A 115,343-nucleotide genomic window follows, 5' to 3' on the forward strand; every position below is an offset into this window, starting at 1 on the left:
TCAGCAGAACTCTACAAACAAGTATGGACCGATGCAGGCTCACCATTGCTAGACATCAGTGAACGTCAACAGGCTAAGCTTGCGCAAAGCCTACAAGCCCAAGGACATGATGCCAGCGTACATTTAGCCATGCGTTATGGTTCACCATCAGTGTCTAGCACACTACAAACAATGCATAAACAAGGTGTCGATAACCTAGTGGTACTGCCGCTTTATCCACAATATGCAGCGCCTACGACGGGTTCTGCATTTGATGCGCTCGCCAAAGAAATGATGAAATGGCGCTATTTACCGTCACTGCATTTTATAAACACCTATCACGACAACCCTGACTTTATAGATGCCATTGCAGCGTCGATCCAAAAAGACTTTGACCTTAATGGCAAACCGCAAAAACTAGTGATGTCATATCACGGAATGCCTGAGCGTAATTTACACCTTGGTGATCCTTATTATTGTTTCTGCATGAAAACCACCCGTTTAGTGGTAGAGAAACTCGGATTAAGTGAAGAAGATTATGTCGCTACATTCCAGTCACGTTTTGGTAAAGCTAAATGGTTACAACCCTATACCGACGCTACCATTGGCAGTTTGCCGGAAAAAGGCATTACTGATATCGCCGTTATTTGCCCAGCGTTCAGTGCTGATTGTTTAGAAACGCTAGAAGAAATCAAAGGCGAAAATCGTCATGTATTTGAAGATGCTGGTGGCAAAGACTTCCGTTACATTGAATGCTTAAATGATAACGACGACCACATCAATATGATGGCAAACTTGGTTAAACCTTACTTATAAGCCTGTTTAAACAATATGTTAAGAGGTTACTGATGTTATCATCAGTAACCTCTTTTTATTTCTGCTTGTTTATCGTGGTTTAATGTAGTCACTTTATCTCCTCGCCTCAGCTTTTACGATTTGTTAAACTCAAACTACGGTTATCAAAAACAACGATTATGAGAATAGATCCAAATATTTCGCTGGTATATAGCACAGACAAAGGGCGTATTGACGAGCCAAAAGAGCAAGCCGAAGTGCCAACGGGTGACGGCATAGTGCGAATTCATAAAGACACTAAAGGCCGTAAAGGTAAGGGGGTCAGTGTCATTAAAGGCCTAGGGCTCGACGAAAAAGCCTTAAAAGATTTAGCACAAAAGCTTAAGAAACAATGCGGTTGTGGTGGTACAGTAAAAGACTTCAATATTGAGGTGCAAACAGACAACCGTGAATTAATAAAGTCCATATTAGAGAAATTGAATTTCACCGTGAAATTAGCGGGTGGATAAACGCTAACAGCACGAATTGGGAGAGTATATGGATAGCTTAAAAGATCATTTGTTAATTGCTATGCCGTCACTTGATGATACGTTTTTTGAACGTTCGGTGATTTATATTTGTGAACATAACGACAAAGGCGCAATGGGAATAATGGTTAATCGCCCAATTGGTGTTGATGTTGAAGAGTTACTTGACCAGATGGAGTTAAACCCGTCGCCAGAGCATATGTTTTCAATCAATGAGCAAGTATTGATTGGCGGTCCTGTAGCTCCAGACCGTGGCTTTGTTATTCATACCCCACAAAAAAATTGGATTAACAGCGTAGAGATTAGTGATTACTCTATGTTGACTACCTCGCGCGACATTCTGACGTCTATTGGCACAGGTAAATCTCCCGATAAGTTTATTGTTGCGTTGGGTTATGCTGGTTGGGGTAAAGATCAACTTGAACAAGAGTTAGCTGAAAATACCTGGCTCACGATAAAAGCCTCACCTGAACTGTTGTTTAATGGCGATCATGAACAGTTATGGCAAAGTGCGACTCAAGCGTTAGGGTTTGATTTTTGGCAGATGTCGACACAAATCGGCCACGCTTAACAATAGTAGCGCTTCGCTGCTAGAACCTAGAACCGAGAACCGAGAACCGAGAACCTAGAACCTAGAACCTAGAACCTAGAAGGACTTAGTCCGCCCTCAGGCGAGCTTGCGAGTTCCTAGCCCCCTAAATCTAAAGATTAAATAAAGAGAAATACATGCAAGCTCAGACGGTTTTAGGCTTTGATTATGGCACCAAAAGTATTGGTGTTGCGATAGGGCAAGCCATAACGGCAAGTGCCACACCCCTGTTATCAATCAAAGCGGTTGATGGTATTCCAAACTGGGGTGATATTGAAAAGCTACTTAAAGAATGGCAACCCGATTTGGTGGTTGTCGGCTTACCACTAAATATGGATGGTACTGAGCAAGAAATGACCCAGCGCGCCCGTAAATTTGCTAATCGTATCAATGGACGTTTTGGAGTGAAAATTGCCACCCAAGATGAACGCCTTACAACCGCAGATGCTAAAGCGCGTTTGTTTGAGTTAGGTGGATTTAAAGCATTAACCAAGGGGCAAGTCGATGCCGTATCAGCCGTATTGATTATCGAAAGTTATTTTGAAAGCCAGTTTTAAAGCTTGAGCTTGTCACTTATCACTTGCCTCTTGTCCCTTGTCACTTGTCACTTGTCACTTATAACTTGCCCTTGTTACTTTTGGTCTGCACTGTTTTGGTGCAAAAGGCTTTGTTTGTTGCACGTATGTAACTCATCGATGCACTAAAAAACTATTCTTCACGTTAGATTTGATAAATTAAAACATATTAAAATACAATGGGTAAAAGGTGGTTTGTTCCATTTCGGGGCAACACTTTCTGCTCTGGCACATATTCTGAATCTATTAATTTAGTAATATCGCAAAGTAACAACTAAGATTGTTCTTACCGCGCTATCCAGTACTAAGTTAAAGGGACAAGATATGACCAGCAGACCACTGATTTTCACTGATATTGACGGAACGTTACTCGACCACTTTGACTATAGTTTCAACCATGCCATTGATGTTATTGAAGAGCTCAATGAACGTCATATTCCCATAATTGCTAATACCAGTAAAACCTTTGCTGAAATGGAAAAACTACAACAAACCATCGGCATTAACTCGCCATTTATTTCTGAAAATGGTGCAGTTATTTACATTCCTATAGGTTACTTTGATGAGCAACCCAAAGACACCGTTACCCAAGGGTATTACTGGGTTAAAGAGTTTTGCCCACCACGTCAGCATTGGCTTGATTTATTAGCTCAACAAGCCGTTGAGTTTGAAGACGAGTATGTGGGTTTTTCGTCATTCAGCGTTGAAGAATTGTGTGAAGTGACCGACCTTGCCCCCGACAAAGCACGGCTTGCACTGGTTAGACATTATTCTGAACCATTACTATGGAAAGGAGATGATGTACGTAAGCAAGAATTTATTGCACACATGACATCACTTGGTGCCCATATGTTGCAAGGCGGTCGCTTTTTGCACATTGGTGGTGAAAGTGATAAAGGCAAAGCCATGAACTGGCTGGCTCAAGTGTATGCAAACCATTATCAAGCTCCGGTTACGACAGTCGCATTAGGTGACAGCGGCAATGACAGTGCCATGTTAGAAGCGGCTGATATTGCCATTCAAATAAAATCGCCAACACATGATTTTCCAGTCTTACGTAAAAAACAAACCATTAAAAGCCAAGAGTGCGATTCTAAAGGTTGGGCTGAGTGTATTACTGCGACAGTACTCACACCCTCATTGGTCACATCTTCAACATCTGCGTCATTAACAGGAGCATAATATGGCTGATTTTTATCAAAATGGCATTGTCACAACAATGCACAATTTAACTCGTCGTAGTCATGATGAGCTCGAACAAGATCTGCTTAAATTTGCCAAAAGTCGACCCCTCGGGCTGATATTACCTTCGCTATTTTCCGAGCTAGAAGGCGATGCATTAAAAGGCATCGTTACAAAACTTAAAGATGTGCCTTACTTGTCCGAAATCGTCATTGGTTTAGATCGGGCAGACGAAGCACAATATAAACATGCGCTGAGTTTTTTTGGAGAATTGCCGCAACATCACCGTATTTTATGGAACGACGGCTCGCGCCTTCAAGCGCTAGATGCCAAGTTACAAAAATTAGGCTTAGCGCCCACAGAATTGGGTAAAGGCCGCAATGTATGGTATTGCATGGGTTACATGTTGGCCTCGAAAAAATCTGAGTCGGTGGCATTACATGATTGCGACATCGTAACATATGAGAAGTCCTTATTGGCGAGATTGTTATATCCTGTCGCCAATCCTCAATTTAACTATGCATTTAGCAAAGGTTATTATGCCAGATTATCTGATGGTAAAATCAATGGCCGCGTATCACGTTTGTTGGTTACGCCACTGATTAAGGCATTAAAAAAAGTCGTGGGTTATAACGAATACTTAGAATATATGGACAGTTTTCGTTATCCATTAGCAGGCGAGTTTTCTTTCAGACGTGATGTATTAACTGATTTACGTATCCCAAGTGATTGGGGCTTAGAAATTGGCGTACTGTCTGAAATGCAACGCAATTATGCTCCTAACCGTATTTGTCAGGTCGATATTGCAGATAATTACGACCACAAACATCAAGACTTGTCGCTTAACAATGAAGATGCCGGCTTATCAAAAATGTCGATTGATATTACGAAAGCGTTTTTCCGTAAATTAGCCACACAAGGCAACACTTTCAGCACCGAATCATTTCGTACATTAAAAGCCACTTATTATCGTGTCGCACTCGATTATGTCGAAACTTACCATAATGATGCATTGATGAATGGGTTAACCACCGACATCCATTTAGAAGAAAAGGCCGTTGAGATGTTTGCCCAAAACATTGTCACGGCAGGCCAACGGTTTTTAGACAACCCAATGGAAACACCGTTTATGCCAACATGGAGCCGAGTGGTGAGTGCAATGCCTGACGTACTTGAACAACTTAAAGCTGCGGTCGAGGCCGACAATGCTGAATTCAGTAAATGATTAATATAAGGTTTTTTTATGTCAGTATTGGACGGGTTACACCAAAAGCTACAGCATCAACTGGAATGTATTTATAAAGACATTGATATCGATCAACCGATAAACCAATTGGTGAATCGGTTGATCGATATTATGCGCATTACCGAATTTAGTCAGGTACCTGAACCTTTTGTAAATCACTGGTCAGAAAAAGACACCATAATGATTACCTATGGTGACAGTATATTGCAACAAGGTGAGCGTCCACTAACTACCTTGGCACAATTTATCGACAGCTACCTTGGCTGCATCAATAGTGTGCACATTTTACCTTTTTTTCCTTACAGTTCGGACGATGGTTTTGCCGTTATTGACTACTCCAGTGTCAATGAAAGCCTTGGTGATTGGGCTGACATTAGCGCCATTGCCAGTAAACGTCGGTTAATGTCAGATTTAGTGATTAATCATTGTTCTAGCCGCAGTTTATGGTTCGAAAACTTTTGTAAAGGTGAAGAGCCTGGCTACGACTACTTTTTTACAGCACAACCTAGCGATGATTTATCAGACGTTGTAAGGCCACGAACGTCAACATTATTAAGACCGACAGAAACGCCCACAGGCACCCAACATGTGTGGTGTACTTTTAGTCATGATCAAGTGGATTTTGATTTTAGAAACCCACAAGTTCTAATAGAGTTTGTCACAATTATTCGTCAATATTTAGATGCCGGCGTCAGCATATTTAGGTTCGACGCAGTCGCTTTTTTATGGAAAATCGTCGGCAGTAAATCAATCAACCTGCCACAAACGCATGAAATTATTCGTCTCCTGCGCACGCTAATTGAGCATGCACAAAATGATGCGATGATCATCACCGAAACCAATATTCCAAATACCCAAAATTTAACTTATTTTGGTAATGCCAACGAAGCACATTGTATTTATAATTTTTCCTTGCCGCCCTTGCTCATCAATACTCTTATTACTGGTAACTGCTTGTATTTAAAACGTTGGTTAATGAGCATGCCGCCTGCACAAGATGGCACAACCTACTTTAACTTTATCGCCTCACATGATGGTATTGGGTTACGTCCGGCTGAAGGATTACTCGACGATGATGAAATACAAACACTCGTCGACACCATGAAACATTTTGGTGGACAAATATCAGCACGTACCACTGAAACTGGCGAGCAAAAACCTTACGAAATTAATATTGCCCTTTACGATGCCCTGCAAGGCACCACAAAAGGTAAAGATTTATGGGGTATGCAACGCTTTATGTGTGCACATAGCATCATGTTGGCACTTGAGGGGATACCCGGAATATACATTCACAGCCTGCTGGGTACCCGTAATGACTATGAAAAACTCGCCAATACATCACACAATCAGTAGCCATTAACCGCCACCGTTGGGACCTTGATGTATTAAAGCAACAACTCGGCGATGCCCAAAGTACTCACAGTCAGGTGTTGTCAGCGATGACAAAGCTCATTAATATACGCACCCAACAAGCCGCATTTCATCCCAGTGCGACACAATTTACCTTACATTTAGGCCTACAACTATTTGGCTTTTGGCGTCAAAGCCGAAACCGTAAACAAAGTATTTTTTGTATCAGTAATGTCTCAGACCAAGTAACCGATTTACCCATCAATGAGCTTAACCTGGTCATATCAGAACACTGGGTCGATTTACTCAGCGGCACCAAAATAGAAGATATAACCAAAACAATACAATTACAGCCTTATCAAACCGTGTGGATCAGTAATAAAGCTTAAGTGGCAAGCGTTAAGGTAAAAGTGACAAGTGACAAGGGGCAAGTGACAAGGGACAAGGGACAAGGGACAAGGGACAAGGTACAAGGTGCAAGAGGCAAGAGGCAAGTGACAAGAAGCAAGTGACAAGAAGCAAGTGACAAGGGGCAAGTGACAAGAGGCAAGTGACAAGTGACAAGTGACAAGTGACAAGTGACAAGTGACAAGTGACAAGGTACAAGTGTACTACTTTAGGCCGTCATCCCCGAGGTCTTTTATCGGGGATCCAGGTGTTTTGTTTGCTCTTAAAAGCTAACAGCTGGATCCCGGCTCAAAAGCATTGCCGGGACGACGATGGGTTCCGTGTTCAACAGCATTGCCGGGACGATAAGTAAAATAAGTTCTTTTGTTACTGCAGGTTCATAAACCCTAGTTAACTTGACAACATTGATGCGCTCTATAAGCTTATGCTTATTAGTCAATGCTATTTTGGAGTCTGTAATGAAAAAATTGTTTATCGCCGCCGCGGTCTTAGCGTTAAGTGCATGCAGTACCTTAAAATCAAGTTCAGACTTCGATCCATCAGTCGCATTTGAGCAATACAAATCATACGCATGGATAGAAAAGAAAAACGATGATGGTGTATACCATCTAGATGGGCTAATGGATCAGCGTGTTCGTTCAGCCATTGAAACACAGTTAAGCCAAAAAGGGATAAGTAAAGTCGACAAGCAAAGCGCAGACTTACTGGTTAATTACATCACCAAAGTAGATAAAAAAATCAACATCGACACTTTTAATAGCCATTTCGGTTACAACCCATATTATGGCCTCGTTGGGGACTCGGTGGTTCAATACAAACTGAAACAGTGGTGCGTGAATATGAAGTTGGTACCATGATCGTTGATTTAGTCGATAACAAAACGGGCAAGTTAGTGTGGCGTGGCACCGTCGCTGACACAATAAGAGACCAAAACACACCTCAAGAGCGTGCCGAATCAATCAATAACGCAATTGGTCAAGTTATGATGAATTACCCACCAAAAACAGGGCAGTAGCTTAATCAATAATCTAAACCAATACATCAAACCTCGACGTTAACGCCGAGGTTTTTTGCCTAAGCATATACGCAGAAATGACCACTCAGAATGTATCCAGCAGTTTTTGATTAACGCGCAATGGTATTTACATAGTGCAATAATTCACTATTACTGCTCTGCTAATTTGAGTGCTGTTTTCGATAAATCAAAGTGTTAGATTAATTAGATTTTTAACATGGATTCAGTTAAAGCGTTATATTCACTTCAAGTGCTGTATTTATAGGCGTTCAATACATAAAATCATTCAAATGGGTGAGTAAGTTTGCTAAAATCTTGTTGTGAATGGGAAGTCACTTACTCAAGGTTTTTGAGTAAATTAACACAAGCGAGTAATGATGAAATCTTGGTATCTACTGTATTGCAAACCACGTGATGAAGTCCGTGCTCAGCAAAATTTGGCTTTGCAAGAAGTCGAAAGTTATTTACCTATGATCACCCAGCAAAAAACGATCCGTAATAAAAGCAAAATGGTCACGGTACCGCTTTTCCCCAGTTATCTATTTATCTACTTTGACCCACAAGTCACTAGCGTGAGCAAAATCCACAATACTCGTGGTGCTAACCGCATAGTAGGCTGTCGAGAAGATATGACTCCCATTGACGACAGAATTATTTCCGCCCTTAAGAGGCGTGTTCAAGGTCATGTGCCAGAAGTTGAAAAACCGTTATCGAAAGGCGATAAAGTGAAATTTATCGATGGCCCATTTAAAGATCTTGAGGCCATTTTCGACGAAAACAACCCAGATAAACGTTGCCATGTATTGTTCACTATTATGGGGCAACAAAAACGCATTTTAGTTGAGTTGGATAATTTACAAACCATTGAAAATAAAACTGATAGTTAACTTATTGTTAGTGAGACTTTCACTATAACTTTTGTAAGACTTTTGCTATAAATTTTTTTAGGATGTATTTATCCAGGTGTAACAGAGAGAAAAAGCTTGGTTTTTAGCTTTCAACGGCTTGAATAGTATCGAATGTTTAAAAAATGTTAGCATTTGATGTTGTGTGTGCTTTTTGAACAGATTAATGCACGCTTTTTAGGTACAATACGCGAGCACAAATACAAGTAGATTATTTTCGGGCAATTTGGAAGCCGTAATCCATGGGCGGTAGCGTGCCTGAAAGGCAAAAGACAGAATAGTTTCTGTCTTTTAGTGGACGCCGAAGGGCGTCTCGCCCGCCACGCGGGTCGGTAGCGTGCCTGAAAATAATTGTCAGGAACAATTATTAACAGCTTCAGCTGGCTTCGAAGGGTAAAATACAGGATGTATTTTATAAAGGCATCGAATGAAAACTGTATTTCGAATGAGTATTCGTTAAGCGAACGCCGAAAGTGATTGTCTGGAACAATCACTAACAGCTTCAGCTGGCTCGAAGAGAGAAGTACAGGATGTACTGAATCAGGGCGTCTCGCCCGCCACGCGGGTCGGTAGCGTGCCTGAAAATAATTGTCAGGAACAATTATTAACAGCTTCAGCTGACTCGAAGGGGAAAATACAGGATGTATTTTATAAAGGCATCGAATGAAAACTGTATTTCGAATGAGTATTCGTTAAGCGAACGCCGAAAATAATTGTCTGGAACAATTATTAACAGCTTTAGCTGTGCTCGAAGGGTAAAATACAGGATGTATTTTATAAAGACATCGAATGAAAACTGTATTTTGAATAAGTATTCGTTAAGCGAACGCCGAAAATAATTGTCTGGAACAATCACTAACAGCTTCAGCTGGCTCTAAGAGAGAAGTACAGGATGTACTTATCAGGGTGTCTCGCCCGCCACGTGATAAACTTGTCAGGAACAATCACTAACAGCTTTAGCTGGCTCGAAGAGTGGAATACATGGATGTATGTACTAATCGGTAGCGCTACTTCAATTAAAATCTAAGGTTAAACATTTCAAATGTTGAACAATGAAACAATAGTTTGGTGCCGCTATTTCTTTGTTTTCCGTTTTAATATTAAATTGTTATTTTCGTGTTTTTTGGCTTTTAAATCAAAAAACTATCATCATTCATCAATTAGGGATAAATAATGGATTATTGGCTCCCAGTTTCAGTGACTTTTCTGGTTTCGTTCTTTGCAATCAAACTAGTGAAGCCTATAGCAGTAAAAACAGGATTACTTGACTACCCATGTGATCGAAAAGTACATGATGGTCATATACCTCTTATCGGAGGTATCGCAATTTATTTTTCGGTATTGATCACTTCAATGGTCTTTATCGACCACAGTCAAAACTTAAATATTTATCTCGTAGCGGCTGCACTGGTTTTGTTTTTAGGGACATTAGATGACAGGTACTTGTTATCTGTCAAAGTCAGGCTCATCTCTCAAATTATCGTTGCCTCTTTAATGATATTTGGCACAGAAACATACTTGCAAAGCTTTGGTTCAATTTTGGGCTTTTTTGAGTTCAAATTGGGATACGCTGGTGCAGCAGTGAGTGTTATTGCAATTATTGCAGGCATTAATGCGATCAATATGATGGATGGTATTGATGGTTTAGCCGGAGCACTTAGCCTTATCGCATTTGGTGCATTAGCATTTTTACTCAGTAGACTCACCAACGAATGGTATTTACTGCCCGTATTATTTATCGCGGCACTTCTTGCGTATTTATTGTTCAACTTGAATTTGCATCACTCATTCAGCAAAGTATTTATGGGTGATTCTGGAAACATGTTTATTGGTTTAACAATCGTATGGTTAATGATTGTTGGTACCGAGCTAGATACACCCGCTTTTAGACCTGTCACTGCATTATATATACTAGCTATTCCATTAATCGACATGGTGTCTGTGATGATCCGCCGAATGAAATCTGGCGGTTCACCTTTTACCGCCGATAGGCAGCATTTACATCATTTATTCGAAGCATATGGCTACAGCAGAAGGTATGCACTCGTTGCGATATCTTTAGTTGCGTGTGTGTTTGCTTTTATTGGTTGCCTTGCTGAAATCTACTTTGTTCCTGAATGGATTCTGTTTACATTTTTTATCTTTTTATTCATAGGTTACGCATTATGTACTCAGCATATGTGGAACCATTTAAATAGCAAAAAAACAACAGAATTGTCTTAATTTATTAATCAAAATCATTAGATTACATAAAATATGAAAAAAAATTGTATCGTCTCACTTTCAGCCATAATGTTGGTTCTTATTGGTTGCGCTTCTTCTCCACCTGTTATCGAAGCATCAATGCCGTTATTAGATCAACCTGTTAAATCAATCGGTGAAAATGTGCTTCCTACAGAATTAAACACAATCATTTCTCAGCAACCTCAAGGTTACGCTGGTGTTTATAATGATGTGCAATTTACACTAGGCAAGCAATATTTCTCCGCTCTTGGCAAGCAATGCAGAGAGGTATTTTTGAGTGACATGACAAATAATTCAGGTAAACAACGCCGTATAATTTGTAAAGACAATCAAAGCGTTCAATGGTCAATTATCCCTCAGGTTATTGATAGTAAAGACAACCCAATTGACTTTGGAGCGTAATTAACATGAATAAAGCTATCAAAAAACATTGCTATAAATTGCTTATAGGTTTACTGGCGACTGTTCAGTTATGGGTGTTCAGCGCAACAGCGGCAGAACCCAATCAAATGTCGTTAACTAACTTACAAAGCATGGGTACAACACAAACAACCTTGCCTAATGCTTCGCTAGAAAATGGCAGTTATTCCAAAGCACCACGCGACGGCATCATGCTGCCAGGTGAAATGACCGCAGCAGAATTACTGCCGGTATCTGAAATTGGTCTACCACCGCCTTTTGGTGCCAATTTATTTGCTGGTGGTTATGAAAGTGAGCGAATTGACGGTTTAAACGAAGATTACACAATTGCACCAGGTGACAAAGTATCAATTTGGTTATGGGGTGCAATTAATCAATCTGAAGTCATCACCGTTGATAATCAAGGCAACTTGTTTATCACCAATGTTGGCTCTGTTTATGTTGCTGACGTAAAAGCGAGTCAATTAAACAACTTTGTTAGCCAAAAAATTAAACAAGTCTATAAAAATAGTGTCGAAATTTACGTAAACCTTTTAACTGCTACACCTGTGAGTGTATATATCAGTGGCAGTGTTATCCGCCCTGGTCAATATGCCGGTATCGCATCAGACAGTATTTTATATTACTTAAAACGTGCTGGTGGTATAGACTCTGAGCGCGGCAGTTATCGTTCAATTAAAGTACTTCGCCAAAACGAGGTTGTACAAGAGATAGACTTATACGACTTCATGCTAAAAGGGTACCTACCTAAATTTAATTTTAAAGATAATGACGTTATTTTAGTCGAACGACAAAAAGCCACCGTTGTCGTGTCTGGTAGCGTAAGAAACCCATTCCGGTTTGAATTTACAGGTAACCAAGCCAATGGCCAGCAATTGGCTAAATTTGCTTTACCTCTGGCTAAAGTCAGCCATGTAGGCATTGTCGGCGATCGTAACGATGGCTACTTTTTCCGTATATTTACCTTATAGTGATTTTGAAACATTTAATTTACGGGATGGCGACCGCGTTATCTTTAATGACGATATCCGTGCACAAGTGTTCGATATTCAAATATCAGGCAGTTATTTAGGTCCTTCATACTTTGCGGTAAAAAAAGAAACCCGACTACACGACCTACTTGCTCAAATTGAAGTGGATAAAAATCTCACAGATTACGAGTCTATCTATATTCAGCGTAAAAGTGTTGCTGTTAAACAAAAAGAAATGATTGATCAATCTCTTGAACGTTTAGAGCGTAGCGTGTTTACCGCGCCAGCGTCTTCCGACGGAGAAGCAAAAATTCGCGCTGAAGAAGGTAAAATGATCTTAGAGTTTACCGAGCGAGCACGTAAAATCGTGCCGTTAGGTAAAGTGGTCATATCTGATCAAGGTAAAGTTGCTAATATTCAGCTAGAACAAGGTGACATCGTTTTTATTCCAGCTAAAACAGACTTAATTCAAGTCGGTGGTGAAGTATTAATGCCTCAAGCATTGGTATTTAATAAAAATGCCAGTGTTGAAGATTATATTGCTTGGAGCCGGTGGTTATAGCGAACGTGCCAATTATGAACAAATTATGGTGATTCATCCAAACGGAATGATAGACCTCAATGCCAAAGCATCCTCTAAGAGCAGGTGACCAAATTTTAGTGCTGCCTAAAGTCGACGCTAAAATTATGCAATCGATTAAAGACGTCACTCAAATTATTTACCAAATTGCCATTGCGGCAAATGTGGCTACATAATCAATGACAACCATTATAAAACGTAACAATTGGGCAATATGGCGCGACGTCATATTTGCCCTTTTTGTGCGCGAAATACGAACCAGTTTTAATGACCGTTTAGGTTTAGCATGGGCGGTTATAAACCCATTAGCGTTCATATTTATGCTTTCGTATTTACGCGGCAGAATGAATGGCGGTGAGACTCATAGTATTCCTACGTTTGAGTTTATGATGTATGGCATGCTGTTTATTCAGTTGTTTTTAGATACATTGATGAACTGCTCAAATTCACTTAAAAAAAATAAAGCCTTGTTTGCCTTTCGGCAAGTCCAACCTATTAGTAGTATTATTGCAACTGGTGCTTTTTACTTTTTGGTTAAATTAATGGTCTACTTATTAATATTGGTCATTATGTATTTTATTGGTATGGATTATCGAATAGATGACCCTTTATCAATAATTATTAATGCATTTGCGCTCTGGCTAATAGCAATGTCACTAGGTTTATTGATTGCTATTTTTCAATGTTATGTACCCGAAATAAGCAAAATTCAATCAGTGTTAACTCGGCCATTATTTTTTATCTCAGCGGTATTTTTTTCAATGCAAGATGTACCAAAAGAGTATTGGCACTACCTAGATTGGAACCCCATATTGCATGCTATTGAGTTATCACGTCATGCTGCCTACCACTCCTACAGTTCTGAAGCCGTAAGTGAGTTTTATTTATTTACTTCAGGGCTGATATTATTTTTTTTCTCATTGTCCATTTACCATATATCTTGGAAACAGGCGATAAGTCGATGAATTCTAGGGTTAGCCAACATTTATGATTAGACTTGAAAATGTCACTAAATATTACCCATCATCACTCGGTAAACAATTTATATTCGACAATTTAAATTTTGAAATCCCTTCGGGTCATAACATTGCCATTTTGGGTAGTAATGGTGCTGGTAAATCAACATTATTTAGAATCTTAGCGGGCAGTGAGTACCCGAACAAAGGCAGAGTCGTTACTGACTTGCATTTATCTTGGCCAGTAGCCTTAACCACAGGTATTCACCCTCAGATGAGCGGTGCTGAAAATGCCCGTTTTATTGGTATGATCAATGGTGTTGCAGATCTAGACGCTTATGTAAATCGAGTACGCCAGTTTGCTGAACTAGGACCTAAATTTGATTTACCTGTAGGGACTTATTCAAGTGGTATGAAGCCGCGCCTCGCTTTTGCCTGTTCAATTGGCATTGACTTTGATATCTATCTTATTGATGAGGTGACCTCGGTTGGTGACGCTAAATTTAGAAACAAAGCACGAAAAGCCCTTACTCAAAAAAGTAAAACAGCCAATGTGATTATGGTCAGTCACGAAATGGATGAACTTAGGCACTTTTGTGACAGCGCTATAGTGCTTCATAAAGGTCAATTAACTTTTTACAACGATTTAGAGCAAGGCATTGCTCAATATCAGGCATTATAATTATGAGTCAAAAAGCAGTTGATAAGATAGAACAGCGTTTTCAAGCACTAGCCGACAAGACAGATACAACCATTTGGAATGCACCTAAAAAATTAATTAACCTATCAAAAGAAATCGAAAAGTCAGATATCTATTTAGCCAGACGAGTAATGCAGCGAGTCCGTAATTTACAACCTAATAATCCAAATGTGGTGAAAGAACTAACGCGTTTATCAAATGAGATAGCGGCTAAAGCAAAGATGACCCAAACTAGCTCTTCTAAAGAATATAAAACAGAGCATTCACACAACCAAAATGTTGAAGAAATGGAAAATACGTCAGTATTAAATAATATAAAACTGACAACAAATCAATACTTTACGCATTTTCAGTGCCAAAAACTAAAACAACCTTGGGTAATTGTACTGCTCATTCCTTTTGTTTTATTTTCATTTTACCAATTGGTATGGGCGGCTCCTCGTTATGAGAGCCGTGCACAACTGATAATCCAGCAGCCCGATGGCATGTCAACAATGGATCCATCAATGGCGCTGCTTAGCGGCTTAGGCGTAGGGAGTAACTCTACAGCAGATACAGAGTTGGCTAAGGCATATATCCATTCTGAAGATATGCTCAATTTTTTACAAAAAGAATTTAATCTTCAACAACATTACCATGATGGTGGCGATATTTTTTCTCGGTTGAGTAGTAACCCAAGTATTGAAGATTTACTTAAATATTATATTGAGCATACGATTATAGAAATTGACGAGAAATCAGGTGTCATCAAAATATTAGTGCAAGGGTTTACGCCAGAATATGCGAAAACATTAACCCAAGCGATTGTTGACCGTGCTGAATGGTATATCAATTCCATTGGCCATCAGCTTGCAGATGCACAATTAGAGTTTATTCGTGGTGAGCATCAAAAAGTAGAAACCCGCCTGCGAGATGTACAAAAAAATATCTTAGCGTTTCAACAAAAAAATAATCTACTCGACCCAGAAGCCGAAGGAACGGCTCTGCAACAAATTACCTATGGCTTAGAAAGCCAGATCGCAAGCAAAAGTGCTGAGCTAAAAGGGTTAACGTCAGTGATGACTTCAAAAGCACCACAAGTCATGATCATTGAGTCAGAGCTAGCAGCATTAAAAAATCAGTTAGAGTTAGAGCGAGAGCGCCTGTCACTCCAGCAGGGCAAGCAAGCAAACTCAGGCTCAGTCAATACCTCAAATCAATCTTCTTTACCTCGAAGCGGAACGGCTGTTAGTGAAGTGCTAGCCCAATTTGCTGATTTAAAAATTGAATTAGAATTAGCATTGAATGGTTATACAGCATCGGAAATATCGTTAGATAAAGCTAGAATTGAAGCATACAGACAACTCAAATATTTAGTGGTTGTAGAATCGGCCACACTGCCACAAGATAACCAATACCCTAAAACCACTTACAATATTTTATTGTTTCTGGTTTTTCAGTTAATGCTATTTGGCATAGGTAAAATTATCATAGCAACAGCAAAAGAACTTCGTTAGTCACCATTGACTGATTCTTACTTTTGAATGCATCTCGTATCTCGATTTATTTTTCGGATTTTATATGAACATTGTTTCGAAACCTATTAACAAATTTACACGTAAAGGGATTATTTTAGCGGGTGGTACGGGTACACGCTTATATCCTTTAACCAAAGTTGTCAGTAAGCAATTAATGTCAGTGTATGACAAGCCAATGATTTATTACCCAATTTCAACATTAATGGTTGCAGGTATGACTGAAATTTTGGTTATTGCCACGCCAGATGAATTGCCGCGTTTTAAAGAGTTATTAGGCGATGGTAGCGATTGGGGCATCCGCTTTGACTATGTTGAGCAACCAAGCCCAGATGGCCTAGCTCAAGCGTTTTTACTCGCTGAAGATTTTTTACAAGGCCAAAGTGCGGCATTAGTACTTGGCGATAACTTATTTTATGGCCACGATTTATCAATCTCACTACAAAATGCAACAGCACGTGAAGTCGGTGCAACTGTATTTGGTTATCATGTATCCAATCCTAAATCTTATGGTGTCGTCGAGTTTGATGAGTCTGGTAAAGCGATTTCTATTGAAGAGAAGCCGTTAAAGCCTAAATCAAATTATGCCGTACCAGGGTTATACTTTTTCGATAACCGCGTGGTTGAGTACGCTAAAAACGTTAAGCCCTCAGCCCGTGGCGAGTTAGAGATCACGGATGTCATTGAGCAATACCTGGCTAAACAAGAGTTAAATGTTGAAATCATGAGCCGTGGTACCGCATGGTTAGACACCGGAACACTCGACGATTTATTAGATGCTGCAAACTTTATCCGTGCAATCGAAAAACGCCAGGGTTTAAAAATCAATTGCCCTGAAGAAATCGCCTACCGCATGGGTTATATCAACGAGCAACAGCTTCGCGAGTTAGCCGCACCACTTAAAAAGTCAGGTTACGGACAATACCTACTCGACATTTTAGAACAAAAAGTATTTTAGTAAGCTTAGAAGAGACGAGTAGAAAGTGACAAGTCACAAGTAAAGGCATAGAAGAGATGAGTAGAAAGTGACAAGTCACAAGTAAAGGCTTAGAAAAAACAAGTCACTTGTCGCTTGTCATTTGCTGCTCGTCGCTTGTCCTTGTCACTTGTCACTTAAACATCCAGAGAGATTATGAAATTTATAGACACAACTATTCCAGATGTAAAAATCATTGAGCCGAAGGTATTTGGTGATGAGCGTGGTTTTTTTATGGAGACCTTTCGTACAGAATTATTTAATCAACATTGTGCAGAGCGTGTATTTGTACAAGAAAACCACAGTAAATCGTCTCACGGCATATTGCGTGGTCTTCATTATCAAACAGCCAATACGCAAGGCAAGCTAGTTCGAGTCACGCGTGGTGAAGTGTTTGATGTCGCTGTTGATATGCGTAAAGACTCAGCCACTTTTGGCCAATGGGTTGGGGTGTATCTCTCTGAAGAAAATAAACGCCAATTATGGGTACCAGAAGGCTTTGCGCATGGCTTTTATGTGACATCTACAGAGGCCGAGTTTGTCTATAAGTGTACCGATGTGTATAACCCATCGGTTGAAGTGTCGCTCAAATGGGACGACCCAACTGTGAATATTCAGTGGCCACTCGTTGATGGTAAATTACCATCATTGTCAGCCAAAGATGAAGCAGGATTAGCATTTGCAGATGCGCCGACATTTTAATGTCATTGAATACCCCTCATAAAAAGACGAACAAAAACTAAAATGAAAGTATTAATAACAGGTAAAAATGGCCAACTTGGTTCAGAACTACAACGTAGTTGCCCTGACAATATAGAAATTCAATGCTTTGACAGTCAAACACTTGATATTACCGATATTGCCATAGTGAACGAGATATTAATCAGTTTTTCGCCCGATATCGTTATTAATACTGCAGCTTACACAGCAGTAGATAAAGCCGAGTCAGACATTGATGCTGCTTATGCCGTTAACCAAACGGGTGTGGCAAATTTAGCGACTGCATGTAAAGCCATTAATGCAAAATTAATTCATATCTCAACTGACTTTGTTTTCGATGGTACTAAAACCACGCCTTATGTGTCAGGTGATGCTACAAATCCTCTGGGTGTTTATGGCGCTTCTAAGTTAGCTGGTGAACAAGCAGTCAGTCGAATTTTAGGTGAACAAGCAATCATAGTTCGCACAGCGTGGGTGTACTCTCAGTTTGGTAATAACTTTGTAAAAACCATGCTGCGCTTAATGAGTGAAAAAGAGCAATTAGGTGTTGTGTATGATCAAGTCGGCACACCAACTTGGGCAGCAGGGCTTGCTAAAATGCTTTGGGCGTTAGTGCAGAAGAGCAGTGACAAGGCTGAAGAGGCAAGAGACAAGTTACAAGTAACAAGTGACAAGGTAGAAGAGACAAGTGACAAGTTACAAGTAACAAGTGACAAGGTAGAAGAGGCAAGAGACAAGATACAAGATGCAAGTGACAAGGTAGAAGAGGCAAGAGACAAGATACAAGATGCAAGTGACAAGGTAGAAGAGGCAAGAGACAAGATACAAGATGCAAGTGACAAGGTTGGAGCTGAGAGCAAGACATTAAATCAGACGACAATTCTTAATTGAACTGGATGCGGGCGTAGCATCTTGGTACGACTTTGCAGTTGCAATCCAAGAACTCGCAATCGAGCAAGGTTTATTAACTAAAGCCATCCCAATTAGTGCAATACCTGCATCAAGCTACCCAACACCAGCAAAACGCCCAGAATTTAGTGTGCTAAATAAAACTGAAGCAGAAGCGCTAACAGGTGCAAAAACCATACACTGGCGTAAACAATTAAAAACAATGCTATCAGAACTCTCAGCCGTAAAAGACTTTTAACACCAATACAAACAACCAAGACGGTAAAGATGCAATAATCACCACAGAGAACACAGAGAACAGATCGGAGAAAAGCCAAAAAAGTCTTCTCTTAACTCGGTGTAGCGTGCAGCGCCTCAGTGTCCTCGGTGGTAAATCGCCCTTGTTTCCCAAAAAGAACCAAGCTTAAAGAAATAATGATCACCACAGAGAGCACAGAGAACAGATCGGAGAAAAGCCAAAAAAAGTCTTCTCTTAACTCGGTGTAGCGCGTAGCGCCTCGGTGCCCTCGGTGGTAAACCGCTCTTGATTTAACTACAGAGAATGAGCTGGTAAAAGAACAACGTCACCACAGAGAACACAGAGAACAGATCGGAGAAAAGCCAAAAAAGTCTTATCTTAACTCGGTGTAGCGCCTCGATGCCCTCGATGGTAATTGGTTATATGATTTATTAGAGTGACAACTTTAGAGGTTATTATGGAAGATTTAGTAACTAAAAAAGTAATAGGTTGTGCTATTGAAGTACACAAAAATCTCGGATCAGGGCTTTTAGAGTCTAGTTATGAGAGCTGCTTAATGTATGAGCTTCAGAACGCAGGTCTATTAGCGCACAACCAAGTCTTGTTGCCTATTAATTATAAAAATAAAACAATAGATGCAGGTTATCGTATAGATATTTTAATACCAGATAAGTTAATTATAGAGCTAAAATCCGTTGATAAATTGCTACCTATTCACTCAGCTCAACTTATTACTTATTTAAAGCTTTCAAGTATAAAAACGGGTTTATTGATTAATTTCAACCAAGTTAAATTGTTGGATGGTTTAAAGCGAATAAGTGTTTAACTACCGCATAAAGTAAAACATCTGCTCTCAGTAGTAAATCGCTCTTGATGCCATCGTAGATAACTACAAGCTTAAAGAAATAATATTCACCACAGAGAACACAGAGAACAGATCGGAGAAAAGCTAAAAAATGTCTTATCTTCACTCGGTGTAGCGCGCAGTGCCTCGATGTCCTCGGTGGTAAATAGCTCTTGTTTTCAAAAAGAACCAAGCTTAAAGATATAATGATCACCACAGAGAACACAGAGAATAGATCGGAGAAAAGCAATAAATATTAGCTCTGTGTAGTGCGCAGCACCTCAGTGTCCTCGGTGGTAAATAGCTCTTGATGCCATCGTAGATAACTACAAGCGTAAAAAGATGCAATAATCACCACCCAGAGCACAGATACTAGTTCGGAAAAAGCCAAAAATGTCTTCTCTCTTCTCGGTGTAGCGCATAGCGCCTCGGTGTTCTCGGTGGTAAACCGCTCTTGTTTTCAGCACAAAGAGCCTCAGCAGTAAAAGCTTTCAGTTAAGCTATTAGATTAAAACAATCTCGGGCGTAAAGCCCTAAAATCGTTAAATGGAATATAAAAATGGAACAACGTAATATACTTGTCACTGGTGGTGCTGGATTTATCGGTGCTAATTTTGTCCACTATTGGTTAGCACAATACCCACAGGATAAAGTGATTGTTTTAGATGCGTTGACATATGCAGGTAATAAAGCCAATTTAGATATCGTTGCCAATAACAGCAATATGACCTTTGTGCATGGCAATATATGTGATACCGCATTAATTGAATCCCTTATTGATACCCATCAACTCAATACTATTGTCCATTTTGCCGCAGAGTCACACGTTGACCGCTCAATCACCGAGCCAGATGCCTTTATCGAAACCAATATTCTAGGTACGTACAGCCTATTAAAAGCGGCTAAGAAAAAATGGATAGATGAACCTAAAGCACAAGGCAAACCTACACCAGAACACCGTTTTCACCACGTAAGTACCGACGAAGTCTACGGTACTTTAAATGCAACAGACCCAGCCTTTACCGAAGAAACAGCTTATGCACCAAACTCGCCTTATTCAGCCTCAAAAGCGGCGAGCGATCATTTAGTACGTGCTTATCACCATACCTATGGCTTAGAGGTAACAACCTCAAACTGTTCAAATAACTATGGCTACATATCACTTCCCAGAAAAACTGATCCCGTTAATTGTTACCAACATCCTTAATGACAAACCATTGCCGGTTTATGGTGATGGTCAGCAAATTCGTGATTGGTTATACGTTGAAGATCACGCCCGTGGTATTGACCTAGTGCTTAACAAAGGCCGCATAGGTGAAAACTACAATATTGGTGGTAATAACGAGTGGGCTAATATCGATATCGTCAAGTTAGTCTGTAAAGTGATGAGCGAAAAGTTTGCTGCCAATCCAAATTTAGCTGAACGTTACCCAAAGGCTTTATCAGCGATTGCCGGTAAAACTGAAAACTTAATCACCTATGTACAAGACCGTGCGGGTCACGACAGACGCTATGCTATTGATGCCACAAAAACCAATAACGAGCTAGGTTATGTGCCAGCAGAAAGCTTTGAAACAGGCTTTGCTAAAACCTTAGACTGGTACTTAAACAACCAGCAATGGTGGCAGCCATTACTCTAATACGCTTATCCCTAAGCTGACGTCAATTAAGTACTTTTAGGTATTTAAACACTAATAACACACTTATTTAAATTATATTATGGTAGTCGAAATGAATATTACTTCAGTTATTATGGCAGGTGGAACGGGCAGTCGTTTATGGCCAATGTCTAGAGCACTTCATCCAAAGCAATTTTTAAAATTAACCAGTTCATATAGCATGTTGCAAGAAACGGTTAATCGCACCTTGCCGTTTACTCACAGCAATATCGTTATTTGCAACGAAGACCATCGTTTTCTTGCGGCAGAACAGTTAAGAGAAATTGGCCAGTTACAGCAAATTATTTTAGAACCTGTAGGGCGTAATACCGCACCAGCGATTGCACTAGCCGCTTTTCAATTACAAAAACAAGATAAAGATGCAATGATGCTAGTGCTGGCAGCCGACCATGTCATAAAAGACACCGCAGCATTTGAACAAAGCGTTAAACAAGCAACAGTTGCCGCCCAGCAAGGTAAAATGGTCACGTTTGGTATTGTTCCTACACATGCCGAAACGGGTTACGGTTATATTAAGCGTGGTGACAATAGCTTTGATGGTTTCACTGTCAGCCAATTTGTTGAAAAACCAAACCTAGAGACGGCTCAACAATATTTAGACAGCGGTGATTATTACTGGAACAGCGGTATGTTCTTATTTAAAGCCTCGCAGTATTTAGATGAGTTAAAACTATTCCGTCCAGATATTTATCAAGCATGCGAAGCGGCAATGGCAGACGTAAGTGCCGATTTAGATTTTGTACGCATTAATCAACAGCAATTTGAACAATGCCCTTCAGAGTCAATCGACTACGCCGTCATGGAAAAAACAGCTAATGCCGTGGTCATCCCATTAGATGCACAATGGAGTGACGTAGGTGCCTGGTCTGCGCTATGGGATATCTCTAACAAAGACCAAAATAATAACGTTTTGCAAGGCGATGTATTAACCCACAATAGCACCAATAGCTATTTTAATGCTGAGCATAAATTAATTGCTGCTGTGGGTGTTGATAATATTGTGGTTATCGAAACCAAAGATGCAGTATTGGTTGCCCATAAAGATAACGTTCAAGATGTTAAAGCCATTGTAGAACAACTTAAAGCAAGCAATAGAACTGAGCATCATTTGCATCGTGAAGTGTACAGACCTTGGGGTAAGTACGACTCTATTGACTTTGGCGACCGCGACCAAGTAAAACGAATTACGGTTAAGCCCGGTGAAAAATTATCCATTCAAATGCACCATCACCGCAGCGAACATTGGATTGTTGTCTCTGGTACCGCTAAAGTCACCAACGGTGAACAAACCATCATTGTGACAGAAGATCAATCAACCTATATCCCCCTAGGGACTATTCACGCACTCGAAAACCCAGGGAAAATACCACTCGAAATGATTGAAGTACAAACCGGGAGCTATTTGGGCGAAGACGACATTGTTCGGTTCGAAGACCGTTACGGCCGAGTGAAGGGGTAATCACTATGTCAACTACACTCAATAGTTACGATGTGCTAACCAACAGCAATATTGCATTTGGTACCAGTGGTGCGAGAGGCTTAGTCAGCGACTTTACTCACGATGTTTGTGCAGCATTTACCCATGCCTTTATAAGTGTCATGCAGGCTAGTAGCAAATTGACTCAACTAGCACTTGCCATTGATAATCGCCCCAGTAGTTACACTATGGCAATGGCTTGTGCGCAAGCAGCCAAACAAGCCAATATCGAGGTTATTTTCTATGGTGTAGTGCCAACACCTGCGCTTGCCTATGTGGCTATGCAGCAAGGTATACCTTGCATTATGGTTACTGGCAGCCATATTCCGTTTGACCGTAATGGCTTAAAGTTTTACAGAGCAGAGGGCGAAATAAGCAAACAAGATGAACAAGATATCTTAAATGCTCACGTTGAATTTAACGCCATAACCGATATCCCTAGTTTATCAGCAAATAGCGAAGCTTCTACTCAATATATTGCTCGTTATACGTCACTGTATTCAAATAAACCATTGATGGGCAAACGCATTGGTATTTACGAGCATTCAAGTGCGAGTCGAGACTTGTACCATCATATTTTCACTACACTAGGTGCAGAGGTCATTACTCTTGAGCGTACAGATACCTTTGTTCCTATTGATACCGAAGCCGTAGCCGAAGAAGACAGACAAAAAGCCAGAGCATGGGCTCAGCAATATCAACTCAATGCGATATTCTCTACCGACGGAGATGGCGATAGACCATTACTTGCCGACGAGCATGGCGAATGGTTACGAGGCGATATTTTAGGCTTACTGTGTGCCCAAGCGCTAGAAGTTGAGGCGCTAGCGGTCCCTGTAAGTTGTAATACGGCCATTGAGTTAACAAAGCGTTTTAAACAAGTCATAAGAACAAAAATCGGTTCACCTTATGTTATTGCGGCATTTGACACGCTAAAAAATCAATACCGTTCTTTTGCTGGCTTTGAGGCCAACGGTGGCTTTTTATTAGGCAGTGATATTGCAGTAGGTGACAAGGTATTAAAAAGCTTACCGACTCGAGACGCAGTATTACCCGCTATTATTGCCTTAACCGCAAGCATGACAGAACCGCTATCAAAATCGGTTAATGTTTTACCTAAACGTATTACGGCTAGCGATCGTATTAAAAACTTCGCAACCGAGCGCAGTAAAGCTATCATCGCCAACGCGGCCAAAGCACCACAACAATTTGTTTTAGCACTGGGTTATACCCAAAAAATCATCTCAAATATTAACCAAACCGATGGGTTAAGAATTACCTTTAATGACGGAGATATTATCCATTTACGTCCATCAGGTAATGCGCCAGAGCTTCGTTGTTATGCAGAATCAAATGTTGAGCAACATGCACTTGATTATGTTAATAACACGCTGTTAAAACTACAAACCTTATAACAATTTAAGTCATAACATACACTAATGGGCATATCATGAAATTATTGGTTTTTTGTGGTTTATTAAATATCGAAAATAAACAAGCGTTAGTTGATATGTTTGTCAGTCACAATGCAATTAACGTAAATGACGCTGTAGCAAGTAATGACCTACAACAATTAAATGACTACTTATCGGTATTACAACAAGGTAAAACAGCAACAGAATACCAGGATAAAGTCGCGATTTACTTTTATCATGGTGATGTTGAGTTACTCAATAGTACACCGTTAAATAGCGATAATTATCATTATATTTCATTTTATTCAGCGCCTGAAGTGAGTATAGCGCCATCACTCAGCGAGCAAGATTGGTTAAGTGATTCAAGCGCAATACTAGATCTGTATTTATCTAATATGGAGCAATCATATCTAATAAATCAAGCAGATATCGTTAACCATGCTGAGCAAATCGTTAAATTGCTCAACAGCGTTTCTGGCTTAGTGCTTAAAATGCAAACCGTAAAACAACAAGCTGAAAATGTACTGAGCATTGCTCAAATCGTTCAGTCTATTAACAGCATCAAAAACAACCCTCAGCTACAGCAATTGTTCGAGCAATTAGAAGGCACAACAGATATCACTAAAGCAGACTATGGTTTATCTGTAGAAGCAAGGCTACAGGCTTGGTTATCTCTGTTGTTAACCACGGCTAAAGGTGCTCAACAAGATGTAACACAATTAGCAAGCCACATTGATGATTTGCAACAAAAAAATAGCGTGTTAATAGAGCAAACTACGGCCGGTGATGCCGAAAAAGAATTAGCATTTTTGCAAATAAATCAGTTGCAAGAAGAGCTTGAACTCGCACACAGCCAAAGTCAAAAGCTTGCAATTGAGCATCATGCTGCCACAGAGCAAAATAAACAAATACAACATCAATTAGCCCTTGAAACGGCGTCATTCACTGACAAGTTAGCACAGTCAGAAATATTGCAAACAAAGCTTACCAGCGAAAACGAATTAGCATTACTGCAAATCAGTCAGTTGCAAGAAGAGCTTGAGCAATCGTTTGTTAATAGCGAACAACTTAAGGCTGAACATCAAGACAGTATCGAGCTGTTAGTAGCAGAAGCTGAACGACAACAAGAGTTGTTGACCAGCGAAAACGAATTAGCATTACTGCAAATTAGTCAGTTACAAGAAGAACTTGAACAATCGTTTGTTAATAGCGAACAACTTAAGGCTGAGCATCAAGACAGTATCGAGCAGTTAGCACAAGCTGAACGACAACAAGAATTGTTGATCAGTGAAAGCGAGTTAGCGTTACGGCAAATAAGTCAGTTGCAAGAAGAGCTCGAGCTATCGTTTATTAATAGCGAACAATTCAAAGATGATTATAAAGTCAGTATCGAGCAGTTAGCAAAAGCTGAACGACAACAACAATCGTTGAACAGCGAAAACGAATTAGCATTGCTGCAAATTAATCAGTTACAAGAAGAGCTTGAACAAACGTTTTTACATAATCAGACACTGTCGCAAAAGATTGATCATCAAAATGCTGAACTTAAACAACTTAAAGATGAGTATAACCAAAAAATGGCTAACAGTATTTCAGTTGAGCAATCCATTGCCAACGATAATGAATATCAAGCAAAAATTAATGATCTTGAATTAAAGGTATGTGATTTAGAGTCTGAAAATGAATTAGCCTTATTGCAAATAAATCAATTGCAAGAAGAATTAGAGTTTTACTACATCAAATTCCAGCAAGGCGGACTGTGGACGCCAATATCAATAAGCAGTGATGCGAGTGCACCACATTACCTCCAAAATACGTTATCGTTAATGACGTTATAATCAATGTCGGTTAACCAAACTGCTCAGCAACGGCTGATAATACTAGACCCCGGTTTACGGGAGCTAGGAGGCCATCACCCTGCAACGGTATTGGCGATAGCTGATGCCTTCACAAATAATGAGCAGGTTAGTATTGAGCTTTTATGCCACCAAGATTGCCCAACAGCATTTACAGAAAACTTAAACGGCAAGGTTAAGGTCACTCATCACTTTGCAACCGATTTTTATCAGTATTTTTACCAGTTACCCAGCAATCAAGCATTACAGCAATACTGCAACCGTCTTGCCTTAGAATATATAAGTGCAATCAAGTTGTGCCTATCGGGCATTAATAAAAAGAATAAAAAAAATCAAAAAATAATGTTTTGGTGCCACACCCTAAATTGGCAACATGCCAAAGCGTTAGCATTAGCACTAGATGTATTGAAACAAAATCATGAGGCCGAATATGTTGCTGAAATAGCAATAATCGTCGGTTTAATGTACAGTCCGCTAGATTCAATAAAAAGCATTAAACGTAAAATGCATTATGAGTTGGCCTTTAGGCATTTAGCCAAACACGACAGTGTCAAATTTTTTGCAGTAGATTATGAATTACAAAAACAATACTCATCGCTATTAAATAAGTATGTTGATATCCAACCCTGTTTACTGGTTGGAGAAAGTCAAAAGAATAACCATAATATCAATCAACAAATAAATGTTTATCATTTAGGTGTCATCACAGCTGATAATGTGAAAGATAGATCAGACAATAATCAAGTGACGATTATCTTGTATACTGGCGATGCAAAATTAAATAAAGGTTTTTCAGAACTCCCTAACATTACTGGTATTTTGTTAGCGAATACCTCAAACTACCAATTTGTTATCCAGTACTCTATAACTAATGATTCAACAATATTAAGCGAAACAGATATAAAGCTTAAAAGCTTAGCAAGTGAACATAGTAATTTGACGGTAATAAATCAATTTTTAGAACATCATGAACTCATCGAGCTGTTTAAAGCAGGTGATGCGATTTTATTTAACTATGATCCCGAAGTGTATCAATATCAAAGCTCTGGTGTGCTCTGGTTAGCGGCATATCACCAGTTAGACATTTTAAATATGACAAAAAACTGGATAAGTCGTGAGGCCGAACGACTCAATTTAACCCATTTTTACTGCAACAGCATTATAAAACTGAATAAAACGTTAGTTAACATTCGCCCTAAAAGTTTAAAAGTGACTAAGGTTGTCAATCCAAAAGAACCAGTAGGCGAAAAAAATAACACCTACAGTGATAAACTGTTCGTTGCGCTATCAGAATGGTTTAACAATATTGTTGATTAAGTTAGCTAATTAATATTTTAAAAGATAAAAATAAGCTTAGTGCCTCCTTTAAAGGAATAATGTAATGAGTAACAATCTTTCATCATCAAAACCGTTAAGTAATGACAAACCTAAGTCAGCAGAAATAGATATTATTGTTCATTTAGGTAGCCGGTATAGGAACAGATGTCACTTATTACCAAACCTTATCACCTACACACATTCACTTGTTCGAAGGGGCGTCAAGTCAGTGTGAGGCATTAAATGAACAATTTGAAGCTGTGAGTAATGTTTCTGTTTATCACAAGGTAGTCAATCCTTTTGAAAGCCCAGTTATATTTCAATTAACACAACCGGTACAGTTTAGTGGTATACAAAGTGTCAATAAGTTCACTCAAAAATTTAAAAATTTAAAAGTGATTGAAGAGTCATTAGCTGATCCATTTTGTCTTGAAGATGTCGTAAAGTTAATCCCAGCCATTAATGATAAAGGGCTCGATGAAAGCAAAACAACCATGTTAGTTGTTCAGCTTAATGGATTAGAGTTTGATTTGATTAATCAAAGCCATTATAGCGAGTTGGCTTTGTTTGATAATATTATTATTCAATCAATTAAAGATAGCTCATCATCTGAATATTTAACAGCGAAGTTCAAGGCGTTTAATCATTTACTTGCACTAGGTTATGAGTTGGTCTCAGTAAAGTCAGATTCAGTATTTGTAACTTACGAATTGTTGCTAAATGAAAATCAATCAGCATCACTCAAAAATGATACTAAGTTGTCTAATTCAATATTACGAGTCAATGAATTAAATCAACAATTATCTGAAAATGTACAATCACTAAAAGCTGAGTTACAAAAAAATGAACAACGGCTTAGTGAAAATGATAAAAAAGCACAATTACAACTAGAACAATATCAGCTCAGTGCAAGTGAAGAGTTTTTAGCATTAACCAATGACTTTAGTCAGTTGGAAATCGAAAGAGACGAGTTACAGGCAGTAAGAGACAAGTTACAGGCCGAAAGATACAAGATAAAAGTAACAAGTGACAAGGTTGAAGCAGAAAGATCGCAGGCGGTAGAGCAACGTAACCAGTTACGAGTAGAGAGAGACCAGTTACAAGTCGAAAGAGACGAGATAAAAGTAACAAGTGACAAGTTGCAAGAAGATAGAGACAAGTTACAAGCAGAAAGAGACAAGTTAAAAGTAACAAGTGACAAGTTGCGAGAAGAGAGAGACAAGATACAGGCCGAAAGAGACAAGATAAAAGTAACAAGTGACAAGGTTGAAGCTGAAAGAGCACAAGCGGTAGAGCAGTGTAACAAGTTGCGAGAAGATAGAGACAAGATACAGGCCGAAAGAGATAAGTTAAAAGTAACAAGTGACAAGGTTGAAGCTGAAAGAGCACAGGTGGTAGAGCAGCGTAACAAGTTGCGAGAAGAGAGAGACCAGTTACAAGTCGAAAGAGACGAGTTAAAAGTAACAAGTGACAAGGTTGAAGCAGAAAGAGCAGAAGCGGTAGAGCAGCGTAACAAGTTACGAGTAGAGAGAGACCAGTTACAAGTCGAAAGAGACGAGTTAAAAGTAACAAGTGACAAGGTTGAAGCAGAAAGAGCACAAGCGGTAGAGCAGCGTAACAAGTTACGAGTAGAGAGAGACCAGTTACAAGTCGAAAGAGACGAGTTAAAAGTAACAAGTGACAAGGTTGAAGCTGCAAGAGCCCAGGCGGAAGACCAACGTGACAAGTTACAGGCAGAAAGAGACAAGTTAAAAGTAACAAGTGACAAGGTTGAAGCTGAAAGAGCACAAGCGGTAGAGCAGTGTAACCAGTTACAAGTGGAAAGAGACAAGCTTGAGGCTGAAAAAGCGCAGATAAAAAGCCAATTAGAACAACGACAAAAAGATTTACAGTCTCAATACGATGAGTCAACATCACATATTACAAAACTACAATCTAAAGTCACTGAATTAGAAGCAGAGTTAATAGAGAGAACTACGCAGCGTGACAATGAGAATAAATGGCATTTAGAGCATAAAAACTGGGCTGAGTCATTAAATAAGCAGCTTGAAACACTAAAACAAGAAATAAAAGAAATGACTCGTAGCGGTCATTTAGGCCAAAAAATATTGGCTAAATCACAGTTAGACTTAGAACACCTGCGTAAAAATTATGCTGAAAAAGTACAGTCAGAACAAGAGTTGATTGAGCTGGTTAAAGAGCTAAAGCAAAAGTTAACGTTAGCATCTAAATATTACTTTAAATTGCAGCAAGAGCACCCAGAGTTACTTAATGCGATAGAACATGTTGAGAGGGATTAATAATGCCTTCTAATTTTGAATTATTTAAAAAACAATTAGATGAAGCAGTTGAACTCATCGATGAGTCGGTGTTAATGGATGATACTAATTATCCAGCAATATTAGACGAGGCTCTAGATACACAATCACTATTAGAACGCTGTGACTCAATATGCCTTAAACATAAGCCTAAAAAGCCAGTAATAAGAGTTATTCATCATCTGGCATGTAGTGGTGGTACGTTAATTTCCAAATGCATTTCTGCAATGCCAAATGTGTATTTGTTAAGTGAGGTACATCCATTCACGGATCTCGGTATTGATAAAGGTAAGCCGAAATATGCTCCGACTGATTTAATATCACTAACTAAGTATGCTGGAATCCCAAAGCAAAAAGAATTAGCAGGGAGATTATTCAAGCAATCGATTGATAATATTTACGAACATGTCACATGTCTAGGTGGTATTTTAGTGTTGAGAGATCACACTCATGCTGATTTTAATACTGAGCAGCTAGTTCCAGCAAAGAGCACATTAATTGAATTGTTGGAAGATACATATGAAGTCAAATCTATATTAACAATTCGCAATCCAATTGACTCTTATGCTTCGCTGCTAAAGAATGGATGGGTGCATTTTGAACCTCAAACTTTGGATGAATATTGCCGACGTTTACTGTTATTAATTGAGCAATTTAACTCAGAGCAATTGTTTGAGTACGAAGAATTCTTAAAGGCTCCTCGAGAGCGTATGCAAGAGATAACAAATGCTCTTGAGTTACCTTTTGATGATACCTTTGAAGATGTATTTGGAGTTTTTAAGGTGACAGGTGATAGTGGTCGAAGTTCAGATGTTATTTCTGATCGTTCTAGAATAGCACCAGAAGAGATCATACGAGAAAGTCAAGGTTCACAAAACTTTCGGAAATTGAAAAAATTTAATTGGTTGGAAGATAAATGCAAAAAGATATAAGTATAATTTTGGTTGGCACTGATTGGAATAATTGCGCTCTAACTAAATCATTAAACTCTGTACAAGCTTTTAAGGAAAATACAGGGCACCAAGTTGAATGTCTAATTGTTGAAGGATTGGCAAAAAATGTTGATGTTAATACGTTAAATTACGAGAAAATTAATCAACTCCCAGAAATAGTAAGCGAATACCTTGGTTTTGAAGATTACAACTATTATGTAGACCACCTTGCGGTAGAACATTTTTTTAAGCGCGTATTAAAAGCTGCTCAGGGGCGTTATTTCATTTTACTTAGAGAAGGTGATCAAGTTGGCTTTACTAAGTCTCTGAATTCACTTAGCTTTTGAAAGCCCTATTTATCTAATACCGCAAATTAATAATCCGGATTATTTTTCTTTGTTCAATCAAGCTATTAACAAGCAAGAGAGTGAAACGCTAAATGTTAAAGAAATTGCGGCGTTAAGCTTTCTATCTTATGACTCAGCCTTCTTGATTAATAAAGAATTGGTTATAAGTGAATTTAATAACGTAAAAAAAATACTTAGCGATAATTTGTTTGGTGTGTTTAATAACATGGTATGGCATTTAATACTAACACAAACAAGTCAAGTCAAGCTTTCTCGGTCAATGGCTACATTACCTGCGACTAAAAACTTTGAGAGTCACTTACAGGTAATGAGATCTTACTCTATTGAGCATATTTTTGAACTAATTAATACTTCAGTCATTGAAAGCGAGACTAAACATATAACTAAAAGTTTCATTAACCAAATTAATTGCTTAGTAAAGAGTGTTATTGAAGAGTACTTTGTCAGAAATTTGAATGACACAGAGAGAGAAGTGGGCTTTTCTTTCAAAAAACTCATTAATAGTATTGATGAGGTTAAAGTGGATTTCCCTTTTTATACGCTAAATGATTTAAATGAAACCCCAAGAGTTAGTCTCGTATCGTCACTGTTTCGTGGGCAAAGATATGTTTATTCCTTCCTCGAAAATTTGTTAGTACTTGAAGGTGCTGATGAGCATGAGATTATTATTGTTTCACCTGGTTTTAATCTGCTTCAAGACTGTGTGCTTTTAGCCGCGAGCGATAAATACAAAAAAATAAAAGTGTTCGGATTAAGTTATGACCCAGGTATTTACAATTGTTGGAATCATGCCATTAAAAATGCCAAAGGAACATATATTTCAAATGCTAACCTTGATGACCGGCGTCACAAAGATCATGTGGCGGAATTAGTAGCGGCGCTTGATAACTCGGATGCCCTAGTTGCAGGCTCTGGCATTGCGGTTACAGACGACGAAAAGCAACTTAATCCAATAGGTTATACGACGACAGATTTAATCAACCATTTTTCGGGTGATTTCTGGTACTTCTCAAACGATTTGCCGCAGGGTAGAGAATTTAAATCACTGGAAGATTTTTTGTCATACAAGACAAATCATTAAAACAGTGCATGAATTTTGCGCATTGCATGCCTGTATGGCGAAAAGAGCTTCATGAACGTTTCGGTTACTTTGACGAAGAATCCTTTGGTACTTATGCAGATTTTGCCATGTGGCTAAACTTGCTTGCTTCAGGCGAGAAATATGTGCACGTCAATAAAAATCTAGGCCTTTACTTAATTGACCCTAATTCTCATAATCGTCGCAATAACAACGCGACGCAGTGGTTAAATATGGTAAAACCATACTTGCCAGAGGGGGTTCACCACGGTGTACCAGAGCACGTAGATTCTAAAGATGACTTTGAGTCAAATAAACAAGTAAACGATAAGTTGAATTTTGGTACACAGTTCGATAAAAACTATGGTAACCACCGTTCTGGCTGGAGCTTTGCAATTGCTGGCTTGGTTGAGCATCATGATCCTGAAGCAAGTATTTATGTAGATACGTTTATAGAACGTAAGTTTGTATGGGGAGGCGATCATGGTGAAGCATCTAGCAGTCAGCCTATGCCTTACGACAAGCCATGGATAGGGTTTATACATGTGCCACCGTTTGTACCATCTTGGTTTCAATATGAGCAAAGCAATCAGCAGATTTTCGCTACTGAATTATGGCAGAAGAGTATAAAATACTGTAAAGGACTTATTTGTCTCACTGAATATCATAAACGAGCACTTGAGGAATACCTTAATCCAGATTTTCCAATTAGTGTATTAAAGCACCCTACAGAGTTTCCTGAGAAATCGTTTAGCATGGAAAAGTATCGCTCTAACCCTAATAAAAGAGTTGTTCAAATTGGCTGGTGGTTAAGAAAACTAAATGCTATAGGGTATATTCAGGTAGATAATCACACACCAACGTTATTAGGCTCCTCAGATTGGTCTAAGAATATTATTCAATATGCCGAGCGCAGATACTTTGGGTTAGTGGAACCGATTACGAGCAAAAATGCAGATATAATCGACTTTCTAGATAACGATAAATATGACGAATTACTGACAGAGAACATCGTTTTTATCGATTTTTATGATACATCAGCCAATAACGCCGTTATCGAGTGTATCGCCAGAGCAACGCCAATTGTCGTATGCCGACACCCAGCGGTAGAAGAGTACTTGGGCTCAGATTACCCACTCTTTTACGATACACCTGAAGAGGTTCCTAGGTTAATCACTGATGATAATATTTTGGCAGCACATGAGCATATGAGCAATAATTCTATTAGAAATGAATTGACGCTTGAAGCATTTGTGAAAAGTTTTAGAGAGTGTGAGGTGGTGAAAAATGTTACAAGACAATAAGGCCATTATGAGTTTAGTTGTAAAGCGAAAAGAGAGAGTTGAAAACCTTCAAAAGCTATTTAAAATCGTGAATGTTAAGGCTATGAAGCCTCAAATTTCTTTACAAAAAACAGAGGAAAAATCTTGGGGGTATATCATATAATGACAGTTAAAAACATAGTGCTTCATATTGGGCTTTCTAAAACGGGCACAAGTTCAATACAAAATTATATACGTGATAGCCTGGCGCAACTACGTACTCTAGGCGTTTCAGCACTTATAGATAATGACTGGCCACACGGCTTAGCAAAAGCCATAAATGCAAGCGATGAGGCTTTTAAAGACAAGTTCAAAGAGTCTTTAAAGTCAGAAGAATCAGAGAATTTAATTATTTCTTCTGAATATTTTGAGTTTATGGATGAAGCCAAAGTTCGGGCTGTAAAATCATTCCTATGTGATTATCAGGTCACTGTTGTTGTTTACTTAAAACGACAAGATAAAGCCATTATCAGTATGTATAACGAGGAAGTTAAAAAGGGAATAACCTTACTCGACTTCAGAGAGTATTGCAGGCAAAACTGGCGTAGGTTTGACTACTGTTCGCTTTTACAAAAATGGTCAACTGCATTTGGTGTTGAAAATATGGTTGTTCGACCTTTTGATGTAAACTCTTTCTATAATGAGGATTTGTTGCAAGATTTTTTTGTTCTATTGGTATTAATATCCTCTCAGAAATAAAAGCACCAAGAGTGAACCAATCGGTAAGTCGCCTAGCTTTAGAGATTACAAGGCTTTTATATTTAGGCGGGCAGAAAAGGTATGATCATCAAACTGAATACGCAAAAGCCATAAGCCTTTCATATCAAATAGATAAGTTAATACAAGACAAGTTTAAGCCATTTGCTGATGATGAAAGCTATTTCACTTCAATTATAGAATTATCAAATTTTGTAAAAAAATTTGAACATTCGAATAGAAGTTTATTGGATTTCAGTTGCTTTTCTAAAGAAGGATTTTCGACACCAGAAAAATTGTCTTTGTCCCCAATCTCACACTCCACTTTAATTGAACTGTTAAATGAAACTGAACATGCTGGCTTAGTGACGAATGATGTTTTGGAAAAAGCAATTACATTTATATAAAAATATAAGAGGTTAGAATAACTAGGTATGAGAATTTCACACAAAAATAAATTTATTTGGATATCTAAGCCAAAAACGGGAAGTACTAGTTACCGTAAATTACTTGACGAGCATAGTGATGTTTTTTCTTGTCAGGAGTTTCCATTTCATCATCATGTTACTTTGGCTCAACTGAAAAGTACTTTTGAGAAAGAGGGGTGGAACTTTGAAGATTACTACAAAATTGTTGGCGTTAGAAATCCATATACTTTAGTTTTATCACTTTTCACTTACGGGAAACCCGATAAGAATAATGTCTTTTGGTGGCAGAAAAGTGATTCATACAAACCAGATGAATTGAGTACTTTTACATCGTTTATAACCAATAAATCGAACCATGGATGGTTTTATAATCGGCATAGAATCGACGTTTATAGTAATGATTTGAGCGGCGAACAATTGGCTGATTTGGTTTTTCCTGTAGACTTAAAGAATGAATTCTCGACTTCTTTTTATAAGAATACAGGTATTCTTCTGGGTGAACCACCAAGGTTAAATAATAGTGAGAAAAGTGATATTTTAGTTGAAGAGGTAAGGGATTGTTTTAACTCTGGAGACCTACATAAGGTGTTTTTGGATATTTTTGAAAAAGATATTGCTAGGTTTGATTATTTAAACCCATTCAAGTAAGTATACAGTTAGAGCTAAACTGTGTTATACCATGTATCCATAAAAATAAGACTAATGCCGTAAATTAGCGCAGTTTTTATGATGATAATAGTAAACAGCTAATATCTGAATCTTATAATGAAGAAATTTGCAGATTTGAATTTAAGTTTTGAGTAATTATTTTGAGTAAACGTTACCTTTTTATATGCGGGGATCCTAGATCAGGCTCGACAGCATTAAATTAATTGATTAACCTTCATCATGAGTTGTTGCTCACTACGGAGCGGTACTTTAAGACTATTTACAATGATAAAGAGCTATTCCCTAAGATGTTCACGAAGAAAGATCTTCTTGATTACAGTCAAAGTCAAAGCTTCTGGGCGTCTTTTAATGAAGCTAAGTATGTTGAGAAATTTTACGAAAGATCTTCATACATCGGTGAAAAAATGCTCTTGTTATATAAAAGGTTTGACTTATTAGCTTCGAATTTTCCTAAGGAAACTAAAGTTATTTTTATTCGTAGAAACCCCTTTGAAGTAGCTTCAAGTCAAGATTATAAGGTAGCAGTGTCTGATTGGAAAGATGCAGAGCGCCAATTAAAATTGTTTGCAGATAAGTTAGATATTTTGGAAATAAATTATGATGAACTTTTTAAAAGTGATTACGATAACTCAGTATTTTGCATCTCTCGAATAACTGATTTTTTAGGCGTTCCTGAATTCTCCCAAAGTCCTTTATTAGAATGCGAGGCAAGATTTTTCTCTAGAAAAACGCTTAATCAGATTAACTTAAGTGATGAGGAAATAGATTATATAGAAAAAAATGTTGAGGTAAGCTTTCAATGAAAATAGTGATAATTGGAACCTCGAACTCAGTGATAGGTGCTAAAGGCTACCTAAAAGCTTTGAGACTTGAACATGAGGTAATTCAACTGTCTTGCGGAAGAGTGCCCTTTTATTATCATATTATGATGATAATAAAGCATAAAGAACTAATTGAGTCTTCTGATTTGTTAATTGTAGATCATTATATCAATGATATAGGCGTGTATGCGCATAAGTTAGGGAAAGAGATGTTTGTGATCGTTATAACTGGGTTGTTCATGCCTATTGTCTGATGAGCAACCACTACCACCTTCTGGTTGAAACGCCGGATGCTAATCTTAGCAAAGGGATGCGGCAGTTAAACGGTGTATTTACTCAATCAATGAATCGTAAGCATCATCGTGTCGGGCATTTGTTCCAAGGGCGATACAAGGCTATTTTGGTTGATAAAGAGACTTATCTGCTTGAGTTGTGCCGTTACATTGTCCTGAATCCTGTTCGGGCAAAAATGGTTGATTCTCCCGACGAATGGTTGTGGTCTAGCTGGCATTGTATGCTGGGAAATATTGATTTGCCTGACTGGTTATCGACAGATGCTTTACTTAGGTTATTTGCTGCAAACCGTAGTGAAGCGATTCAATTTTATATTGCATTTGTTAAAAATGGTGTTGGTAAAAGGGTATGGGATGAGTTGCAGCATCAGATATTTTTAGGTGATGATGCTTTTTGTCGCCAGGCATCAGGCAATGCAGGAGGGAGTGGCAGGTGATTTACTGGAAGTTCCTTTTAAGCAGCGCAGCGCCACCCTTTAACACTGGAAGAATATCAAGCACAAGCTGATGATAAACATCAGGCAATAGCTAATGCTTACTGCTCTGGTGGGTATACACAAAAACAGATAGGCGATTACTTTGGTTTACATTATTCGCAAATCAGTCGCATTGTTGCAAAATACAATAGTGGCTCTTGAACCACTATTTCTTTGAAAAAGACGCTTATAAACGTCATTAATGACAACGAGTAAATATAAATGAAAAAAGCATTAATCACCGGTGTCACCGGTCAAGATGGCTCCTATTTAGCCGAATTTTTATTGGAAAAAGGCTACGAAGTACACGGTATTAAACGCCGTGCTTCATCACTTAATACAGAACGAGTCGATCATATTTATCAAGACCGACATGCCGCTAACCCGAAGTTTTTCTTACACTATGGGGATTTAACCGATTCATCTAACTTAACCCGTATCATTAAAGATGTGCAGCCAGATGAAGTGTATAATCTTGGTGCGCAATCCCATGTTGCAGTATCTTTTGAATGCCCAGAATATACCGCTGATGTTGATGCTATGGGTACGCTACGTTTATTAGAAGCGATTCGCTTTTTAGGCTTGGAAAAAAAGACCAAGTTCTACCAGGCTTCTACCTCTGAGCTTTACGGTGAAGTACAAGAAATTCCACAAACAGAAACCACGCCGTTTCACCCACGTTCACCTTATGCTGTAGCTAAAATGTATGCCTATTGGATTGTGGTTAACTATCGTGAGTCTTACGGCATGTATGCTTGTAACGGTATTTTGTTTAACCATGAGTCTCCACGTCGTGGTGAAACCTTTGTAACCCGTAAAATTACCCGTGCAATTGCCAATATTGCCCAAGGGTTAGAGCAATGCTTGTACCTCGGTAATATGGATGCATTACGTGATTGGGAGTCATGCTAAAGATTACGTACGTATGCAATGGATGATGTTACAGCAAGATGTAGCTGATGATTTTGTTATTGCCACGGGTAAGCAAATTTCAGTACGCGAATTTGTTAGAATGTCCGCACTAGAAGCGGGCATTGAGCTTGAGTTTAGCGGTGAAGGTATTAACGAGATTGCAACTGTCACTGCTGTCAGTGGCGATAATGCCCCTGGCGTTAAAGTAGGTGATGTGGTTGTAAAAGTAGATCCACGTTATTTCCGCCCTGCAGAAGTGGAAACCTTATTGGGTAACCCTGCTAAAGCAAAAGCTAAGCTGGGCTGGACACCAGAAATTACCGTAGAACAAATGTGTGCTGAAATGGTGCAACATGATTTAGGTAAAGCTAAGCAACACGCTATTTTAAAACATCATGGTTATGATGTTGCGGTGGCAAAAGAATAATAAATTGTAGTTAGTATTAATGCCAACTTCGAGTTGGCATTTTTGTTAACGAGTTGGAATATTATATGAGCTTTATTACTCAATTTTTTCACCAATTTGATCATGTCTTGTGCTTATCACTGGTACGCTCACATGATCGAAGGATTCATATTAATGAGTTAGTATCACTGCATAATATTAAAAATTTACAGTTTTTTGATGCGATTAATGCTGATGACCCCATTGTAGAAAAGTATTATTTAGAGAAAAAAGTAAAGCAATTCCCCAATTGTTTTAGATGTGGTGAATTATCTTGCGGAAAAAACGATTGTAATAATACGCTTATACCCGCTCAGGTTGCTACATTTTTAAGTTACATTAGTTTATGGGAGTATGTTGTCGAGACAGGAATAACAAATGTGCTTATTATTGAAGATGACATTATAATTTCTGATTTGGCTACTCAGCATACCGAGACTTATATTAAGAAAAAACTGCATATTAAATCTGAGCTCTTATCTGAAAAACCTATGTTGCTCCGTTTTGGTTGGGCTTTGTCTGATGAGCATGAATCATCAAAACAGATTGACTTCGATGCTAGTCTTGTAAGAATGTCTAATCCTGCTCATGCAATTAATCAGCTTATGGCCAAGCTATTACTTGAACGTTTTTCTCGAATTGATACGACAGTTGATATTTATCAGCATAAAGTAATATGTAATAGTATAAATTCAAAAACGGCTTTTCCACCCATCTTTTACGAGATGTCTTGGAGCACGGGTGAAGTTGAGTCCCTTATACATCCCAAGCAAATTAGGTTAGATTATTTAATGTTAGACAATATGCAAAAATCAACTGAGTTTGATATTGCGCAAGAGCGATTACTTCAACATAAAAAACATACAACTGTATACCCTATATTAGCTTTAGGCCACCCACGATGTGGCTCTGGTTATACAGCTTCTTTGCTGAAAGCATTCAAACAAAATGTTGGGCACGAGCAGTTATTAACGGATGGGATTTGCTCTTGGATGTTTGCTGTTTTTGATCAGTACCCTTTCGCTGGTAATGATGGTGCAAAAAATAGAGACTTTAAATATTTTGAACATATTATTCACCATGTTAGATCTCCGTTAGATGCTATTTCTAGTATAATCAGGGACGATAATCATTCAGAGATATCTAATGGGTTTAGACGCAAACATATTATCAATAAATTTGATGTTGATATAAATCAATATGAGTGTTCAATTGATAAAGCCGTTGCAAGTTATGTTTATTGGAATAAAATAATTGAAAATCAAAACCCGCATCTAACGTTTAGAGTTGAAGACCAACAAACAAAATTATATGAATATTTATTGAATAATAAGTTAGTAGATTCTGTTGTTGATCCTAAAAGCTTGCCATCAAAGAATGTAAATAAAGACAAGAAATATAAAGGTAAACATTACGATAAACAACACTTAACATACCAAGATATCTTAAGTATTAATGTAGGATTACGACAAGAACTTAATAAATTATGTCGTAAATATGGTTATGATGAGTTTTTAACAGATCAAGAACACGCAACTATTGTGCAAAAAAAGATTGATTCAGATACTCAAAAATTCAGTAAGCTCACATTAGAGCCACGTGGATGGAATAAGTCTGCTGAGTTATGTATGCCCGTTGATACTTTGGGCAACCCATTACCTTGGTGGACTTATCCCGCTATTGAATTTGTTGAGAGTATTATTACCAAAAACACTCGGGTTTTTGAGTTTGGGTGTGGCAATTCTTCTTTATGGTGGCAGGATCGTGTCTATCAGGTGGTCAGTGTTGATCATGACTCTGTGTGGGTGGAAAAAATTTCAAAAAAAATATTTTTACCTAATATTGTTTTTCCTCGTATAGCGTTAACTGAACACAGCCCAAATGCACAAAAAATTTATGAAACTTTCGTACGTAACAATCCAAGAACTTCATTTGAGTATGACTCGGACAAAGTCACACGAAGAGGTTTAAATGATAAGGATTTTATCAGTTATGCATCATCCATATTAAGCCAACCTGGTAAATTTGACTGTATTGTTATTGATGGAATGGCGCGAAGGCTTTGTTGCTATTTTGCTATCCAAAAATTGTCTGATAATGGCATTATTATTTTTGATAATTCTAATCGAAGTGATTATCTTGAAGGTTATCAATATCTAATCGAACAAGGTTTTTATCAAATACGTTTTTCTGGGACGGTTCCTGGAGCTCATTTTCCGTCTTGTACTTCACTTTTTATCAAAAGTTTAGATGCTTTACCCAAAATTGTATTTAACAAACCCGCTTTTAACATTCCTGAATATTAGAGAAATAAGATGAAAAAAGTATTTGTAGCAGGCCATCGTGGCATGGTGGGCTCGGCGATAGTTCGCCAATTAGAAAAACGTGGTGATGTTGAGATTATCACTCGTAGCCGTACAGAGCTTGATTTAACCAATCAGCAAGCGGTAGCTGATTTTTTTGCTGATTCAGGTATCGATCAAGTTTATCTCGCTGCAGCAAAGGTTGGGGGCATTCATGCTAATAATACTTACCCTGCTGAGTTTATATATGAAAACCTAATGATTGAATGCAATATCATTCATGGTGCTTATAAAGCCGGTGTGCAAAAGTTATTATTTTTAGGCTCATCGTGCATTTACCCTAAGTTAGCGCCCCAGCCAATGCAAGAAACGGCCTTATTAACTGGTACATTAGAAGAAACCAACGAGCCATATGCCATTGCTAAAATTGCCGGTATTAAGTTATGTGAATCGTATAATCGCCAATATGGGGTTGATTATCGCAGCGTGATGCCAACCAATTTATATGGCTGCACGATAACTTTCATCCAGAAAACTCTCATGTTATCCCTGCATTATTGCGCCGTTTTCATGAAGCGGCACTTCGTGGCGACAGTGAAGTGATTGCCTGGGGCAGTGGTAAGCCGATGCGTGAGTTTTTACATGTTGACGACATGGCGGCAGCCTCTATTCATGTTATGGAACTGGATAAAACCATTTATGATGCCAACACTGAACCAATGCTAAGCCACATTAATGTCGGTACTGGTGTTGATTGTACTATTAGAGAATTAGTTGAAACGGTAGCTAAAGTCACAGGGTTTAATGGCAACATTGTTTGGGATACCACAAAACCCGATGGCGCTCCACGTAAGTTAATGAATGTTGATAGACTGGCCGCATTAGGCTGGCAATATTCGTATAGCCTTGAAGCCGGATTAAAAGATGCTTATGAATGGTTTTTAGCCAATCAAGATAACTTTCGCGGGTAATCCCGCTATTTGTTAACTCATTCATTGAATGTTCAAATAAAAGCCTTGCTCAAAGTGCTTGTCGCTTATTATTTGTAGCTTGTAGCTTGTAGCTTGTAGCTTGTAGCTTGTTACTTGCTACTTGCCACTTGTTACTTGTTACTTGTTACTTGCTACTTGCAGCTTGTCACTTGTCGCTTGCCACTTGTCGCTTGTTACTTGTCACTTGTTACTTGTCACTTGTCACTTGTCACTTGCAGCTTGTCACTTGCCACTTGCCACTTGCCACTTGTCGCTTGTCGCTTGTCGCTTGTCGCTTGTCGCTTGTCGCTTGCTACTTGCTATTTGCCACTTGTTACTTGCTACTTGCTACTTGTTACTTTCCACTTGTCACTTGTCACTTGTCACTTGTCGCTTGTCGCTTGTCGCTTGTCGCTTGTCGCTTGTCGCTTGTCGCTTGTCACTTGTTACTTGTTACTTGTTACTTGTTACTTTCTAGTTGGTCATTTATGTTCTTAGATAAAAATACTTTTACAACCGTTATTGATTCAACCCCGTTAGTGTCTATCGATTTACTTGTTGAAAACTCCCAAGGGCAATTTCTATTAGGCTTACGTAACAATAAGCCTGCTCAGGGTTATTGGTTTGTTCCAGGTGGACGAGTGTTAAAAAATGAGACGTTGGATGACGCATTTTCTCGACTTGGTCAACAAGAGTTAGGGGTTACAATAAACCGCAACCAGGCGGTGTGTCTTGGAGCCGTTTGAGCATTTTTATACCGATAGTGTGTTTGGTGATGAAGTTTCAACGCATTATGTTGTATTAGGATATAAAATACGGTTAGATATTGATTTAGCGGCATTACCAGCCCAACAACATCAACAATATCGTTGGTTTACCCGTGAAGAAATGATCAGTCGTGACGATGTGCATAAGCACAGTGCATGGTATATTGATTAATATTAAATGACTTACATATTAGATAGAGCAACTAAATTATGCTTAAAAAAATTGAAAAAAATTAAAACAACAAATGACTGCACCAGCGCCGTTACAGCAATATCAGTTTCATATTGATATTGTGTCTGCTGAGATGATTTCTGGTTGGGCATTCAATAAAGAGGCTAAAAACACACCAGCCAAAATCGAAATTTATTCTGGGTCTACCTTATTATGGCAAACCGTCGCTGATGCGGCGCGTGAAGACTTAGCGGCAGCAGGCTTTGGTGATTCAGCCTTTTCGATAGTGCCTAATCCATCAGTATTAAAAGAAGATATTAGCCAGGTTGATGTGTACATCGACGGCCATAAGGTTAACGAGCAAGCTTATCCTTTAGCGTTAAATGTGCCAAGTGTAGACGACTATACCTGTTATGTTGATGCCGTAGACAAGGATAAAGTGATTGGTTGGTGTCGTCATGTGAATCAAGATGAGCGCCGTGTTGTGGTAGAGCTAAAACATAATGACACAGTACTTGCTCATGGTGTTGCCGATGTATTTCGTGACGATTTGCTGCAGGCGAATATTGGTGATGGTAACTACGGTTTTAGTTTAACGCTAAATAAAGCCAACTTCCCAGCTGAATTAGTGAGCTGTAACGTGTACGTGGATGGCTTACTGAGCCCTGTGGCTCCGATAGAGTTGCAAGCCAGTGCACAAGAGATAGAAAAAGCCAAGTTTTTAGCTAAGTTTGCGAATGAGTTGGGGGATTTTCAACAATTAGTGGCAGCAGAAGCTGCACGCATTGCTGAACAAATTGAGTCTGCTACTGCTGAAAACGAACAAACTTCAATGAATACGGTTGTTAATGTGGCGATGAGCAATATTGCTGAACTTTCTGCCCGTATGAGTGTGTTAGAAAAAGTATTAACAGCCCATTACGTTAAATAACGGCTCATTTATTTCAACGCAGTGGTGACAACCGTTATGTTAGAAAACCAACAAAGCCCAGTGATGGGCTACATTGATGTGCTTGACTCTGGCAGGTTATTGGGCTGGGTGTTTAATCCTTTAACCCCAGATGTGGCAGCGAGTTTTTATGTTTGCCTCAATGATAATGTAGTCACTCAGGGCATTGCTAACTTGTTTAGAGAAGATCTTAAACAAGCGGGTTTGGGCTCTGGGCATTGTAGTTTTTCAACGCCAATTGATTTACCCCTGCATGCATTGGCTGGTAAAACCTTGTCACTCATTGATGAACAAGGTTTACCGATAGCAAATGCAAGTTTTGCTATTTCTGCGGGTGAGCCGCCTTTTATTATCGAGCTGCTGGCATGCCAACCTCGCCAACTTCAGTTTGTTTGCCAAAGCACCGAAGAGGGTGAACTTGAGCTGAGTTTGTATTGCAATGAACAGCTTTTAACAACAAGCATGGTTCAAGTTGCTGCTGGCAATCATCAATTTACGCTGACCATACCACCACAATTTAGCTGGCTAACTGCTGGCTTTTTTCGTTTAGCTGTTAATGGCTTACCTTGTTTTGTGTGGGGCGATTATATTGAACTCTTGCCCTTAGTGGCAGAACCTATTGATGTGGTTCAAAAAAGTCGTCAACAAAAAGGTTGTATTAATACCAATCGATTAGCATTACTTGCAAACAAAATTAACGCTGTTGCTGCGGATGGTTTAGACAGTGCAAATGCGATTAATGCGTATCACCATTTAACGCAGAATAGCCCCAATAGTGTTAGTTTTCCACATGTCACTAAGCCTAGGGTTAGCATTATTTTACCGTTCACTTTCTGTGATAATAAAAGTGCTAATGGCAGAATGAATGACAGTGATAATGTCACTGCAGATTTAAGCAAGTTATTAGCGTCGCTGTGTCTCAGTATGCCTAATGACGATTACGAGGTTGTAGGTCTAAGCCATGTGTTAAACAACAACGGCATAAACAATCATGCTAATAACATCGTAAATGTAGATATTGCTGCGCAAGCAAGCTTGGCAGAAATAATGACGGCACTATTAAGCCGAGCTAAAGGTGAATATATTGTTTATTGCCCAAGCCATTGCGAATTGGGTATAGCAAGTATTGACCGTTTGGTTAATGCATTGATGATTGAACATGTCGGTTTTGCCGCTCAACGCCTTGTTGATGATACCGGGTTATTGGTTGACAGCTCAGGGGTACTGAGCGAACTCTCTACTCAAATGTCTGCTCAAATGCCTACTGAACTGACTGACAGCCCGCACCGATATTCTGCTAATGACAGCCGTAAGTGTTTTGTCAAAGCGATTGATTTTGCGATTGGCACGGCGACGGCTTACCGCAAGTATGACCTATCTTTACAATCAATTCCGTCTCACTGCCAGAGCATTGAAGATGTGTTGTTTTATTGGCAGTTAGCGTTTAAACAGCAAGGCAGGGTTGGGCTTGAGGTGTGTGAAACCCAAGATTATTGCCACAATGAGCCTAATGTTAATAAGCCATTCGTTTCGCTCATTAACCCGACGTTGTTACAACAGAGTAGGCAACAGTTTGCCGAACAGTCAACGCTTTCAGTGGTGACAGGCCAGGCAGTATTGGGCACAGTGATGATGTTAGATATTCAGACACCATCACCAGACCAAGATGCTGGCTCGTATGCTGCGCTGCAAGAGCTTAAATTAATACAGTCTTTAGGTTACAAGGTTATCTTTGTGCCGATGAACTTTGTTGAGTCTGATCGCTATACCGCTCAGTTACAATCGCAAGGGGTAGAGGTGTGTTATGCACCATATTACCCCACATTAGGCGATGCGATTTGTCAGCGTTTGCCGGAGCTGAGTGCGATTTATATCACCCGTTATAATGTTGCGACTCATTTTATTGATTTTTTAAAACAAACCGCGCCAAACCTACCGATTATTTTTAATAATGCCGACTTACACTTTTTGCGTGAGATTCGATCCGCTTTAGCCATGCAATCTACGCCAGAGCATACTCAACAAGCTTTAGCGAATGCTTTAAACACAAAACGGCTTGAGCTTGATGTGATCAGCAAAGCGGATGCCGTGTTGTCGTACAATGACACTGAACACGCAGTGATTACCTCGCATGTGTTAAGGCAAGACAATATCTTTAAATGCCCATGGGTATTGGATGAAAAACCGTCACCGGCATCGTTTGAAAGCAGAGAGGGGATTGCCTTTTTAGGCGGATATCGCCATTTACCGAACGTAGACGCGGTTGATTATTTTATGACTCAGGTTTTCCCTTTATTAGTAGACGAAGACCCAAGTGTTACGGTGTATTTTTACGGTAGCAATATGCCTAATACCTTTACACAATATCACCATCCGCAAGTTAAGTTTGTTGGTTATGTGGAAGAGTTGAGCGCGATTTTTCAGCGCCATAAAGTATTTATTGCGCCGTTATTGTCTGGTGCCGGGATTAAAGGCAAAGTGCTTGAGGCTACAGCGTATGGGCTGCCTAGTGTGTTGTCGCCAATTGCCGCCGAAAGCACAGGCTTAAGCCATAACATCAGCACGCTTATTGCTGAGACGCCACAACTGTGGGTGGAGCATATATTGTCGTTAAATAATGACAAATCTCTGTGGAGCCGATTATCTCATAACCAACGGATATTAGCCGCTGAGCAGTATTCTTTTGAGCAAGGCCGAAACAAAATGCGAACCGTATTTGAGTTTTTAGGGATGAACAGTTACTAGGGTTCTAGAGCCTTTTGGGAGCAGAATATTAGTACAATGGATATTTTTAAATGATAAACAAAAAAATTCTTTCGGCAGCGGTAAAAATTATGCCGAACAGATTACAAGATAAAGCAATATGTTCAGCATTGAATTTATTATTTGTTAAAAAAATAACGTTAGATGCTGATAAAACGGTATCTGTTAGCGTAAACGATTTAAATAAGCAGTGGTTTATGCGCTTAACAGCCAAAGGGTTTACGCCTTTAGCTCAAAAGGTGGTTGGCGATAACCATATACAATTAAGTACAGATTTAGCGACTATTTTTGCTGCACAACGTCGCAGTCAATTAATTAATGCTCTTGAAAGAGAGGCGATTTGCGTTGTTGCGAATAATCAAGACAAGCAAGCCTTTTTAAGTGCATTTGAGGCGATTACTCAACCGCAAATAGATAATATTGTTAATCGTGGATATCGTTTTTTGCGGATGACACCTCCCGCGAGAATTGACATCAACAAAGTGGTTTTTGACGATATAGAATGCCAGCAAGATGTCGATTTTATTCGTGATCATGCGGTTAATATCGAGAAGACCGATTTACCGAAAGCCTTAAGGTTGATGGAGATAGCTCACAAGGCGCGCCCAGAAGGCCTTTTATTCGTGATAAAGTGGTTGAGTATCGCAAGTTACTACAGTCGGAATAATTTTTTTTGTGCAGTTTACCTATCGTATCGAGGGTGTTAAATGAAGATTACAATTGCAGGTACAGGCTATGTTGGTTTGTCTAATGCGATGCTGTTAGCGCAGCATAATAGCGTTGTCGCGTTAGATATTATGGCTGATAAAGTTACCATGCTAAATAATAAACAGTCACCGATTGTTGATACCGAAATTGAATACTTTTTAGAGAATGTCGATTTAGACTTTTGTGCGACATTAGACAAACAGCAAGCTTACCAAGATGCTGACTTTGTGATTATTGCCACACCAACAGATTACGATGCAGTCACAAACTACTTTAATACCAGTTCGGTTGAAGCGGTGATTAGCGATGTATTAGCGATTAACCCTAACGCGGTTATGGTGATTAAATCGACTGTGCCTGTTGGCTACACAAAAAATGTTAGTGAGAAGTTTAATACTGACAATATCCTTTTTTCACCCGAGTTTTTACGTGAGGGTAAAGCACTACACGACAATTTGTATCCGTCACGTATTATTGTGGGTGAGCGCTCAGAGCGTGCTAAACAGTTTGCTGATTTATTAGTGCAGGGGGCAAAAAAAGATAACATCGAAGTGTTGTTTACTGACTCGACAGAAGCGGAAGCCGTTAAGCTGTTCTCTAATACTTACCTTGCCATGCGTGTTGCCTACTTTAACGAGTTAGACAGCTATGCAGAAAGCCATGGTTTAAACAGCAGACAAATTATTGAAGGGGTGAGTTTAGATCCGCGTATTGGTGGCCATTATAACAATCCTTCTTTTGGTTACGGTGGTTATTGTTTACCAAAAGACACTAAACAATTACGTGCTAACTATGCTGATGTGCCTAACAGTATTATTGGTGCCATTGTTGAGGCAAACCGCACTCGTAAAGACTTTGTGGCCGATTCAATTTTGAGCCGAAACCCTAAGGTGGTTGGCATATATCGTTTGGTGATGAAATCGGGTTCTGACAACTTTAGGGCTTCTGCGATTCAAGGCATTATGAAGCGCATAAAAGCAAAAGGAATTGAAGTGGTGATTTATGAGCCTGTGATGACCGAGCCTGAGTTTTTTCACTCCAAAGTCGTCAATGACCTTAATGAGTTTAAAGCCCTAGCTGATGTGATTGTGGCAAACCGTATTGACGATTTGATTGCCGATGTAACCGACAAAGTATACACCCGCGATTTATTTGGTAGTGATTAAGGACGCTTTGCTAAAAGGTCGCTGCGCTGCAAGGTCGCTACGCTGCAAGGACGCTGCGCTGCAAGGACGCTGCGCTGCAAGGACGCTGCGCTGCAAGGACGCTGCGCTGCAAGGGCGCTGCGCTGCAAGGGCGCTGCGCTGCAAGGGCGCTGCGCTGCAAGGGCGCTGCGCTGCAAGGGCGCTGCGCTGAAAGGACGCTACGCTGAAAGGACGCTACGCTGAAAGGACGCTACGCTGAAAGGTCGCTTCGCTGAAAGGCGCTGCGCTGAAAGGCGCTGTGCTGAAAGGACGCTGCGCTGAAAGGACGCTGCGCTGAAAGGACGCTGCGCTGAAAGGACGCTACGCTGCAAGGACGCTACGCTGAAAGGACGCTACGCTGAAAGGACGCTACGCTGCAAGGACGCTACGCTGAAAGGACGCTACGCTGAAAGGACGCTACGCTGAAAGGACGCTACGCTGAAAGGACGCTACGCTGAAAGGACGCTGCGCTGAAAGGACGCTGCGCTGAAAGGACGCTGCGCTGAAAGGACGCTACGCTGAAAGGACGCTGCGCTGAAAGGACGCTGCGCTGAAAGGACGCTACGCTGAAAGGACGCTGTGCTGAAAGGACGCTGTGCTGCAAGGTGGCTGCGCTGAAAGGTGGCTGTGCTTCAAAAAAGCCGTCACTTTGTACGTAAAATCAGCAGTAGTGAATGGTTATACCCACAGTAATACATGTTCATGTTTACTTCATTGTGCCTGCAACATACACTACTTACCTAATTTCAGGGATTTGAAGCCATTGTCTGTAAGATAGTTGTTGTGTCCTGGTGAGTATATTTTTTTAGTCATAAACATCATGGTGTTCGTTAATAATGGCAAATGTAACCGAATCAAGAGTGCACGAAGCACGTTTTACGTCTTTTGGGACAACATTTATGGGGCCGTTGCTGAGTTTTTTTGCACAAAACTTAGTTAAAAATGTGCCAGAAAAAGCTCCGCTGTATTTCTTAGCCCGTGAAGGTTATTGGTTACAACAAGCTTACAAGCACTATCTTTGTGGTGCTGACATACAACGTGAAAGCCATTATTTACTCGTTTCGCGTGCCTTTCTGTTTAAAATATTACTCAGCGATAGCCGCAGTTATGCTTATTCATTGAAAAGCAGCTTTAGCGGTGCCTTTTATGATCTCATCCGCACGCGGTTTTTGTTATCTGATAGCCAAATAAAACAAATTTTTGGTGAAGAGATTACCCAAGAATTGGTTTATCTGCCTGAAGACAGAAAGAAAATTATCGATACGCTTAATCAGCACAAAGATCGAATCGACGATGTTATCACGCCAAGCAAGCAAGCCTACTTGAGTTACTTAGACACCTTAGGTGTTATCCAGCAAGACACTTTGCATTTAGTCGACCTCGGCTATTCTGGCACTATTCAATCTTTGTTAGGGATCTTACTGGATAAAGATACACACGGACATTATTTGATTTCGTCAAATCCTGGTGAACACGTCATCGATAATCACAATGCGACCATGCAAGGTTACTTAAAAGAAAATGTGAAAATTGGTGATGGTTACTTACCACTCGATAGGTCAATGTTTTTAGAGTCGTTGCTGACTGCGCCTTTTGGCCAGTTTAGAGGCATTCGGTTAAATACCTTCGACCCCACTCAGTTTGATTTTTATTATGGTCGAAAAGTGGCTTCGCAACGCTATTTTCATGAGTTAGAACAAGTGATGATAGGTACGCTCGATTATTGTAAGCACAGTGCAAAGCACGGTATCACTTTTGAGACTGAAGAGCTTGAAATGCTCCTAGGCAGTTATTTAAGTAAAGCCAATATAGTTCCTCGTGGTGTCACACATATTTTTGATATTGATGATGACGTCACCGGCAACGGCACGGTCAATGCCCTTCAATTTTTTGGTTTAGCATAATGATTAATAAACAGTTCGTAAAAACAAAAATGCCTGCATTATTTAACTTTGTTAAGCAGCAACCATTACTCTTTCGTGTAGCAAAAAGTGTCGACAGACGACTGAGTGCACGAGCCTACGCTAAACTTAATACCGACAAAAAAGGTTACACTCAAGAAGAAGTGCAACACTTACTTAATTTAGCTAAAGCTCAGGGATTATTTGACTATGCTTGGTATAGCGCTAACCAGTGCCGGGTATTTACCTGTGAACAAGAAGCCTTTGAAGATTATTTAACAAAAGGTGCGTTTTCGTGTGTTAACCCAAGCCCCGCCTTTGATACGGAGTTGTATTACAAGTGTAATACCGATATTTATTTACAAGGTGAGCAAGCGTTAGTCCACTACATGAGCCATGGTAAAGCAGAAGGGCGCATGTCGCCTCCAGCAACGCCAAAGTGGCACCCCAAAGCAATCGAAACCACGGCTGACGGAGACGCCACTGAGCATAAAATCGCCATGTGTTTTCACGTGTTTTATGGAGAATTTATTGACTATTACTGCAAATCACTCGAAAAGTTCCCGCAGTCTGTTGATGTGTTTGTGAGCGTAAGCAGTGACGATTTAGTCGAAAACGCACAAACGCAATTTGCCGCATGCAGTAAAGTCAACAAAGTTAAGGTAAAGGTTGTGCCCAATCATGGCCGCAACTTTGGCTCTATGCTGGTAGAGTTTGCGCAAGATTTACAAGCCTACGACTTGTTTTGCCACATGCACTCCAAAAAGTCGCTTTATTCTGGGCGTGCACAAACTCAGTGGGCAGATTACTTAGGTGAGTACTTACTTAATGATCAGCATGTGATTAAACAGCTGCTAAATCATTTTCGTGATTCGCCAAAAACAGGCATTTATTACCCCACATCGTTTTGGATGATGCCTAACTGGGTTAATCATTGGCTTAAAAATAAACCTCATGCACAAAAAATGGCCAAAGAATGGGGCGTAGAGCTTGCTGAAGATTTTTTAGCCTATCCTGCAGGTGGTATGTTTTGGGCAAGACCTGATGCCTTAAAGCAATTGTTAGGCAAACAATACCAATATGATGATTTTCCTGCCGAGCCGTTGCCTAATGACGGTTCAGAGTTACATGCTTTAGAGCGAATGTTAGGTTTGCTGGCTGAAAAAAATGGTTATCAACAACTATTTTATTACCCAACAACGGGTCAGTTTACCTTTGATGACAGTTTTATATTGGCGCAATATGTTAATAGCCAAGAAGGGATGCGCAATCAACTGAGTGGTTTTGACCATATCAGCTTTGATGTTTTTGATACCTTAGTGCGCAGACGTTACTTTGTGCCAGATTATGCCAAGCTATTGCTCGGTAAAGCATTGGTGTCTCAAGGTGTGGTTAATGACGCTCATGAGTTTGTTGCCAAGCGAAATCAAGCTGAGTTTGAGGTACGTAAAGCAAAAAACTTTGTCGGCGACGTCACTATTTTTGAAACTTATGCTCTTTTAGGCAGTCAACTTGGTTGGTCTGAATCTCAATCAAGCCAGTATGCTGAGCAAGAGTTTGCTTATGACCTTGAAATGATTGAGCCCAAAGATGAAATGGTTGATTTATTTAATGAACTGCTGTTAAAAGGCAAGCAAATAACTGTCGCGTCTGACACCTATTATACCCTAGACCAGGTGGCTTTAATGCTCGCTAAAGTTGGCTTAAGCGCAGGTTATGAGTTACTTGTGTCGAGTGAGTTAGGTAAGCGAAAAGACAACGGCACACTATGGCAACACATCAAAGCCAGTCTGCCAGAAGGAAAAACCTTTATTCATGTGGGCGACAATGCCGTTGCTGACGCCCAAATTGCAGGCGACTTCGGTTTGCAGAATTTTCATATTTTAAACCCGCTAGACAAATGGCATGCAGCAGGTTGGGCGCACCCATTTAAGGGTGAGTTAAGTTTAAATGAAACACAGATCCTAAAATGGGATTCGTTGGTCAGCGATTTTGGCCGTTTTCCTTTTTTAGGTGAGTAGTATTATGAAACGAAAAATATTTTTGCACGTTGATCCTCATAAGACTGGAACAACACTTATTCAGAAAGTCTTTCTAGATAATCAATCCGAATTATTTAGAAATGGTTTATTTTATCCTAAGAAATATGTTCGAATTTTTGGTCATCACCACTTGCGAGATCTTATAAAAGATAGAGCGCTAACACAATTAGACCACGACTTCTTTAACGATATTAATTCAAATATATTATTATCGAGTGAGGATTTTATTACATTCTCCGTGGACGATTTTAAATACTTAAAAAGTTATTTTAATGAGTTTGACGTTAATGTTATTTATAGTTGGCGCCGTTCAAGTTTAAAAATGTATTCAATTTGGCAAGAGGTTGTTAAACATGGCCAATCGATTTCTTTTTTGAGTTTTACCACGAGCATTTAGCTAAGCCTGGACAAAGCTACATGCTGTCTGCTGATCTTCAGGTGAGTCGATTTGTTAATATATTTGGACATGATAATGTTCATTTGATTGATTATGATAAATCGTGTGCAGATAATAATTTATTAGCATCGTTTTTTTCTATTGTTGGTTGTGAGTATAAACCTGAATATTTGGATGGGTCTAAAAGTAAGATTTCCTCTAATGTGTCTTTGAATCCATATGACACAGAGATAATTAGAGTGTTAAATTCATTGATGGCTGAAAAATATAATCTTGTTGGTAATATAGTTAGGGAAACATATCTAGAAAATTATTCTGATTTAGATGGCGAAATATTGGTAAAGCTAACAAATATAATGAAAACTATGCTTGTTGAATTATCTGTAGGTGATTACTTTATTGATAAACGTGTTGAAAGAATAATGTCTGATAAGTTTAGTGATAGATTTGTTAACTTTGACAATAATGTTTATAAAAATAAAATTTGTATTGTTAGAGAGAATTGGTTGTTGAATAAAGATTCATTTAGTTTACTTAATGAATTAGCTGACCAGCTAAATGAGAAAGTAAAAAATGTCTAACTCTATTGTAAAGTCAAAAGTCAAGCTTGTGGCGATTGCAAAAGACGAAGCGGCTTATATTCCAGAATGGGTTCATCATCATTTATTTTTGGGTTTTGATGACATTGAGATTTTTATTAATCGCACCACGGACAACAGTGAAGCTGTATTGAATAGCATCAGCCAGCATTACCCTAATGTTAGTTGGCAGTATGCTGATTGGATTGATTGGTGCCCCAGCGGAGCAAGTAAACATATTCAGTTTATTACCTATGCTAAAGCCATGTATGACTGCCAACAAGCAGCGGGTTTTACCCATATATTCTTTTTAGATATTGATGAGTTTTTAATCTTGGATGGATTAACTTCATCAATACATGAGGTTATTGGCCGTTACCCACAAGCCACTCCTGTTGCATTTGAGTGGATAAACGATTGTACACCAGCAGCTGCCCCTTTTAGCCGATTGCCTTTGACATTGACAGGTAATTTGTCACCACTGGTTAAAACCTTATTACCAGTCAATATCGGTATTAAAGAGTTTCGCCATCATTTACCTTTATTTACACAGCCCATTGATACGCTGCTCGTTGATGAATCAGTGTTTAAAGGGCAAGATAAAATTGAGCAAGCGCTTGATAAATCGGTTAACTCCTTAAAGTCGAGTTTTATTTATCATCGGGCACATCGCTCACAGTATGAGTATGTGTCGTTGTTGTACCGTGGACGCCCAGGGGATAACTTTGCCTATAAAAGTAACCGACGTGGTTACCCTAAATTAACTGCTAAGTCTTGTCGGGTTGTATTAGATGAGCCTACATTTGCTGAATATCAGTCCAGTTATGCTAATTTTATTGACTCTATCGATAGTGCCTCTTTCGTTGTTGAAGCTGAAAAATTTGTGTGTGATCGCTACCAGCACTCGATTGACAATATAGACAATCATTTATCACAAGATTATCCCTTGATGATGAGGTTATTTTCTGGTGTGACCGATGAACACGTATTAACGGCATTTAAGCAATATAGATCCAAATTGATTGCATTAGAACCCAATAATGTTGATTTATTAATACGACTATCTAGTGATGCACAACAGCAAGATATTAATGAAGCGATTAACATTATATCGTTGGCTAAAAAGATTAGGCCGAATGGTCCGCTGATTAATAAAAGATTAGACCAATTAGTACAATTAAAGTCGTCTTTATCCGCTACAAAGGAGCGTTAACGATGAAAGCTAATCCTATCATCATCTCATTAACCTCTTATGCAGAGCGCATTAATGTAGTGCATCTTGTCGTTGAATCGCTTAAAAAGCAAACGTATCAAGTGGATAAAATTGTGTTATGGCTTGATGAAACTGAGTTAAGTCGCCGGCAGTTACCGCAAGCGCTAGCAGCACTTGAAGATGAGTTGTTTGAAGTTCGTTTTTGCCCTAATTATAAAAGCTATAAAAAACTTGTGCCATCATTAATGGCATTTCCTGATGCCCACATTATTACCTTTGATGATGATATTATTATCCCAGCAAATGTAGTGGAAGCTTTTGTTAACGCCCATATAGCGCACCCAAAAGCGATTGTTGCCAGCCGTGGCCGAGTGATTAAACGTGGCGAAAAAGGTTTGTTTGCAAGTTATTCTGAATGGCCATTAGTTAAAAATGACGCCACCTTATCGGCACCGTTTGCTATTATGCCAATTGGTTATGGCGGTGTTTTTTATCCGGTGGGTAGTTTACATGCAGATGTAATTCAGTTTGATGTGTTTTCTGATATCGCACAAAATGCTGATGATATTTGGTTTAAAGCAATGGCGATGTTAAATGGCACTGAGACGGTATTGCTTGCACGCAAGTATTCAGAAAAATTTAAATTAATCGAAAACACACAAGAAACAGCATTATATTTAACCACCAATGTTGAAGACCGTAATGTTAAAGTGTTTAATGCAATATTACAGGCTTACCCGGAGCTTAGTGATATCATTCGGTCTAACGATTTTATGCAAGTCATGGGTGACGGCCACTATCTTGCGCAAGCGATAAATCAGCCTAAACTGTTTGAAAATGCAAAAGAGGCGGCTGATTTTTATCGGGATTGCGCTTTAAAGATGGAGTCTGTAGATCTTAGTTTAGCCATGTCGTTAATGCAAAAGGCGCGAGTTTTTAGGCCTAAAGGCTCTATGATTTTAAAGAAAATTGCCCAGTATAAAAGCCAGTTAATAAAGAGTTAATATGAAAAAAATAGCGGTATTAGGTTGTTTTAGAAGCGGCACAAATTTTTCTAAATCGATTTTAGAGTCTAATTTTGAATGTGAGGTTCGCAACAATTTATTGGGATGGAAGCATGGATTTCTCCCTATTATTTCAAATGACTCTGCAGTGACTTATGATGTGTCGTATGATGCGGCTTATTTTGTCACTAAAAATCCTTTCTCATTCCTAGTTTCGTTACATAAATATTTTGTCAGTGCCCGCTTAAATATTAAAGCTGAACGGGACTTTGGTGATTTTGTTAAGAGCAGAATTATTATTTTTGATGGTAGTAACCCAAATTCTGTCCAGTTAAGATTTTCATCGCCTGTAGAGCTGTGGAATGCCATGAACTGGAACTATCAGTCGAGTAAAGACCTTATTCATGTTCGGTATGAAATGTTGCTTAAACACCCTAAAGCAACTGCAAGTAAACTTGCAAACAAATTGGGGATTTCGGCTAAAGAACAAACCTTTGTTGTGCCGAAGAACGAAGTAAAAAGAATGAATGATAAGCAAGAATATACTAGCCTTAAAGACATGGAAACAAACAAAAAGTTTAAGGCGAGTGCTTATTTAGATAATACTTATATGGATAATTTTGATGCTGATGCAATGTCTTTTGTTATGGCTAATCTTGATGCCGAATTGGTTGAACGTTTAGGGTATACTGAGATGATTCAAGCGTTGATAAATAGTAAGTAATCTCGCTTTTCGTTTAAACTTTTTTGATTGTAGTCGTTTGATGATAGTTGGTTGATGATGTTTATTGTTACAAAGAACGATTATGATTTGCATAAAATGCTGAGCGGAATAATTTCAGGCTTCAAGTTATGACCCTTAATGTGCTTATCCATATTGGCCGCCGAAAACCGGAACATCGGCTATTCAATATTGTTTGCAAAATGATAGTGAACGTTTAGCGAGTTTGGGTATTTATTATCCAAAACATACCACCGATATCAATGGTATTAGCTCTGGTAATGTTAATAGTATCTATGACGTTATTGATGGTGAACGCGCCCTGAGCAAAACTAAGTTTTCTGAGCTGGTTTCACAGTGTAAAACATCAAATATGCATACTTTGTTGCTTAGCTCTGAATTTTTTTCGAGCGATTAAGTGACCTTGTTGATTTAATACCAACAGCACGTTTTATTGCCTATATACGCAACCCATTAGACAGTTTCGAGTCTTTGTATAATCAATCTGTAAAAAGACACCATCATATTAAACCTATCTCCAGACGAGCAACATTGCCGCGCTTTTATTTAGCGAAACTGGATTCGTTAGTAGAACAATATTCAGCAGATAGATTTATGTTGCGTTCATACAGTTCATCTGGCTTTGAAGGTGGTAGCATTATTACTGATTTTTATAGTGTTCTGTCTATTGAGGCGCCCAGTAATGTCGTGAAGCAGATAAACTTGTCTTATTCTTTTGAAGCTTTGGAATTCAAACGATGGCTCAATGTGTTTTGTTCACCGACTCTTGCTTTGCAAGCCGACAAGTTACTGCAGGCATTTAATTCGTCACTACAAAAGTTTACTTTGTTAGATCAAGCTGTTTTTGAACGGTATAAGTTTCAAGCTTGTGAGTATTTAACCCTTTTTTGTAAAAAACACAATGTTAATCAGGGTGATAGGTTGTTGCGTGATGTGGGGGGAAGTATATCGAAACCTTATATTGAGCAAAAGTTGAGCTTTGAGCAGTTTAAAGTTGTCGCTGATTATGTTCACGAAAACGATATCAAATTATATAAAATGATATGTCATTCACTTTATTTAATGTCTTATCATGCTTGCTTTAAGAGTGAGTTTGGACAGTATTTTGTGAGCCGTTATACGCTATCAGAGGTGTCAAATACAACAATGTTTAAACAACGACTAATCAACTTTGTTAAATCACTTTTAGGTCATTCAGTTGCTAATGATGATTCTGAACATTTAACTGCAGACGTTGATCGTTTAAGAGAAAAGTTAAATATATCCGATGAGTTTAGCGATGCTGATTTATTGCGTGAAGTTGCCATAATAGCAGAAAAAAATCGCGATATAGGTTTGGCTTACCATTTAATGAATCGTGCTCAACAACTTAGGCCTAATGGTTCTTTGATTAGAGCTAAAATGAAGTATTACGAGAGTAAAATCGGTAATCAAAAGCGCGAAGATTAATGCGCGTCGATAAGGATATTGTAGTTGCAAATAGTCAGAAAGTTACTGGTTAAACTTACCAAGTCGGTGATGAGTGTCACCCCTAAAGCTTGGGTATTATGGGCAAAAAATCACCCTAAATTAGTGGCGGCGTATAGCCGTAATTTGCATAAAAGTGGTTTGCTTTATCAGTTGCAAACCATGGAAGAGCTGACACGCTCTTACACTGCATACCAACAATATCAACAACACCAAATTACAGAGCTCGTTCCGTCGCCTGAGTCGCTCTGGGATAATGTTACGCCCAACAATGTATTAATTTGTGTGCCTTCCTTTGATGCTGAAGCATTAAAAACAACATTAACCAGTATTGCTGAGCAACATACTGCTTTTGCTAATGTGTTGGTATGGTGTGATACACAAGATACTGTTGCGTTGATGGCTGTGCTTAGCCAGCATCTTGATTGCGACTTTAGCCTGATTACCGCATTAAGTGAAGTGCCTTATGATATGGCTCATCAGCCCTGCTTTATGTTGTTTTCTGGCGATGTGGTCGCCCCTTTTTTATGTACCTTGCTACCTAAATTGATTACCCCTGCAACTCATATTGCTTATGTGGATAGTGATGTTTGTGATAGCGCCGGTAGCCGAAGCTTTCCTGATTTTAAACCTGACTGGAACCCTGATTTACAGCTTACTGCAGGGTATGTGAGTTCGGGCGTGTGGGTTGATAAATTAAGTCGTGTTGAGGCTCATGTTGGCCAGTCATGCCGATTAACCCCATTCTTAATCAGTCAGTTTTTATGCTTGTGTTATGTCAATGGTAATGAGGAACGCATTGAGCATATTCCACTGGTATTAGTGTCTCGCCCAGAAAATGTCGCCCCTTTTAATTTAGCTGCCCCATTACTGGCAGATGCATATCGGCCATTTGCCGATATCATTGCTTCAAATTTGCCTACATTAACCTTGCGCTGGAAGTTGCCATCATCGCCTTTAGTGTCGATTATTATTCCGACGAAAAATGCAATGGAACTTGTAAAAGCTTGTATTGATTCTATTTTACAAAAAACGACTTATTCTAATTATGAAATTTTGTTGATAAACAATGGTTCTGATGACATTGACTGTATAAACTACTTTGTTGAGCTAGATAAACACCCCAAAATTCGTGTTATTGATTACGATAAAGCGTTTAATTATTCTGCCATTAACAATTTTGCTGCTAAGCATGCAAACGGTGATGTGTTAGCGCTGGTGAATAACGACATTGAAGTGATTTCGCCTGACTGGTTACGGGATATGGTGAGCCATGTGTTACGAGATGATATTGGCTGTGTTGGGGCAAAATTGCTGTTTTCGGATGACAGAATTCAACATGCAGGTGTGGTGATGGGCTATGGTGGTGGTGCAGGGCATGCGCACAAGTATTTTCCTGCTGATCACTTTGGGTACATGAACCGTTTGGTGGCGAGCCATAACTATAGTGCGGTCACCGCAGCTTGTTTATTGATCACCACTGCTGATTTTTGGGCTGTAGGTGGCTTGAACGAACAAGACTTAGCGATTGCATTTAATGATGTAGACTTGTGTTTGAAAGTATTGCAGCTAGGCAGACGAAATCTGTATTGTGCAGAGGCGGTGTTGTATCATCATGAGTCTGTTTCTCGCGGACATGAAGATACCCCTGAAAAAGTGTTAAGATTTAAAGGTGAGTTGTCTTATTTACAGACTCATTGGCAGCATGTGATTGCTGCTGATCCGGCTTATAATCCTAATTTGACCCTGAGACGTGAAAATTTTGGGATTAAAGATTTTTTTATAAGTGATTGATTTTAAATGGTTGGTTGGTGTTTCATCGTGTTTTTTATGTAATCTACACTTTTTTATGACCGATTTAGTATGTCTTTTAGATGACTATTTTTAGGTTTTTTTATTTTATACCGAGATCACATGAGTCAGAACCTAGCGTCAAATAGTCAGTTTATTGTGCAATCATCTTTCCCTTTGCCAGACAAGGTTGACACGGTATGCGGCATGTCTGTATACATCAATGACCAGTTAGCATGGGTTAAGCAGGCCGTTGAGAGTGTACTGAATCAAACGATGGCACCCGATTTATTGGTGGTAGTACTAGACGGTAATGTGTCTGATGACATCTCTCTGTATTTGTCTAAAACCGAGAAGCTACATGGTAATTTTGTACTTGTGCATGGTTTGGTAAATCGTGGCCTTAGTGTATGCATGAATTATATCATTGAGATGACACTTCCATTAATGCCTAAATATTTTTTCAGGATGGATGCTGATGATATTTGTGTATTGCATCGATTTGAAAAGCAAATTACTTTACTTGAAAAACATCCTGATGTTGATGTGTTAGGCTCGGCTTTGTGGGAAATAGATGAACATGGCAATCGAGCTGGGATCCGCCGCTTACCCTTAACTCACTCTAAGTTACTTAAGTCATTTTCTCGCCGTTGTCCTATTAACCATCCTACTGTTGCGATTCGGTTTTCTGTTTTTGAGCAGGGGCACCGCTATTTACCTGAGATGTTAAATACCCAAGATTATTTTTTATGGATTGCGCTAGCCGCAGAACGGTAAAAAGTTTGCCAATGTGCGCGAGCCATTGTTGCACTTTAGGCGCATTAACGGCTTTTATAAGCGTCGTGGTAGAGGTAAGTCGGTTAACGAGTTTAAAGCGCGTTTACTGGCTATGGAGCTTTTGTCTCAGCGGTCGATACAGAACTATTGTTATGCTCTATTGGTGTTAACGTTGCGAATGATGCCAGCTTGGGGCATAAAATTTGCGTATAAGTGCGATCGTTTTTTACTTAATTTGAAGAGACATCATTAGCCATGATTGGCGCCATTCTTGTTGTTTACAATCCAGATTTAGCGTTAACAGAACGTTTGTTAACTCGTCTGTATGGGCAAACCGAAGAGGTTATTATTATTGATAATAGCCCGAAGCCGCATAACTTTAAAAAAGTGATTGAGCATTACACCTATCTGCATTTTCCTGAAAATATTGGCATTGCTGCTGCTCATAATGCAGGGTTAATTCATTTGCTTAAGCTTGGTTGTGAGTACGCGATATTACTTGATCAAGACAGTTTAATCCCTACTGATATGGTGTTTAACCTAAGTAGTTTACTTAAAGCGTCTAAAGCGATGAAACAAGAGATTGTGGCCATTGGCCTAGGATACATTGCTCTTTTTCTGATAAAGGGGTGCGCTCTTTAGTGCAGCGTGAAGTGTTTGACTACGAACAATTAGTCGGTGTCACTCAGATTATTGCTTCTGGAATGATGATTGATTTAAGTGCCATTGATGAGGTGGGTTTAAAAGACGAGTCGCTGTTTATTGATGGCGTTGACCATGAGTGGTGTTGGCGTGCCCGCAGTATGGGGTTGTCGATAGCGCGAGCGAAGCAAGTTGAGATGATCCACCGTTTAGGTGACTCAAGAAGCAAATTTATTGGCGTTACATACAAAGTAGGCGCACCGATAAGATTGTATTATCAGTTTAGAAATATTTTACTGTTAAGCCGTCGTCCTTATGTGCCGACATATTGGAAAGCTCGTTGTTTGTTTTTTATGCCGATAAGGTTCTTTTTAAATAGCGTCATGCAAACCAATAAACGTAAACGTTTTACGTACATGGTTAGAGGTATTTGGGACGGATTATTAGGCCGAACAGGTGCTTATAACAAACATTGGCCTCATTGATACATTTTTGGACTAACTAAGTTCAAAATGATGATTTTGGTGAGTTAGTTTTTTTATTTTTATCAAGAAAAACGTCCGTATATATGGTAAATTGTCGCCATAAATGCGTTGAAAATGAGATTTACGTCAGTTATTCGTTTTGTAAAAATACGATTTGAACCGGCACATACGCTTGTTCAACATGGATATTGATTAATTTAGGATTTGAATAAACACATGAATGAAGAAAGATTGACCCATTTAAAAGCACTTGAAGCCGAATCTATTCATATTATGCGAGAAGTGGCCGCAGAGTTTGATAATCCAGTGATGCTGTATTCAGTGGGCAAGGATTCTTCAGTGTTGTTGCACCTTGCGCGCAAAGCATTTTACCCGGGTAAAATTCCATTTCCGTTGATGCATGTTGATACAAACTGGAAGTTTAAAGAAATGATCCAGTTTAGAGATCAAATGGCTAAAAAGTATGGCTTTGATTTGATTGTGCACAAAAACCCACGGGGTTTAGAGATGGGCATTAGCCCATTTGTGCACGGTAGTGCTAAGCACACTGACATCATGAAGACTGAAGGTTTAAAGCAAGCCCTTGATATGCATGGTTTTGACGCTGCATTTGGCGGCGCACGTCGTGATGAAGAGAAGTCTCGTGCGAAAGAGCGTGTGTATTCATTCCGTGATAGCAAGCACCGTTGGGACCCTAAAAATCAACGTCCTGAATTATGGAACATCTATAACGGTAAAGTTGATAAAGGTGAAAGTATTCGTGTGTTCCCATTATCGAACTGGACTGAGTTGGATATTTGGCAATACATCTATTTAGAAGGGATTGAAATCCCTGAGTTATATTTTGCTAAAGAACGTCCTGTGGTTGAGCGTGACGGCACATTGATCATGGTTGATGATGAACGTATGGAGCTTAACGAAGGCGAAGTTGCTGAAAATAAAATGGTTCGCTTTAGAACATTAGGTTGCTACCCATTAACAGGTGCTGTTGAATCTGTTGCGCAAACCTTGCCAGAAATTATTCAAGAAATGTTGTTATGTACGACATCTGAGCGTCAAGGTCGCGTCATCGATAATGACTCTGCTGGCTCAATGGAAAAGAAAAAAATGGAAGGTTACTTCTAGTTTTCATTGGCGTAATTTTTGTTGTTTGTTGCTTATGTAAACAAACAAAACATTTTTATGACCCAGTAAACACTGGGAGTATGCAAGATTAAGGATATACAGATGTCTACAAGTACAGCTCTAATTGCTTCGGATATTGAAGCTTATTTAAAAGTTCATGAAAACAAAGATATGCTACGCATTTTAACTTGCGGTAGTGTTGATGATGGTAAATCTACTCTGATTGGTCGCTTATTGTTTGACAGCAAAATGATTTTTGAAGATCAGATGGCTGCCATCGAGAAAGATTCTAAGCGCTTTAATACCACAGATGAAGCATTTGATTTAGCGTTATTGGTTGATGGCTTGCAGTCTGAGCGTGAACAGGGCATTACCATTGATGTAGCGTATCGTTACTTTGCTACCGAACAACGTAAATTTATTATTGCTGATACCCCTGGCCATGAGCAATATACGCGCAATATGGCTACCGGTGCCTCGACTTGTGACTTGGCGATTATTTTGATTGATGCTCGCCATGGCGTGCAAGTTCAAACTCGTCGTCATAGCTACATTTGTTCTTTATTAGGCATTAAGCATGTTGTTGTCGCAATCAATAAAATGGATGCGGTAGATTACGAGCAATCGGTCTATCAGAACATTAAAAAAGACTACCGTGAGTTTGCTGAAGACTTGTCTTTTGAAGATGTGCGCTTTGTACCTATTTCTGCTTTACGTGGTGATAATGTTGTTAATGAGAGCGATAAGATGCCTTGGTATCCTGGTTCTACATTAATGAAACTATTAAACACGGTATCGGTTACCCGTGCTAAAAGCGATGCTTTTAGACTACAGGTGCAATATGTCAACCGTCCAAATCTTGATTTTCGTGGTTTCTGCGGCACGATAGGTGCGGGTGATATTCGTGTAGGTGACACGGTTGCTTCATTGCCATCAGGCAAAGAAAGCAAAGTTAAATCTATTGTGACTTTTGATGGTGATATTGAAAAAGCCAGCGCCGGTATGGCAATCACTTTGACATTAGAAGATGAAATTGATGTGAGCCGTGGCGACATGCTGGTTCGTCCTCATCAAAAGCCGCATTCTTCTAGCCACTTTGAAGCCGATGTGGTGTGGATGACCGAAGAAGCACTGCACGTTGATCGTGAATATGCGATTAAGGTGGGCAGTAAGTCAGTATTTGGCCATGTTGAAACGGTTAATTATAAAGTTGACGTAAACACACTTGAGCAGCAAGAAGCCTCACAGTTAAATTTAAACGAAATTGGTAATTGCCATTTTGCGCTTACTGCTGCAGTGCAGTTTGACGAGTATGATGTGAATCGCAATACTGGCGCATTTATTATTATTGATCGCTTAACCAATGTTACAGTGGGTGCTGGCATGATACGTAAGCCATTAGATGCTAAGTCTAGCAAGTCTGATAGCCAGTATTCTGCTTTTGAAGTTGAATTTAATGCACTGGTACGTAAGCATTATCCTCATTGGGATGCCAAAGTTATTCGTTAACTAACGAATGTTTTGTCGCTAAAATATCGGGCTGTAAGGAAACTTACAGCCTGTTTTTTACGAGTCAATTTTTTAGCTATGGATGGTGATATATTTCATGTCATTAGATGCTTATCTAACATTACTGATTTTTGCATTAACTGTAATTGGGTTAATTGTATTGCAAAGTCGTCCTGTTGCTGTATTTGGCGGCACATTGGTCGCCTTAATTGGTTGTAATTTGGTGACAAAAACTCAATTGTTGACCAGTATTGCAAACCCTGGGCTGGTGACATTAATCTTGTTGGTGTTGTGCTCCCTCGCGCTAGAAAAAACTCGTTTACTCCGTATTATCGCCTCAAAAATTATTGTTAATAATTACCACTCTACTTGGTTGAGGTTGTTTGGTATAACGACACTGTTTTCGTCCATTTTAAATAATACGGCCGTTGTCGCGACCTTATTATCTCCAATTAGAAATAACCCGCATCATTTTGCCAGTCGGTTATTACTTCCCTTGTCTTATGCTTCTATCCTTGGTGGTACATTGACATTAATTGGTACCTCGACCAATTTAATTGTTAACTCTATGTATATTGAGGCTTCGGGGCGGTCGTTGTCTTTTTTCTCTTTTACTGCGGTGGGTGCGGTTTTAGTGCTTACTTGCGGTATTGTGATGTTTTTTTGCACTCGATTTTTGCCTGATATTGCCCAAGAAAAAGCGAGTTCTGCAGGGTATTTTATTGATGCTAAAGTACTTGAGGGGTCTGAGTTGGTTGGTCGCTCAGTTGAAGTGAATGGTTTAAGGCATTTAGAATCATTATTTTTAGTTGAAGTGGTACGCCAAGGTCGCTTAATTAGCCCTGTAGCGCCAACAGAAGTGATTCAAGTCAATGATAGACTTATTTTTTGTGGTGAAGTGACTAAGCTTTTGCAGTTGGGGCAATTTTCTGGTTTAGAGATTTTTGCTGAAAAAAATGGTTCGTTAGACAGCAATTTGACTGAAGTCGTGGTTAGACAAGAGAGCATAATAACTGGGCAAACGTTAAAGAATATTGGTTTTAGAGCATTGTTTGACGCCGCTGTCGTTGCTATACGCCGTGATGGAGAGCAGGTGTCAGGTAAACTCGGTGAGGTGGTTATTCGCGCCGGTGATTTTTTAGTGTTAGCGGTTGGTGAAGACTACCGTACCCGAACCAATATCAGTAAAAACTTTCTTGTGTTATCGGGTGTTGAGCCTGAAAGCAGAATTAATGGTTGGCGAGCTTGGTTATCGATTGGTGGCTTTATTTCCATCATTGCTTTAGCGGCGATTGGCGCTGTCGATTTATTAGAAGGGTTGGTGCTTTTACTTGGCAGTTTATTATTTGCTAAATGTTTAACCGCCAATGAGTTGCTGAGGCGTTTTCCTATTGATATCTGGCTGGTGGTGTCATCGGCTATTTTGTTGTCCAATGCATTAGTGAACTCTGGTGTTGTTGATTTGTTAGGTGAGTGGATTAAACAATTTAATGACCCCGGTTACGTGTTTATGGCACTTGTTTTTGTTTATGTTGTCACATGGCTGATGACAGAACTAGTGACGAATAATGCTGCCGCGGCGTTAATGTTTCCTATTGGGTATAGTGTGGCATTAGGGTTTGGCGTGGATGTGTTGCCCTTCGTTATGACCGTTGCCTTTGCTGCCAGTGGCAGTTTTATTAGCCCTTATGGTTATCAAACCAATTTAATGGTGTTTAATGCGGGTAATTACCGTTTAGCTGACTTTGTTAAAGTTGGTTTGCCTGTCAGTCTTGTTTATGGCGCGGTGGTGTTGTTTATGGTACCCATCGTATTTCCGTTTTAATGTTTAACAAAGTACTCAAGTGAAGTCAGTACTAAAGGATTAATCAATGTCAGATGTGCCTTATAAAAATGTCGATGTAGCGGGTGATAAATCATCCGATGTTGTTTGGCATCAAGCCAGTGTGACTCCCGAGCAACGAGTCGACGCTAACGGCCACAAACCTGTGGTGCTTTGGTATACCGGATTAAGTGGTTCGGGTAAATCTACTGTGGCGAATGCCGTTGATAAAATGTTGTTTGATTTGGGGTGTAAAACCTATGTTCTGGATGGCGATAATGTTCGTCATGGATTAAATGGTGACTTAAGCTTTACGGATAACGACCGAGTTGAAAACATCCGTCGTATTGGCGAAGTGTCTAAACTGTTTGCCGATGCTGGCCTTATTGTCTCAACTGCATTTATTTCGCCTTTTTTAGCCGACAGACAAATGGTGAGAGATTTATTGCCTGAAGGGGTATTTGTTGAAGTCTTTATTGATACTCCTATCGATGTTTGCGAAAGTCGAGACCCAAAAGGGCTTTATAAGAAGGCGCGCGCTGGCGAGATTAAAAACTTTACAGGTATTGATTCAACTTATGATGCTCCGGTTTCGCCTGAAGTGCATGTGCAAACAGCATTGGGCTCTATTGAGCACTGTGCATCACAAGTTGTTGAGTATTTGATTGAAAAAGGTTTTATCGCCCGCTAACTTAGCGATGTGTATATGTTATTTAGGCTTAAATTATGAATTACGATGTGTTTAATGGTGATGCAGATGGCATTATTTCGCTCTTACAACTGCGTTTGGCTCAACCCGCTAACAATAAATTAATTACAGGGGTTAAGCGCGATATTGAGCTATTGAAAACAGTCCCTGTTGTTGATACCGATGAAGTGGTGGTATTGGATATTTCAATGGAGAAAAACATTAGTGCATTGGTTAAGTTGCTAGATTCTGGTGTAAAGGTTTTTTATGCCGATCATCATCGTAGTGGTGATATTCCTGATGTTGCTCATCTCAATGCGTTGATAGATTTAGATCCTAATGTTTGCACTGGTTTACTGGTTGATAAATGGCTTGATGGTCAGTTTCACTTATGGGCGATAACGGCAGCTTATGGTGATAATTTATTTGCCAAGGCTGACTTACTAAGCAAAGAAGCTGGTTTAACTGAAGCGCAATCTGAACAGTTAAAACAACTGGGTATTTTAATCAATTATAATGGTTATGGCTCAAGTGTGGAGGATTTACATTTTCATCCAGCCGAACTATACCAATCACTATTAAATTATCCTTCGCCTTTTGATTTGTTTGCTGACAAAAGCTCACCATATTGGGTGTTAAATGATGCTTACGAGGCCGATATGGCCAATGCATTAGCGATTGCACCTCGTTACGAAGGTGAGCATTTTGCCTTGTTTGAATTACCTGACTTGCCTTGGGCAAGGCGTGTTAGTGGTGTATACGGTAATCATTTGGCTAACCAAACCCCTGATCGTGCTAATGGTGTGTTAACATCAAATGCTGACAATACATACACTGTTTCTTTGAGAGCACCATTAAATAACAAGCAAGGTGCGGGCGATATTTGTAGCCAATTTGCTACTGGCGGTGGACGAGCTGCTGCTGCGGGTATTAACGCATTAGCAAAAGATGATGTTAAACAGTTTATCTCGGTCACTGAGCGTTATTATTCTGGGCAAATAACTTAGATGTTGAATCATTTTATTGATGATATTGCGCGTAGCGTAACAAATCATTTAGCTGTAGATGGACAATTTAATTCGACAGATGATGTATTTGATTATTGCTGTGAGCTATTGATGTGTGCTGAAGAATATCAATTCCCGGTGTTAAACCCGAATATCTCACGTAGAGAGTTTTTAGGGTGGAGCGTTTATTGGGATGTTGAAGTGTTACCGTGCTCTATTTCTATATCTCTCATTGATGCTAAGACCGGTGACATCATTAGTCGCACGTATCGTTTATAGGCTCTGATGAACCAGTTTTTAAGTGAGTTTGTATGAAGTTTTTAGTGACAGGGGCTGCTGGATTTATAGGTTCTGCAGTATGTAAAGCCTTGTGTGAAGCTGGTCATGATGTTGTGGGGGTTGATAACCTTAATGAATATTATGATGTTGGTTTAAAGCATGCCAGATTGGCTCATATTGGCCATGATTTATCATTTTCATTTGTCACAATCGATTTATCTGATAGTGTTAAACTCAATGGGTTGTTTGCTGCACATGGATTTAATCGGGTTATTCACCTAGCTGCACAAGCTGGGGTAAGGTATTCACATGAACAACCCATGGTGTTTGCCGAAAGTAATTTAGTGGGACATTTAGCGATATTAGAAGCTTGCCGTCATCATAAAGTAGAGCACCTTGTTTATGCGTCATCGAGTTCTGTATATGGCTTGAACGATAATATTCCCTTTACGACCCAACAAAGTGTTGATCATCCTATTTCGCTCTACGCCGCAACGAAAAAAGCCAACGAATTAATGAGTCATAGCTATTCTCATTTATATGGCTTGCCAACAACGGGTTTACGTTTTTTTACGGTGTACGCACTCTTGGGGACGCCCTGATATGGCTTTATTTAAGTTTACTAAAGCGATTTTTAATGGTGAACCTATTGATATCTATAATTATGGTGATTTAAGTAGAGATTTCACTTTTATCGATGATATTGTTGAAGGGGTTATTCGCGTACAAGATAAGATTCCTCAGGCAAATGATGGCTGGAGCATGAGTGATGACCCGTTGTCTCAGAGTAGTGCCCCCTACCGAGTTTATAACCTTGGTAATGGGAATCCGGTGAAGTTATTGGATTTTGTTGAGGCGCTTGAGGATGTTATTGGCATTAATGCGGTTAAAAATATGCTGCCATTACAGTCTGGTGATGTTCATGCTACCTGGGCGGACTCAAGTGAGTTGTTTGATTTAATTGATTATATGCTTCCACAACAGATATCCGAGAGGGAATAGGTAAGTTTGTGAGTTGGTATAAAAAATATTATAACATTTAAAAGGAGTTGAGATGAAAGTTGTTATCCCTGTTGCGGGTTTGGGTACACGCATGTTGCCTGCGACCAAGGCAATTCCGAAAGAGATGTTACCTATTGTTGATAAGCCATTGATTCAATACATTGTAAATGAATGTGTTGCCGCCGGTGTTAAAGAAATTATATTGGTTACTCATGCCAGTAAAAATGCCATCGAAAACCACTTTGATAAGTCTTTTGAACTTGAGTCGACGCTAGAAAAACGTGTTAAACGTCAGTTGCTTGAAGAAGTGCAGGCCATTTGCCCAAAAGATGTGACTATTATGCATGTGCGTCAAGGTGAAGCTAAAGGTTTGGGGCATGCTGTTTTATGTGCACAACCTTGTATAGGCAATAACCCCTTTGCGGTGGTGTTACCTGATGTGATTTTAGATGAGTACACTGCTGATCAAAAAAATGAAAACCTAGCGTCTATGATTGCCCGTTACAGAACCAGTTTTGCTAGCCAGATTATGGTGGCTCCTGTTCCTGACGATCAAGTTAATAAATACGGTATTGCTGATTGTAATGGCGTGGATATTGCGCCTGGTGATTCAGCGAAAATCAGTGCCATGGTTGAGAAACCTGCCGTTGGTGAAGCTCCATCGAACTTAGCGGTTGTTGGCCGTTATGTATTGTCAGAAAAAATTTGGCGATTATTAGCTAAAACTCCAGCGGGTGCAGGGGATGAAATTCAATTAACTGATGCTATTGATATGTTAATTGAGCAAGATACCGTTGAAGCATTTAATATGACCGGTAAGTCGCATGATTGTGGCGATAAGGTGGGCTATATGGCTGCTTTTGTCGAGTATGGCTTGCGTGACCCTAAGTTAGGCAAAGAGTTTAAAGAACGTATTGAAGGTATGTTTTAACAGTATTGTTTAGTGCTAAATGATAAAAGCCAATTTACGTTGTAAGTTGGCTTTTTTTTCGTTGAGGGAGAGCAAAAGCATGACCTATTTCCCTCTGTGAGCGATTCCATTTTCAATTAATTTCATTCACTTTTACTTAGGCGGCGGCTTAAAGCACTTTGAGTTATACCTAGTAACTTCGCTGCAGCGCTTTGATTGTTATTTGTGCGAACTAATGCTTCATGGATGAGCTTTTGCACTAAGTCATTAATTGTTGGAAGCATTTCAGGGAACTTTATGTCTTGCTTGACTTGTGAAGGGGATGATTGTTTTAGTGCTTGAAGAAATGGTGTCACCGACAACTCATTACCGTAGCTGATATGAACGGCACTAAAAACCAATGATTTGAGTTCGGTAATATTACCTGGGAAGTCGTAAGGTTCTAGTTTTTCAATTAACTCTACAGGGGCAGATAAATATTCTCGCTCAAGTCTTTGACAGGCTTGTTCGGTAAAATGTATCAGTAATAAACCTATATCATTTTTTCGGTCACGAAGTGGCGGTAACGAGATCCGTTGAGGTCGTAAAAGGTACAGTAATCCTAAATAGAAACTCTTAATTTCAAGCTGTTCTAAGGTTTGCTGGCTAGTAAACAATAATCGGCATTTGAACGATTTTTCTCGCAAAGAGCCAATAGGAAAGTAACGCTTAAACTGACACAATCGAGTGAGAGTGATTTGTACGGGTTCAGACGCTTCACTTACATCCGTTAGTAACAATACTCCTGCATTTGCAGCATGTAAAAATCCTGTTTGTGTCATATTTCCAAATAACTTTTCTTCTAACTCAGAAACCGTTATGCCTAAAAGTGATAGCTCAAGTATTGGTTCGTTTGGGCAAAGTAATTGATGTAAAGATTTTGCAAATAATCGTTTTCCTGTACCGGTTTCACCTTCTAACAAAATAGTACTCGCAACTTTCACTCAGTGAGGCTGCGTAGGTGAAACAATCATGCATCTTGATATCTGTTGTTAATAACGGATCAAAAGCCCTAAGGCTTTTACGGTTAAAAAAACCATCCTTAATACGATGGTAATTACGCTCTAACCCAATAACCTCCATGGCTCTTCGTACACATAATAATAGTTGTTCGGTTGAGCTTGTTTTGGCAATAAAGTCATAAGCTCCTTGTTTCATGCATTCCACTGCAACTTCAGTGTCATTGAGGCCTGTTACGACGATGATTCTTACGTAAGGTGCATGATCTCGAATGTCGCGCAGTAATTGATGTCCATCAAGTAAAGGCATATTGAGATCTAGCAGAACTAATGCAATATCCAAGTCAGCGATAAGTTGAAGTGCTTGGCGACTATTTTCACAAGTGTGAGTGCAAGCCTCAGGAATATGCCGAGAAAGCACCATATTAATGGTACGTAACCATCGCGTTTCATCATCAATAACCAATATATTTCGAGTCAATTTCATCAAAGACTCCTAAACACGATTTTCATTTCTGTACCCGTCCCTAAGTGAGAATGGATTATCCATTGAGCTCGATGTTCAGCTAAGATCTTATTATTCGTTGATAGACCCAACCCCGTGCCTCCCATATTCCTACGAGTCGTAAAAAATGGCTCACGGATCCGTGCCAATGTTTTAGGTTCCATTCCGCAACCATTATCCGACACAATGGCATAAACATCGCCATTTTCAATTCCAGTACTCACTGTTAAAATTGGCTCAGGTTTATCCATTGCTAAACAAGCGTTTTGGATAAAATTAACAAAAACTAACTGCAGTTGCAGTTCATCTGCTTTTATCAAGGGAATATGTTCATTTAGCTGCAACACCAGCTTTTGACGCTTAATTGTATTTTGAGTTAATCTTAATGCTGTTTCTATGACTTTATTTAAGTCAATTGGTTTAAACTCAGTATAAAAACCAGGCTGAGCAAAACTTTTAAGATCTCTGACAATATTACTTATTCGATTAGAGGCTTCATCAACTGAGCGACAGATATAATCCAATTCTGTTAATAATGGATCCACCGAATCCTTAGACCCATTAAAGTCAAAACGGATATCGTCTAACAAATCCCGCATTAGGTTTACAGATTGAGTAATAAGCCCTACAGGATTATTTATTTCGTGTGCAATTCCTGCTGACAGCTCCCCTAACGACGCTAAGCGTGTTGATAATTCAGTTGTTTTTATTAACTCAACCTTTTCTGTGTAATCTTCTATAAAAAGCGCCACCATTTCTGTCGAAATAAGGTGTAATTCTAATTTCCAATATTTATTTTTATATGTGAACTCTACACTTTTTGAGCTTTCTCCAGCAAAAACAGACTGAATTAAATGAGATAAGTGAATTGTTGATTGTGTCTGTTTGAGTACATCTAAGTTTAAGATCCAAGGATATTTATTATTTTGCCATATTAATTGTTGTTCATTCCCAAGCAGGCATACGCCATAAGGTAATCCGTCTAATACTGAATGAAATTGTGAAGAAACACGTATAATTTCTTCTTCGGCTTTTAGGCGTTGTTCAAGCTCAGTTTTTAATGTGCGGGTTTTTTGCCTCAACACGATGCTGACGTAGAACGTAATGAGTAAGCCAATGCTTGAAACGATAGCAGTGATAAGGACGCCTTTAGAAAAGTACTCACGAGTTTGTGTTAATTCTATTTTTTCTTTACCAAATCCCATCCATCGATTCAATAAATCGTCAAAATAACCATTGTCATAACTGCGCTTAATGACTTCATTTACTGCACTGACAAAAGCGGGATCTTTATTAGACATAATCAAATAAAACTGACTGTATAATAGCGGTTTACCCGCAGTCTTAACGGAAGGATAAATACTGAGCATGCGTCTTGAGCAATAAAATTCAGAGACAACATAGTCGACTTGACCGGCGACGAGTAATTTAAAGCCTTCTTCATTGGTGACAACAGGAATGATGGTGAAATCTGCGGGAAATTTCTTGAGATACATATCTACAGATGAAGAGGCTTTGATTGCTACAGTCTTACCTTTTAGATCCTCCCAAGTATTAATTTTTTCTTCGCCACGACGATTATAAGCGCTAACAAAGGTGGGCAATAATGGTAACGCAGTATTAATGTTTAACTCATGGCCAGCAGGCACTGCAATGACAGCTAATTGCCTAGGTTCATTTGTCACTGAATAGAGCGTTTGAGCTAATGTTTGACGTCTAATATCAATATCATATTGCAACTGTGAAGTAATATAACGTGCAAGGTCGATGTTGAAACCACTTTCTTCTCCCTGAGTATTTCGCCACTCAAATGGTGGGGTATTGCTATGCACATTAAGTGTTAGCTTTGGCTCCGCACTTACCTGAACAGAAAATAATAATACAGACAAAATTAGATAAATCATATTGTTACAATATTTTCTATCCAAATTCATCATGATACTCCTAAACGACTTAACGTTAACGATAAATCCTGTTGTCGTGAAGTGCAGCTTTCTCAAGCGGATCTGCGGATGAAATCACACAATAAATTTATTTGTGAATATGTTCACTTCATAAGGAACCTTAAACTAAGCATTATGACTTTTTGCATATTGCAGGGGGCACGTTTCAAATTTCTCAAAGGTAATAGATCTAACACGAATTTTTAGGTTGCATTAGTACTGTTCAGTATGTCGACAGGAGTAAGTTGGGGGCTGTGTGATAACTGAGCAATAAAAGGGACTGATAAAATGAATAACAAAGAAAATGAATTAAATCAAAATCGCCGAGAGTTTCTCTCTAAAGGTGTCGCAATCGCTGCAGCAAGTACTTTTGCAATGTCAGCCACATCAGCACAAGCAAACACTGCAACCGCTGGTGTTGTTAGTTCTGTTGCAGCAACTGACGCCCCCAAATCTGTTTCAGGATACATTAAAGACCCACAAATACTGAAAGATGTCCTTATAAACGCCAAAAAAATCATGGATACCTGCGCCGCATGTGACATATCTGGGGCAGGGAGATGTAACGGTAAAGGATCTTGCGGAGAGACCGTTCCTGGCATGGGAGGTAAACGAAAAAGCTTTGTTCGCAATATTGAAGCATTTGAAGAAATGAGCCTCAAATTACAGACCGTGCACACGATATCTCAACCTAAAACTGAAATTGAATTATTGGGTGTTAAATTATCATCACCAATTTTAACCGGGATCACTGGGGGGTTGACCTATAACATGGGAGCCGCTAATAAGCTCGCATTTGACGGTGAAACGATGACAGAAGAAAAGTATGCACGAGGTATTATTGAAGGTGCAGCAAACTCCGGTTGTCTAGGGTGGGCTGCTGATGGTATTGGTGATCCGCTCGAAACCTTTAAACGTCGTATGGCTGTTGTTAGTGAGTTTAGAGGTCGTGCAGTTGCTCAAATTAAGCCGAGAACTCAAAAAGAAATTTTTGAACGACTTGATATTGTCCAAGATGTGGGAGCCCCATTTTTTGCAATTGACGTAGACTCTGCTGGACGGGCTGCTCGCGCTTTGCCAGGTAAAACTGTAGAGCCTAAAGATCTGAAAAAACTCAAAGAAATTGTTAATTACGCAAAAATCCCTTTTATTGCAAAAGGGATCATGACGCCAGAAGAAGCGCTGATGTGTGCTGAAGCTGGCTGTGGTTCAATCGTTGTTTCAAACCATGGTGGTCGAGTGTTGAGCTCTACACCGGCAACAATGCATGTACTCCCATCAATTGTAAAAGCCTTACGTGATCGTGGTTATAAAATGCCCATTTTAGTCGACGGTGGTGTTCGTGATGGGGGAGATGTTCTCAAAGCTTTAGCTTATGGCGCTCAAGCGGTATTGGTCGGTCGGCCGATGTTGCGAGCAAGTCTGGGTGGTGGAGTCAAAGGAGTTGAGATGCAATTTGCACGCTTCCATACAGAGCTAGTGTCTAGCATGGTGCTGACCGGTGTTGCTGATGTCCGTAATGTTGACCCATCTATTGTGATGCAGGAGGTCTAATGAAGCTTACCACAGCAAACCTTTGTTTATTGCTCGCTGTGGCGGCCTTTGAATTAATTAGTTTTAGTGCAACGGCAACGCCAATTGAAGAGGACCGACAATATGGTGGTGGCGGTAAGGGAGCCGTGATTTTTTCTTCTGAAACTCATGCAAGAAACGGCTTCTACACCTGCGGTGACTGTCATAGTCCGATCGATGGTGAAGCAATATTTGAACCCAAAAGGTATAGTTTTACTTTACAAGATCATAATAAAAAAGAGTTTTGTTGGTCATGTCATGATGGTAAGACTGCAGATCGAGACTGTAAAACTTGCCATTATTAATATAATTTCACCGAAATATCCTTCCAGATATTAAATGCTTAATGTCTGGAAGTGTAACCCTCCCTTATATAGATCATATTTTAAGAGAGTTTTCCTCATTTAATCGCTCATACATCTTGGGCGGTAGATCATTCAGTGATTTATGTGAATGTGACATCGGCCAAGTCCAACAAGCAATTGATGTCTTGCAAACTGTGCAACGCATAAATGATTAGAACGTGAGTTGCTTTATTAATATACATGTCCAATTAGTTGTACAACTCAAAAATGCAAGGTTATACTTGTTCAATTAAATGTACATGTGGAGATTCATATGAGGATCGTATCTTTTACTGAAGCTAGAAACAGTCTCAAGGCAGTGTTAGACGGTGTCGTTAATGATGCTGACACAACCGTAATTACTCGCCGTGATTCGGAAGATGCAGTGGTTATGTCTCTAGACCATTACAATAGTCTTATGGAGACAGTTCATTTACTTCGCTCGCCTGAAAATGCCAAGCATTTAAATCGTTCCATAGCGCAGTATCGTGCTGGTAAAACAACAGCACGAGAGTTAATTGATGAGTAGTCGCATGTGTTCACTGTCTTGGACTGACGATGCTTGGACTGACTATGTGTACTGGCAAACTCAAGACAAGAAAACACTAAAGCGAATTAATAAGCTGATCAATGATGTTAAACGTTCGCCATTTGAGGGAATAGGTAAACCAGAGCCACTAAAGGAACACTTATCTGGTTTTTGGTCGCGTCGTATTGATGACACAAATAGGCTTGTTTATGCTGTTGATGATCACGCTGTCACGATAATTTCGTGTCGTTACCACTATTAACTAGCTTCACCGCTAAGCAACTCAATAGCCTTGATAGAGGTTGATTTTATCGTCATGATAAAAGAGACCTTTTTAACGGAGTCTTACTTAATACTAAAGTGAGTTGAGTGGGTGATAATTGTCGTTAAAAAACGGCGCGATCTAACATTTCTTAACGATTAAACCTTTATGTATCAGGTTAAATACAAAAAAGAGACTGGCATGTTCAGGGGCAAATTTTGCCTCTACACAACATATTGTTTTGTATATTTAAGGCCAATGAGCAGATGTCCACACCTCTAGCTCAATAATTGCTCTTCATACTGACTCACAGGTAAGTCATTTACATTACTGACGGTAAACCTTTTATCTCAATAATACGCAGGGGTGAGCACGTTCCTGTTTTTATTACAGCAAATTAAGCGTCTATTCTCTTTGTCTTCTTCGCAGTGTTAAATACAATGAAAATTAAAAGACGAATTGATGTTTAAGAAAGCCCCCTAACGATTAAATAAGTCAGTTTGAGATTTCAACTGCTTTTATCAACCGTTAAGGGCAGGTAACGTAGAGGTTAAGACTAATGACCGATACGATCCAGCTTTTGTATCAGCTCCATCTTTATATCTTGAGGGGTTTGGCTGTGCCAGTAACCGCTTACATAGGCAAATAACGGCACCATAAACATCAGCGTAAACAGTAAGATCATCAGTCCTCTTGCAGAAAGTTTAATGCCATTACGGGTGCTAAATTGCAGTGCCTCTTCTTTCTTAGGGCAAGCTGACATACAGCGCATACAGGCTTGGCATTCGTCTGAGCGAATATTTTTTTGAGTATGAACCGATATATTCGCAGGACAAGCACGGGTACATTTATCGCAACTCATGCCTTTAGCTTCAATCAAACAATGTTGTGTATTACGGCGAATTTTAAATGGACTAAAAAAGCTCACAATGCCTAACATCGCACCATATGGGCAAATGTAGCGACAAAACCCTTGACGACGCCATGCCGCTAACGCAAAGATGATGCTGAAGCCGATCAAGGCAACCATTGATGGCATCATAAAAAACACTGCCATTTTTAAGTCTGCTACCTTGTGGTAGTTGCCTGTTAAGTAATTCGGAAGACTTGCTGTTGGCATTGAAATGACCAAATACACAAGGGCTGCTAATAATAAGTATTTAAGCATTCTTAGTGGCCAATCTAACCAGGCTGGCGGCAACAGTTCTGCAGAGATAAAATGTTTTCTGAGTTTATAAAGGTATTCACCTGCTAACCCTAATGGACAAGCCCAACCACAAAAAGCCCGTTTGCAAATAAGCCCTGTTAATAACACAACACATAGCATCACTACTGCAGCTGGATGATTTTGATCCCATAATCCTAACGTTAAAATCGCTTTAAGTTCAATACCGCCTGCAATGGGTAAAAAGGCATCACCCACATCAGGGCGCATTAACCAAGGGGTTTCGCCTGCATACAGCATTGCTGCATTAATGGCATATTGTACACCCACTAGTAACATGGAAAGGGCGAAAAAATGTTGGCAAATCTCGCGTATTTTATTTGGTCTGCCTTCTGCCTTCGCAAAGGCTGGTTGGTATTGACCTAGTGTGGTGACAACGACTACAGCGCCCAACAGAATAAGTAATAACGGCCAGAAAAAACTAGCGATAGTCGCGCCGAGCAATAATGCCCCGCTGACCAATGCGCCCCATTTTTTCCCACCCCAGTACAGTAAGCTAGTGCTATAGACTAGTGCTAGCATTAAAGTGATTGATTCAATTGTACTCATAGAGGATCCTATCTTGTTTTGTTTGCTGCCAATAATGGATAAAGGTGTTGCCTAAAGGCTATTTCAACCACAACACTTTGTTATAGTTGCCATTTCGTGTTTTGTTGTCATGAGTCTGCTGTAAGGTCGATGATGATAAGAAATACATTGCAGTTTATTCAGTTCGACTTGTGTTAAGTGTTACTATTTAATAATTTTTTTAGCTCATCTAATTTACTGATAATAAAGTGTTTTCTTCCATCTCTATATAAGTATCCATTGCGAATGAGGTTATTCATTAACGAAGAAGTTGTTTGGCGTGTTGTTCCAATCAGTAGGGAAATATCTTCCATGCTTAAATCACATTCAAATCGGAGTCCTTCAGCGGTTTGTTCACCCGATGTCTGTCCCCATGACAGTACAAACTCGATTAATCGATACCTCGCATCATGAAATATTAGCCCCTCGATGAGATCTAACGTGCTGCCTAGTGCTTCACCTAAAATCCCTGTCATCACGATTGATAACTCGGGGAACTTGGCAATTTTATCGCGAAAAATATCAGCCCCGACAAGCATCAAAGTTGAATCCTTGCATGTCTCCAAGAATGCTCGAGTATGTGTGCTGAATATGTCACCAGGTTCAAGAAAGCAGAGGGTAAACTCGCGGCCTTCATAAGAAAGATAAACGCGTACTCGGCCTGAATGCACAATAAATACTTCATTGTTTCCCATACTCGGGATGCTAAATAATTGTCCTTTAGGAAAGCTTTTGCATCTGAATTCATCTAAAAAACCTTCGTATTGAGGTTCTCTAAGTTTTTCGATGATATTTATTCGTGACATTCTCATCTTTGATTGCATGTCGCGCTCTCCTTTTTTACGATAGAAAATGCTGTTAACTGTCTAATTAACGATTCATTTTGACTGTAGCTCATCGTTAATGTTAACTGATATCTACTCAACGTTTGGTGCCTAATTGGGTACATTTATTGGTTAACCCAATAAGTGAAGTGTTAAACATAAAACCTATTTTTTGTACAAAAAATACATGGAACAATACTATTAGTAATCAAAGATACGCTAGGGTCTGTTGATCTTTGCTGTTTGAATTTTGTTCGAGTTAAAAACGTTTTAATCGAGACGAATGGATTGATGCCTAGTCATCTAAGCAAAATCCATTCAACAAAGAGTAAAACGTTTTTAGCCGAACCCTTTGGGCAGCGTTTGTTGGCCATTTTTACTGCGTTATCGACTTTTTATGTAGAATAACTACACTTCAAAGTCTCTGCCGCGCACTTGTAAATGTGAGTAATGGCCAACAATTCGCTGCAAAAACAACCTTGAAAGATCAACAGACCCTAGACATGTTTCCCCTCATCATCACCAGTTATGTAATCTAGTTTTGATCAATTGGTATATCCCATTTCATACGTTCAGGTTAACCATCTCATCGGCAATAACGCTAAGAAAGTCGTTTTTAAAATATTGGACATTCTTTAATGCCCAGCTCTCACTAAGTCGTGAAGCAACATCTCAACCGACGTTAAAATCGAAGTATTAAGCATGTCTTTACTCGTTGTATTTGCTCGAAAGTGAATATTATTCGGGTCAAATTTAATTCAGATGGGAGGTTCGATCTGTCGCCTTGCTGACAGTAGAGCATCATTAAATTTCGTTGTATCGCTTTGAATTAACGACTCACGCGATAAAACAAGCCATTTCAGGTTTTTTTACTGTCTGTAAAATTACTTGGAATATATCTAAATAACTGAAATTAATCGACAAAATAATTGTTGAGATTATTTTTTTTAAGAAGGCGGTGTGTATATACGCAGTTTCAAAACCAAAAATATGAATTCGTATTTTTATGACATAGCGCACTATTAAACAATTTATTAACTAGGGTCTGCTGATCTTTGCTGGTTGAATTTTGTTCGAGTTAAAAACGTTTTAATCGAGGCGAATGGATTGACGCCTAGTCATCTAAGCAACTCTTTATTTGCAAAGAATCATTCAACAAAGAGTAAAACGTTTTTAGCCGAACCCTTTGGGCAGCGTTTGTTGGCCATTTTTACTGCGTTATCGACTTTTTATGTAGAATAACTACACTTCAAAGTCTCTGCCGCGCAGTTGTAAATGTGAGTAATGGCCAACAATTCGCTGCAAAAACAACCTTGAAAGATCAACAGACCCTAGTATTGTATATGCCGACATTTTTGCTCTTTATTGCATATTAGTTTAATGCACTTATTCTCATGTTACTGGCGCTGTGGGACGGCTTGATGTTCTGGAAAATTAAGAAAACAACATTTGATTTTTCGAGCCCTGTCATTCACCGCTACAGTATGATCATCCCAGGCTCAGGCGTCATCTTGTTATTTATGGGTTTGTTCGCCCCATTAGCTATTCCACCTGCGGTGCTACCGTCGTTGATCATCGGCTTGGCATTGATGGCGGGGTTGGCCTTAAGTTACTTGCAGAAGAAGATTTGAGGCCTCGATTAATGGCTACCAAGACAGGTGATAATGTCAAGAGGTGACATGAATACCTAGTTTATTCGTATCATGATTAGATTTGATTGTAGGCTTTATTCGAATCATGCTATGATTTGAATGTGCTGTTATTTAAATCAAAAGGCGACAAGATGTGGATCTGGCAACTAGCTGATTGGCCAAACTTTATCTGGGATGAAAAAGTCATTGAACCCAAGTTACGAGACATTCGCTTTCACCAAGGAATGTTGTTGGGCAAGATGTCGAGTCAACCTAAAGACCAAAAGCAAAGTATGTTAGACACGCTATTGGCGAACATTATTCATTCGAGTGCCATTGAAGGTGAGAAGCTCAATGCTTTTTCTGTTCGTTCGTCGTTGGCTAATAAACTTGGTCTTTCTGAAGAAAAACCATTTCCAACCACTGAACGCACAGATGGCCTAGCAGAAATAATGTTAGATGCTGTGGAGAATTTAGACTCGCCGCTCTTACTTGAGAGAATATTACAATGGCATGAACGACTGTTTCCTGAGGGTTACACCTTGTTTAACCCTGTTATAGGGGGGCAGTTACGCGGGGATGAGCCTATGCAGGTTGTATCGGGTAGGATTGATAAACCCACGGTGCATTTTGAAGCGCCGAGCCGAGATTTGCTTGAATCTGAACTAGAGGTGTTCATTGGCTGGTTTAATGATTCTCGTGAGGACTCTGTTTTAGACCCTTTGCTTAGAGCCGCGATAACACACCTATGGTTTGTGACGCTCCACCCTTTGGATGACGGAAATGGTAGGATCACCCGCTTACTTACTGATTTAGCACTGGCACAGGCTGAGCGTCAATCTGTCCGTTTCTATGCGATGTCAGTGGCGATATTCGCCAAGCGTCAAAGCTACTACGAAATATTAGAGCAATCCCAGAAAGGTGAGCTTGATATTACTGCGTGGCTAACTTGGTTTTTAAATACCTTAGGTGAAACATTCACCAATGTGCTCGAAGAAATCGACCAAACGGTTTTTAAAACACACTTTTGGCGAAATGTCGATCAAACGCGATTGTCCTCGGAACAAGTAAAAGTGCTCAATCAAATGCTTGATGGGGATTTTGACCAAGGCATTAATACGTCGCAATATCATAAAGTGGCAAAAGTCAGCAAGCCAACCGCTTCTCGTCATTTAGCGGCTTTGGTAGAGCTTGGTTGTTTGGTAAAAAGTGAAGCCGGAGGAAGGAGTACTCGATATAAGCTCGCGAGATCATAGAATCTAGAACCCCTAGTATCTAGGACTATAGAACCCGTAAGCGAAGCGTTCTGTCATCTGAATCCGTCAACGCTTTTAAGGCGTAAAAGAAACACCTGGATCCCTGATAAAAGCTCTCAGGGATGACAAGCGGGTTGTAACTTAGAACCTAGTTGGACGAAGTCCGCTCTCTGGCGAGCTTCTAGAACCTTCATTATCCAAAAGCCACTTCACATCAAATCAGTCTCTTGGATGCTGTCTATCCAATACTGCGCATATCTTTCCAGCATAAAGATCAGCTAGATCAACAGGCATTTCAACATAACCAAATTCGTCTTCTACGGCTTAGCAAACTTCCATCAACTTCGGTTCATAAACAGTACCGCGCAATACAGGTGATAGCTCGACGTCTTTAAACGCTATTTTTAAATCTGCGCTAATAGCATCAAGTGCATCACAGATTTCCTGCAAAGCATCACTTCTGAGCTTCATTGGTAGATACACCAAATCAATATCGACCGGTAAACGAGGAAAGTCTCTGACAAATAGATTGATTGCTGTACCACCTTTGAGCGCAAAGCATTTCTGTTTGGCAACGAAAGGCAATACCTGTATAAAATTTGTACTTGTTTGTCATAAATACTATTTCTATCCATCGCTGAACTTGAAAAACTATTAGTGCAGAACGATGCACAAATCGCAGCCTTAGAAGAGCGATAGCGCTTGGCTCAACAAAAACAATTCGGCAAAGGTCAACGGCTTAGTGCCATTTGATTACATCATGGCTTGTCTTAATGAATTGTGCCAATCAGCATCGGATATCGACAGCCTGTTACCATGGCATGTTAAAAAGTAGGTGTAGTTGCTTAGACGCTTACAATCTATCCATAATTTTTTAAATCAGTGAGTCCGTAAAATAGGCCAGAACCATTTCTCACCATACGCTTTTTTGTGATGCAGTTAACAATTCGATAAATTTTTATCAAATTGAACGCACGATATAAAAAATAAATATACAATCCTTTAACGTTTGATTGCCTATATAAGTTGTTGTCTGTACAAAGAATGATACTCAGTTATTGCGATAACTAATTTGAATATCGTAGAACATAATATTGAATGGGCAAGTCTAATCATCACATCATAGGAGCCTTACATAAAAGGTTTTTGGCCTACAATAACGTCAAAATCTTTGGATAGGCTCAGTTTGAGTGGTGAGTTGTAACAGGTTTTTGCCTGACAAGTCATAGGGAAGCAGTTAGCAATGAATGGAATCATTATGTCGCTCGAGAGCGCCGAAAAAGAATTACTTAATCGATCTTTTCAATGGAAGTGGAACATAATTAGTATTCAATAATATCAATAAATTAACACTCACTTGTAATATTAAAGAGATTACTTTTCTAATACATACCATCTCCGTTTCAAGGATAGAAATGGCATAAATCCTTGGAGCTATATTAATGAGAAATAATCAACCAATAACGCAAAAAGAATATGATTATCCACAAGATTGGATTTTATTATCTATCACAGACACCAATAGCCATATTAAATATGCTAACCGTTCTTTTTGTACTGTGGCGGGATTTAGCCAACAAGACTTAGTTGGTCAGCCACACAATATGGTACGTCACCCAGATATGCCTGCTGCTGCATTTAAAGACCTTTGGCAACATATCCAACAAGGAGATCCTTGGAAAGGTTTAGTGAAAAATCGTTGTGCCAATGGTGACTTTTATTGGGTTGATGCTTTTGTGACTCCCATTTCTTATAAAGGAAAGGTTGTCGAATACCAATCGATTAGAACGAAACCAACTCGAGCCCAAATTGAACGGGCTGAAAAAATTTATACCCAATTAAAACAAGATAAAACTCACTCAATAATACCGACAAAAATCACCTTACCAATTAAAGTCTACTTAAGCTTTACGGCTGCCATGTTACCTATGGCTTATATTGCAAGCCAAGGCGATATGATGAATTTAGGGGTATTTGGCCTTTCGTATTGTGGTGGTTTATTCGCACTAAAAACGGCATTTAAACGATTTAATCAACTTGTTAAAAAGACATCGACCATTTATGACAATCCCATATCCTCAGCGGTTTACACTGGACATAATGATGATTTAGCTAAAATTGATTTAGCATTGCAAATGCAAGCATCCGAGCTCAGGGCTGTGTTAGGTCGTACACTTGATTCTAGTGAGCAGGTCTCTGCCAGTGCAAGAGAGTCTGCGGATAAAGGCAATGAAATTAAACAAAACAGTCAATCACAACTGTCTGAAATTGAACAAGTTGCTACTGCCATGCAAGAGATGACAGCGACATTAACTGATATGGCTTCAAATTGCGCTGATGCCGCTCAATCGTCAAATAGTGCACTCACTCAAACCACATTAGGTGATGATGTGGTTAAGCAAATGGTTTCTTCCATTCAAAAAATGTCAAATCAGCTTGGTACGATTTCTAATGTGATAACCGAGTTAGAGCAACACGGAAAAAATATTGGTTCTGTATTGGATGTTATTGAAGCCATTGCTGAACAAACTAATTTACTTGCATTGAATGCTGCAATTGAAGCCGCAAGAGCTGGAGAACAAGGCCGTGGATTTGCTGTTGTGGCAGATGAAGTGCGTTCATTAGCTCAGCGGACTCATACCTCAACGAAAGAAATACACGATATGATCAGTCGTTTACAGCAAGGTACAGGTACCGCCGTATCAAGCATGGAACAAGGGCTTAATGATGCTAGCATTTGTGTTGAACAAGCGGAAAAAGCAGGTGTTGCTCTTAATGAAATTCGTCAAGCGGTTGAGCAAATCACAGATATGACTCATCATATTGCTAGTGCTGTAGAACAACAATCTCAGGTATCTAATGAAGTTAATAGAAGTGTAGAAGCAGTATCTAGATTAGTGAACAGTAGCAATGAACTGGGTCAAGATATGGTTCACCTAGGCGGTGATGTGGTTAAGAAAGTGGATTCACAAATGGTATTAGTTGAGCAGTTTTTATCACGAAATCTTAAAACCACTCACGATAATTAAGCAAATTGACTTATACATTTTAGTGGCCTCAAGCCAATGATTTTTTAGGGTCTGAGCCGTGCATCAAGACCGCCGCTAACAACGGTGGTCTTTGGCGTTTTGAGCTACCAACAGTTATTTGATGGGGCGATATCGTCCGAAGCGGCTAAATTATTTCAGTACTGATCCCAATAGGGTGGCTCGCCAAAATAATCACTCATAAAGTCGATAAAGACTCGAAGCTTTGGAGCAAGTAGTTTTCGATGGGGATAGACGGCGTATAACCCCATGGTCTCAGGTGCAAAATCATTGAGTATGGTTTTTAGTTTCCCCTGTTTTAGCGCTTCTCCGACGATAAAAGTGGGTTGAAAAATATAGCCTTCACCAGCAATAGCGGCTGCCATTAATATCTCACCATTGTTTGCAGCTAACCCAGATTGATAATTTTGCGAACTCGCGTGAAGCACTTTCATTAATGGGTTTTCAGAAGCAGCATAATCCAAGTAGCTGTAACGTAGAAAGTGCGATGGATTCAATTCCTCTGGGTGTGTCGGTGCCCCGTATGTTTCAAGATACGAGGGGGCTGCGCACAGTACTAATCTGACTGACGCTATTTTTTTGGCAATCAAAGATGAGCTTTTTAAGTGTCCTATCCTCAGTACTACGTCAAACCCTTCTTCGATGACATCCACTTTGCGATCACTTAACTCTAGGTTGATACTCACTTCTGGATACTGCTTTTTAAAATCCCGTATAAGTGGCGCAAGATGCAATGTTGAAAATGAGACCGGTGAACTGATACGCAAAAGTCCTTTGGGAGCATTTTGGATTTGGCCAAAATGGTTTTGCATATCATCAACACGTTCCAGAATATGGATTGCATGCTGTAAACATTGCTCTCCTTCTTGGGTCAAGTGAACACGCCGAGTGGTTCGATTAAATAACCTCACCCCTAATTGCGCTTCAAATTGAGAGACATATTTGCTCACCAGTTGATTTGAGGTCGCGAGTTTTTCAGCCGCTTTGGTAAAACTGCCCAATTCTGCCACGGTGACAAACGCTTTCATTGTTTCTAATCGATTCATAGATAGATTCACATTGCAAACATGATGTTGGTAATTATCCAATAAAACCATTATTTATTCACTAATTTATTGCTAGTAATATCAATATCAACCTGATTGAGGGCGTGCTCACAGTCAGTCTTCATTTGCACTTACAGAGGAGTTGAACGATGAATAAGCAAACGTTACATAAGATATTGAAATCAGATGCTGGCTTAGCCGCTTTAGCTTTAAGAGTCACCATTGGCATCATCTTGGCCGCTCATGGCTCACAAAAATTATTTGGCTGGTTTGGGGGTTATGGCCTCGAAGGCACTGGGCAATGGATGGCAAGTATCGGGTTGGAGCCAGGATATTTGATGGCCTCTATTGGCAGGTAGTGCGGAGTTTTTTGGCGGTCTTGCTTTGGTGCTTGGTTTGCTCACCCGACCAGCTGCTGCAGTTAGCGCGTTGACGATGTTAGTGGCTATTTTTAGTGTTCACTTTGAACATGGCTTGTTTTTGACAAACAATGGGTATGAATACGCACTGGCATTGTTCGCTGCAACGGTAGCACTTTCTATTCAAGGCGCTGGACGCTATGCGCTTGATAATGCGCTTGCAAAAACCGTTGTAAGTGGCGCATTGCTTACTCAGCCGTCGCCTTTGAAACAAATGGCTTAATGTTCAATGAGTCCAGCCTTCCTTACATTTTAGGAAGGCCAATGTTATGGAGGTATTTACCCATGTTAGTGAATGGCGTATGGCAAGAAAAATGGCAACCGGTTCAGAATAAAGATGAAAATGGCCGCTTTATACGACAAGCATCGTCGTTTAGAAACTGGATTACACCTGATGGCTTACCCGGTATCACTGGTCAAGGTGGGTTTAAAGCCGAAGCGAGCCGATATCACTTATACGTTGCTTACATTTGTCCTTGGGCAAGCCGCACGTTAATGGCGAGAACCCTAAAAGGCCTCGAAGATATTATTTCTGTTTCTGTGGTTAATCCTAAGTTGACCGATCAAGGTTGGCAGTTTGGTGGTTTTAACGGCAGTGATAGCGATTGTTTGAATGGGGTGACTTATATGCATGAATTGTATACTCAAGTTGCATCAGATTTTACGGGTCGCGCTACCGTTCCGGTTCTATGGGATAAAAAAACACAAACGATTGTTAATAATGAGTCGGCAGATATTGTTCGCATGTTTAATACCGCGTTTAATGACCTTGTTGGCGAAGGTGTCGATTTGGTTCCTGAGGCGTTAACTGGACAAATCGATGCGTTGAATAACTTTATATATACCGATCTTAATAATGGCGTATACCAGGCCGGTTTTGCCTCTTCGCAAGAAGCTTACCAAGAGGCATATACAAAAGTCTTTGCTGCGCTCGATGCCATGGAAAATAGGCTATCTGATGGGCGTGAGTTTCTATTTGGTGGGGCATTAACTGAGTCTGATCTTCGTTTGTTTGTGACTTTAATTCGATTCGATTTGGTTTACCATGGGCTGTTTAAATGTAATCGAAACAGGATTAAAGATATGTCAAATCTGTTTGATTATATGCATCGAATTTTGGCTGTCGAAGGGATTAAAAACACTGTGAATATTGAACATATAAAAGCAGGTTACTACTCGATTAAAGCGCTTAACCCAACAGGGATTGTCCCTATCGAGCCTGAAATTTATTAACTTGTTGGAGTCAGCATGAAATCAAATCGAAGCATTGTGTATATTTCTCATGGCGGTGGCCTCATGCCCTTGCTCGGCGACCCTGCTCATTTTGAAATGGTGAATACATTAAAGCACATCGCGACAGAAGTCGGTAAACCCAGCGCGATATTGGTGATCAGCGCGCATTGGGAGGCGCGTTTAGCCACTGTGACTTCAGGAATCGCTCCAAGGATTATTTACGACTATGGCGGGTTTCCTGAAGAAGCTTATAAGATCCAATATCCTGCACCTGGTGAACAGGCATTGGCTAAAGGTGTTGTGAATTTACTTAGAGATAACGGGATTGATGCTGAACAAGATGAGCAGCGAGGATTTGATCATGGCTTATTTGTGCCACTTAGCATCATGTATCCAGAAGCGGACATTCCTTGTGTGCAGTTATCATTGGTTCACGGCCTTGATCCAGAACTGCACATTAAAATTGGCAAGGCATTACAATCGCTCAATTGGGATAATTTGTTAGTGATTGGATCCGGATTTTCGTTTCACAATATGCGTGCATTTTTTAATCCGAATTCGCCAGACGTTAGCAAAAATAATATAGCCTTTGATAACTGGTTACATGAAACCCTTAGCGATAAGGCACTGCCTGAACATGCTAGAGAGAACCAACTGGCGCATTGGGACGCTGCACCAGGTGCGAGATATTGTCATCCAAGGGAAGAGCATTTAATGCCTTTGCATGTCTGTTATGGCATGGCCACTCAGCCGAGCGATAAAGCATTTAAAATTGAGATTATGAAAATACAAGCGTCAATGTTTTATTGGGGACAATAAGGTTAATTGTTTGGGTGTGAGAGTGGTATCAAGTGAGTTGTGGTAAAGAGTTTGTAGAACTTGGCCACTGCTCACGACAGAAGTTCATTCGACGTTGGTGAGCCTGCGCTAAGTACCTTCATTAAAACTCAAGCTGCAAAGCTGATAGAATTTGACATTAGTCGAACAATGATGCTTTTTAGTGCCACCCATTGCTTAATAAAAGTCTGCAATATGTGCATTTTATTGTGTTGCGCTTAGCTCTATCAGTCGAGAAACCATACCCGCGCAACTCGCAAATAAACTTCCTCGAACTTAATTTGAGTTTTTCTTTTAGCTCAGTTAGCTGTGCATAGGGAATTTTACAGCTCTGAGATAGGAAAAATCAATCTAGTCCTGATTCAATTGACTTTAGATTTGGGCTATCGCCAAAGCAATTAAAACGAGTTATGTTACTTGCCTAACTATGCGGTGGTATTTACGTTTTTTTGTTGTTACTTGCCTAACTATGCGGTGGTATTTACGTTTTTTTGTTGTTACTTGCCTAACTATGCGGTGGTATTTACGTTTTTTTTGTTGTTAAGAGCCTAGGGAGAGTGTCGTTGAAATTTCACTATTTAGTATTACTGTTTATTACATTGATCAGTGGCTGTTCATCGGTGCCGGGTGTCAAACTGACAAAACAAAATTTTGAACAATTACAAACCGTAAAACTTGAAGCAAGCCCGAACGGCAATACCATGCTAACGGCCATCAGCACGGTTGAAATTCAATGGACAGGTGTCAGTTATTATCACTCTGCGACAGGCAGTGACGGTCTAGGTGTCAGAGAGCTTGCGTTACAGTTTATGCAAGAACACGATATAAGCCTCAATGAGATTGTGCAGAAGCAATTTGTTGAAAAAGTAACAGCTGACAAGCTTAATATTAAGTTTGATAGCGATTCTGAAAATAAGTTAGTGATCACGCTTAATGTTGTGGTTTTAGGCATGGTACATGGTTTTTCAGATGAGTTTAATTCTCGCTTTAATATTGCAGCCCAGCTATTTGATCGCTCAGGTAACATCATGTGGTCTTATAATGCGATCCCCATTTCTCCAATCGCCCCTGGGTATTCTATAAAATTAAAGGAGCTTTTTTCATCTAAAGATTCGATGCTTAACTTCTTTAGTGCGGCATCCGAGCCTATTGTGCAAAAGTTGTATGATGATTTTAAGAAAGAGTTAGACTAGCCTCAGTAAACCCTCGCTCGGTTGGCGGGGGAAGAGGGCGTAGATATTGTCTGCATCACCAGACTTATGATGAATATATTCAATGGTTAACCGCAGTAGACACTGTATCAAAGGCACTGTCTCAATGACGCTGAAAGGACGGTTTAAGTCTCATGGGATTATGTTTTTGGATTTAGCTTCAATAAAATCAATTGGATGCCTTTGTGACTTAGCAAAATACCTCGTACATTAATTAGATTCAAAATCAATATCTTACGATAGCGGTTTTCTTTCATTCTTTACTTGGATCTATCACAACCCCTGCCTTAACAACTCATCCATTTTTTCGTTTACCACCATGACGCTGCCCGTTTTATCCTGTAATTTATTGTAAATCACCGAGCGATTCACTTGTCCTCGCTCAAATAACCTTATAATCAGTGTGCTTGTGCACATTTTGCTAAAGCGTGCCGCCCAAGATGTAATGACCTTACTTGGTTCTATTTTCGGTGTTACCTATTCTCCATCAATCAGAAATGGCAGAGCTCAAACATTTGAAACGGATTGGCTGTCGTCTCCTAGTATAGTGAGTTACTGTTGAGTGCTTTTTGAGCGATGCAAACGCAATGTTTAAAAATCCATTTAAAAACATAAACATTTATACTAAGGTTAAATGAATTTCGTGTTTGATTGTCCTGAAAAGTAAAGCGACTGAACTAAAAGGATTTATTTTAGTTTGTTACTTTTGACTTTATCGGGCGTGTCGAACTTTGTTTATTTTTGATGTTGAAAGATAAATATGGCTTTAGGCAAAGCGGATAATTGCGGACACAGTTGCCCACGTCGAGATTATCTAACGCGGCTTAGCACCATGTTATCCTCAAAAAGCTATGTTCCAGTCATCGCAGGCTAAACGGCATTTATTTGCGATTGTTTGACAGGAAAATAGCCGACGGCATTATTCATCAACAAAGATAACCACGCCCTCATGTGATCAGATAACGCAAATAAGATGTGGAACACATTTTTGGAAATAGTTAGATGAAAATTAAGAATAAAGTCAATGTCATTTTACTGGTTGACGATGAGCCAGCTAACATCAGGTTACTCAATAACGCGGTCTCTGGTTTAGGTAAAACCTATTTTGCAAGTAATGGAGAAGATGCCATCAAGATGGCTCATCAGGTTAAGCCTGATCTGATCTTACTTGATATCCAAATGCCCGGTATGAATGGCTACGACGTCTGTGATGCCATCATCAAGGATAGTGCTTTAAGCGATACTGCGATCATCTTCGTTACCGCTCATGGAGATACTGAACATGAGCTAAAGGCCACTTAAATACGGTGGTGTCGACTTTCTGCAAAAACCACTCAATCCATTGGTTATAGAGGCGCGGGCAAAAACCCACCTTGAACTCAAAAATAAGCAACATCAGCTTAATCTTACACGTGGCACATTAGACAATATTATCCATCATCTACCTGTGTTTGTCGCATATTGGGATGAAGAATTAGATAATATCTTTTGTAATGATGTTGACGGTAAATGGTTTGGGATCACCGCTAAAGATATGCTGGATAAAGGACTTACTGATGTGATCCATCAACATGAAGCCCTCGATAGTGCAGCGACCAGCGTATTGTTAGCGGCACTTGACCAGGTGATGTTAGGGAAAACCATGGGGTTTGATCTTACATTTAATGCGTCTAGCAGCGACGTGGTGTTTGCTTCGGTTTCTTTAGTGCCAACCCTAGTTGAAGGAAAGTTTAATGGGTTTGTCATGCTTCTTAATGACATTACTCCAATGAAAGTATTACAGCATGATTTACACCTGGATAAAGAGTTACTGAAAGTGACGCTCAACTCCATTGGTGATGCGGTGATCACCACTGATGCAAATGGCATTGTTAATTTTATGAACCCGATAGCGTCATCATTAACAGGGTGGCGTGTTGAGGATGCGGTTGATAAACCAATTGAAGATATTATGCCATTAACTGATTCCAGCGGCCATTTTTCAATCATTAATCCAATTTATATCGCCATCAAAGAATGCCGAATTGTCGGCATGGCTTTTAATACTTTATTGCATACACGACAACAGAAAAAACTGGAAGTAGAAGACTCTGCCGCCCCAATATTAGATGAACACGGCCAAATAAAGGGCGCCATTATTGTGTTTCACGACGTGAGTGAAACAAGAGCCATGGCGTTGAAAATGTCGCATTTAGCCAACCATGACTCGTTGACCAATTTACCGAACCGAATGTTACTGCAAGACCGTGCAGAACGCGCTATCAACATGGCCGATCGAAACAATGAAAAAGTGGCTATGCTGATGATAGACATTGATAACTTTAAAAGTGTTAATGACTCTGTTGGCCATAAAAAGGGCGATTTACTCCTTAAAAAAATTGCTAACCGTTTGCTTGAGAACTCAAGAAATGTGGACACGGTGAGTCGTCAGGGCGGTGATGAGTTTATCATTCTACAGCCAGACATTACTAAACTGGATCAAGTGGCGAGTTATGCACAACGTATATTGGCTTTGTTTGAAGCACCATTTTATGTGGATGACAATCGCTTTGCACTCTCTTGTAGTATTGGCTTGTCTGTTTATCCTGATGACGCCATGAGTATCGATATGTTGCAAAAGCACTCTGATTTAGCCATGTACCGCGCTAAAGAGTTAGGTCGTGCCCATTGGCGTTTTTATGCAGATGAAATTGGAACCAGTGTGTTAGCAAGGCACAAGCTTGAACAATACTTACGTCATGCTGTGCAAGATGGGCTATTTGAAGTCTATTACCAAGCTAAAGTCGATAGTAGAAACAATCAACTTGTTGGTATGGAGGCATTGTTAAGATTACCCTCAGCTGAGGGTGGTTTTATTTCGCCAGCTGAATTTATTCCATTAGCAGAAGAGTGTGGCCAAATTGTGCCCATAGGCAATTTTGTCATGCGAAAAGCGTGTGAAGATGCTATTAGCTGGCAGAAAATGTAGCCTTAAACGCCGAGTAAGCATTAATATTTCACCTAAACAATTTGCTCAAGATGATTTCTTTGACACGGTAAATAAACTCGTTAAAGAGTTATCAATCGATACCGGTTTAATTGAGTTTGAAATAACCGAAGGCGTGCTGGCTAAAGATGTTGAGCGCACGCGAGATGTGCTTGACGCATTACAGCAGCTTGGAATAAAAATCTCAATTGATGATTTTGGTACGGGTTACTCAAGTTTGCTGTATTTAAAACGTTTTCCAATCGATATTCTTAAAATTGATAAAAGCTTTGTTGATGACATGCTCAATGATGAAAGTGATGAGGCCATTGTCGACACCATTATCGGCCTGGCAAACTCGTTAAAAATGCAGTTAGTGGCAGAGGGGGTTGAAACCCTCGAGCAAGTCAATGCACTGTCTGCTAAAGGGTGTTTTGTGATGCAGGGCTACTATTATTGTAAGCCTATGCCGTATCAACAAATGTGTGATTATTTACAAGAGAACACTTAAATTATGAGTGTTTGATGATAACTTGATATGGGCTGGTGTCAGCATGAGCCACGCTTTAGGAGCATAGATTTTTGAATGTGAAAAAGTCATTATTGACAGTCACCCCCCTCAAATGCGTATTTTTTTGATTATTTGGTTGATTGGCTGTGCATTAATGGCAGGGGCTTATGCTATCGCCGACAGTTACTATAAAAATACATTAACTGAGCGAACCGAAATCCATATTCAACAAGCCGTTGAGCTAGTCAAAACCCGTTTCAAAAAATACGAGTATGGTTTATTAAGCACCCGAAGTGCCATTCAAACCACTGAAAATCATGATATTACTCGCGAACATTTTGAGCGTTATATTGCATCGCTTAATGTGGCTAAATATTATACGGGCGCCAGAGGGTTTGGCTTTATCAGGCGGGTTTCGGTAGAACAAGAGGAAGATTTTGTCGTTGCTGCTCGTAATGACGGTGCTCCAGGTTTTAAAGTGCATACACTCTCGCCGCACAATAAAGACCGTTTTATTGTTCAATATATTTATCCACAACTCAGTAATGATGAATCAATCGGTTTAGATATTGCTTCAGAAAGTAATCGAAGAGCTGCTGCTATATCCGCCTCTATTAGCGGTGAGGCCACACTCAGTGCACCTATTACGCTCGTTCAAGAAGAAGGTAAAGAGCGACGAGGTTTTTTAATCCTTTTACCTATTTACAGCACCCCTTTATTGGATAATCTAGTTGAAAAAAGGTTGCAATCGACTATTGGCTGGCCTTTGCTCCACTTGTCGTCGATGATGTATTGTTTGACCTTGCCCCAGCGTTTTCTGACATTGACCTTGCCATTGCTGATAAAGCTGAAAACATTCCTTTTTTTGAATCTTTCCATGGCCAAAATAAAATTGATAACGATTCTGAATCAGTCATTTATCGTGAAATTGAGTTTATGAGCCGGAGCTGGGTTATTTACGCCAAAGCAGCCAATAATGCAGAAAAAGGATTGTTGTCTTATTCGCCGGTTTGGTTTCTGTTTTTATTTGTGCTGATGACCAGTTTGTCTTATTTCATTTCAGTGATATTGGCAACCAAATACTCACAAAAACCTTCGACAGTCGATCAACAGACCAACGTTTCCCCTAGTAGTTTTTTTTCAAGTCGAGGCTTTATCAATGCATCAAAAGGCTACTTTTTCATTATGCTGAGCATTCTGGCCTTTAGTGGTTATCTATATGTAGAGCAAGAGTTTAATTCTGTCTCATCTGTGTTGGTTGACCATGCACAGTACAGTAAAGAGCTGATCGACAATCATGAGCAAAATTACAAAGAAGGTTTAACCTTTATAAAGTCGACACCCATTATTAAGGCTGTTATGAATGCAGGGCAGACATCATCATCATTGCCATTTGAATTAAGCCGTTGGAAAGAAGTCTTGGCTGATATTTTTAAAGCATATATGCAATCTCAAGCAGAAATGTCCCAGATCCGACTCATTAGTGCTGAGGGACAAGGTAAAGAGCTCGTTCGTGTAGAAAGAAAAGGCGGAGAAGTTCTTATTACTTCTGAAGATGACTTGCAAAATAAAGGAAACCGGGACTATTTTGTTAATACAGTGAATTTACATAACGGGGAGATATATACATCAAGTATCGAGCCAAACATTGAAAATGGGGAAATGGAGCTCCCCATTAGGTTAACTCGACGTTATTCAACGCCTCTTTTTTACCCTAACGGGGCTATTTTTGCCATTTTAGTCATTAATGTAGAAGCTCAACCATTATTGCAAGAGATTAATCGTTTATCTAAAAATGGTGAAATAATCTACATTACCAATGAACAACAAAAGTTTATACTCGCCAATTTACCATCGATGGTGGATGATTCTTTTTCTGAACAAGGTTATTTGTGGGGCGATGCTTTTAAACGAACGACAAATCTTTTCAGCGCATTAAACAATAGCCTCACTACCTGGGAAGGGAACAAAGGTTCGCTGTTAAGTGCTGAAACACTGGTTACCCCTAACCCCGGTGATGTCACTGGAAAATTAACAGTAAGAGCCACATTTTCTGCGGCTAAAGTTTACCAAAATGCATTGCTTTTGCTGTTGAAGCAGATGCTGATTTTTCTCGCCTTTTCAATTTTAGCCTTAATGTTGTTCTATTACTCTTGGGCAAATAATACCCGTATGATGATTGCTTCTCAGGTTAGAAAAGAGCTTGAGGCCAAAAACAAAAAGACAATATGTTTGAAAGTTTGACCGAGTTATCGCCTGAGGCCATGGTCATTATTGATAGCTCTGGAGTGATAGTGCTAATTAACTCCCAGGCGGAAAAGTTGTTTGGTTACAGTCGTGAGCAGTTGGTCGGACAAAAAATTAATATGCTTGTGCCTGTGTCGGTTGCTGGCAAACATGACAGTTATGTGGATGGTTACGTTAATAAGCCCCGTACACGCCCCATGGGAATGGCTGATGATCTCTTTAGCCGCCATGCTGATGGATCTGAGTTTCCTGTTGAGGTGAGCTTAAGCCCCATTCAATTAGATGACAAAATGCTTATTGCGTCTTCTATTCGCAATATTTCGGAACGTAAAAAAATTGAAAAAACCTTAAAAAGTGCTATTGATAAAGCCAAAAGTGCCAGCCAGGCAAAAACCGCATTTTTAGCGAACATGAGCCACGAGATCCGCACACCACTTAATGCGGTGATTGGATTAACTCATCTGCTTAAAGGGAAGGAGTTAACCTCTGAACAGTTGAAGTTGGTGAGTAACATTCAATTGGCAGGGCGCTCATTGCTCGGAATTGTCAATGACATTTTAGATTTAAGCAAAATCGAAGCTAATGAAATGCCTGTAGTGCTTGAGCCTTGTAATCTGCAGCAATTACTCGATGAAATTTATAGTGTTTTTTCTAATCAGGCTAATCAAAAGCGCATCACATTAGGCTTGCATGTAGATCCTGATGTGACTCCCATTGTGCTTACAGACAAAAAACTGTTGCAACAGGTAATCACTAACTTGTTGAGTAACGCAATCAAATTTACCAATGAAGGTGGAGTAACGTTAACCGTCACTCGTGAAGCGTCAGACACAGCATTACCTGAGCAGCAGTTAGTGCGTTTTACCATTGAAGACACTGGTATTGGTATTTCTGAAAAGCAGCAGAAAAAGATATTCCAGCCCTTTAACCAGGCTGACGATGGTATTAATCGGCGCTTTGATGGCACCGGGCTTGGCTTGTCGATTGTCACTAACTTAAGTGAATTATTAGGTGGTAAAGTCGGTGTGGCGAGTGAGATGGGCAAAGGTAGTCGATTTTGGTTAGACGTGCCTTTCACCTTGCTTGATAACGATGACGGTTTTAGTACTGACTCCATTGTAGAAGCTATCCATATTTGGGTGCTCGGTGATGCTGATCAGAAAGACTGCGTGTTGAAAAAAATTGGCACGTCATTAGGGTGGCGTGTCTTTTGTGGTTCAAACCTTGAGCAGTTTAAGCAGGAGCTTGAGCAACGTTTAACCAGTCAAAAGTCATTACCTGATGTGGTTGTTATTGACTGGAAACGATATCAGTTAGACAGCCTACCGATCATTGAAGACATATTTAATCTTCCACTATGGCCAAATATCCCTGTCATTGCAGTGTGTTCTGCTGAGCAACAAAGGGATGTAGCCCAGTATGATGGCGGACGCATTAACGGGATTCTGCTTTATCCAGTTCAACCTGCTGAGCTTTTTAGCTTGGTGAATAAAGTTCTTATTGATCACACAGGTGATACGGCTCGGGTGCTTGAGTCTACTAAAATGGAAGCGATTAAAGCTAAGTGGTTACCTGGCGTGAGGATTTTAGTTGTTGATGATAACCAAATGAACCTCGATGTGGTTGAACAAATACTCATCAACAATGGTGCAGTAGTGACAACGGCATGCAGTGGTACTAAAGCCATTGATGCATTAAAAGATGCTATGAACAGTTTTGACGTGGTGCTGATGGATGTGCAAATGCCTGAGATAGATGGCCTAGAAACCACGACATTTATACGCCAACAATTGCATATTAAAAAGCTTCCTATCATAGCCCTAACGGCCGGCACCTTAATAGATGAAAAGAATAGGGCGCTAAGTATTGGCATGAACGATTTTTTGAGTAAACCCATTGAGCCCGGACAGTTGATCTTGTGCCTTCGTAAACAGGTTGAACGCTATCGAGAAAGGGCTGTGATGATTGAGCACATTGATGCTAGCAATAGCGTAACAAGCGTGCCAAATTGTACTCGAAATCACCGGCATATCGAATAGCGTTGATTTATTTCAAGGGAATGTGAAGTTATTCGAATTTGCTTTACGACGTTTGTTTGAAGAACACCGAGATTTGGAACACGTCAACCCTGACGCATTCTCCTTTGAACAACGTGAGAAACGACTTGCTTTAGCCGCTGAAATACATAAGTTACGCGGAAGTTCGGGAATGGTGGGTGCAAAGGAATTGTACAACTTGACTTCACAAGCTGAAATTAGTTTACGCAAAGGTGAGCATGATGAACAAGCTCAATTATTGAGAAATATTATTCGCGTTTTAAAAGAATTACGACGCAATAGTCAGCAATTTTTAGAGCTGCAATCGCAAGTGAGATCGCAAACAAACGAAAGCGTTGAGCCTCTTGCTGATAAGATGACTCAATCTGAGGTTGAAAAGCTGATTTTGGCTTTAGAAACTAATGATCTTTCTGCGAGTGAAACCGTCGAAAATAACGCGGCAAGTATAATGGCATTGATGGGCCAAGAGGCATTTTCAACATTTAATGAGCAAGTGCAAATGCTTAATTATCCCAAAGCGCTTGAAATACTAGAAAAAAGCATAATGACAGACAAGCAGTAAACGGCCGTGTGGACTCTTTGTTGGCAATTGATGTGCAGCATACGTATACGCTTACTTACTGATGCATGGTGCATTTTCCTTTATTGTTACACCGTTATTAACGCTAAATTTGGTTGTAAGCCTTATTCGTTTTGGGCAATACCCTCGGCTATGAAGATTTAAGTGTGTGTAAAATACTGCAATCTTTTATCTGATGGTTTTGACAGCAAGAGGCTAGCGCGGCGAGTGATTGTTCTAGTAGTGCCAGTTCCCGCTGAGTTTGTTGGATACGCGCGAGTTGCTGGGCAATGATGTTGTCTACTAAGGCACATGAAGATTTAGGATCTTGCTGGGTATCCACAAGGCGCTTGATGTCATCTAATGCAATATTCAACTCTCGACAACGTCTAATAAAAATCAGCGTTTCAATGTCTTTTTGTTGATAAAACCGATAACCATTATCGCTGCGATTAGGGGCAGATAATAATCCAATTTGCTCATAATAACGGATGGTTTTTACCGATACTTTGGCAATCGATGCCAATTCACTTATTTTCAACTTGACCTTCCAGTCGCTGTAACCTTTAAGCTCAATCATATCATTTTTAGATCATGTGTTGTTATAAGGAAGTTGTATGTTTAGCTATTGTGCTACGGCATCGTTGGTTTTGTCGCTAAGTGTTATGGGGTTGAGTTATGCAAGTGATGAGGGGCATTCGGTTAATACGTCTGAGCAACACGTTTCTGACTCTCATGATGAGCCTCATGCAGATGTTGAGCATCATGAGGAAGGGCATGATGACGAACATGAACACGAAGAATCAATGGAAACCATTGTGATACAAGCTACACGCTCAGGGCGAATTGCCGGTGAACAGCCCATCCGAGTCGAGGTGATTAACCGCGAAGAAATTGAAGAAAAAGCGGCAATGAGACCGGGTAATATTTCGATGCTGGTGGCCGAAACCGGTGGGGTGAGATTACAAACCACATCGCCAGCACTGGGCAGTGCCAATATTCGCTTACAAGGTCTTTATGGCCGCTATACTCAATTACTGGCTGATGGTTTACCGCTTTATGGTAATCAGGCGGCATCGATTGGTTTGTTACAAGTACCGCCAACCGATTTAAGCCGTGTTGAAATTATTAAAGGCTCGGCATCATCGCTTTATGGTGGCTCAGCATTGGGTGGGGTGATTAACCTTGTTTCGCGTCGTCCTGGTGATGAGCTCAGTGGTGAAGTGTTGGTTAATGCCACTACCCGTAATGGTCAGGATGTGACGACTTATATTGAGTCTCCACTAGGTGAGAACTTAAAAGGGTCGGTGACAGCTGGGGCGCATTATCAAGACGAGCAAGATATTGACGACGATGGCTGGATAGATCTGGCAGGGTATGAGCGCTATACCGTGCGTCCTCGATTATTTTGGGAAGGCGAAGCTGGGCAAACGTTGTATGTGACCAGTGGCTTTATGACAGAAGATCGCACTGGTGGAACTCTCGGTGATAATACGGTTGCTGATGGCACAACGTTTGAGCAATCACAGGACTCAGAAAGGCTTGATGGCGGTTTGGTATTTACCATGCCATTATTAGACACCTTAACCATGACCACGCGCGGCTCGGCGATGGTACAAGATCATGTCCATGTTTATGGTACCGATATTGAAGAAGATACACACGAGAGTTATTTATTTGAAAATAGCATTGCAGGTTACACCGACAATAGTGACTGGGTTGTCGGTTTAGCGTATCAATCTGAAGTCTTTGCCTCAGACACCTTCTCTGAGTTTGATTATTCTTACGACGTCCCCGGCGCGTTTGCCCAGCTTGATTATGAATTAACCGATCAAATTACCACCTCTTACAGTGTCCGTATTGATGAACACAGCGAATACGGTACCCAATTTAGTCCAAGAGTGTCAGTACTTTATCGCCCAAATGATTTAACCATAAGAGGCTCTTATGGTGAAGGCTATTTTGCCCCAACTCCGTTTGTTGAAGAGATTGAAGCGGCTGGCTTATCTCGTTTAGCGCCAATTGAAGACTTAAAAGAAGAGCGCGCTAAAACAGCGTCGCTTGATTTTACTTATCGTTTTGATGATGTAGAAACCAGTTTGACCTTGTTTGGCTCCAATGTGGATAACGTCACCACACTAGAGTCTTTTTCTACCAACAACAACGGCAGCCTCGATGCGGTGAGATTGGTGAATGCATCTGGCGAAAGCCAAATTCGCGGCTCTGAAGTGTTGCTGCGTTATTATTTAGGTGACGTTAAACTCACGGCAAGCTATTTGTACTTAGATGCAACCGAGGAGTCACCTGAAGGGACGGGGCGACGAGATATAGCCTTAACGCCAGAACACTCTGGTGGTTTTGTCGCGATGTGGGAGCAGCATGGCAACTTTAGAGCCGGCTTTGAGGCTTATTACACTGGCACGCAGCGCGTGAATGATAATCCTTATATTGAAGAAACCAACCCCTATTGGCATTTAGGCTTAATGGGTGAAATTACCGTGGGCAGCGTCAGTTGGTTTATTAATTTAGAAAACCTACTCGATGTGAAGCAAACCGACGAGCACCCAATGTTATTGCCTAGCCGCGCGCCTAGCGGCCAATGGACCACTGATATTTGGTCGCGTAACGATGGATTTATTGCAAACGCCGGCGTTAGAATTAAATTTGGTCACTAGGGTTTTATACCTATTGCTTGAGACAAAATACTTGTATTACCAATCATTCTTTACCTATTTCAATATCTGCTGTGGGTAATAAGGTTTGATACGCGTCTGCTAACGCTTGTTTAGCCTCATCATCGCCATGAACGATACGAATGTGTTTAGGTTTGTGATGCATGCGTTTTACAAAGTTGATGAGGTTGTGTTGGTCGGCGTGGGCAGAGTAGCCGCTAATGGTATGGATAACGGCTTTAATGTCTATTCGTTGTTCATCAATATACACATAACCGCCTTGTGCACCATATTGTTGGATGTCTCGGCCAGTGATCCCTTTGGCTTGGTAGCCGACAAATAATACATCGGTAGTAGCCTTAGGTAAAAAGCGGCTAAGATAATTACTAATACGGCCACCAGTGCACATGCCCGATGCGGCAATGATGATGGCGGGTTTATTGACCGAATCTAAATAGTTGATTACCGCGAAGTGATCTTGATGGCTGTCGATGGTGGTGAGCTGTTCAAAATCTAACGGATGACGGCCTTGTTTCAGTTTTTGCTTGGCCTCTTTGTCCCATAACTCCTTAAATGCACGATACTGTTGAGTAAAGTTTGCCGCCATAGGTGAGTCGACAATAATGTCGATATTTTGCCACATGGGGTTGTGTTGATTACGAAAAATAATGTGTTCAAACTCGTATAGCAACTCTTGTGTACGGCCAATGCTAAAAGCAGGAATGAGCACCACGCCATTATCTTTAACTGCTTTTTCAATAATTCCTTTGAGTTGTTTGCTACGATCTTTTCGGCCTTGATGGTTTTTATCGCCGTAGGTTGACTCTATCACTAGGGTATCGGCTCGATAAGGGCTTTTAGGGCTTGCCAGTAATGGGGCATAGGTTGCGCCTAAGTCACCTGAAAAAACCACTCTGTGTTTATAATTCGGCACTTTGAGGTCAAGCTCAACATAGGCCGAGCCTAAAATATGCTCTGCAGGTTTAAACTTAAGCTTAATTTGCTTAACCGGTTGAGTCGCATTGTTGAGGTTTATCGGTAATGAAACCCATTGGTGATAGTCTACCGGCACAATGAGTTTATTGAGCTGGTTTAAACAGGCCTGGATCAGCGTTTGGTCGCGAGTCACGCCCACTTTTAATGCATCTTCAATTACTAAAGGCAATAACGACGCCGTTGCTGTTGTGGCATAAATCGGTTGGTTGAAACCGGCGGCGAGTAAGTAGGGGATCCGGCCAACGTGATCGATATGACAATGGGTGATGATTAACGCGTGAATGTTGTCGATTGAGAAGTCTATTTGCAGTTGATCAGCAGAGTTTTTACCTGCGGTTTCGGCGCCCTGAAATAACCCGCAATCAATAAGATAACTGCTTGGAAGTTGTGAGTTAATGTCGAGCTGGTGGCAAGAACCGGTTACTCCATTGACCGCGCCATGATGAATAATCTGCATATTAATCCTTTAATTGAGTCAGGTACGGTTAAATAACTTAGCAGTGGAGATGGCATAAATACAGCAAGTGACAATTATTGATACACAAAAAATATGCATTTTGTGCAGACTTTTGTCACACTGCGCTGACTATCAAGAATAATGAAAGTTGCAATAATAAGGACGTGTAATGAAAGCTTTTTCTCTGGTGTTAACCAGTATAGCCATGGCAGTTTCAGGCATGGCATTTGGCGTCGACATTGACGCAAAATACATTCAACGTATTGACCGGTAACACAAGTTTCTGCTACGGCGTTATCTAAAAGTGCTCAAGCCGATGCCTTGCGTGCCAATTTGGTGGCAAAACTCAGCCAAGAGCATAAAGCCAGTAAAGTCAGAATCTTTAATCAAGCGCTTTCATGGCAAACAGCCACATCGACAGCTGAAGGTGAGGGCTGGTTAGCTTATCGTTTACCGGTTTCTACACAACGATTTACTCAAGGTACATTAACCGTTAAAGGCCTTGAAAACCCGCAGGTGTATGTTAATGGCCAGTTAGTTAACTCAGCTGATAAAGTTGAGCTTGAGCTCGTCAATGGCGATTATCAGCTCATGTTGCTCGCCGATGGTTTGCAAAAAGACGAGCCTTTTAGCCTAGATTGGCAAGGTAAAAGCGATGTTGATGAGCTTGATTTTTCTGCGCAACAAACACAGCGCGTATCGGCCGAGCAGCTTTTTGACTCAAAGGTCATCAGCAATTTAACCTTATCGCCGAATGGTAAGTACTTACTGCAATCAACCATTGAATATCAAGCCGCCCAGGGCGATAAGCCGATCCAAGTGACAGAGCTGCGCAAACTGCCAGACAACAGTGTACTGTATCGTTGGCAGGAGAGTCGTCCAAGCAGTGCGGTGTGGTCTGATGATTCAAAACAGCTCGCGTTTGTGGCTAACAAACAAATTCAGTTATTCAATGTAGCAGATTTAAGCATCGATATTGCCGCCACTGAGCTTGATAATGTGTCTGGCTTGCAGTGGTTTGGCGACAGTTTACTTTTTAACTGGGAAAAGCCCTTTAAAGCCGATGACAAAGCGACCTCAAAGCGTTTTCAAGCATTGGAAGATCGCTGGAGCTATTGGCGTAACAACAGTCAGCTTTATCAATTAGATGTGGCCTCCGGTTTTATTCGTCAACTTACCGACAACAAGATCACCAGCTCGCTGTTAGACAGCAACGCCGATAAAGGCACCTTGTTGCTCACTCGCTCACCTGTTGATTACAAAGCTCCTGCCCATAGTATCACTCAGCTACTCGAACTTAATGTCGCGGATTTAAGTGAAACCATGATAGGTGAATACCGCAGCTTCAGCGGTGCTTTATATGCTGATGATGGCATGTATATCACTGCCGATCCGCGCTTTATGAATGGCGCTGGCATGCAAAACCCCAATATTGAAGTCAATGATTATGATGGCCAGTTATATTGGCGGGATGATAAAGGCAATGTCACAGCATTAAGCAAAGACTTTGACCCAGCCATTGGCAGCATGACCAAGCTTGAAAATGATGATTTATTGCTTAAAGTGACTGAGGGCGACCGCTCACCGCTTTATGTATTTGATAAGCGCAAAAAACGATTTAACCGCATCGATACTGGTGTGGATATGGTTGATGGTTTTAGTGTGACGACCAAGAAATCAACGCCTCTGTTAGTTGTTGCAGGCACCTCGGCAACTGCGCCACAAAAAGCTTACAGCATGTCGCTTAATTCAAGCCGTAAAAAGGTGTTATTCGACAGCCAAAAGCAACGTTATGCCGATACGCAATTCGGCAAGATTGAAGATTTTGATTTTACCAACAAACATGGCCATAACATCGATGGCCGCGTGTATTTACCAGCAGATTTTGATGCCAACAAAAAGTACCCTGCATTGGTGTACTACTATGGCGGCACGTCACCGGTTGGGCGTCACTTTACTGGGCGCTGGCCATTTAATTTATGAAGCCGCGCAAGGGTATGTGGTGTATGTATTGCAACCTAATGGTGCAACCGGTTACGGCCAAGCCTTTAGTGGACGTCATGTAAATGCATGGGGCAAATACAGCGCAGATGACATTATTGAAGGCACTAAAGCTTTTTTGAATGCCCACAGTTATGTTGATGCAACACGCGTGGGCAACATGGGCGCGTCTTATGGCGGCTTTATGACCATGTATTTGGCCACACAAACCGATATTTTTGCCGCGTCGATGTCACATGCGGGGATCAGTAATTTGTCATCATATTGGGGACATGGCTGGTGGGGTTATGGGTATTCTGGTGTGGCGAGTCGAGGCAGTTTTCCGTGGAATAATCCTGAGCTTTATGTCGAACAGAGCCCGCTTTATCATGCCGATAAAGTTACTACGCCGTTATTACTCATTCACGGTAATGCCGATACCAATGTGCCGGTGGGCGAAAGCCATTACATGTACACCGCGCTTAAGTTGTTGGGTAAAGAGGTGGAGCTGGTGGAGTTTAATGATCAAGACCATCACATCAATACTCGCCAAGCACGCTTTGATTGGTGGAACACCACCATGGCCTGGTTTGATATGAAACTCAAAGACGAACCTCAGTGGTGGAATAACCTGTACCCTGAGACAACTGACAAGTAGTCGTTAACCTTAGTTTTCTCATAGCAGCTCCGTAATGTCGGGGCTGTTATGTTTCTATTCGCTTGAGATTGTGTTACTAACTTTAATGCAGAATGTCATATATGTATTATTACGGTAAAAGAATGACACGGTAAAAGCGGTATTGGTATTAAACATACACCTAGCATTTAGAATTGATGTTAATCTTGGCTATAATATCAAAGATAGAGGTCACTCACTTTATGCCTATTAAATGTATGCTTATTTATGTGCGAATAACGTAATTCTATTTAAAGCTATGATAATTATGTTTTTATTTTCCAAAAAATCTAACTTAAGTGTTTATTATGACGAATCAAAAACACAATGCAGATGACAAAAAAATGGCAACTAAAGGTGTATCTAGGAGCTTTAATAACTACCAGGATATGCATGCGATAGTACCAGAGCCAGTAACGGAAAATGACGAGCTAGCAGAGCAAACGGTAACTCAGGGGCTGTCAAATATTGTCATTACTGACCAACTTGATGAGCCAAATGAGGCGACGGATTTTTCCGAGGTGAGTGTTGAGCTTGAAATCATCGATCCAGAGGTATTATGTCGCAGGGATAAGATAGTCTATATTTTATACTTAAAACGTGGTTTGAATGCAGCAGATTTACTTCACTATCTCACTTCCTCTTTGCCATTTCCTATTGAAATAATTATCAGCGATATAAAATCTTTAAAATCACCGGATACGTTCAAAACACATAAACGCCGCGTGAAAGAAAGTTTAATTAACACCCGCAAGCGTAAAATCGCATTAAAGATTCAAGGCGTTCGTGCCATTAATGCTGCAATGGAGCAATCTGTTAAATTTGATAGTGATATGTTAGTCAACTTATCAATTAGGTATGACTACACTCCAAAACAAGTCGTAGATGAAATCCTCAAATATAAAAAGCTTTCAACACAAGTTGCAATCAATAAAGATAAAAACCATAGTGCCCCTTTAATCCGTGCATTAATGAAATATGCAAAATTAAACATAAAGTATTGAATATGAATAACTATTTATAGTTAACTATTTCAGATGGTTATGGCGAGAATTAAGCGTGTTATCGTTGAGTTAAGCAACTAATCTTTTTCACAAGGTTTTAAGCGGCAAGTTATAGCGCATTTTCTATCGATTCGATTCAATTTTGAATACGTTATAAAGTCGATTTACACAATTAAATATCCAACCCCTTAAAGGCTAATGCCATCTTCATTTATACCAATTCCAGCAATTATCTGGTCATTCAGCGGGAGTTCTGTGTCTTCTAGGCAAGTAATAGGATTGTAGGCATAGTTGCTCTCGGCAACTGCTCCTGCGTTGCTCTACCTCCTGCATCCATGCAGTCGTACGTCAAAATCCTATTAAGCAGCATAGAAGGCACAGAAACCCGCCTTGCAGGAGACGCTCAGACAGTCCATTTCTTTGTTGCATTGCCTTAAAAGGGAATAACCATTATTTCAACAATGCGCCTCAAACTGAACAGTCTGAGCGACTCTGATTGGTCACATAATTAATGGAAATGGTATTCACCTGCTATACATCTTGCTGATATCGCCTACCGACAATCAATGTGGATTTTTCCATCTAGCATTAAGATCATACTTGCGCTGAGGTATTTTGCTGTATAGCTCACCTTGTTGTGCTGTTTTGTGATCATATCCAGCGAGATTCGGAATACCGTCGTTACTCCCCCTTTTTTTGAGGTTAATATTTAGAGTAATTACTCTTTCTTGAATAAAAAAATATAGCTTTGGATAGATCCATTTCAAACTAAAGCCTTTTATTTATTGACTTTTTAGTCAAGAATCTTTCTAATTGTTAACAATATTTAATCATACTAAAGTATTCTTCTGGAGCATGTATTGTTAAGGCATGACATAAAAATAAAACCTATAGCGATAGCAGTAGCTGTGATTTTTTCGCTAACGAGTTGTGTCTCAACTGACCCTCTGAAAAAAAATAAAGAAACGTTGATTGGTTGTGCAATTGGTACAGGTATAGGAGCTTTGCTTGGTAACTATATCGCAGGTAAAGATGGCATCGCGTATGGTGCAGCCGCAGGCGCAGCTATAGGTTGCACAATTGGTTATGACGCGCAGAAGAAACGTGAAGCATTGGAAGCATTAGCTAAAGCAGAAAATCTTAATATCCAATATGCTTCCATCAGTACAAGCACTTCAACTGACTCTCCGAACAGTATATTCATTAACACTGCAAACAGCTCTGTTACAGACGAAGATGCAGAAAAGTATGCTGACTACCAAGATGTAGGCATGGCAGCGACTATTTCAAGTAACGATAATACGATGTTTGTTTCTGGTTCTGCTATTGCAACCAATAAAGCCAAAGTACAGTTTCAAAAATTGTCAGAAATCTATAAAGATTCATCGGCAAATATTTTGATCACTGGCCATACCGATTCCAGTGGTAGTGAAGAACTGAATCAACATTTAAGTGAGCAACGAGCACGATACGTAGCCCAAATATTCAGTGAGGCTGGAATTGCATCAGAGCGATTATTTTTCCAAGGTGCTGGAGAAAGCCAACCTATTTCGGCCAACAGCACTCAAGCTGGTAAAGCTCAAAATCGCCGAGTTGAAGTCATTGAGATTGTTGGTGAGCCAGAGCAATTACTTGCCTATTCGTCAAAACAAAAATCCAATCTAGCGTATTTATCTCGTCGTTCACAAGACAAAGTTAAGTCGGTTGTTGCAACGGCCAAAACCTCTACACGTGTCAGTTCTGTATCACACTCTCCAGAGGTTGACTTAGCGAAAGTATCTAAAGCTGAGGTTAAAAAGTTAATTAAACCTGTTACGCGTAAAATAGCCAGCGTCGATTTTGGTGGCACTGCAATGACGCGAATAGAATCGGATTTTGCACAATTAGTGGGTGAGCGAAAACAGGACAGTTTTGCTTTGTTTAGCAAAGCGTATGCATCAGAAATATCGAGCTTAAACTGCGTAGCTGAGGCCCACGAGTTGACGGTGAAATCAAAAGTTTGGCTACAGGCAAGCGTTACCAAAAGAGTGATTATAATACCGCAGACTATCTGCCTGGTATGAATGGCACCGTATGGGTTGAGAAGGTTAATGGGCATTATATAGGCTTAACACCGGTCGCGGTTGTCAGTAATAGCGGCACCGCGGTTGCCAATCCTGACATTAAAATTTGGAAAGATTTTGACAGTGCTAAAACACAAGAGTCGCCGACTTACCAAGTGAGTAGTTCTATTGAAACGTATTATGGTGAAACAGGCTTGTTATACCGCGTGTTCTCTAGAGACAGCAATGCTCCAGTACGTTGCATGGATATCGTTATGCCAATTGATCAAACGGCAAAAGCGATTTCAGGCAAATTATATTATGAAAAAAACAAAACAGTTTATGAAGCGAACTTTGAGCCTAAATTGTTATAATAATTAATTTTTATGGAGTATAAATGGATTTTTTAGCAACCTTGTTTAATGAATACCGAGTATTGATATCTGTACTGCTAACGACCTTGTCGTTAATTGTCATGGTCACCATTTGGTGGGATAAAGTCAGCTTCTGGTGGCTTAATGTGTATTACTCATTACCTTTGATAGGTAAAGAGAATCGTTTATCAAAAGATTATGAGACGCCTGTAAAAGTTTACAATAAATCATGGTTAAACAGTGAAGTGTCACTGTGTGCTGATTTTGCCAGCCATTATGAAAAAGTGAATAAAGACGAAGAACTATTTGCGAAAAGCCAAGATTACCTTGGTAAAGTGACTGAAAATGGACGTAATAACTTGCATGCGATTGGTTGGATCTTGATTGCGTCGCTGGTATTTGTTGAGGCGATGGGGTTCAGCTATGTTCTTTCTGGTTTTACCATTCCTGGTGCATCTGAATCCATGCAAAAGCAAGGAGCCCTCGGTATCGCCTTTATTATTTCTGTATTGCTGGTGGGCTTAACTCACTTTACCGGACATGAACTTCACGGCAATTCATTGATCAAAAAAGCGAAAGTATGGTGGAAAAACGCCAAAAATAGAGATCGTAATACACCAGAACTTGCACCAAATAACCGGATTAACTTAGACAAAACATTTGAAGATGATGATGAGCCACAATATAAGCAGTTAATTAATCGTATCTCGACAAATGCAGAAGTGAAACCTCGTTATTTAGTGACGATTATTACAGCGGTTGCAATTATTGTTATTGCGGTGCTTGCTACATATGTTCGTGGCCAAGTATTAGAAAAAGAACATATTGAAACAGTGATGATTGACACAAGTTCATCTATGTATCAAGAACAAGACCCATATGCAGAACCTGTTCCGGCTATCTTATTACAAGACAAGCAAGAGACGGATGCTAAAGGTGATGAAGACGCGTGGGATCGTGAGAAAAAAGGCGGCTGGGGGACATTTATCTTCCTTGCGTTCTTATTTGTGCTATTGCAAATTTTCGGTATTTTAATCGGATTTAAAACAGGATTTTCGGGTAAGCATTCAAGTGATGCACGTAAAGAAATTGATCCTTTTAAGAGTGAACGAGAATTTAAAGCTCATTACTCACGTTTGAAGCAACAGGTTGCCCGTATTGCACAAAAAAGACTGACTAACCTACAACAGAAAATGAATCAACGTGCCGAAACCAACTGTCAAGATCCTAAGGTGTTGCACGTATTAGAAGCCTGTGGTGATCGCTCATTTTTAACGTATATGGAAGAGCTTGGAGCTGCTGAAACCAAGTTTGACCAATCAACGCGTCGAAGAGAGCACCAAACTCAAATTGACAATAAGGCATTAGCAACGAGTGCTCAACCGGTACCGGCAGCAACACACGCACCTTCTGAACCGATTGCCACTGAATTAGAAACGGCAACCGTGCCAGAAACGGTTGCAAAACAAGTTGTTGACTCAAAGACCGTTGCAGAAACCCCAGCAGAGGCCGAAGCACGAATTCGTGAAGAGTTGCTTGCTGAAATCGCGAAAAGTAAAGCCGAAAAAACCGTTGAAACAGAAGAACAAATGCGTGAACGGTTACGTAAAGAATTGATGCAGGAGATGAGCTAATGGCATTGGATATAACCAAAATAGGGTTATGTTGCGCATTATTAATAGCATCAACTCAGCTTTGTTTTGCCGCGGAACGAAATGATATTAAAAGCTGTTATGACTATGCTCGAGTGGATCCTAAAACGGCTTCTTCTGTGCCTCAACGCCACTTATTTGTAGCAATTGATGGCACATTTTCTCCTGATATCAATATTAAAAAGCTCGTGCATCAAAAAGTGCATCTTTTTTTACAGCCTGGCGATAAAGTTACCATCATTAATTTTAGTGCCTATGTTGAAGATTTTTATACCAATATCTTGTTCACCGGTAAATTAGATACAGACATTGCAAATCGTGATGATGTCTCGAAAAAGCTATTGAGAAAATTTGATCATTGTATGAGTCAACAAGGGGCTTATGTTAAGCGCAGAGTAGATTCAAGCATCATTTCGTCGTTTAAAAAAGATGATGTTAATGTGCCAAAAACCGAAATATTGTCAAATTTATCACAAGTCATTGCACCGATCATTGCTGCTGACAATGATGGTCGCCGCTTATTGTTATTAGTGTCAGACATGGTTGAAAATTCGGATGTTACCAGCTTTTATGCTAGTAACTCCCTGAAAACGATTGCACCAGAGCAAGAAATTGCCAAAGTGACTAAAGCAAATATGCTAAGTAACTTTAATCAGGCCGATATCTATGTACTTGGCGCCGGCTGGATTACATCGGATACAAAAGGGTATCGTGGCGGAGATAAAATGCTGCCTCTAAAGCAGTTTTGGAGCCAATACTTTGATCAATCTAATGCTAAGTTAAAAGCTTTTGGGCAACCCGTTTTAATGGTCGATATGTAATACAAGTTCTGCTACCTGTGAAGCACAGCTTCGCAGGTGGTTTGATTTGAACTATTCACGTATTGCACTTATTGAACCTATTAATAATCAAGTAGTTTATCTAATAGCGTCATCATTAAATTTATCCTCTTGATGTTTGTACAAACAATTAAAAACATAGCTTAGAGTAAAGGATTATTGAATGAAACATTGCACGACAGCATTGACTATTGAAGATCATTTTTGCCCTGATTGTGGGGATAACATTGAAAACCTTGTCACGATAAAGTCAGTAATCGCATTACACCCAGATATGATTGATGATTTGAAAGTACATTGCCCTGATGCAACAATTTATACTGGCTGGGTAGAAAAAACGCATCATTATAAACGTCGTTATAAATCCCGCGGAAGCCATAGTGAAACATTGTACTATTCATACTGGTTTTTAACGCTTAATAACGAGAACGGAGAGCAAAAAACAATCAGCATTAGTTCTGAAGATAGTTCTCTGGATAGAGTAGCAAAGGATGACATTATTACTATTTTAATGCCAACCAACTACAGTGCAAATCATCCATTAGCCGATAAAGATGATGCTAAAACTGTGACTCATAATGAGCTAGCTCCCGTTGTTGTTTTTCACCGAGATAGTGGTCAAGAGTCTATCCGTGAGCCTGGTTATCGTGTTGATGGTTTTTCTAAAGCAAACATTTTTTTCAATGCTTTTATCTTTTGTTGCATAGTAGGTTTTGCAGGGCTTTATTTTGAAGTATACCCTTTCAAATTAGGGGCACTATTAACTGTAATCGTCACCATCATTATTGGATCTATTTGGAGTAGTCACCGCACAAAAGTTTTTGAGGCAGAGACTGCTAGGTTAGCTGAAATCAAGAAAACCACCAAACGTATATTAGGTGTGTCAATAGATGATATGGGTTATGAACAACGAGCTCGAAAAGCCAAAAAAGACGATGTGTTTTGCCCTCATTGTGATGCCCTTAACGATAGTCAACACCGATATTGCTCATCTTGTGGTGCATTGCAAGCCAACGATATGGTTGATGAATTAGTTTCTGCTGCGAGCGTTACATCTAACGGGCAGGATATGACTCATTCGTTAACAGAGGCTGGTAGTCGTTCAATTGAACCTGTACCCTCATCGAGGCGAATCACAAGACAAGAAAAAATACTGCAAACGTGCCATCCATTCATTATGTCTAATGAGAGTGATTACATTCACAAGCATGTATTAGTGTCTAATTTCCCTGCACAATTAGCAGTTACTCTCGACTTGTGAAAGTCATTGATAAGACCGTCCAATCAGATGTTAATGATGATACTCATGTTAGCTCTAGAACAACACGTACAGATTATAAAGACCGTTATGGCAGCACTATTAGCTCAGAATACAACACCACTACAACCAGTCATCGTCAACGAAACTCGCGTATTTATGGCGAATTGATGATTGAAACTCCTGACGGGGAAGAGCAATCATTTAAGGCTCCTCAGTCGCTTTTAGGTTCTGCAGACGTTGGAGATTGGATCTTGTTGGGTAGCAGTAAGGTTGTAGGTCAGGGCACCAATGAAGGTTATGATGAGTTTTATTACAATATTAATAAAAATGAAACGATAAATCCTGAAACCGCCACGCAATGGATCAGAAGCTCAACGAAAAGTAAGATGATTATTTTTATGCTGTTAATATTAGCTTGTGCGTGCTCTGCATATTTTGATGTTGTTATGAATGCTATTTCTTCTGTTGTTCCAATCACAGTGGTTTATCCACTATTTAGATTGACTGACATGTTACATATTCCTATAAACTACTCTCCGCTAGTGCTTTTAGCCTGTGTGTTTGTATTATTAATTATCATAAAGTCGACATTTATTCGTAGTAATAAGAAGCGGCGCATATTGGCGCTAGGTTCGTTATATGACACGTTACGACAGTGTCAAAATACACGAGAGCCTTTCTTAAAACTGTAAATCTACCGGGTTTTCAATAACAATAAAAAAACGCTCATAGTGAATGCTTTGAGCGTTTTTTTATTGGTTGTTCAATATCGCTATTCGCTGCTTGCGTCTTTTTCTTCGTGAGTGGTTATTTTATACAATCCGCATTAGAATTTGCTCTTTTAGCAAAATGATCAGGAGGTATTCGAGGCAGCCTTTTGAAGACATCGTCGTTCTCGGCAACTGCTCCTGCGTTGCTCTTGATGTGGTGTTGACCACCTTAAGGAGGTCAACGTATTTATCGCTGATAAAGGCTATGACAGCGATGCTTTAAGGGCATATGTCAATTCTAAAGGTGGCAAAACCGTTATACCGAAGCGAAATTATGGGCAAGATATCGACAAAGAAAGCATGGATTGGTGTCTCTACAAGTATCGACATTTGGTTGAGAATGTTTTCGCGAGGATAAAGCACTTCCGAGTAATATCAACAAGATATGATAAGTTAGCAAGAAATTACGCCAGTATGGTATCACTGTCGTTTACTATAATGTGGCTGCCGATGTATTGTTGAATAAAATGTGTACAGCAAAGATCAATAGACCCTAATGACGCAGCCTAAAATAGTTCATATTCTAATAAGGATTGATATTAGAACAAGTTTTTTGATGCAATGGTTAAGGGTGCACTCTATTTCGGCCTAAGGTTTTTGCTTGATACAAACATTTGTCGGCAGTATTGATTAGCTCGTCGATACTTTGATCTTCACTCAGTTGTGAAATACCGATACTAATGGTGACATTAATTTGTTGTGATAAGAAATTAACCGTATGTTGCTCAACGCTGCTGCGGATTTTTTCTGCAATAATGTTGGCTTGTTCTGCGGATGTTTGCGGCAGAATAATCAAAAACTCTTCGCCGCCCCAGCGAGCGACACAATCTTGTTGTCGAACTTGTTCTTTAAAGAGGGTTGATAACTCAGTCAGCACCATGTCTCCACCATTGTGGCCGTATTTGTCGTTAACTAATTTAAAGTGGTCTAAATCGCACAATAATACCGATAGCGGCTCATTGTTACGCTGCAATCTTGATTTTTCTTGTTCTAGAATGGTTGCGGCATTTCGCCTGTTAGCTAATTTTGTGAGCGGATCACGCATGGCAAGATCTTGGTATTGTCTGCTGAGCTCAAGTGCATTTTTGTATGATTGCATTCTGGAGTATTCATACAGGGCTGATAAAAATGACATGGTTAAAAACGATAAGATCAGTCGTAGGGTGTAACTGTTACTGTATTGCGCATGTTGAATGATGTGTTGTGGTAAAAAGATGATGATGCAGATAACCGTTAAAAAAATTAACAGGTTTATTAAGCCATTACGAAGCCCTAATACATATACCGACACTGGAGCCACGATGAAAATCCATAAAGGCTACGGTGTGTTCAACTCCACCGCTAAAGACTAAGTAAAACATCAATAAATATAGTGAGTAAATGACCAGTGTTGAGCCGATTTTAAGCTCGAGTTTATTGACAGAAAAAAACGCGATTAAATAGATTGTGCTGGCGACAAACAACACAACAGAGAGCATGGTGTTATGGCCAAATAAGCTGAGTAATCCCATCAAAAAAGTAATGGACATACCAACCAACGAAAACAAAGCAACGACCCAAGCTTGTTGTTGCTCGCCGGTGCTGTTTTTGTGTTGTTTGATTAATGCACGCAATGGTTAATCCTTTAAGTATTGTTGAACTCAAAGTCGAAATAGAAATGAATTAAGTCATTACTGAAATAGTAAAAAACCATTTATTGTATGTTCAGGTTGCCATAAAATGACAATTTAGCCAACGTAATTTGCCTGTAATTGGTATGGCTAACAAATAAAGTAGATGACTAATATGTTCAATTGAGAAATTGTTTAGATTGTCGTTGACCTGAAAGTCATGTTGATAAGGTGATAATGAGCATTTAATACATTATTAATGCTCATTTAACCAAGGTAGAAGGGCATTAATTGTTTGAGTGATGGTATTGGCAGAATCCGCCTGGTAACCGTAGGTGCGAATACCAAAAATAACCGTCATCAATTGCGCGGCATAAGCTTTAGCTTGTTCAATGTTATAAAGGCGACTGAGGTAATCGGCATAAATTTCTTCTATACTGGCTAATTGTGCTGATGCAAATTGGTATAAAGTATTACCTTGTGAAGCCAATTCAAGTTGGGTTTTGATCAAAAAGCAACCACAGTAATCACAAGATTTTGACTGCTCGACTAAATTGGTCAATATTTGCTTGATGCCCTCATTGACGTTAGAAGTATTTGCCATTTTTTGGTGAATTGAATCAATTGAAAACGCGGCATAGCGGGCTAATGCTTCTTGAAACAGCTTCTCTTTATTTTCGAACTCATGATAAATACTGCCTGGTTTTAATCCTGTGGCCTTAGTGATCTGCTGGATACTCGATGCCGCATAACCTTGTTGCCAAAATAAACGAATAACGTTATCTAATACGTCTTCTCGCTGATAATTTTTTTTGCCATTTTACTGCCTCGATCTTGCCCCATGTGCTATGGCTAAATGGTACCATTATTGGAATAACTGTTCAAAATATGCCTATGTATCACGTTAACATGATGAGTATTAATGCATGTTAAATAAAGTTGTTTAGGGTTAACCGTAAAATAAAAGTCATTATCATGCTTAATAAAGGGTGTTGTTAATATGCTTTGCTTGACGGACATGCTTACCTATCGTGTGGCTTAACTCAGTGTCTTGAGGAATTTAATTTAACCGAAGCCTGTTTCTATTGCGTGTTTAATCGGTGTAACAACCTAACATTAAGTTGGGTTGTGTATTAAAAACATTATGTTTTTCAATGCCTAGCTTGTAAAAACCTAGGTTATCGTCCACAGTTAACCTATGTTATTTTAACTTATGATAAACATGACCAAAATTGCTAGTTATAAAAATGCGCTTAAATTGGGTATTGGAGTGTTCGCTTTTGGCTTAGTCATTAGTGTTGGTGTTGCCTTAGGGGTAAAAAATAAAAATGAGCAATATATAAACAAAACCCTAGATGATGTCAGTAAGCAAGTTTCATCTAATATTACTAATCGTCTGCAACTCTATCAATATGGCTTACGCAGTGCTCGTGGGATTATCTTCACAGAAGGTGTTGATGGGATGTCGCGTGCAAAATTCATCAAATACAGCCAAACACGTGATTTAGATAATGAGTTCCCAGGTGCTAGGGGGTTTGGTTTTATTCGGCGTGTTTCTCTGGCGGATGAGTTTGAGTTTTTAGCACAAGCAAAGGCGGATGATTGACTCAATTTTAATATTAGGCAGCTTAATTCACACGATGATGAACGTTATGTGATTCAATATATTGAACCTGTAGAGCGTAATTACTCGGCGGTAGGTTTAGATATTGCTTCAGAGCAAAACCGTAAACATGCTGCTAAAGATGCGTATCTTACTGGTGAGGTTAGGCTCACTGGCTCTATTACCTTAGTGCAAGCTACAGGGAGTCCTTTACAAGCATTTTTAGTGTTAATGCCAATTTATAGCACAGGATATACCCCTCCAACTGTTCAA

97 protein-coding genes and 14 pseudogenes (2 of these 111 running past the window's edge) are annotated in these 115,343 nt (G+C 39.8%); 98 read left to right on the forward strand and 13 right to left on the reverse strand.

Annotation, left to right across the window (positions count from 1 at the left end):
- The 68 genes and pseudogenes from hemH to galU form a co-directional block, all read left to right on the forward strand.
- A protein-coding gene (gene hemH / locus N4T56_RS03290) for a ferrochelatase (protein ID WP_261734743.1) crosses the window boundary here: on the forward strand, nt 1-795 show its 3' portion. It extends 219 nt beyond the left edge of the window; 795 of the gene's 1,014 nt are visible here — the last part of the coding sequence; the start codon falls outside the window, past its left edge; the stop codon is at nt 793-795.
- 158 nt (nt 796-953) lie between these two features.
- Nucleotides 954-1,283 (forward strand): stress response translation initiation inhibitor YciH, encoded by a 330-nt coding sequence (gene yciH / locus N4T56_RS03295; protein ID WP_261732200.1) that lies wholly within the window; start codon nt 954-956, stop codon nt 1,281-1,283.
- Between the two features lie 28 nt (nt 1,284-1,311).
- Entirely contained in the window at nt 1,312-1,872 is a 561-nt protein-coding gene (locus N4T56_RS03300) for a YqgE/AlgH family protein (RefSeq protein WP_261732201.1), read from the forward strand.
- Nucleotides 1,873-2,027: 155 nt separating this feature from the next.
- On the forward strand, nt 2,028-2,447 hold the full coding sequence (gene ruvX, locus N4T56_RS03305) for a Holliday junction resolvase RuvX (RefSeq protein ID WP_261732202.1): 420 nt from the start codon (nt 2,028-2,030) through the stop codon (nt 2,445-2,447).
- Between the two features lie 342 nt (nt 2,448-2,789).
- A complete protein-coding gene (locus N4T56_RS03310) occupies nt 2,790-3,647 on the forward strand; it encodes an HAD-IIB family hydrolase (protein ID WP_261732203.1) in 858 nt (285 codons plus the stop codon).
- A gap of 1 nt (nt 3,648) precedes the next feature.
- Nucleotides 3,649-4,872, forward strand: a complete 1,224-nt coding sequence (locus tag N4T56_RS03315; RefSeq protein WP_261732204.1) for a glycosyl transferase — start codon at nt 3,649-3,651, stop codon at nt 4,870-4,872.
- A gap of 18 nt (nt 4,873-4,890) precedes the next feature.
- Nucleotides 4,891-6,635 (forward strand): annotated as a pseudogene (locus N4T56_RS03320) (sugar phosphorylase).
- 477 nt (nt 6,636-7,112) lie between these two features.
- Nucleotides 7,113-7,669: pseudogene (locus N4T56_RS03325) on the forward strand (DUF4136 domain-containing protein).
- A gap of 377 nt (nt 7,670-8,046) precedes the next feature.
- Nucleotides 8,047-8,556 carry a transcription/translation regulatory transformer protein RfaH gene (rfaH, locus tag N4T56_RS03330; protein ID WP_261734744.1) on the forward strand — a complete coding sequence of 170 codons (510 nt, stop codon included), beginning with the start codon at nt 8,047-8,049 and terminating at the stop codon, nt 8,554-8,556.
- Between the two features lie 1,191 nt (nt 8,557-9,747).
- Nucleotides 9,748-10,797, forward strand: a complete 1,050-nt coding sequence (wecA, locus tag N4T56_RS03335; protein WP_261732205.1) for a UDP-N-acetylglucosamine--undecaprenyl-phosphate N-acetylglucosaminephosphotransferase — start codon at nt 9,748-9,750, stop codon at nt 10,795-10,797.
- Between the two features lie 33 nt (nt 10,798-10,830).
- Nucleotides 10,831-11,220, forward strand: coding sequence for a hypothetical protein (locus N4T56_RS03340; protein WP_261732206.1), 390 nt, complete (start codon nt 10,831-10,833; stop codon nt 11,218-11,220).
- A gap of 5 nt (nt 11,221-11,225) precedes the next feature.
- Nucleotides 11,226-12,209: a polysaccharide biosynthesis/export family protein gene (locus N4T56_RS03345; RefSeq protein ID WP_261732207.1), complete on the forward strand. Its 984-nt coding sequence runs from the start codon at nt 11,226-11,228 to the stop codon at nt 12,207-12,209.
- Nucleotides 12,178-12,771, forward strand: a complete 594-nt coding sequence (locus N4T56_RS03350) for a hypothetical protein (protein WP_261732208.1) — start codon at nt 12,178-12,180, stop codon at nt 12,769-12,771. The genes N4T56_RS03345 and N4T56_RS03350 overlap by 32 nt, the downstream gene beginning before the upstream one ends.
- 59 nt (nt 12,772-12,830) lie before the next feature.
- The gene (locus tag N4T56_RS03355; RefSeq protein WP_261732209.1) at nt 12,831-12,965 is read left to right on the forward strand and encodes a hypothetical protein; all 135 of its coding nucleotides are present in this window, start codon (nt 12,831-12,833) and stop codon (nt 12,963-12,965) included.
- 3 nt (nt 12,966-12,968) lie between these two features.
- Entirely contained in the window at nt 12,969-13,754 is a 786-nt protein-coding gene (locus N4T56_RS03360; protein WP_261732210.1) for an ABC transporter permease, read from the forward strand.
- Nucleotides 13,755-13,776: 22 nt separating this feature from the next.
- The gene (locus N4T56_RS03365) at nt 13,777-14,427 is read left to right on the forward strand and encodes an ABC transporter ATP-binding protein (protein WP_261732211.1); all 651 of its coding nucleotides are present in this window, start codon (nt 13,777-13,779) and stop codon (nt 14,425-14,427) included.
- A gap of 2 nt (nt 14,428-14,429) precedes the next feature.
- Nucleotides 14,430-15,941 carry a lipopolysaccharide biosynthesis protein gene (locus tag N4T56_RS03370; protein ID WP_261732212.1) on the forward strand — a complete coding sequence of 504 codons (1,512 nt, stop codon included), beginning with the start codon at nt 14,430-14,432 and terminating at the stop codon, nt 15,939-15,941.
- A 64-nt stretch (nt 15,942-16,005) separates the two neighbouring features.
- Nucleotides 16,006-16,917 (forward strand): glucose-1-phosphate thymidylyltransferase RfbA, encoded by a 912-nt coding sequence (rfbA, locus tag N4T56_RS03375; RefSeq protein WP_261732213.1) that lies wholly within the window; start codon nt 16,006-16,008, stop codon nt 16,915-16,917.
- A gap of 174 nt (nt 16,918-17,091) precedes the next feature.
- Nucleotides 17,092-17,637: a dTDP-4-dehydrorhamnose 3,5-epimerase gene (rfbC, locus tag N4T56_RS03380; protein ID WP_261732214.1), complete on the forward strand. Its 546-nt coding sequence runs from the start codon at nt 17,092-17,094 to the stop codon at nt 17,635-17,637.
- 42 nt (nt 17,638-17,679) lie between these two features.
- Nucleotides 17,680-18,546, forward strand: coding sequence for a dTDP-4-dehydrorhamnose reductase (gene rfbD, locus N4T56_RS03385; protein ID WP_261732215.1), 867 nt, complete (start codon nt 17,680-17,682; stop codon nt 18,544-18,546).
- Nucleotides 18,547-18,604: 58 nt separating this feature from the next.
- On the forward strand, nt 18,605-18,802 hold the full coding sequence (locus tag N4T56_RS03390; RefSeq protein ID WP_390904106.1) for a sugar nucleotide-binding protein: 198 nt from the start codon (nt 18,605-18,607) through the stop codon (nt 18,800-18,802).
- Nucleotides 18,803-19,259: 457 nt separating this feature from the next.
- A complete protein-coding gene (locus N4T56_RS03395; protein WP_261732216.1) occupies nt 19,260-19,628 on the forward strand; it encodes a GxxExxY protein in 369 nt (122 codons plus the stop codon).
- A 577-nt stretch (nt 19,629-20,205) separates the two neighbouring features.
- Nucleotides 20,206-21,286: pseudogene (rfbB, locus tag N4T56_RS03400) on the forward strand (dTDP-glucose 4,6-dehydratase).
- A gap of 91 nt (nt 21,287-21,377) precedes the next feature.
- Nucleotides 21,378-22,784, forward strand: coding sequence for a mannose-1-phosphate guanylyltransferase/mannose-6-phosphate isomerase (locus N4T56_RS03405; protein WP_261732217.1), 1,407 nt, complete (start codon nt 21,378-21,380; stop codon nt 22,782-22,784).
- 5 nt (nt 22,785-22,789) lie between these two features.
- The gene (locus N4T56_RS03410) at nt 22,790-24,217 is read left to right on the forward strand and encodes a phosphomannomutase (protein WP_261732218.1); all 1,428 of its coding nucleotides are present in this window, start codon (nt 22,790-22,792) and stop codon (nt 24,215-24,217) included.
- A gap of 35 nt (nt 24,218-24,252) precedes the next feature.
- Nucleotides 24,253-26,055: a hypothetical protein gene (locus tag N4T56_RS03415; protein ID WP_261732219.1), complete on the forward strand. Its 1,803-nt coding sequence runs from the start codon at nt 24,253-24,255 to the stop codon at nt 26,053-26,055.
- A 3-nt stretch (nt 26,056-26,058) separates the two neighbouring features.
- Entirely contained in the window at nt 26,059-27,390 is a 1,332-nt protein-coding gene (locus N4T56_RS03420; RefSeq protein ID WP_261732220.1) for a hypothetical protein, read from the forward strand.
- A 260-nt stretch (nt 27,391-27,650) separates the two neighbouring features.
- A complete protein-coding gene (locus N4T56_RS03425; RefSeq protein ID WP_261732221.1) occupies nt 27,651-29,690 on the forward strand; it encodes a hypothetical protein in 2,040 nt (679 codons plus the stop codon).
- Nucleotides 29,691-29,692: 2 nt separating this feature from the next.
- Nucleotides 29,693-30,640 (forward strand): sulfotransferase, encoded by a 948-nt coding sequence (locus tag N4T56_RS03430; RefSeq protein WP_261732222.1) that lies wholly within the window; start codon nt 29,693-29,695, stop codon nt 30,638-30,640.
- Complete coding sequence (locus N4T56_RS03435) at nt 30,625-30,987, forward strand: hypothetical protein (RefSeq protein ID WP_261732223.1); 363 nt, start codon at nt 30,625-30,627, stop codon at nt 30,985-30,987. The genes N4T56_RS03430 and N4T56_RS03435 overlap by 16 nt, the downstream gene beginning before the upstream one ends.
- A 49-nt stretch (nt 30,988-31,036) precedes the next feature.
- The gene (locus N4T56_RS03440) at nt 31,037-32,089 is read left to right on the forward strand and encodes a glycosyltransferase (protein ID WP_261732224.1); all 1,053 of its coding nucleotides are present in this window, start codon (nt 31,037-31,039) and stop codon (nt 32,087-32,089) included.
- An 8-nt stretch (nt 32,090-32,097) separates the two neighbouring features.
- Nucleotides 32,098-33,390, forward strand: a complete 1,293-nt coding sequence (locus N4T56_RS03445; RefSeq protein ID WP_261732225.1) for a hypothetical protein — start codon at nt 32,098-32,100, stop codon at nt 33,388-33,390.
- A complete protein-coding gene (locus N4T56_RS03450; RefSeq protein WP_261732226.1) occupies nt 33,374-33,532 on the forward strand; it encodes a hypothetical protein in 159 nt (52 codons plus the stop codon). The genes N4T56_RS03445 and N4T56_RS03450 overlap by 17 nt, the downstream gene beginning before the upstream one ends.
- Complete coding sequence (locus N4T56_RS03455; protein WP_261732227.1) at nt 33,532-34,107, forward strand: hypothetical protein; 576 nt, start codon at nt 33,532-33,534, stop codon at nt 34,105-34,107. Before N4T56_RS03450 ends, N4T56_RS03455 begins: the two co-directional genes overlap by 1 nt.
- 11 nt (nt 34,108-34,118) lie before the next feature.
- Nucleotides 34,119-34,511, forward strand: a complete 393-nt coding sequence (locus N4T56_RS03460; protein WP_261732228.1) for a hypothetical protein — start codon at nt 34,119-34,121, stop codon at nt 34,509-34,511.
- 27 nt (nt 34,512-34,538) lie between these two features.
- Nucleotides 34,539-35,180, forward strand: coding sequence for a hypothetical protein (locus tag N4T56_RS03465; RefSeq protein WP_261732229.1), 642 nt, complete (start codon nt 34,539-34,541; stop codon nt 35,178-35,180).
- A 308-nt stretch (nt 35,181-35,488) separates the two neighbouring features.
- A complete protein-coding gene (locus N4T56_RS03470) occupies nt 35,489-36,004 on the forward strand; it encodes a sulfotransferase (protein ID WP_261732230.1) in 516 nt (171 codons plus the stop codon).
- A gap of 235 nt (nt 36,005-36,239) precedes the next feature.
- Nucleotides 36,240-36,752 (forward strand): annotated as a pseudogene (locus tag N4T56_RS03475) (transposase); the annotation flags it as partial.
- 45 nt (nt 36,753-36,797) lie between these two features.
- Nucleotides 36,798-36,953 (forward strand): helix-turn-helix domain-containing protein, encoded by a 156-nt coding sequence (locus N4T56_RS22650; protein ID WP_390904107.1) that lies wholly within the window; start codon nt 36,798-36,800, stop codon nt 36,951-36,953.
- A gap of 60 nt (nt 36,954-37,013) precedes the next feature.
- A pseudogene (gene gmd / locus N4T56_RS03480) lies at nt 37,014-38,130 on the forward strand (GDP-mannose 4,6-dehydratase).
- Between the two features lie 65 nt (nt 38,131-38,195).
- Complete coding sequence (locus N4T56_RS03485) at nt 38,196-40,454, forward strand: glycosyltransferase family 25 protein (protein ID WP_261732231.1); 2,259 nt, start codon at nt 38,196-38,198, stop codon at nt 40,452-40,454.
- A gap of 9 nt (nt 40,455-40,463) precedes the next feature.
- Nucleotides 40,464-41,422, forward strand: a pseudogene (gene fcl / locus N4T56_RS03490) (GDP-L-fucose synthase).
- Nucleotides 41,423-41,910: 488 nt separating this feature from the next.
- Entirely contained in the window at nt 41,911-42,168 is a 258-nt protein-coding gene (locus N4T56_RS22355; protein ID WP_315903001.1) for an NUDIX domain-containing protein, read from the forward strand.
- Nucleotides 42,155-42,361 (forward strand): hypothetical protein, encoded by a 207-nt coding sequence (locus tag N4T56_RS22360; RefSeq protein WP_315903002.1) that lies wholly within the window; start codon nt 42,155-42,157, stop codon nt 42,359-42,361. Before N4T56_RS22355 ends, N4T56_RS22360 begins: the two co-directional genes overlap by 14 nt.
- A 73-nt stretch (nt 42,362-42,434) precedes the next feature.
- Nucleotides 42,435-43,292: a hypothetical protein gene (locus N4T56_RS03500; RefSeq protein ID WP_261732232.1), complete on the forward strand. Its 858-nt coding sequence runs from the start codon at nt 42,435-42,437 to the stop codon at nt 43,290-43,292.
- A 36-nt stretch (nt 43,293-43,328) separates the two neighbouring features.
- Nucleotides 43,329-46,055 carry a glycosyltransferase gene (locus N4T56_RS03505; protein WP_261732233.1) on the forward strand — a complete coding sequence of 909 codons (2,727 nt, stop codon included), beginning with the start codon at nt 43,329-43,331 and terminating at the stop codon, nt 46,053-46,055.
- Nucleotides 46,056-46,144: 89 nt separating this feature from the next.
- A complete protein-coding gene (locus N4T56_RS03510; protein WP_261732234.1) occupies nt 46,145-46,780 on the forward strand; it encodes a hypothetical protein in 636 nt (211 codons plus the stop codon).
- Nucleotides 46,781-47,947 (forward strand): nucleotide sugar dehydrogenase, encoded by a 1,167-nt coding sequence (locus tag N4T56_RS03515; RefSeq protein ID WP_261732235.1) that lies wholly within the window; start codon nt 46,781-46,783, stop codon nt 47,945-47,947.
- An 854-nt stretch (nt 47,948-48,801) separates the two neighbouring features.
- Nucleotides 48,802-49,869: an HAD family hydrolase gene (locus N4T56_RS03520; RefSeq protein WP_261732236.1), complete on the forward strand. Its 1,068-nt coding sequence runs from the start codon at nt 48,802-48,804 to the stop codon at nt 49,867-49,869.
- Nucleotides 49,869-51,887, forward strand: coding sequence for a rhamnan synthesis F family protein (locus N4T56_RS03525; protein ID WP_261732237.1), 2,019 nt, complete (start codon nt 49,869-49,871; stop codon nt 51,885-51,887). The genes N4T56_RS03520 and N4T56_RS03525 overlap by 1 nt, the downstream gene beginning before the upstream one ends.
- 4 nt (nt 51,888-51,891) lie before the next feature.
- On the forward strand, nt 51,892-52,305 hold the full coding sequence (locus tag N4T56_RS03530; RefSeq protein WP_261732238.1) for a hypothetical protein: 414 nt from the start codon (nt 51,892-51,894) through the stop codon (nt 52,303-52,305).
- A gap of 20 nt (nt 52,306-52,325) precedes the next feature.
- On the forward strand, nt 52,326-52,886 hold the full coding sequence (locus N4T56_RS03535) for a hypothetical protein (RefSeq protein ID WP_261732239.1): 561 nt from the start codon (nt 52,326-52,328) through the stop codon (nt 52,884-52,886).
- Nucleotides 52,879-54,096: a glycosyltransferase family 2 protein gene (locus tag N4T56_RS03540; protein ID WP_261732240.1), complete on the forward strand. Its 1,218-nt coding sequence runs from the start codon at nt 52,879-52,881 to the stop codon at nt 54,094-54,096. Before N4T56_RS03535 ends, N4T56_RS03540 begins: the two co-directional genes overlap by 8 nt.
- Nucleotides 54,097-54,098: 2 nt before the next feature.
- Nucleotides 54,099-55,100 (forward strand): hypothetical protein, encoded by a 1,002-nt coding sequence (locus N4T56_RS03545; RefSeq protein ID WP_261732241.1) that lies wholly within the window; start codon nt 54,099-54,101, stop codon nt 55,098-55,100.
- Between the two features lies 1 nt (nt 55,101).
- Complete coding sequence (locus N4T56_RS03550) at nt 55,102-55,824, forward strand: sulfotransferase (RefSeq protein WP_261732242.1); 723 nt, start codon at nt 55,102-55,104, stop codon at nt 55,822-55,824.
- Nucleotides 55,825-56,373: 549 nt separating this feature from the next.
- Nucleotides 56,374-57,291, forward strand: a complete 918-nt coding sequence (locus tag N4T56_RS03555) for a hypothetical protein (protein ID WP_261732243.1) — start codon at nt 56,374-56,376, stop codon at nt 57,289-57,291.
- Between the two features lie 24 nt (nt 57,292-57,315).
- Nucleotides 57,316-59,103 (forward strand): glycosyltransferase family 2 protein, encoded by a 1,788-nt coding sequence (locus N4T56_RS03560; RefSeq protein WP_261732244.1) that lies wholly within the window; start codon nt 57,316-57,318, stop codon nt 59,101-59,103.
- Nucleotides 59,104-59,223: 120 nt separating this feature from the next.
- Complete coding sequence (locus N4T56_RS03565) at nt 59,224-59,877, forward strand: glycosyltransferase (protein WP_261732245.1); 654 nt, start codon at nt 59,224-59,226, stop codon at nt 59,875-59,877.
- 255 nt (nt 59,878-60,132) lie between these two features.
- Entirely contained in the window at nt 60,133-60,519 is a 387-nt protein-coding gene (locus tag N4T56_RS03570; RefSeq protein ID WP_261732246.1) for a glycosyltransferase, read from the forward strand.
- Nucleotides 60,519-61,004, forward strand: coding sequence for a hypothetical protein (locus N4T56_RS03575; protein WP_261732247.1), 486 nt, complete (start codon nt 60,519-60,521; stop codon nt 61,002-61,004). The genes N4T56_RS03570 and N4T56_RS03575 overlap by 1 nt, the downstream gene beginning before the upstream one ends.
- 216 nt (nt 61,005-61,220) lie before the next feature.
- The gene (gene cysD, locus N4T56_RS03580; protein ID WP_188919074.1) at nt 61,221-62,129 is read left to right on the forward strand and encodes a sulfate adenylyltransferase subunit CysD; all 909 of its coding nucleotides are present in this window, start codon (nt 61,221-61,223) and stop codon (nt 62,127-62,129) included.
- A gap of 102 nt (nt 62,130-62,231) precedes the next feature.
- Nucleotides 62,232-63,638 carry a sulfate adenylyltransferase subunit CysN gene (gene cysN, locus N4T56_RS03585; RefSeq protein WP_261732248.1) on the forward strand — a complete coding sequence of 469 codons (1,407 nt, stop codon included), beginning with the start codon at nt 62,232-62,234 and terminating at the stop codon, nt 63,636-63,638.
- Between the two features lie 97 nt (nt 63,639-63,735).
- The gene (locus tag N4T56_RS03590) at nt 63,736-65,463 is read left to right on the forward strand and encodes an SLC13 family permease (RefSeq protein ID WP_261732249.1); all 1,728 of its coding nucleotides are present in this window, start codon (nt 63,736-63,738) and stop codon (nt 65,461-65,463) included.
- Nucleotides 65,464-65,509: 46 nt separating this feature from the next.
- Entirely contained in the window at nt 65,510-66,151 is a 642-nt protein-coding gene (gene cysC / locus N4T56_RS03595; protein ID WP_261732250.1) for an adenylyl-sulfate kinase, read from the forward strand.
- Between the two features lie 35 nt (nt 66,152-66,186).
- Nucleotides 66,187-67,155 (forward strand): DHH family phosphoesterase, encoded by a 969-nt coding sequence (locus tag N4T56_RS03600; RefSeq protein ID WP_261732251.1) that lies wholly within the window; start codon nt 66,187-66,189, stop codon nt 67,153-67,155.
- On the forward strand, nt 67,156-67,434 hold the full coding sequence (locus N4T56_RS03605; protein WP_261732252.1) for a hypothetical protein: 279 nt from the start codon (nt 67,156-67,158) through the stop codon (nt 67,432-67,434).
- 32 nt (nt 67,435-67,466) lie between these two features.
- Nucleotides 67,467-68,477 (forward strand): annotated as a pseudogene (locus tag N4T56_RS03610) (NAD-dependent epimerase).
- Between the two features lie 11 nt (nt 68,478-68,488).
- A complete protein-coding gene (gene galU / locus N4T56_RS03615) occupies nt 68,489-69,367 on the forward strand; it encodes a UTP--glucose-1-phosphate uridylyltransferase GalU (RefSeq protein WP_261732253.1) in 879 nt (292 codons plus the stop codon).
- Between the two features lie 122 nt (nt 69,368-69,489).
- Here the strand turns inward: galU and N4T56_RS03620 are convergent, their stop codons facing one another.
- The 3 genes from N4T56_RS03620 to N4T56_RS03630 are packed head-to-tail and all read right to left on the reverse strand — an operon-like array spanning nt 69,490 to nt 72,786.
- The gene (locus N4T56_RS03620; RefSeq protein WP_261732254.1) at nt 69,490-70,329 is read right to left on the reverse strand and encodes a sigma-54-dependent transcriptional regulator; all 840 of its coding nucleotides are present in this window, start codon (nt 70,327-70,329) and stop codon (nt 69,490-69,492) included.
- The gene (locus N4T56_RS03625) at nt 70,295-70,831 is read right to left on the reverse strand and encodes a response regulator (protein WP_261732255.1); all 537 of its coding nucleotides are present in this window, start codon (nt 70,829-70,831) and stop codon (nt 70,295-70,297) included. Before N4T56_RS03625 ends, N4T56_RS03620 begins: the two co-directional genes overlap by 35 nt.
- Nucleotides 70,831-72,786: an ATP-binding protein gene (locus N4T56_RS03630; RefSeq protein WP_261732256.1), complete on the reverse strand. Its 1,956-nt coding sequence runs from the start codon at nt 72,784-72,786 to the stop codon at nt 70,831-70,833. Before N4T56_RS03630 ends, N4T56_RS03625 begins: the two co-directional genes overlap by 1 nt.
- A 294-nt stretch (nt 72,787-73,080) precedes the next feature.
- Between N4T56_RS03630 and N4T56_RS03635 the strand changes: the two genes are divergently transcribed.
- The 4 genes from N4T56_RS03635 to N4T56_RS03650 all read left to right on the forward strand — a co-directional run bounded on the left by N4T56_RS03635 (nt 73,081) and on the right by N4T56_RS03650 (nt 75,499).
- Nucleotides 73,081-74,346, forward strand: a complete 1,266-nt coding sequence (locus N4T56_RS03635) for an alpha-hydroxy-acid oxidizing protein (RefSeq protein ID WP_261732257.1) — start codon at nt 73,081-73,083, stop codon at nt 74,344-74,346.
- The gene (locus N4T56_RS03640; protein WP_261732258.1) at nt 74,346-74,669 is read left to right on the forward strand and encodes a cytochrome c3 family protein; all 324 of its coding nucleotides are present in this window, start codon (nt 74,346-74,348) and stop codon (nt 74,667-74,669) included. The genes N4T56_RS03635 and N4T56_RS03640 overlap by 1 nt, the downstream gene beginning before the upstream one ends.
- A gap of 313 nt (nt 74,670-74,982) precedes the next feature.
- Nucleotides 74,983-75,237 (forward strand): type II toxin-antitoxin system Phd/YefM family antitoxin, encoded by a 255-nt coding sequence (locus N4T56_RS03645; protein WP_261732259.1) that lies wholly within the window; start codon nt 74,983-74,985, stop codon nt 75,235-75,237.
- Nucleotides 75,230-75,499 (forward strand): Txe/YoeB family addiction module toxin, encoded by a 270-nt coding sequence (locus tag N4T56_RS03650; RefSeq protein ID WP_261732260.1) that lies wholly within the window; start codon nt 75,230-75,232, stop codon nt 75,497-75,499. Before N4T56_RS03645 ends, N4T56_RS03650 begins: the two co-directional genes overlap by 8 nt.
- A gap of 556 nt (nt 75,500-76,055) precedes the next feature.
- Here the strand turns inward: N4T56_RS03650 and N4T56_RS03655 are convergent.
- Both N4T56_RS03655 and N4T56_RS03660 read right to left on the reverse strand, forming a co-directional pair.
- Entirely contained in the window at nt 76,056-77,273 is a 1,218-nt protein-coding gene (locus N4T56_RS03655; RefSeq protein WP_261732261.1) for a 4Fe-4S binding protein, read from the reverse strand.
- A gap of 173 nt (nt 77,274-77,446) precedes the next feature.
- A complete protein-coding gene (locus N4T56_RS03660; protein ID WP_261732262.1) occupies nt 77,447-78,115 on the reverse strand; it encodes a Crp/Fnr family transcriptional regulator in 669 nt (222 codons plus the stop codon).
- 1,382 nt (nt 78,116-79,497) lie between these two features.
- On the opposite strand from N4T56_RS03660, the pseudogene N4T56_RS03670 reads away from it, so the two are divergent.
- Together N4T56_RS03670 and N4T56_RS03675 are read left to right on the forward strand one after the other, a co-directional pair.
- A pseudogene (locus N4T56_RS03670) lies at nt 79,498-79,746 on the forward strand (DUF4400 domain-containing protein); the annotation flags it as partial.
- A 152-nt stretch (nt 79,747-79,898) separates the two neighbouring features.
- Nucleotides 79,899-81,002, forward strand: a complete 1,104-nt coding sequence (locus tag N4T56_RS03675; RefSeq protein ID WP_261732263.1) for a Fic family protein — start codon at nt 79,899-79,901, stop codon at nt 81,000-81,002.
- Nucleotides 81,003-81,326: 324 nt separating this feature from the next.
- On the opposite strand, the gene N4T56_RS03680 is transcribed toward N4T56_RS03675, so the two are convergent.
- Nucleotides 81,327-81,587 (reverse strand): nucleotidyl transferase AbiEii/AbiGii toxin family protein, encoded by a 261-nt coding sequence (locus N4T56_RS03680; RefSeq protein ID WP_261732264.1) that lies wholly within the window; start codon nt 81,585-81,587, stop codon nt 81,327-81,329.
- 136 nt (nt 81,588-81,723) lie between these two features.
- Here N4T56_RS03680 and N4T56_RS03685 point away from each other — a divergent pair.
- A pseudogene (locus N4T56_RS03685) lies at nt 81,724-81,837 on the forward strand (transposase domain-containing protein); the annotation flags it as partial.
- Nucleotides 81,838-82,444: 607 nt separating this feature from the next.
- Nucleotides 82,445-84,031 (forward strand): methyl-accepting chemotaxis protein, encoded by a 1,587-nt coding sequence (locus N4T56_RS03690; RefSeq protein ID WP_261732265.1) that lies wholly within the window; start codon nt 82,445-82,447, stop codon nt 84,029-84,031.
- Between the two features lie 155 nt (nt 84,032-84,186).
- On the opposite strand, the gene N4T56_RS03695 is transcribed toward N4T56_RS03690, so the two are convergent.
- Complete coding sequence (locus N4T56_RS03695) at nt 84,187-85,095, reverse strand: LysR family transcriptional regulator (protein WP_261732266.1); 909 nt, start codon at nt 85,093-85,095, stop codon at nt 84,187-84,189.
- A gap of 149 nt (nt 85,096-85,244) precedes the next feature.
- On the opposite strand from N4T56_RS03695, the pseudogene N4T56_RS03700 reads away from it, so the two are divergent.
- The 11 genes and pseudogenes from N4T56_RS03700 to N4T56_RS03745 all read left to right on the forward strand — a co-directional run bounded on the left by N4T56_RS03700 (nt 85,245) and on the right by N4T56_RS03745 (nt 97,137).
- Nucleotides 85,245-85,737: pseudogene (locus N4T56_RS03700) on the forward strand (DoxX family protein).
- Nucleotides 85,738-85,799: 62 nt separating this feature from the next.
- Complete coding sequence (locus N4T56_RS03705; RefSeq protein WP_261734745.1) at nt 85,800-86,747, forward strand: glutathione S-transferase family protein; 948 nt, start codon at nt 85,800-85,802, stop codon at nt 86,745-86,747.
- A gap of 15 nt (nt 86,748-86,762) precedes the next feature.
- Nucleotides 86,763-87,566 carry a DODA-type extradiol aromatic ring-opening family dioxygenase gene (locus tag N4T56_RS03710; RefSeq protein ID WP_261732267.1) on the forward strand — a complete coding sequence of 268 codons (804 nt, stop codon included), beginning with the start codon at nt 86,763-86,765 and terminating at the stop codon, nt 87,564-87,566.
- A gap of 581 nt (nt 87,567-88,147) precedes the next feature.
- Nucleotides 88,148-88,777 (forward strand): hypothetical protein, encoded by a 630-nt coding sequence (locus N4T56_RS03715; RefSeq protein ID WP_261732268.1) that lies wholly within the window; start codon nt 88,148-88,150, stop codon nt 88,775-88,777.
- Between the two features lie 1,020 nt (nt 88,778-89,797).
- Complete coding sequence (locus N4T56_RS03720) at nt 89,798-90,097, forward strand: response regulator (protein ID WP_261732269.1); 300 nt, start codon at nt 89,798-89,800, stop codon at nt 90,095-90,097.
- A 40-nt stretch (nt 90,098-90,137) separates the two neighbouring features.
- Nucleotides 90,138-91,763 (forward strand): sensor domain-containing protein, encoded by a 1,626-nt coding sequence (locus N4T56_RS03725; RefSeq protein WP_261732270.1) that lies wholly within the window; start codon nt 90,138-90,140, stop codon nt 91,761-91,763.
- Nucleotides 91,738-92,271 (forward strand): EAL domain-containing protein, encoded by a 534-nt coding sequence (locus N4T56_RS03730; RefSeq protein WP_261732271.1) that lies wholly within the window; start codon nt 91,738-91,740, stop codon nt 92,269-92,271. The genes N4T56_RS03725 and N4T56_RS03730 overlap by 26 nt, the downstream gene beginning before the upstream one ends.
- Nucleotides 92,272-92,395: 124 nt before the next feature.
- Nucleotides 92,396-93,211: a CHASE domain-containing protein gene (locus N4T56_RS03735; protein ID WP_261732272.1), complete on the forward strand. Its 816-nt coding sequence runs from the start codon at nt 92,396-92,398 to the stop codon at nt 93,209-93,211.
- A gap of 419 nt (nt 93,212-93,630) precedes the next feature.
- Complete coding sequence (locus N4T56_RS22905; RefSeq protein ID WP_449329053.1) at nt 93,631-94,515, forward strand: hypothetical protein; 885 nt, start codon at nt 93,631-93,633, stop codon at nt 94,513-94,515.
- The gene (locus N4T56_RS03740) at nt 94,500-96,557 is read left to right on the forward strand and encodes a response regulator (protein WP_261732273.1); all 2,058 of its coding nucleotides are present in this window, start codon (nt 94,500-94,502) and stop codon (nt 96,555-96,557) included. The genes N4T56_RS22905 and N4T56_RS03740 overlap by 16 nt, the downstream gene beginning before the upstream one ends.
- 52 nt (nt 96,558-96,609) lie before the next feature.
- Complete coding sequence (locus N4T56_RS03745) at nt 96,610-97,137, forward strand: Hpt domain-containing protein (RefSeq protein ID WP_261732274.1); 528 nt, start codon at nt 96,610-96,612, stop codon at nt 97,135-97,137.
- A gap of 148 nt (nt 97,138-97,285) precedes the next feature.
- Here the strand turns inward: N4T56_RS03745 and N4T56_RS03750 are convergent, their stop codons facing one another.
- Nucleotides 97,286-97,714, reverse strand: a complete 429-nt coding sequence (locus N4T56_RS03750; RefSeq protein WP_261732275.1) for a Cd(II)/Pb(II)-responsive transcriptional regulator — start codon at nt 97,712-97,714, stop codon at nt 97,286-97,288.
- A 37-nt stretch (nt 97,715-97,751) separates the two neighbouring features.
- On the opposite strand from N4T56_RS03750, the gene N4T56_RS03755 reads away from it, so the two are divergent.
- Nucleotides 97,752-99,809: a TonB-dependent receptor plug domain-containing protein gene (locus N4T56_RS03755; protein ID WP_261732276.1), complete on the forward strand. Its 2,058-nt coding sequence runs from the start codon at nt 97,752-97,754 to the stop codon at nt 99,807-99,809.
- Between the two features lie 43 nt (nt 99,810-99,852).
- Here N4T56_RS03755 and N4T56_RS03760 read toward each other — a convergent pair whose 3' ends face one another.
- Nucleotides 99,853-101,259, reverse strand: coding sequence for an MBL fold metallo-hydrolase RNA specificity domain-containing protein (locus tag N4T56_RS03760; protein WP_261732277.1), 1,407 nt, complete (start codon nt 101,257-101,259; stop codon nt 99,853-99,855).
- A gap of 1,896 nt (nt 101,260-103,155) precedes the next feature.
- On the opposite strand from N4T56_RS03760, the pseudogene N4T56_RS03770 reads away from it, so the two are divergent.
- The 9 genes and pseudogenes from N4T56_RS03770 to N4T56_RS03810 form a co-directional block, all read left to right on the forward strand.
- Nucleotides 103,156-103,897: pseudogene (locus N4T56_RS03770) on the forward strand (alpha/beta hydrolase family protein); the annotation flags it as partial.
- 326 nt (nt 103,898-104,223) lie between these two features.
- The gene (locus N4T56_RS03775; protein WP_261732280.1) at nt 104,224-104,919 is read left to right on the forward strand and encodes a hypothetical protein; all 696 of its coding nucleotides are present in this window, start codon (nt 104,224-104,226) and stop codon (nt 104,917-104,919) included.
- A 908-nt stretch (nt 104,920-105,827) separates the two neighbouring features.
- Nucleotides 105,828-106,982: an OmpA family protein gene (locus N4T56_RS03780; protein ID WP_261732281.1), complete on the forward strand. Its 1,155-nt coding sequence runs from the start codon at nt 105,828-105,830 to the stop codon at nt 106,980-106,982.
- Nucleotides 106,979-107,335 carry a hypothetical protein gene (locus N4T56_RS03785; protein WP_261732282.1) on the forward strand — a complete coding sequence of 119 codons (357 nt, stop codon included), beginning with the start codon at nt 106,979-106,981 and terminating at the stop codon, nt 107,333-107,335. Before N4T56_RS03780 ends, N4T56_RS03785 begins: the two co-directional genes overlap by 4 nt.
- A 23-nt stretch (nt 107,336-107,358) precedes the next feature.
- On the forward strand, nt 107,359-108,969 hold the full coding sequence (locus N4T56_RS03790) for a hypothetical protein (RefSeq protein ID WP_261732283.1): 1,611 nt from the start codon (nt 107,359-107,361) through the stop codon (nt 108,967-108,969).
- Nucleotides 108,969-109,808, forward strand: coding sequence for a hypothetical protein (locus N4T56_RS03795; protein ID WP_261732284.1), 840 nt, complete (start codon nt 108,969-108,971; stop codon nt 109,806-109,808). Before N4T56_RS03790 ends, N4T56_RS03795 begins: the two co-directional genes overlap by 1 nt.
- A gap of 181 nt (nt 109,809-109,989) precedes the next feature.
- Entirely contained in the window at nt 109,990-111,087 is a 1,098-nt protein-coding gene (locus N4T56_RS03800) for a zinc ribbon domain-containing protein (protein WP_261732285.1), read from the forward strand.
- Nucleotides 111,084-111,779, forward strand: a complete 696-nt coding sequence (locus N4T56_RS03805; protein WP_261732286.1) for a hypothetical protein — start codon at nt 111,084-111,086, stop codon at nt 111,777-111,779. The genes N4T56_RS03800 and N4T56_RS03805 overlap by 4 nt, the downstream gene beginning before the upstream one ends.
- A gap of 237 nt (nt 111,780-112,016) precedes the next feature.
- Nucleotides 112,017-112,319: pseudogene (locus N4T56_RS03810) on the forward strand (transposase); the annotation flags it as partial.
- A gap of 103 nt (nt 112,320-112,422) precedes the next feature.
- Here N4T56_RS03810 and N4T56_RS03815 read toward each other — a convergent pair.
- The 4 genes and pseudogenes from N4T56_RS03815 to N4T56_RS22655 all read right to left on the reverse strand — a co-directional run.
- Entirely contained in the window at nt 112,423-113,157 is a 735-nt protein-coding gene (locus tag N4T56_RS03815) for a GGDEF domain-containing protein (protein WP_261732287.1), read from the reverse strand.
- The gene (locus tag N4T56_RS03820; RefSeq protein WP_261732288.1) at nt 113,120-113,470 is read right to left on the reverse strand and encodes a hypothetical protein; all 351 of its coding nucleotides are present in this window, start codon (nt 113,468-113,470) and stop codon (nt 113,120-113,122) included. The genes N4T56_RS03815 and N4T56_RS03820 overlap by 38 nt, the downstream gene beginning before the upstream one ends.
- A gap of 253 nt (nt 113,471-113,723) precedes the next feature.
- A complete protein-coding gene (locus N4T56_RS03825) occupies nt 113,724-114,071 on the reverse strand; it encodes a hypothetical protein (RefSeq protein WP_261732289.1) in 348 nt (115 codons plus the stop codon).
- Nucleotides 114,072-114,128: 57 nt separating this feature from the next.
- Nucleotides 114,129-114,242, reverse strand: a pseudogene (locus tag N4T56_RS22655) (TetR/AcrR family transcriptional regulator); the annotation flags it as partial.
- A 687-nt stretch (nt 114,243-114,929) separates the two neighbouring features.
- On the opposite strand from N4T56_RS22655, the pseudogene N4T56_RS22910 reads away from it, so the two are divergent.
- Nucleotides 114,930-115,343: pseudogene (locus N4T56_RS22910) on the forward strand (CHASE domain-containing protein) (its annotated part continues 1,119 nt past the right edge of the window); the annotation flags it as partial.

Origin of the sequence: Shewanella phaeophyticola (assembly GCF_025398315.1) — a bacterium.
Lineage (GTDB): Bacteria > Pseudomonadota > Gammaproteobacteria > Enterobacterales > Shewanellaceae > Shewanella > Shewanella phaeophyticola.

Excerpts from the sequence above, each read along its gene's own strand:
- N4T56_RS03450 (WP_261732226.1), top strand. The coding sequence starts at position 33,374 with ATGTTACAAGACAATAAGGCCATTATGAGTTTAGTTGTAAAGCGAAAA.
- N4T56_RS03625 (WP_261732255.1), bottom strand. The coding sequence starts at position 70,831 with ATGAAATTGACTCGAAATATATTGGTTATTGATGATGAAACGCGATGG.
- N4T56_RS03355 (WP_261732209.1), top strand. The coding sequence starts at position 12,831 with ATGCCAAAGCATCCTCTAAGAGCAGGTGACCAAATTTTAGTGCTGCCT.
- N4T56_RS03640 (WP_261732258.1), top strand. The coding sequence starts at position 74,346 with ATGAAGCTTACCACAGCAAACCTTTGTTTATTGCTCGCTGTGGCGGCC.
- N4T56_RS03730 (WP_261732271.1), top strand. The coding sequence starts at position 91,738 with ATGCTATTAGCTGGCAGAAAATGTAGCCTTAAACGCCGAGTAAGCATT.
- cysD (WP_188919074.1), top strand. The coding sequence starts at position 61,221 with ATGAATGAAGAAAGATTGACCCATTTAAAAGCACTTGAAGCCGAATCT.
- N4T56_RS03750 (WP_261732275.1), bottom strand. The coding sequence starts at position 97,714 with ATGATTGAGCTTAAAGGTTACAGCGACTGGAAGGTCAAGTTGAAAATA.
- cysC (WP_261732250.1), top strand. The coding sequence starts at position 65,510 with ATGTCAGATGTGCCTTATAAAAATGTCGATGTAGCGGGTGATAAATCA.
- cysN (WP_261732248.1), top strand. The coding sequence starts at position 62,232 with ATGTCTACAAGTACAGCTCTAATTGCTTCGGATATTGAAGCTTATTTA.
- N4T56_RS03405 (WP_261732217.1), top strand. The coding sequence starts at position 21,378 with ATGAATATTACTTCAGTTATTATGGCAGGTGGAACGGGCAGTCGTTTA.
- N4T56_RS03825 (WP_261732289.1), bottom strand. The coding sequence starts at position 114,071 with ATGGCAAATACTTCTAACGTCAATGAGGGCATCAAGCAAATATTGACC.
- N4T56_RS03415 (WP_261732219.1), top strand. The coding sequence starts at position 24,253 with ATGAAATTATTGGTTTTTTGTGGTTTATTAAATATCGAAAATAAACAA.
- rfbC (WP_261732214.1), top strand. The coding sequence starts at position 17,092 with ATGAAATTTATAGACACAACTATTCCAGATGTAAAAATCATTGAGCCG.
- N4T56_RS03315 (WP_261732204.1), top strand. The coding sequence starts at position 3,649 with ATGGCTGATTTTTATCAAAATGGCATTGTCACAACAATGCACAATTTA.
- N4T56_RS03540 (WP_261732240.1), top strand. The coding sequence starts at position 52,879 with ATGTCTAACTCTATTGTAAAGTCAAAAGTCAAGCTTGTGGCGATTGCA.
- N4T56_RS03420 (WP_261732220.1), top strand. The coding sequence starts at position 26,059 with ATGTCGGTTAACCAAACTGCTCAGCAACGGCTGATAATACTAGACCCC.
- N4T56_RS03525 (WP_261732237.1), top strand. The coding sequence starts at position 49,869 with ATGATTAATAAACAGTTCGTAAAAACAAAAATGCCTGCATTATTTAAC.
- N4T56_RS03755 (WP_261732276.1), top strand. The coding sequence starts at position 97,752 with ATGTTTAGCTATTGTGCTACGGCATCGTTGGTTTTGTCGCTAAGTGTT.
- N4T56_RS03695 (WP_261732266.1), bottom strand. The coding sequence starts at position 85,095 with ATGAATCGATTAGAAACAATGAAAGCGTTTGTCACCGTGGCAGAATTG.
- galU (WP_261732253.1), top strand. The coding sequence starts at position 68,489 with ATGAAAGTTGTTATCCCTGTTGCGGGTTTGGGTACACGCATGTTGCCT.
- N4T56_RS03410 (WP_261732218.1), top strand. The coding sequence starts at position 22,790 with ATGTCAACTACACTCAATAGTTACGATGTGCTAACCAACAGCAATATT.
- N4T56_RS03530 (WP_261732238.1), top strand. The coding sequence starts at position 51,892 with ATGAAACGAAAAATATTTTTGCACGTTGATCCTCATAAGACTGGAACA.
- N4T56_RS03645 (WP_261732259.1), top strand. The coding sequence starts at position 74,983 with ATGAGGATCGTATCTTTTACTGAAGCTAGAAACAGTCTCAAGGCAGTG.
- N4T56_RS03775 (WP_261732280.1), top strand. The coding sequence starts at position 104,224 with ATGACGAATCAAAAACACAATGCAGATGACAAAAAAATGGCAACTAAA.
- N4T56_RS03800 (WP_261732285.1), top strand. The coding sequence starts at position 109,990 with ATGAAACATTGCACGACAGCATTGACTATTGAAGATCATTTTTGCCCT.
- N4T56_RS03455 (WP_261732227.1), top strand. The coding sequence starts at position 33,532 with ATGACAGTTAAAAACATAGTGCTTCATATTGGGCTTTCTAAAACGGGC.
- N4T56_RS03570 (WP_261732246.1), top strand. The coding sequence starts at position 60,133 with ATGATTGGCGCCATTCTTGTTGTTTACAATCCAGATTTAGCGTTAACA.
- N4T56_RS03470 (WP_261732230.1), top strand. The coding sequence starts at position 35,489 with ATGTTCACGAAGAAAGATCTTCTTGATTACAGTCAAAGTCAAAGCTTC.
- N4T56_RS03465 (WP_261732229.1), top strand. The coding sequence starts at position 34,539 with ATGAGAATTTCACACAAAAATAAATTTATTTGGATATCTAAGCCAAAA.
- N4T56_RS22355 (WP_315903001.1), top strand. The coding sequence starts at position 41,911 with ATGTTCTTAGATAAAAATACTTTTACAACCGTTATTGATTCAACCCCG.
- N4T56_RS03445 (WP_261732225.1), top strand. The coding sequence starts at position 32,098 with ATGAATTTTGCGCATTGCATGCCTGTATGGCGAAAAGAGCTTCATGAA.
- N4T56_RS03720 (WP_261732269.1), top strand. The coding sequence starts at position 89,798 with ATGAAAATTAAGAATAAAGTCAATGTCATTTTACTGGTTGACGATGAG.
- N4T56_RS03370 (WP_261732212.1), top strand. The coding sequence starts at position 14,430 with ATGAGTCAAAAAGCAGTTGATAAGATAGAACAGCGTTTTCAAGCACTA.
- N4T56_RS03795 (WP_261732284.1), top strand. The coding sequence starts at position 108,969 with ATGGCATTGGATATAACCAAAATAGGGTTATGTTGCGCATTATTAATA.
- N4T56_RS03510 (WP_261732234.1), top strand. The coding sequence starts at position 46,145 with ATGCCGAACAGATTACAAGATAAAGCAATATGTTCAGCATTGAATTTA.
- N4T56_RS03760 (WP_261732277.1), bottom strand. The coding sequence starts at position 101,259 with ATGCAGATTATTCATCATGGCGCGGTCAATGGAGTAACCGGTTCTTGC.
- N4T56_RS03395 (WP_261732216.1), top strand. The coding sequence starts at position 19,260 with ATGGAAGATTTAGTAACTAAAAAAGTAATAGGTTGTGCTATTGAAGTA.
- N4T56_RS03635 (WP_261732257.1), top strand. The coding sequence starts at position 73,081 with ATGAATAACAAAGAAAATGAATTAAATCAAAATCGCCGAGAGTTTCTC.
- N4T56_RS22905 (WP_449329053.1), top strand. The coding sequence starts at position 93,631 with ATGAATGCAGGGCAGACATCATCATCATTGCCATTTGAATTAAGCCGT.
- N4T56_RS03310 (WP_261732203.1), top strand. The coding sequence starts at position 2,790 with ATGACCAGCAGACCACTGATTTTCACTGATATTGACGGAACGTTACTC.
- N4T56_RS03340 (WP_261732206.1), top strand. The coding sequence starts at position 10,831 with ATGAAAAAAAATTGTATCGTCTCACTTTCAGCCATAATGTTGGTTCTT.
- N4T56_RS03675 (WP_261732263.1), top strand. The coding sequence starts at position 79,899 with ATGTGGATCTGGCAACTAGCTGATTGGCCAAACTTTATCTGGGATGAA.
- N4T56_RS03655 (WP_261732261.1), bottom strand. The coding sequence starts at position 77,273 with ATGAGTACAATTGAATCAATCACTTTAATGCTAGCACTAGTCTATAGC.
- N4T56_RS03430 (WP_261732222.1), top strand. The coding sequence starts at position 29,693 with ATGCCTTCTAATTTTGAATTATTTAAAAAACAATTAGATGAAGCAGTT.
- N4T56_RS03345 (WP_261732207.1), top strand. The coding sequence starts at position 11,226 with ATGAATAAAGCTATCAAAAAACATTGCTATAAATTGCTTATAGGTTTA.
- N4T56_RS03565 (WP_261732245.1), top strand. The coding sequence starts at position 59,224 with ATGAGTCAGAACCTAGCGTCAAATAGTCAGTTTATTGTGCAATCATCT.
- yciH (WP_261732200.1), top strand. The coding sequence starts at position 954 with ATGAGAATAGATCCAAATATTTCGCTGGTATATAGCACAGACAAAGGG.
- N4T56_RS03360 (WP_261732210.1), top strand. The coding sequence starts at position 12,969 with ATGACAACCATTATAAAACGTAACAATTGGGCAATATGGCGCGACGTC.
- rfbA (WP_261732213.1), top strand. The coding sequence starts at position 16,006 with ATGAACATTGTTTCGAAACCTATTAACAAATTTACACGTAAAGGGATT.
- wecA (WP_261732205.1), top strand. The coding sequence starts at position 9,748 with ATGGATTATTGGCTCCCAGTTTCAGTGACTTTTCTGGTTTCGTTCTTT.
- ruvX (WP_261732202.1), top strand. The coding sequence starts at position 2,028 with ATGCAAGCTCAGACGGTTTTAGGCTTTGATTATGGCACCAAAAGTATT.
- N4T56_RS03650 (WP_261732260.1), top strand. The coding sequence starts at position 75,230 with ATGAGTAGTCGCATGTGTTCACTGTCTTGGACTGACGATGCTTGGACT.
- N4T56_RS03630 (WP_261732256.1), bottom strand. The coding sequence starts at position 72,786 with ATGATGAATTTGGATAGAAAATATTGTAACAATATGATTTATCTAATT.
- N4T56_RS03520 (WP_261732236.1), top strand. The coding sequence starts at position 48,802 with ATGGCAAATGTAACCGAATCAAGAGTGCACGAAGCACGTTTTACGTCT.
- N4T56_RS03550 (WP_261732242.1), top strand. The coding sequence starts at position 55,102 with ATGAAAAAAATAGCGGTATTAGGTTGTTTTAGAAGCGGCACAAATTTT.
- N4T56_RS03500 (WP_261732232.1), top strand. The coding sequence starts at position 42,435 with ATGACTGCACCAGCGCCGTTACAGCAATATCAGTTTCATATTGATATT.
- N4T56_RS03660 (WP_261732262.1), bottom strand. The coding sequence starts at position 78,115 with ATGCAATCAAAGATGAGAATGTCACGAATAAATATCATCGAAAAACTT.
- N4T56_RS03710 (WP_261732267.1), top strand. The coding sequence starts at position 86,763 with ATGAAATCAAATCGAAGCATTGTGTATATTTCTCATGGCGGTGGCCTC.
- N4T56_RS03485 (WP_261732231.1), top strand. The coding sequence starts at position 38,196 with ATGAGCTTTATTACTCAATTTTTTCACCAATTTGATCATGTCTTGTGC.
- N4T56_RS03600 (WP_261732251.1), top strand. The coding sequence starts at position 66,187 with ATGAATTACGATGTGTTTAATGGTGATGCAGATGGCATTATTTCGCTC.
- N4T56_RS03605 (WP_261732252.1), top strand. The coding sequence starts at position 67,156 with ATGTTGAATCATTTTATTGATGATATTGCGCGTAGCGTAACAAATCAT.
- N4T56_RS03505 (WP_261732233.1), top strand. The coding sequence starts at position 43,329 with ATGTTAGAAAACCAACAAAGCCCAGTGATGGGCTACATTGATGTGCTT.
- N4T56_RS03790 (WP_261732283.1), top strand. The coding sequence starts at position 107,359 with ATGGATTTTTTAGCAACCTTGTTTAATGAATACCGAGTATTGATATCT.
- N4T56_RS03705 (WP_261734745.1), top strand. The coding sequence starts at position 85,800 with ATGTTAGTGAATGGCGTATGGCAAGAAAAATGGCAACCGGTTCAGAAT.
- N4T56_RS03365 (WP_261732211.1), top strand. The coding sequence starts at position 13,777 with ATGATTAGACTTGAAAATGTCACTAAATATTACCCATCATCACTCGGT.
- N4T56_RS03535 (WP_261732239.1), top strand. The coding sequence starts at position 52,326 with ATGCTGTCTGCTGATCTTCAGGTGAGTCGATTTGTTAATATATTTGGA.
- N4T56_RS03545 (WP_261732241.1), top strand. The coding sequence starts at position 54,099 with ATGAAAGCTAATCCTATCATCATCTCATTAACCTCTTATGCAGAGCGC.
- N4T56_RS03690 (WP_261732265.1), top strand. The coding sequence starts at position 82,445 with ATGAGAAATAATCAACCAATAACGCAAAAAGAATATGATTATCCACAA.
- N4T56_RS03300 (WP_261732201.1), top strand. The coding sequence starts at position 1,312 with ATGGATAGCTTAAAAGATCATTTGTTAATTGCTATGCCGTCACTTGAT.
- N4T56_RS03740 (WP_261732273.1), top strand. The coding sequence starts at position 94,500 with ATGTTTGAAAGTTTGACCGAGTTATCGCCTGAGGCCATGGTCATTATT.
- N4T56_RS03435 (WP_261732223.1), top strand. The coding sequence starts at position 30,625 with ATGCAAAAAGATATAAGTATAATTTTGGTTGGCACTGATTGGAATAAT.
- rfaH (WP_261734744.1), top strand. The coding sequence starts at position 8,047 with ATGAAATCTTGGTATCTACTGTATTGCAAACCACGTGATGAAGTCCGT.
- N4T56_RS03515 (WP_261732235.1), top strand. The coding sequence starts at position 46,781 with ATGAAGATTACAATTGCAGGTACAGGCTATGTTGGTTTGTCTAATGCG.
- rfbD (WP_261732215.1), top strand. The coding sequence starts at position 17,680 with ATGAAAGTATTAATAACAGGTAAAAATGGCCAACTTGGTTCAGAACTA.
- N4T56_RS03350 (WP_261732208.1), top strand. The coding sequence starts at position 12,178 with ATGGCTACTTTTTCCGTATATTTACCTTATAGTGATTTTGAAACATTT.
- N4T56_RS03590 (WP_261732249.1), top strand. The coding sequence starts at position 63,736 with ATGTCATTAGATGCTTATCTAACATTACTGATTTTTGCATTAACTGTA.
- N4T56_RS03785 (WP_261732282.1), top strand. The coding sequence starts at position 106,979 with ATGAATGGCACCGTATGGGTTGAGAAGGTTAATGGGCATTATATAGGC.